The sequence below is a fragment of the Rhodococcus sp. ARC_M5 genome, assembly GCF_022810405.1.
Lineage (GTDB): Bacteria > Actinomycetota > Actinomycetes > Mycobacteriales > Mycobacteriaceae > Rhodococcoides > Rhodococcoides navarretei.
In genome coordinates this window covers 1-115,343 of sequence record NZ_JALGQE010000001.1, presented here as the reverse complement: position 1 = coordinate 115,343, position 115,343 = coordinate 1, and the positions used below count along the sequence as shown (strand labels likewise).

Annotated in this window: 107 protein-coding genes, 2 tRNA genes and 1 other RNA gene (1 of these 110 running past the window's edge); 71 read left to right on the top strand and 39 right to left on the bottom strand. The window is 65.4% G+C overall.

Going from position 1 to position 115,343, the window contains the following annotated elements:
• The 6 genes in view from MTX34_RS00555 to MTX34_RS00530 are tightly spaced (at most 23 nt apart) and all read right to left on the bottom strand, a layout consistent with a single transcriptional unit that may run on beyond the window.
• Positions 1-1,128: the 5' portion of an NTP transferase domain-containing protein gene (locus MTX34_RS00555; RefSeq protein ID WP_308198449.1), read on the bottom strand. 660 nt of this gene lie to the left of the window's left edge; 1,128 of the gene's 1,788 nt are visible here — the first part of the coding sequence; the start codon lies at positions 1,126-1,128; its stop codon lies beyond the left edge, outside the window.
• 13 nt (positions 1,129-1,141) lie between these two features.
• Positions 1,142-1,588, bottom strand: a complete 447-nt coding sequence (locus tag MTX34_RS00550) for a PaaI family thioesterase (protein WP_243608085.1) — start codon at positions 1,586-1,588, stop codon at positions 1,142-1,144.
• Complete coding sequence (locus MTX34_RS00545; protein ID WP_243593511.1) at positions 1,585-1,926, bottom strand: MGMT family protein; 342 nt, start codon at positions 1,924-1,926, stop codon at positions 1,585-1,587. The genes MTX34_RS00550 and MTX34_RS00545 overlap by 4 nt, the downstream gene beginning before the upstream one ends.
• Positions 1,927-2,703, bottom strand: coding sequence for an alpha/beta fold hydrolase (locus MTX34_RS00540; protein ID WP_308198448.1), 777 nt, complete (start codon positions 2,701-2,703; stop codon positions 1,927-1,929). It abuts the gene before it with no gap.
• Positions 2,704-2,726: 23 nt separating this feature from the next.
• Positions 2,727-3,503: an ABC transporter permease gene (locus MTX34_RS00535; RefSeq protein ID WP_243608084.1), complete on the bottom strand. Its 777-nt coding sequence runs from the start codon at positions 3,501-3,503 to the stop codon at positions 2,727-2,729.
• Positions 3,500-4,231, bottom strand: coding sequence for an ABC transporter ATP-binding protein (locus MTX34_RS00530; RefSeq protein WP_243608083.1), 732 nt, complete (start codon positions 4,229-4,231; stop codon positions 3,500-3,502). Before MTX34_RS00530 ends, MTX34_RS00535 begins: the two co-directional genes overlap by 4 nt.
• Before the next feature lie 136 nt (positions 4,232-4,367).
• On the opposite strand from MTX34_RS00530, the gene MTX34_RS00525 reads away from it, so the two are divergent.
• The 4 genes from MTX34_RS00525 (at position 4,368) to MTX34_RS00510 (ending at position 12,925) form a co-directional block, all read left to right on the top strand.
• Positions 4,368-5,489 (top strand): sensor histidine kinase, encoded by a 1,122-nt coding sequence (locus MTX34_RS00525; RefSeq protein WP_243608082.1) that lies wholly within the window; start codon positions 4,368-4,370, stop codon positions 5,487-5,489.
• Positions 5,486-6,130, top strand: a complete 645-nt coding sequence (locus tag MTX34_RS00520; RefSeq protein ID WP_243608081.1) for a response regulator transcription factor — start codon at positions 5,486-5,488, stop codon at positions 6,128-6,130. Before MTX34_RS00525 ends, MTX34_RS00520 begins: the two co-directional genes overlap by 4 nt.
• 64 nt (positions 6,131-6,194) lie before the next feature.
• Positions 6,195-9,512 carry an ATP-dependent DNA helicase gene (locus MTX34_RS00515; protein ID WP_243608080.1) on the top strand — a complete coding sequence of 1,106 codons (3,318 nt, stop codon included), beginning with the start codon at positions 6,195-6,197 and terminating at the stop codon, positions 9,510-9,512.
• Positions 9,509-12,925: an ATP-dependent helicase gene (locus MTX34_RS00510; RefSeq protein WP_243608079.1), complete on the top strand. Its 3,417-nt coding sequence runs from the start codon at positions 9,509-9,511 to the stop codon at positions 12,923-12,925. Before MTX34_RS00515 ends, MTX34_RS00510 begins: the two co-directional genes overlap by 4 nt.
• Here MTX34_RS00510 and MTX34_RS00505 read toward each other — a convergent pair.
• The gene (locus MTX34_RS00505; RefSeq protein WP_243593504.1) at positions 12,888-13,274 is read right to left on the bottom strand and encodes a hypothetical protein; all 387 of its coding nucleotides are present in this window, start codon (positions 13,272-13,274) and stop codon (positions 12,888-12,890) included. The two genes, MTX34_RS00510 and MTX34_RS00505, sit on opposite strands and share 38 nt — an antisense overlap.
• Positions 13,275-13,379: 105 nt before the next feature.
• On the opposite strand from MTX34_RS00505, the gene MTX34_RS00500 reads away from it, so the two are divergent.
• Both MTX34_RS00500 and nudC read left to right on the top strand, forming a co-directional pair.
• The gene (locus MTX34_RS00500) at positions 13,380-14,447 is read left to right on the top strand and encodes a TrkA family potassium uptake protein (protein WP_243608439.1); all 1,068 of its coding nucleotides are present in this window, start codon (positions 13,380-13,382) and stop codon (positions 14,445-14,447) included.
• A gap of 24 nt (positions 14,448-14,471) precedes the next feature.
• Positions 14,472-15,374 (top strand): NAD(+) diphosphatase, encoded by a 903-nt coding sequence (gene nudC, locus MTX34_RS00495; RefSeq protein ID WP_243608078.1) that lies wholly within the window; start codon positions 14,472-14,474, stop codon positions 15,372-15,374.
• A gap of 7 nt (positions 15,375-15,381) precedes the next feature.
• Here nudC and MTX34_RS00490 read toward each other — a convergent pair whose 3' ends face one another.
• Entirely contained in the window at positions 15,382-15,651 is a 270-nt protein-coding gene (locus MTX34_RS00490; RefSeq protein WP_243608077.1) for a mycoredoxin, read from the bottom strand.
• A 116-nt stretch (positions 15,652-15,767) separates the two neighbouring features.
• Between MTX34_RS00490 and MTX34_RS00485 the strand changes: the two genes are divergently transcribed.
• Positions 15,768-17,882, top strand: coding sequence for an ATP-dependent DNA helicase UvrD2 (locus MTX34_RS00485; RefSeq protein WP_374230221.1), 2,115 nt, complete (start codon positions 15,768-15,770; stop codon positions 17,880-17,882).
• A gap of 602 nt (positions 17,883-18,484) precedes the next feature.
• Complete coding sequence (locus MTX34_RS00480) at positions 18,485-18,805, top strand: WhiB family transcriptional regulator (protein ID WP_037189857.1); 321 nt, start codon at positions 18,485-18,487, stop codon at positions 18,803-18,805.
• Positions 18,806-18,839: 34 nt separating this feature from the next.
• On the opposite strand, the gene MTX34_RS00475 is transcribed toward MTX34_RS00480, so the two are convergent.
• From MTX34_RS00475 to MTX34_RS00465, 3 genes are all read right to left on the bottom strand, one after another.
• A complete protein-coding gene (locus tag MTX34_RS00475; RefSeq protein ID WP_243608076.1) occupies positions 18,840-20,150 on the bottom strand; it encodes an AarF/ABC1/UbiB kinase family protein in 1,311 nt (436 codons plus the stop codon).
• 91 nt (positions 20,151-20,241) lie between these two features.
• The gene (locus tag MTX34_RS00470; protein WP_243608075.1) at positions 20,242-21,135 is read right to left on the bottom strand and encodes a hypothetical protein; all 894 of its coding nucleotides are present in this window, start codon (positions 21,133-21,135) and stop codon (positions 20,242-20,244) included.
• A 123-nt stretch (positions 21,136-21,258) separates the two neighbouring features.
• Positions 21,259-22,686 (bottom strand): zinc-dependent metalloprotease, encoded by a 1,428-nt coding sequence (locus tag MTX34_RS00465; protein WP_243608074.1) that lies wholly within the window; start codon positions 22,684-22,686, stop codon positions 21,259-21,261.
• A gap of 146 nt (positions 22,687-22,832) precedes the next feature.
• On the opposite strand from MTX34_RS00465, the gene MTX34_RS00460 reads away from it, so the two are divergent.
• Complete coding sequence (locus tag MTX34_RS00460) at positions 22,833-23,858, top strand: PDZ domain-containing protein (protein WP_243608073.1); 1,026 nt, start codon at positions 22,833-22,835, stop codon at positions 23,856-23,858.
• A 12-nt stretch (positions 23,859-23,870) separates the two neighbouring features.
• Here the strand turns inward: MTX34_RS00460 and MTX34_RS00455 are convergent, their stop codons facing one another.
• Positions 23,871-24,449, bottom strand: a complete 579-nt coding sequence (locus MTX34_RS00455; RefSeq protein ID WP_243608438.1) for a PPA1309 family protein — start codon at positions 24,447-24,449, stop codon at positions 23,871-23,873.
• A gap of 277 nt (positions 24,450-24,726) precedes the next feature.
• Here MTX34_RS00455 and MTX34_RS00450 point away from each other — a divergent pair, with 277 nt between their 5' ends.
• Entirely contained in the window at positions 24,727-27,711 is a 2,985-nt protein-coding gene (locus MTX34_RS00450) for a UPF0182 family protein (RefSeq protein ID WP_243593496.1), read from the top strand.
• A 141-nt stretch (positions 27,712-27,852) separates the two neighbouring features.
• On the opposite strand, the gene MTX34_RS00445 is transcribed toward MTX34_RS00450, so the two are convergent.
• The gene (locus tag MTX34_RS00445) at positions 27,853-28,431 is read right to left on the bottom strand and encodes a transglycosylase family protein (protein WP_243608072.1); all 579 of its coding nucleotides are present in this window, start codon (positions 28,429-28,431) and stop codon (positions 27,853-27,855) included.
• A gap of 499 nt (positions 28,432-28,930) precedes the next feature.
• Here MTX34_RS00445 and MTX34_RS00440 point away from each other — a divergent pair.
• Both MTX34_RS00440 and MTX34_RS00435 read left to right on the top strand, forming a co-directional pair.
• Positions 28,931-29,007 (top strand) — tRNA-Met (locus tag MTX34_RS00440).
• 111 nt (positions 29,008-29,118) lie between these two features.
• Entirely contained in the window at positions 29,119-29,631 is a 513-nt protein-coding gene (locus MTX34_RS00435) for a putative immunity protein (protein ID WP_243593494.1), read from the top strand.
• A gap of 6 nt (positions 29,632-29,637) precedes the next feature.
• Here the strand turns inward: MTX34_RS00435 and MTX34_RS00430 are convergent, their stop codons facing one another.
• The 6 genes from MTX34_RS00430 to MTX34_RS00405 all read right to left on the bottom strand — a co-directional run bounded on the left by MTX34_RS00430 (position 29,638) and on the right by MTX34_RS00405 (position 35,082).
• Positions 29,638-30,243, bottom strand: coding sequence for a hypothetical protein (locus tag MTX34_RS00430; RefSeq protein WP_243608071.1), 606 nt, complete (start codon positions 30,241-30,243; stop codon positions 29,638-29,640).
• A 7-nt stretch (positions 30,244-30,250) separates the two neighbouring features.
• On the bottom strand, positions 30,251-30,430 hold the full coding sequence (locus MTX34_RS00425) for a hypothetical protein (RefSeq protein WP_243593492.1): 180 nt from the start codon (positions 30,428-30,430) through the stop codon (positions 30,251-30,253).
• 120 nt (positions 30,431-30,550) lie between these two features.
• Positions 30,551-31,831: an RNA polymerase sigma factor gene (locus MTX34_RS00420; RefSeq protein ID WP_243608070.1), complete on the bottom strand. Its 1,281-nt coding sequence runs from the start codon at positions 31,829-31,831 to the stop codon at positions 30,551-30,553.
• Between the two features lie 46 nt (positions 31,832-31,877).
• Complete coding sequence (locus MTX34_RS00415) at positions 31,878-32,222, bottom strand: YciI family protein (RefSeq protein ID WP_243593489.1); 345 nt, start codon at positions 32,220-32,222, stop codon at positions 31,878-31,880.
• 185 nt (positions 32,223-32,407) lie between these two features.
• Positions 32,408-33,628, bottom strand: coding sequence for an acyl-CoA dehydrogenase family protein (locus MTX34_RS00410; protein ID WP_068045941.1), 1,221 nt, complete (start codon positions 33,626-33,628; stop codon positions 32,408-32,410).
• A 44-nt stretch (positions 33,629-33,672) separates the two neighbouring features.
• The gene (locus MTX34_RS00405; protein ID WP_243608437.1) at positions 33,673-35,082 is read right to left on the bottom strand and encodes an acyl-CoA dehydrogenase family protein; all 1,410 of its coding nucleotides are present in this window, start codon (positions 35,080-35,082) and stop codon (positions 33,673-33,675) included.
• Between the two features lie 142 nt (positions 35,083-35,224).
• Between MTX34_RS00405 and MTX34_RS00400 the strand changes: the two genes are divergently transcribed.
• Positions 35,225-35,593: a DUF1304 domain-containing protein gene (locus MTX34_RS00400; RefSeq protein WP_243593488.1), complete on the top strand. Its 369-nt coding sequence runs from the start codon at positions 35,225-35,227 to the stop codon at positions 35,591-35,593.
• Here the strand turns inward: MTX34_RS00400 and MTX34_RS00395 are convergent.
• Positions 35,590-36,393, bottom strand: a complete 804-nt coding sequence (locus tag MTX34_RS00395) for an inositol monophosphatase family protein (protein ID WP_243608069.1) — start codon at positions 36,391-36,393, stop codon at positions 35,590-35,592. The genes MTX34_RS00400 and MTX34_RS00395 overlap by 4 nt on opposite strands.
• A gap of 93 nt (positions 36,394-36,486) precedes the next feature.
• On the opposite strand from MTX34_RS00395, the gene prfB reads away from it, so the two are divergent.
• The 19 genes from prfB (at position 36,487) to MTX34_RS00300 (ending at position 54,230) form a co-directional block, all read left to right on the top strand.
• A complete protein-coding gene (gene prfB / locus MTX34_RS00390) occupies positions 36,487-37,599 on the top strand; it encodes a peptide chain release factor 2 (protein WP_027496571.1) in 1,113 nt (370 codons plus the stop codon).
• 5 nt (positions 37,600-37,604) lie between these two features.
• Positions 37,605-38,504 (top strand): mechanosensitive ion channel family protein, encoded by a 900-nt coding sequence (locus tag MTX34_RS00385; RefSeq protein WP_243608068.1) that lies wholly within the window; start codon positions 37,605-37,607, stop codon positions 38,502-38,504.
• The gene (locus tag MTX34_RS00380; protein ID WP_243593485.1) at positions 38,501-38,947 is read left to right on the top strand and encodes a hypothetical protein; all 447 of its coding nucleotides are present in this window, start codon (positions 38,501-38,503) and stop codon (positions 38,945-38,947) included. Before MTX34_RS00385 ends, MTX34_RS00380 begins: the two co-directional genes overlap by 4 nt.
• Before the next feature lie 86 nt (positions 38,948-39,033).
• Positions 39,034-39,723 (top strand): cell division ATP-binding protein FtsE, encoded by a 690-nt coding sequence (gene ftsE / locus MTX34_RS00375; RefSeq protein ID WP_027496574.1) that lies wholly within the window; start codon positions 39,034-39,036, stop codon positions 39,721-39,723.
• Between the two features lie 63 nt (positions 39,724-39,786).
• Positions 39,787-40,692: a permease-like cell division protein FtsX gene (gene ftsX, locus MTX34_RS00370; protein ID WP_094674812.1), complete on the top strand. Its 906-nt coding sequence runs from the start codon at positions 39,787-39,789 to the stop codon at positions 40,690-40,692.
• Between the two features lie 83 nt (positions 40,693-40,775).
• The gene (smpB, locus tag MTX34_RS00365) at positions 40,776-41,249 is read left to right on the top strand and encodes an SsrA-binding protein SmpB (protein WP_243593484.1); all 474 of its coding nucleotides are present in this window, start codon (positions 40,776-40,778) and stop codon (positions 41,247-41,249) included.
• An 8-nt stretch (positions 41,250-41,257) separates the two neighbouring features.
• A complete protein-coding gene (locus MTX34_RS00360) occupies positions 41,258-42,112 on the top strand; it encodes a DMT family transporter (protein ID WP_243608436.1) in 855 nt (284 codons plus the stop codon).
• A 31-nt stretch (positions 42,113-42,143) separates the two neighbouring features.
• On the top strand, positions 42,144-43,604 hold the full coding sequence (locus tag MTX34_RS00355; RefSeq protein WP_243608067.1) for an SDR family NAD(P)-dependent oxidoreductase: 1,461 nt from the start codon (positions 42,144-42,146) through the stop codon (positions 43,602-43,604).
• A gap of 65 nt (positions 43,605-43,669) precedes the next feature.
• Positions 43,670-44,040, top strand: a transfer-messenger RNA (tmRNA) gene (gene ssrA / locus MTX34_RS00350).
• A 118-nt stretch (positions 44,041-44,158) separates the two neighbouring features.
• The gene (locus MTX34_RS00345; protein WP_243608066.1) at positions 44,159-44,854 is read left to right on the top strand and encodes an alpha/beta hydrolase; all 696 of its coding nucleotides are present in this window, start codon (positions 44,159-44,161) and stop codon (positions 44,852-44,854) included.
• The gene (locus tag MTX34_RS00340; RefSeq protein ID WP_243608065.1) at positions 44,854-46,122 is read left to right on the top strand and encodes an NAD(P)/FAD-dependent oxidoreductase; all 1,269 of its coding nucleotides are present in this window, start codon (positions 44,854-44,856) and stop codon (positions 46,120-46,122) included. The genes MTX34_RS00345 and MTX34_RS00340 overlap by 1 nt, the downstream gene beginning before the upstream one ends.
• Positions 46,113-46,892: a DUF1365 domain-containing protein gene (locus MTX34_RS00335; RefSeq protein ID WP_243608064.1), complete on the top strand. Its 780-nt coding sequence runs from the start codon at positions 46,113-46,115 to the stop codon at positions 46,890-46,892. Before MTX34_RS00340 ends, MTX34_RS00335 begins: the two co-directional genes overlap by 10 nt.
• Positions 46,889-48,202, top strand: coding sequence for a cyclopropane-fatty-acyl-phospholipid synthase family protein (locus MTX34_RS00330; RefSeq protein WP_243608063.1), 1,314 nt, complete (start codon positions 46,889-46,891; stop codon positions 48,200-48,202). The genes MTX34_RS00335 and MTX34_RS00330 overlap by 4 nt, the downstream gene beginning before the upstream one ends.
• Entirely contained in the window at positions 48,199-49,524 is a 1,326-nt protein-coding gene (locus MTX34_RS00325) for a cyclopropane-fatty-acyl-phospholipid synthase family protein (protein WP_243608062.1), read from the top strand. Before MTX34_RS00330 ends, MTX34_RS00325 begins: the two co-directional genes overlap by 4 nt.
• 56 nt (positions 49,525-49,580) lie before the next feature.
• The gene (locus MTX34_RS00320; RefSeq protein ID WP_279392740.1) at positions 49,581-50,312 is read left to right on the top strand and encodes a DUF1295 domain-containing protein; all 732 of its coding nucleotides are present in this window, start codon (positions 49,581-49,583) and stop codon (positions 50,310-50,312) included.
• Between the two features lie 70 nt (positions 50,313-50,382).
• On the top strand, positions 50,383-52,023 hold the full coding sequence (gene pgm / locus MTX34_RS00315; RefSeq protein ID WP_243608060.1) for a phosphoglucomutase (alpha-D-glucose-1,6-bisphosphate-dependent): 1,641 nt from the start codon (positions 50,383-50,385) through the stop codon (positions 52,021-52,023).
• A 77-nt stretch (positions 52,024-52,100) separates the two neighbouring features.
• Positions 52,101-53,258, top strand: a complete 1,158-nt coding sequence (locus MTX34_RS00310; protein ID WP_243608435.1) for an MFS transporter — start codon at positions 52,101-52,103, stop codon at positions 53,256-53,258.
• Positions 53,259-53,283: 25 nt separating this feature from the next.
• On the top strand, positions 53,284-54,030 hold the full coding sequence (locus tag MTX34_RS00305) for a DsbA family protein (protein ID WP_243593475.1): 747 nt from the start codon (positions 53,284-53,286) through the stop codon (positions 54,028-54,030).
• 127 nt (positions 54,031-54,157) lie between these two features.
• Positions 54,158-54,230, top strand: a tRNA-Ala gene (locus tag MTX34_RS00300).
• A gap of 118 nt (positions 54,231-54,348) precedes the next feature.
• Here the strand turns inward: MTX34_RS00300 and MTX34_RS00295 are convergent.
• A complete protein-coding gene (locus MTX34_RS00295) occupies positions 54,349-54,693 on the bottom strand; it encodes an Lsr2 family protein (RefSeq protein ID WP_243593637.1) in 345 nt (114 codons plus the stop codon).
• Between the two features lie 553 nt (positions 54,694-55,246).
• Between MTX34_RS00295 and MTX34_RS00290 the strand changes: the two genes are divergently transcribed.
• Together MTX34_RS00290 and MTX34_RS25915 are read left to right on the top strand one after the other, a co-directional pair.
• A complete protein-coding gene (locus MTX34_RS00290; protein WP_243608434.1) occupies positions 55,247-56,302 on the top strand; it encodes an N-acetylmuramoyl-L-alanine amidase in 1,056 nt (351 codons plus the stop codon).
• Between the two features lie 11 nt (positions 56,303-56,313).
• Positions 56,314-57,354: a GTP-binding protein gene (locus MTX34_RS25915; RefSeq protein ID WP_243608059.1), complete on the top strand. Its 1,041-nt coding sequence runs from the start codon at positions 56,314-56,316 to the stop codon at positions 57,352-57,354.
• Positions 57,355-57,358: 4 nt separating this feature from the next.
• Here the strand turns inward: MTX34_RS25915 and MTX34_RS00280 are convergent, their stop codons facing one another.
• The 3 genes from MTX34_RS00280 to glp are packed head-to-tail and all read right to left on the bottom strand — an operon-like array spanning position 57,359 to position 59,962.
• Positions 57,359-57,772 (bottom strand): molybdenum cofactor biosynthesis protein MoaE, encoded by a 414-nt coding sequence (locus MTX34_RS00280; protein WP_243608058.1) that lies wholly within the window; start codon positions 57,770-57,772, stop codon positions 57,359-57,361.
• Positions 57,765-58,784, bottom strand: coding sequence for a bifunctional molybdenum cofactor biosynthesis protein MoaC/MoaB (gene moaCB, locus MTX34_RS00275; RefSeq protein WP_243608057.1), 1,020 nt, complete (start codon positions 58,782-58,784; stop codon positions 57,765-57,767). Before moaCB ends, MTX34_RS00280 begins: the two co-directional genes overlap by 8 nt.
• Positions 58,772-59,962, bottom strand: coding sequence for a gephyrin-like molybdotransferase Glp (gene glp, locus MTX34_RS00270; protein ID WP_243608056.1), 1,191 nt, complete (start codon positions 59,960-59,962; stop codon positions 58,772-58,774). The genes moaCB and glp overlap by 13 nt, the downstream gene beginning before the upstream one ends.
• Before the next feature lie 171 nt (positions 59,963-60,133).
• On the opposite strand from glp, the gene moaA reads away from it, so the two are divergent.
• Positions 60,134-61,192, top strand: coding sequence for a GTP 3',8-cyclase MoaA (gene moaA / locus MTX34_RS00265; protein WP_243608433.1), 1,059 nt, complete (start codon positions 60,134-60,136; stop codon positions 61,190-61,192).
• A complete protein-coding gene (locus MTX34_RS00260) occupies positions 61,185-61,439 on the top strand; it encodes a MoaD/ThiS family protein (RefSeq protein ID WP_243593470.1) in 255 nt (84 codons plus the stop codon). The genes moaA and MTX34_RS00260 overlap by 8 nt, the downstream gene beginning before the upstream one ends.
• 33 nt (positions 61,440-61,472) lie before the next feature.
• On the opposite strand, the gene nadE is transcribed toward MTX34_RS00260, so the two are convergent.
• Entirely contained in the window at positions 61,473-62,318 is an 846-nt protein-coding gene (gene nadE, locus MTX34_RS00255; protein WP_243593469.1) for an ammonia-dependent NAD(+) synthetase, read from the bottom strand.
• Positions 62,319-62,330: 12 nt separating this feature from the next.
• Between nadE and MTX34_RS00250 the strand changes: the two genes are divergently transcribed.
• On the top strand, positions 62,331-63,161 hold the full coding sequence (locus MTX34_RS00250; RefSeq protein WP_279392698.1) for a fructosamine kinase family protein: 831 nt from the start codon (positions 62,331-62,333) through the stop codon (positions 63,159-63,161).
• A 7-nt stretch (positions 63,162-63,168) separates the two neighbouring features.
• On the opposite strand, the gene MTX34_RS00245 is transcribed toward MTX34_RS00250, so the two are convergent.
• Positions 63,169-63,768 carry a TetR/AcrR family transcriptional regulator gene (locus MTX34_RS00245; protein ID WP_243593467.1) on the bottom strand — a complete coding sequence of 200 codons (600 nt, stop codon included), beginning with the start codon at positions 63,766-63,768 and terminating at the stop codon, positions 63,169-63,171.
• Positions 63,769-63,874: 106 nt separating this feature from the next.
• On the opposite strand from MTX34_RS00245, the gene MTX34_RS00240 reads away from it, so the two are divergent.
• The 7 genes from MTX34_RS00240 (at position 63,875) to nrdF (ending at position 70,524) form a co-directional block, all read left to right on the top strand.
• Complete coding sequence (locus MTX34_RS00240) at positions 63,875-64,441, top strand: NAD(P)H-dependent oxidoreductase (RefSeq protein ID WP_243608054.1); 567 nt, start codon at positions 63,875-63,877, stop codon at positions 64,439-64,441.
• A 42-nt stretch (positions 64,442-64,483) separates the two neighbouring features.
• Positions 64,484-64,606 carry a type B 50S ribosomal protein L36 gene (ykgO, locus tag MTX34_RS00235; RefSeq protein ID WP_243593465.1) on the top strand — a complete coding sequence of 41 codons (123 nt, stop codon included), beginning with the start codon at positions 64,484-64,486 and terminating at the stop codon, positions 64,604-64,606.
• Positions 64,607-65,014: 408 nt separating this feature from the next.
• The gene (locus MTX34_RS00230; RefSeq protein WP_243593464.1) at positions 65,015-65,248 is read left to right on the top strand and encodes a redoxin NrdH; all 234 of its coding nucleotides are present in this window, start codon (positions 65,015-65,017) and stop codon (positions 65,246-65,248) included.
• Between the two features lie 24 nt (positions 65,249-65,272).
• Positions 65,273-65,734 (top strand): class Ib ribonucleoside-diphosphate reductase assembly flavoprotein NrdI, encoded by a 462-nt coding sequence (gene nrdI / locus MTX34_RS00225; RefSeq protein ID WP_243593463.1) that lies wholly within the window; start codon positions 65,273-65,275, stop codon positions 65,732-65,734.
• A gap of 36 nt (positions 65,735-65,770) precedes the next feature.
• A complete protein-coding gene (gene nrdE, locus MTX34_RS00220; protein ID WP_374638793.1) occupies positions 65,771-67,933 on the top strand; it encodes a class 1b ribonucleoside-diphosphate reductase subunit alpha in 2,163 nt (720 codons plus the stop codon).
• Between the two features lie 69 nt (positions 67,934-68,002).
• Positions 68,003-69,397: a DUF2252 domain-containing protein gene (locus MTX34_RS00215; RefSeq protein ID WP_308198446.1), complete on the top strand. Its 1,395-nt coding sequence runs from the start codon at positions 68,003-68,005 to the stop codon at positions 69,395-69,397.
• Positions 69,398-69,558: 161 nt separating this feature from the next.
• The gene (gene nrdF / locus MTX34_RS00210) at positions 69,559-70,524 is read left to right on the top strand and encodes a class 1b ribonucleoside-diphosphate reductase subunit beta (RefSeq protein ID WP_008717549.1); all 966 of its coding nucleotides are present in this window, start codon (positions 69,559-69,561) and stop codon (positions 70,522-70,524) included.
• Between the two features lie 24 nt (positions 70,525-70,548).
• Here nrdF and MTX34_RS00205 read toward each other — a convergent pair whose 3' ends face one another.
• From MTX34_RS00205 to MTX34_RS00190, 4 genes are all read right to left on the bottom strand, one after another.
• On the bottom strand, positions 70,549-70,746 hold the full coding sequence (locus MTX34_RS00205) for a hypothetical protein (protein ID WP_243608053.1): 198 nt from the start codon (positions 70,744-70,746) through the stop codon (positions 70,549-70,551).
• Positions 70,747-70,749: 3 nt separating this feature from the next.
• The gene (locus tag MTX34_RS00200) at positions 70,750-71,667 is read right to left on the bottom strand and encodes an SPFH domain-containing protein (RefSeq protein WP_243593460.1); all 918 of its coding nucleotides are present in this window, start codon (positions 71,665-71,667) and stop codon (positions 70,750-70,752) included.
• A 98-nt stretch (positions 71,668-71,765) separates the two neighbouring features.
• Positions 71,766-72,239: an NUDIX domain-containing protein gene (locus MTX34_RS00195; RefSeq protein ID WP_243608052.1), complete on the bottom strand. Its 474-nt coding sequence runs from the start codon at positions 72,237-72,239 to the stop codon at positions 71,766-71,768.
• A 4-nt stretch (positions 72,240-72,243) separates the two neighbouring features.
• On the bottom strand, positions 72,244-73,329 hold the full coding sequence (locus MTX34_RS00190) for an iron-siderophore ABC transporter substrate-binding protein (protein ID WP_243608051.1): 1,086 nt from the start codon (positions 73,327-73,329) through the stop codon (positions 72,244-72,246).
• A 302-nt stretch (positions 73,330-73,631) separates the two neighbouring features.
• Here MTX34_RS00190 and ctaD point away from each other — a divergent pair, with 302 nt between their 5' ends.
• The 3 genes from ctaD (at position 73,632) to MTX34_RS00175 (ending at position 77,569) form a co-directional block, all read left to right on the top strand.
• Complete coding sequence (gene ctaD, locus MTX34_RS00185) at positions 73,632-75,422, top strand: cytochrome c oxidase subunit I (protein ID WP_243593457.1); 1,791 nt, start codon at positions 73,632-73,634, stop codon at positions 75,420-75,422.
• Positions 75,423-75,566: 144 nt separating this feature from the next.
• Positions 75,567-76,793, top strand: a complete 1,227-nt coding sequence (serB, locus tag MTX34_RS00180) for a phosphoserine phosphatase SerB (protein ID WP_243593456.1) — start codon at positions 75,567-75,569, stop codon at positions 76,791-76,793.
• Positions 76,790-77,569 (top strand): aminoacyl-tRNA hydrolase, encoded by a 780-nt coding sequence (locus MTX34_RS00175; RefSeq protein ID WP_243608050.1) that lies wholly within the window; start codon positions 76,790-76,792, stop codon positions 77,567-77,569. Before serB ends, MTX34_RS00175 begins: the two co-directional genes overlap by 4 nt.
• A 666-nt stretch (positions 77,570-78,235) precedes the next feature.
• Here the strand turns inward: MTX34_RS00175 and glgX are convergent.
• Positions 78,236-80,359: a glycogen debranching protein GlgX gene (glgX, locus tag MTX34_RS00170; RefSeq protein WP_243608430.1), complete on the bottom strand. Its 2,124-nt coding sequence runs from the start codon at positions 80,357-80,359 to the stop codon at positions 78,236-78,238.
• Between the two features lie 73 nt (positions 80,360-80,432).
• Here glgX and MTX34_RS00165 point away from each other — a divergent pair, with 73 nt between their 5' ends.
• Genes MTX34_RS00165 through MTX34_RS00145 form a run of 5 tightly spaced genes read left to right on the top strand, consistent with a single transcriptional unit; the run spans position 80,433 to position 85,276 of the window.
• Positions 80,433-81,275 carry an ABC transporter ATP-binding protein gene (locus MTX34_RS00165; protein ID WP_243593454.1) on the top strand — a complete coding sequence of 281 codons (843 nt, stop codon included), beginning with the start codon at positions 80,433-80,435 and terminating at the stop codon, positions 81,273-81,275.
• Between the two features lie 48 nt (positions 81,276-81,323).
• Positions 81,324-82,154, top strand: coding sequence for an NUDIX hydrolase (locus MTX34_RS00160; RefSeq protein ID WP_243593453.1), 831 nt, complete (start codon positions 81,324-81,326; stop codon positions 82,152-82,154).
• An 11-nt stretch (positions 82,155-82,165) separates the two neighbouring features.
• On the top strand, positions 82,166-82,945 hold the full coding sequence (locus MTX34_RS00155) for an enoyl-CoA hydratase/isomerase family protein (RefSeq protein ID WP_243608049.1): 780 nt from the start codon (positions 82,166-82,168) through the stop codon (positions 82,943-82,945).
• A 59-nt stretch (positions 82,946-83,004) separates the two neighbouring features.
• Complete coding sequence (locus MTX34_RS00150; RefSeq protein WP_243593451.1) at positions 83,005-84,063, top strand: class I SAM-dependent methyltransferase; 1,059 nt, start codon at positions 83,005-83,007, stop codon at positions 84,061-84,063.
• A 40-nt stretch (positions 84,064-84,103) separates the two neighbouring features.
• Positions 84,104-85,276: a class I SAM-dependent methyltransferase gene (locus tag MTX34_RS00145; protein WP_243608048.1), complete on the top strand. Its 1,173-nt coding sequence runs from the start codon at positions 84,104-84,106 to the stop codon at positions 85,274-85,276.
• On the opposite strand, the gene MTX34_RS00140 is transcribed toward MTX34_RS00145, so the two are convergent.
• Positions 85,264-86,580 (bottom strand): PQQ-binding-like beta-propeller repeat protein, encoded by a 1,317-nt coding sequence (locus MTX34_RS00140; RefSeq protein WP_243608047.1) that lies wholly within the window; start codon positions 86,578-86,580, stop codon positions 85,264-85,266. The genes MTX34_RS00145 and MTX34_RS00140 overlap by 13 nt on opposite strands.
• Positions 86,581-86,731: 151 nt before the next feature.
• On the opposite strand from MTX34_RS00140, the gene MTX34_RS00135 reads away from it, so the two are divergent.
• Positions 86,732-87,493 carry an acyltransferase gene (locus tag MTX34_RS00135; RefSeq protein ID WP_243593448.1) on the top strand — a complete coding sequence of 254 codons (762 nt, stop codon included), beginning with the start codon at positions 86,732-86,734 and terminating at the stop codon, positions 87,491-87,493.
• A gap of 7 nt (positions 87,494-87,500) precedes the next feature.
• On the opposite strand, the gene MTX34_RS00130 is transcribed toward MTX34_RS00135, so the two are convergent.
• The 3 genes from MTX34_RS00130 to MTX34_RS00120 are packed head-to-tail and all read right to left on the bottom strand — an operon-like array spanning position 87,501 to position 91,131.
• Positions 87,501-88,748, bottom strand: coding sequence for a glycosyltransferase family 4 protein (locus MTX34_RS00130; protein ID WP_243608046.1), 1,248 nt, complete (start codon positions 88,746-88,748; stop codon positions 87,501-87,503).
• Positions 88,745-90,268 (bottom strand): glycoside hydrolase family 57 protein, encoded by a 1,524-nt coding sequence (locus MTX34_RS00125; protein WP_243608429.1) that lies wholly within the window; start codon positions 90,266-90,268, stop codon positions 88,745-88,747. The genes MTX34_RS00130 and MTX34_RS00125 overlap by 4 nt, the downstream gene beginning before the upstream one ends.
• Before the next feature lie 23 nt (positions 90,269-90,291).
• Positions 90,292-91,131 (bottom strand): bifunctional 2-polyprenyl-6-hydroxyphenol methylase/3-demethylubiquinol 3-O-methyltransferase UbiG, encoded by an 840-nt coding sequence (locus MTX34_RS00120; protein ID WP_243608045.1) that lies wholly within the window; start codon positions 91,129-91,131, stop codon positions 90,292-90,294.
• A gap of 155 nt (positions 91,132-91,286) precedes the next feature.
• Between MTX34_RS00120 and MTX34_RS00115 the strand changes: the two genes are divergently transcribed.
• The 10 genes from MTX34_RS00115 (at position 91,287) to ligA (ending at position 102,159) form a co-directional block, all read left to right on the top strand.
• Positions 91,287-92,087, top strand: coding sequence for an electron transfer flavoprotein subunit beta/FixA family protein (locus MTX34_RS00115; RefSeq protein WP_243593445.1), 801 nt, complete (start codon positions 91,287-91,289; stop codon positions 92,085-92,087).
• Positions 92,088-92,129: 42 nt separating this feature from the next.
• Positions 92,130-93,086, top strand: a complete 957-nt coding sequence (locus tag MTX34_RS00110) for an electron transfer flavoprotein subunit alpha/FixB family protein (protein ID WP_243608044.1) — start codon at positions 92,130-92,132, stop codon at positions 93,084-93,086.
• 147 nt (positions 93,087-93,233) lie between these two features.
• Entirely contained in the window at positions 93,234-94,052 is an 819-nt protein-coding gene (locus tag MTX34_RS00105) for a GNAT family N-acetyltransferase (protein WP_243608043.1), read from the top strand.
• On the top strand, positions 94,049-94,978 hold the full coding sequence (locus MTX34_RS00100; RefSeq protein WP_243608042.1) for a 1-acyl-sn-glycerol-3-phosphate acyltransferase: 930 nt from the start codon (positions 94,049-94,051) through the stop codon (positions 94,976-94,978). Before MTX34_RS00105 ends, MTX34_RS00100 begins: the two co-directional genes overlap by 4 nt.
• Before the next feature lie 82 nt (positions 94,979-95,060).
• A complete protein-coding gene (locus MTX34_RS00095; protein WP_243608041.1) occupies positions 95,061-96,299 on the top strand; it encodes a cysteine desulfurase family protein in 1,239 nt (412 codons plus the stop codon).
• On the top strand, positions 96,299-97,387 hold the full coding sequence (mnmA, locus tag MTX34_RS00090; protein WP_243593440.1) for a tRNA 2-thiouridine(34) synthase MnmA: 1,089 nt from the start codon (positions 96,299-96,301) through the stop codon (positions 97,385-97,387). Before MTX34_RS00095 ends, mnmA begins: the two co-directional genes overlap by 1 nt.
• Positions 97,384-98,403, top strand: a complete 1,020-nt coding sequence (locus MTX34_RS00085; RefSeq protein WP_243608040.1) for a methionine synthase — start codon at positions 97,384-97,386, stop codon at positions 98,401-98,403. Before mnmA ends, MTX34_RS00085 begins: the two co-directional genes overlap by 4 nt.
• Before the next feature lie 133 nt (positions 98,404-98,536).
• Positions 98,537-99,724: a diguanylate cyclase gene (locus MTX34_RS00080; RefSeq protein ID WP_243608039.1), complete on the top strand. Its 1,188-nt coding sequence runs from the start codon at positions 98,537-98,539 to the stop codon at positions 99,722-99,724.
• 66 nt (positions 99,725-99,790) lie between these two features.
• The gene (locus tag MTX34_RS00075) at positions 99,791-99,973 is read left to right on the top strand and encodes a hypothetical protein (protein WP_243608038.1); all 183 of its coding nucleotides are present in this window, start codon (positions 99,791-99,793) and stop codon (positions 99,971-99,973) included.
• Between the two features lie 41 nt (positions 99,974-100,014).
• On the top strand, positions 100,015-102,159 hold the full coding sequence (gene ligA / locus MTX34_RS00070) for an NAD-dependent DNA ligase LigA (RefSeq protein WP_374638792.1): 2,145 nt from the start codon (positions 100,015-100,017) through the stop codon (positions 102,157-102,159).
• A gap of 15 nt (positions 102,160-102,174) precedes the next feature.
• On the opposite strand, the gene MTX34_RS00065 is transcribed toward ligA, so the two are convergent.
• Entirely contained in the window at positions 102,175-102,825 is a 651-nt protein-coding gene (locus MTX34_RS00065) for an amino acid-binding protein (RefSeq protein WP_243608037.1), read from the bottom strand.
• A 279-nt stretch (positions 102,826-103,104) separates the two neighbouring features.
• Here MTX34_RS00065 and gatC point away from each other — a divergent pair, with 279 nt between their 5' ends.
• Genes gatC through MTX34_RS00050 form a run of 3 tightly spaced genes read left to right on the top strand, consistent with a single transcriptional unit; the run spans position 103,105 to position 105,962 of the window.
• Positions 103,105-103,404, top strand: a complete 300-nt coding sequence (gene gatC / locus MTX34_RS00060) for an Asp-tRNA(Asn)/Glu-tRNA(Gln) amidotransferase subunit GatC (RefSeq protein ID WP_243593435.1) — start codon at positions 103,105-103,107, stop codon at positions 103,402-103,404.
• Complete coding sequence (gatA, locus tag MTX34_RS00055) at positions 103,401-104,873, top strand: Asp-tRNA(Asn)/Glu-tRNA(Gln) amidotransferase subunit GatA (RefSeq protein ID WP_243608036.1); 1,473 nt, start codon at positions 103,401-103,403, stop codon at positions 104,871-104,873. Before gatC ends, gatA begins: the two co-directional genes overlap by 4 nt.
• 6 nt (positions 104,874-104,879) lie before the next feature.
• Positions 104,880-105,962, top strand: a complete 1,083-nt coding sequence (locus MTX34_RS00050; RefSeq protein ID WP_243608035.1) for an esterase family protein — start codon at positions 104,880-104,882, stop codon at positions 105,960-105,962.
• A gap of 15 nt (positions 105,963-105,977) precedes the next feature.
• On the opposite strand, the gene MTX34_RS00045 is transcribed toward MTX34_RS00050, so the two are convergent.
• Together MTX34_RS00045 and MTX34_RS00040 are read right to left on the bottom strand one after the other, a co-directional pair.
• Complete coding sequence (locus MTX34_RS00045) at positions 105,978-107,387, bottom strand: alpha/beta-hydrolase family protein (RefSeq protein WP_243608034.1); 1,410 nt, start codon at positions 107,385-107,387, stop codon at positions 105,978-105,980.
• On the bottom strand, positions 107,384-108,040 hold the full coding sequence (locus MTX34_RS00040; protein WP_243608033.1) for a hypothetical protein: 657 nt from the start codon (positions 108,038-108,040) through the stop codon (positions 107,384-107,386). The genes MTX34_RS00045 and MTX34_RS00040 overlap by 4 nt, the downstream gene beginning before the upstream one ends.
• A gap of 165 nt (positions 108,041-108,205) precedes the next feature.
• Between MTX34_RS00040 and MTX34_RS00035 the strand changes: the two genes are divergently transcribed.
• The 4 genes from MTX34_RS00035 to gatB all read left to right on the top strand — a co-directional run bounded on the left by MTX34_RS00035 (position 108,206) and on the right by gatB (position 112,911).
• Positions 108,206-109,444 (top strand): sensor histidine kinase, encoded by a 1,239-nt coding sequence (locus MTX34_RS00035; RefSeq protein ID WP_374638791.1) that lies wholly within the window; start codon positions 108,206-108,208, stop codon positions 109,442-109,444.
• A 10-nt stretch (positions 109,445-109,454) separates the two neighbouring features.
• Positions 109,455-110,117 (top strand): response regulator transcription factor, encoded by a 663-nt coding sequence (locus MTX34_RS00030; RefSeq protein WP_243608032.1) that lies wholly within the window; start codon positions 109,455-109,457, stop codon positions 110,115-110,117.
• Between the two features lie 101 nt (positions 110,118-110,218).
• Positions 110,219-111,250 (top strand): ATP-dependent 6-phosphofructokinase, encoded by a 1,032-nt coding sequence (locus MTX34_RS00025; RefSeq protein WP_243593429.1) that lies wholly within the window; start codon positions 110,219-110,221, stop codon positions 111,248-111,250.
• 149 nt (positions 111,251-111,399) lie between these two features.
• The gene (gene gatB / locus MTX34_RS00020; protein WP_243608031.1) at positions 111,400-112,911 is read left to right on the top strand and encodes an Asp-tRNA(Asn)/Glu-tRNA(Gln) amidotransferase subunit GatB; all 1,512 of its coding nucleotides are present in this window, start codon (positions 111,400-111,402) and stop codon (positions 112,909-112,911) included.
• Between the two features lie 57 nt (positions 112,912-112,968).
• On the opposite strand, the gene MTX34_RS00015 is transcribed toward gatB, so the two are convergent.
• Positions 112,969-114,117 carry a sorbosone dehydrogenase family protein gene (locus tag MTX34_RS00015; protein ID WP_243608030.1) on the bottom strand — a complete coding sequence of 383 codons (1,149 nt, stop codon included), beginning with the start codon at positions 114,115-114,117 and terminating at the stop codon, positions 112,969-112,971.
• 93 nt (positions 114,118-114,210) lie between these two features.
• On the opposite strand from MTX34_RS00015, the gene MTX34_RS00010 reads away from it, so the two are divergent.
• Positions 114,211-115,182 (top strand): DoxX family protein, encoded by a 972-nt coding sequence (locus MTX34_RS00010; protein ID WP_243608029.1) that lies wholly within the window; start codon positions 114,211-114,213, stop codon positions 115,180-115,182.
• Positions 115,183-115,343: the final 161 nt, after the last annotated feature.

Here is a 115,343-nt window from a genome sequence, read left to right as displayed (position 1 = left end):
CGGACCACGTACCGAGACGTCGAAGGTCTCTGCACTGGCGGCGAGCGACCGTACTGCGGCATCGACCGGGGTGCCGGCGGCGACGAGTTCGGTACCGGGCAGCCAGTCCTCGCCGCGTCGGCGCGTGTCGTCGGATTGCGGCACCGTCGGGATCCGACGCACCGAACCGTCGGTGTCGCGAGTCACGTGTTCGTCGCGCACCACCGATGTTGCGCCGGGCGGGAGCGCAGCGCCGGTCGCGATGCGCACGGCCGTCCCCTCGGTGAGTCCGATGATGTCGGAGCTTCCGGCATACGCGACATCGGACCGGAGAGCCCACGGTTCGGTGCCGCAGACGGCGTACCCGTCCATCGCGGAGATATCGACGGCAGGTAACGCCGTGCCGGCCAGAACGGACTCTGCAAGAACTGTCCCGGAGCTGTCCCGCAACGCAACTCGATGGACGGGTAGGGGCGCGATCCGACTCCGAATGCGGGCGAGTGCATCGGCGATCTCGAGCGCTTCCGTCGGCTGCGCCGCGCGGCGGGCAGCGAGAAGATCGGCGCGAGTATCGCAGTCCTCGATCCCGGACACCGGAATCACCAGGTGATCGACCGGAACGATTGCGCGCATCGGTGCGCCGTCCACCGAATCCAGCTGTGCGACAGCGGATCGCAGTGCAGACAGCTTCCAGACGCCGAGCAGGAACTGCGTGCGGCCCGCCTCGTCGCGGGCGAAGACGGCATCGGTCTGCGCGTGCACCATGGAATCGATCAGCGACCGGACCGCCGCGGCGTCGAGAGCCGGAATGTCCGACGCAACGACGACCACCAGATCTGCTGTGCTCTCCGAATGTGCCCTGCCGTCGAGTGATTGCAGTCCTGCAGCGAGGGCGGCGACGGGTCCACCACCTGCGGGGGATTCGCGGGTCTGCACCACGTGCTCGGATATCCCGTTCCGGGTCGGGCCCACCAGAACCGTTGTGCGGCAAGTCGACACCGCGTCCACGGCGATGTCGACCATGCGACGGCCACCGACGGTCATGGCAGGCTTGTCGACCTTCTGCGGCGCAGCGGGGTGCTCGGGATCTGCCATCCTCGACCCTCGACCGCCGGCGAGGACGATCGCATCGCAGATCGAGTGCTTCACGAGGGGGCCACTGTCATGTCGGCAGCGGCACGTTCTGCAGGCGAACCTGCCCACGCGCTATGGTCTTGCCGCTGTCGGTGGCGGTGATCGTGACCAGCCACAGTTGCTGAACGCGGCCCTGCTGCAACGGTTCTGCGACAACATCGACGCGGCCGCCTTTGCTGGCGCGGAGAAAGTCGGTGCCGTTGTGAACGCCGACCGCGAACTCACCGCGATCCTTGACCGCCTCGCTGGCACCGATACTGGCGGCGCTCTCGACGGCGGTGGTGTAGACGCCGCCGTGGACGACACCCCACGGCGTGAAGTGCTCGTCGGTCAAATCGATGTGCCCCGCCACCCTCATACCCGAGACCTCGTCGACGACGAGACCGGCGGATGCGACGAAGCCGCTCGCCTTCGACAGCGCGTATTTCGCCGTCGGGCGTGGATCGAACTGCCCGAGCCCGTCTCTGATGTTCATTCCCCGAGATTAGTGGTCGACGCAGGTGGCGGTGGGAGCGCCCCGAAGTCGAATCGAATCGATCTCAGAGACACACGCCCGTCGTGCACCGGCACGCCTTCGCTGCGCAGGTTCTCCAGCTGCCGGGTGGCCAGGTGCGGAGCGGGTCTACCACTGGCTCCGAGCACACGATGCCAGGGGAGGTCGGCAGAATCGGTGCGCATGATCCATCCGACGATGCGAGGGCTCGACAGGTCGGCTGCAGCCGCGATGTCTCCGTAGGTGGCGACGAACCCCGGGGGAATCGACGCGACCAACGCGCGAACTCTCTCGACCTGGGCTTCGGTGATCGGGGCCATCTACAGCACGGATCGCACCAGCTCGGCCACCTCGACCGGCTTGGCCTGGCCGACCATGTGATCGCAGTCGAGTTCGACGGTGCGTAGATTCTCACCGAGCGTGTCGTGTAGAGCAGCGAGGAATTCTTCTGTCACATAGGGGGGTTCGACGCGCATGGCCCGCACCACGATGGTCGGGATGCTCTCGGCCGGTACGACCAGCGGGCGGGCCAGCTCGCCCCACGTCGCCACGATGGCGGGAATCGACATTCGCCACGCGACCTTTCCGCCGTCTGCGGGGACCAGGTGATCGGCGACCTCTCGGTCGAGCAGTTCGGTGGGGACATCCGCCCACGCCCCGTGGATCTTCTCCGATCGCGCCTCGTCGGCGTCGGTGTAATCGGGGGACTTCGCGGTGGCCTCGGCCACCTCGAGCAGCTCCTCCGGCGGCAGAGCGATCGCAGGATCGAGCAGCACCAGTGCTCGCACCGCATCCGGGAATCTCTGCGCCAGATGCACGGCAAGCGCGCCGCCGTACGAATGACCGAGGACCACGACCGGTCCACGCGCATGGGCGTCGAGCACGGCCTTCAGGGCAGTGACCTGCGCGTCGATGTCCCAGGGCGGCGTGGCCGGGGAATGTCCGTGACCGATGAGGTCGGGTGCCAGGATCCTGGCCTCGGGTAGATGGTTCTCGGCAAGATCCCACCACCGGGCACCGTGTCCGGTGACGCCGTGGACGGCGAGGATTTGTGGACCGTCTGCGGGTCCGAACGTATGCAGGTTCAACTCGGGCACGTCGACCACTATGCCGCATCTGCTCAGGACCAGCGAAACAACCCGACTGCGCACGCGATTCCGAGGAACACGGTGGCGACGAGCCCGATCGGTCCGGCGACGTCGACCGGAGTTCCGGACCAGGCAGCTCCCAGCGCAGACACAGTGGCACCGAAGGGTAGTGCTTCGCCGATGGCCATCACCGGGTCCGGCAGATCTGTGACCGGTCCGAACAGCCCGCCGGTCGCACCGAGAAGCAGGAACAGGGTCAGGCCGATCGCGACGGCCGAGTTCGCGGTGGGTGCGACGGCAGCCACCACGATCCCCAGCGAATACATCGCGGCGGCACCCAGCACCAGAATTGCCGCGACCAGGATCGGGTTGTGCGGGGGCGTGATTCCGAACAGCAGGGCGGCCGCGGTCAGAGCGATACCGATTCCGAGTGTCGCTTGGACGGCGCTGGTGATCACCTGCGCAGCCAGCACCTGCGTCGGCCCGATCGGTGTCGTCGACAGTCGCTTCAGCACGCCGGACTTGCGATAGAGCGCAAGAAAGCTCGGCATGTTCACGATGCCGATGACGGCGATGATCATGGTCAGGGCAAGCGGCAGCACGAACCGATCGAACGCGGTCATCGCGCCCGGACCGACGATCTCCGCCGAAGTACCCGAGCCGTTCATCACCAGTACGAGGACCGGGAGGGCGATGGGGACGATCAGGCCGGCCGTGTCCCGGGTGACCATGCGCATCTCGGCCCCGACGAGTGCTCGCGTGGCACGTAGGCCAGGACGAGGTGCGGCGTGGATGTCGTGTGCGGTCATGTCGAACTCCGTTCGGTCAGCGTCAGGAATGCGTCTTCGAGGGTGGCGCGGTGGTCGCCTCCGAGGCCGGCGTCGGCGATCAGAGAATCCGGTGTGCCGGTGGCCACGACGGACCCACGATCGAGAACGGTGATGCGATCGCACAGGCGATGCACTTCGTCCATGTGGTGGCTGACCAGCAGGATGGTGACACCGTCTGCGCGAAGGTCCTCGATCAGTCGCCACACGGTGCGTCGTGCATCCGGGTCGAGTCCGGTGGTGAGCTCGTCGAGCATGACGACCCGAGGGGAACCGATCAGGGCGAGGACCACCGACAACCGTTGTTGCTGGCCTCCGGACAGCCGCTCGTAGCGCACCCGGCGGTGCTCGTGCAGGCCCACCGCACGGACGAGAGCGCCTCGATCGGCAGGTCGAGGGTAGAAGGACGCGTACAGATCGACCAGTTCGGCAACGGTGAGTGCGGAGTGAAGGTCGTTGGACTGCAGCTGTACTCCCATAACGGCGCGCACTCGTGCGCGGTCGGTGACGGGATCGAGTCCCAGAATTCGCACGGCACCCGAGCTCGGTCTACGAAGGCCCGCAACGGTTTCGACCAGGGTCGTCTTACCGGCACCGTTGCGCCCGAGCAGGCCGTGCGTCTCGCCTTCGGCGACTGTGAGGCTGACTCCCGCCACAGCGGTGCGCCCCCGATACCGCTGCGTGATGTCTCGAACGTCGATCGCTGCCATCCGATGTTCCCTTCTCGATCGTGTCGATCTCGACGCTAGATCTGCCGTGGCCTGCGCACAGGTGCCGATCGTCACCGATCGTGATCGTGACTTTCGGCAGGGGTGTGCGGACGAAACGGGCGATAGGGTCGACAGAATGAGACGCCTCGGACCCGACGTTCTGGCCGGTGCGTTCGTGTCCGCGCTCGCGGTCGTCATGGGCGCTCTCGTCGTCTTCGATCGGTCGATCGCCGACGAGGTCGAGGTTCCGCTGTGGATCTGGGCTGCGCTGTTCGCGGCCTTTCTGCCGGCGCAGACCGCGGGCATGTGGTGGGAAGATCGGCTGCCGGATCGTCTCGTGCGCGCGTGCTTCGCCGCGCAGGTGGTGCTGGCACCGGTTCTGGTGCTGACCGCCCCGACGGCGGGTTGGCTGCCCATTCTTCTGGTCTTCACCTCGACGTTCGCCGTGTATCGAGTGACCGGGTCGTCGGTGGCGGTCATCGTTGCGGTCTACACCTGCTGCGTGGGGGTGTCGGTCGCGATCCGGGGTGGACGGATCTCGGAGATCGCGCTGATCATGTCGATCTATGCAGCGCTGCAGGTGGCCAGCGCGTTGTCGGTGACCGCGCAGCTGCGACAGGCTCGGTTGCGTCGGGAACTTGCGGTCGCTCACGCCGAACTTCGTACCGCCAGTGCGTTGTTGGACGATTCGTCCCGTGCCGACGAGCGATTGCGCATCGCGCGAGAGTTGCACGACGTGCTCGGTCACCAGCTCACCGCACTCAGCCTCGAGCTCGAGGTGGCGTCCCATCAGGTCTCCGAGCCTGCGCGCGAGCATGTCGTTCGGGCCCGATCCATCGCGCGTGACCTGCTCGGCGACGTCCGGTCGACCGTCGGCGAGGTGCGCAGCAGGACTCCGGTGCTGGGGGAGTCGCTCGATCGTCTGGTTGCGCAGTTGCCCGAACCGGTCGTGCATCTGACGGTCGATCCCGAGATCAGGGTCGACGAAGCTCGCGCGGTGGCGGTGGTCCGCTGTGTGCAGGAGATGATCACCAACACCATTCGCCATGCGAATGCCGATGAGATGTGGATCGAGGTACGTACGGATTCGACCGGTGCGCTGTCGGTCTCGGTGCGCGACGACGGCCGGGCGTCGGCCGACTTCGAGCCGGGGCACGGGCTGCAAGGGATCCGAGAGCGCATCGAAGGACTGGGCGGCACGGTGACGTTCTCGGTCGATCGCGGGTTCGCGGTCCATGCGACGGTGCCTCCACCGTGATCACGGTATTGATCGTCGACGACCACACTCTGGTTCGGCAGGGTATCCGCAGCCTGCTCGAGTTGGATCCCGACATCGAGGTGACGGGTGAGGCCGACGACGGTGCCGCCGCGGTCGCGTCCATCGAACTCGATCCACCCGACGTGGTGTTGCTGGATCTGCGGATGCCGCGATTCGACGGCCTGTGGACGCTCCGAGCATTGCAGGACAAAGGAATTCGGTTACCGGTCCTGGTTCTGACGACGTTCGACGACGACGAGTTGGTGCTCGGGGCGCTGCATGCGGGCGCGAGGGGCTACCTGCTCAAGGACGTGACCTTCGAGCGGCTCGGCGGTGCTGTACGTGAACTCGCAGCCGGGCGCACCGTGGCGCAACCTGCCATCACCGAGAGACTGCTGGACGCTTTTCGGACCGGGAAGCACGGCCCGACCGACGTCGGAGTCGCCGAGACACTCACTGCGCGTGAGCTCGACGTCCTACGGCTCGTCGCAAGCGGGTACACCAACAGATCGATAGCCGACGCACTGCACCTGGCCGAAGGAACCGTCAAGAACCACGTGTCGTCGGCCATTCTCAAACTCGGTGCCAACGACCGAACCAGCGCCGTTCTGCGTGCATTGCGGGACGGGTTGCTCGACTGATCTCCTCCGGGGTTCCGTCCGGGCGGCGGCCGGTGTGTCGGTGGCTCGTGATTGCATCTGTGTCATGAGCTCGGACGGCAGACACGGCGCGACGGTCACTCTCGTCCGTGCACCCAAGGTGGCTCGCCCGGCACGTGAGTGGACCGGCCCGGCAGCTCGGCTGTTGTCGTCGACACCCGACTCGGCAGCCGAGGCTGCGAAGGGCGCTCCACGATGGAATCCGTGGCAGATACTCGGTGGTCCCGGCACGGGCAAGTCCTCGCTCGTCGCCGATTACGCGGTCTCGCGCATCGTCACCGGTGATCCGGAGTCGGTTCTGGTGCTCACGCAGTCCAAACGGGCGGCAACCGCGGTGCGTGAGGTCATCACCGCCGGCCTCTTCAGCGGCGATCACGCACTGCGGGCGACTCGTGAACCGTTGGTACGCACGGTCCACTCCTATGCCTTCGCGGTGCTGCGGCTACAGGCCTCGCTGTACGGCAATCCGCCACCACGATTGCTGACCGGAGCCGAGCAGGACGCGGTGGTGCGCGAGATGCTGCGCGGCGATCTGGAGGACGGGGCAGGTGACTGGCCGGCGCGGCTGCGTCCGGCACTGGGCACCGCGGGATTCGTCACTGCGGTGCGAGACATGATGCTCAGGGCCGCCGAACGGGGAATCGGTCCGGAAGACCTGATCAAACTCGGCCGCAGGCACGGCAAGCCCGAGTGGGTCGCCGTCGGAAAATTCGCGGCCGGATACGAGCAGGCCATGTTGCTGCGCGGTGCCGTCGGAGTGGAGGCAGCTGGAGCCACGGCACCGGGTCTGGACGCCGCCGAGCTGATCGGTGCCGCGCTCCTGGCGTTCGCCACCGATCCCGAACTGCTGCGCAGCGAACGCGCGCGCATTCGTCACCTCGTCGTCGACGATGCGCAGCACCTCGATCCGCAAGCAGCGCAGCTGGTTCGATTGATCGGCACCGATACCGAATCGACCGTCGTCGCCGGGGATCCCGATCAATCCGTGTTCACCTTCCGCGGTGCCGACCCCACGTTCGTGGCGGACGTGGTCGAGGTGGACTCGCCGCGCCGGGTGGTGCTCACACGCAACTACCGCTCCGTGCCCGAGGTCGCCGAGCTGACCGACATCGTGGCGAGAAGATTGCCCGGGCTCGGTCGGCACCGCTGTCCCGAGCCGGTGGGCACACCTCGATTCGGTGCACCGGCTGCGCGAGTGCACGTGGTGTCCTCGCCCGCCAAGGAAGCGGCGATCATCGCCGACGCCATGCGTCGTGCCCATCTGATCGACGGCATGCCGTGGTCCGAGATGGCGATCGTGGTGCGGTCCGTGCCGCGCACCCTCGCACCCTTGCGCCGGGCTCTGCACGGCGCAGGGGTTCCGATGATCACCCCGACCTCGGAGCTGCCGCTGCACCGCCAGCACGGGGCCGTCGGGCTTCTGCTGGTACTGCGGGCTATCTCCGACCCGAGCTTCGACGGTGAAGACGCACTCGCGTTGCTCTCCGGGCCGATCGGCGGAGCCGACCCGGTGGGTCTGCGGCGACTGCGCCGGGGCGTGCGCAGGCTCGAGCTCGCATCGGGCGGTGAGCGCGACTCGGCCGAGTTGCTCAGAGTCGTACTCACCGACGACGCCCGGGGGAGTGCCGGGTGGACGAACGGACTCTCGGACGTGGAGTCCGCCCCGTTGCGCAGAGCCCTGGGTGTCATCCGGAAGGCGCGGGCCCTCGCCCGCACGGGCCGCGGTGTCGAGGACGTGTTGTGGGCGGCGTGGCAGGCGTCGGGACTCGAGCGGCGTTGGTCCGCCGCGTCCGCCTGGGGTGGCTCGGCGGGTGCCCAGGCCGACCGCGACCTGGATGCGGTGGTGGCACTGTTCGACGCGGCGGCAGCATACGTCGACAGGTTGCCCCGGGCTCAGATCGGCGGATTCCTCGATTACATTGCGCAGCAGGAGATTCCCACTCTGAACTCCCAGCGCCCCACGGTTCGGGCCGACGCGGTGACGCTACTCAGCGCGCATTCGGCCGCGGGTCGGGAATGGGAGCTCGTCGCGGTTGCCGGGGTGCAGGAAGGGCTGTGGCCGGGTCTGCGGTCACGCGGCAGCCTTCTGGGTACCGACACCTTGATCGACCTTGCGTCCGGCAAGGTCGATGCAGCTGCGGCGCTCGACGGGCGACTGTCGAAGTCGGCACCGTTGCTGGCCGAGGAGCGGACGCTGTTTCTGGTGGCGTGCAGTCGCGCTCGGTCGACCTTGCTCGTCACCGCCGTCGATTCCAGCACCGGAGATGCCGATCTCGTCCGATCGCGATTCGTGGACGAACTACGTGGCCTCGACGACGGAGGAGAGCCGGAGCTCGCAGCCGAGCTCCCCGGGCCGGAGACCGCACACCGAGTGTTGGCGCTGCCCATGCTGGTGGCCGAACTCCGGAGTGTGGTGTGCGATCCGGTTGTCGCCGAGCAGGATCCGGACAAGCGTGCCCGTGCGGCCCGGCATCTGGCCACGCTCGCCGATGCCGGCGTGCGCGGCGCGCATCCCGACGAGTGGTTCGGGGTGGCAGGGCCCAGCACCGACGCGCCGCTGTGGCAACTCGGTGACGGTCCGGTTCCGCTCTCGCCGTCCACGGTGGAACAACTCACCACTTGCCCGCTGCGGTGGATGCTCGAACGTCATGGCGGTAACGACGGCACCAACACCCATGCGGTCACCGGCACGCTCGTGCACACTCTCGTTCAGGCCGTGGCCGGTCGGATACCACCGGATCGACTTCGCCGGGCCCTGGAAACAGCCTGGGATGCAGTCGATCTCGGATCGCAATGGTATTCACGGCACGAGCTCGACCGAACCGGAGGGATGCTCGAGACCTTCGAGACCTGGCTGCAGGGCAGTCGCGGCGAGCTCACCGAGGTCGGAGTCGAAGTGCGCGTCGACGGCATACTCGACGCTCGGTCCGCGGACGAGCCTGCGGTGGCGTTGCGTGGCCGCATCGACCGACTCGAACACGATCCGGACGGACGGCCGGTGATCATCGACGTCAAGACGGCCAAGACCGTCATGTCCAAGGAGGATGCCCAGGGCCATCATCAGCTGGCCACCTATCAGGTCGCCGCGGCAGCCGGTGCCATAGAGGGTGAGCCTGCGGGCGAGCCCGGCGGTGCGCGCTTGGTGTTCGTCGCCAAGCCCCACAACAAGGACGGGGCGACACAGCGCGTCCAACAAGTGCCGACTCCGGAGAAACTCGAGGAGTGGCGAGACACCGTCCACCAGGCCGCATCGGCAACGCAGGGGCCTACATTCGAGGCGCGGATCAACGACGGCTGCAGGCACTGCCCGGTCAAGTCCAGTTGTCCGGCACACGAGACGGGTAGGCAGGTGACCGAGCAGTGACGGCATCGACGAAGATTCGGACCGGTTCGGTGCGGGTGTCGCCGGTCGAACTCGCCCGGGCGCTCGGGCAGAAGCATCCACCGACCGACGAACAAGCCGCAGTGATCGCAGCTCCACCCGGCCCGACGCTCGTCGTGGCGGGGGCAGGTGCAGGCAAGACCGAAACCATGGCTGCCCGCGTGGTGTGGATGGTGGCCAATGGCTTCGTCGATCCGGACCAGGTGCTGGGGCTGACGTTCACTCGAAAAGCCGCACAGCAGTTGACCTCTCGGATCAGAGCGCGGCTGGCTCGGCTGGCCGGATCCGATCTGGTGCGGGCTCTCGATCCCAGTCTGGCACTGCGCGAGCGGATCCTCGGTGCCGAGCCGGAAGTGAGCACCTATCACTCCTACGCGGGTCGATTGCTCACCGAGCACGGCTTGCTGTTGCCCATCGAACCGTCCGCGACACTGCTCTCGGAAACCGAACTGTGGCAGCTCGCGCACCGTGTCGTCAGTACCTGGGACGGCGACCTGGAGACCGATCGCAACCCCACGTCGGTGACCGAGGCGGTGCTCGCACTCTCCGGCCAGTTGGCCGAGCACCTGGTCGATCCCGAGGACCTGCGCCACGCGCACGTGGAGCTGGAGAAGCTGGTGTACACGCTCGGGCCGGGGCCCCGGCAGCGCGGCGGACCCACCAAAGAGCTGTTGAACATCCTGAGCGCGCAGCATCAACGACTCGGATTGCTGCCGTTGGTGGAACAGCTGGCGCAGACTCTGCGACGCGAGGGTGCGCTGGATTTCGGTTCGCAGATGTCGATGGCGGCTCGGGTCGCTGCCGAGCACGCCGAGGTGGGAATAGCCGAACGGCAACGCTTCCGGCTCGTGTTGCTCGACGAGTACCAGGACACCGGCCATGCCCAGCGCGTCCTGCTGTCGTCTCTGTTCGGCTCCGGGAGCGATCCACAGTTGGCGTTGACCGCCGTCGGCGATCCGATGCAGTCCATCTACGGGTGGCGCGGCGCATCGGCAGCAAATCTGCCTCGGTTCGCCACCGACTTTCCGCAAGCCGACGGTAGCCCCGCACCTCGGCTCGAGCTGCTCACCAGCTGGCGAAATCCGCCCGAGGCATTGACCCTGGCCAACCTGATCACCGACCCACTGCGCCGCGTCGGTGTGCCGGTGCCGACTCTGCGGGCCCGTCCGGGTGCGGTCCCCGGCGATGTTCGACTGGCCGTCACCGACACCGTTGTGGGCGAACGAGAGTGGATCGCCGACCGGATCGCGGGGGAGTACCGCACAGCCCTCGAGCAGGATCGCACCCCGCCCACCGCCGCGGTTCTGGTGCGCCGCAACGCGGATGCCGAGCCGATCGCGGAGGTGTTGCGCAGCCGCGGGCTGCCGGTGGAGGTCGTCGGGCTCGGTGGGCTGCTGCATGTTCCCGAGGTGGCCGACATCATCGCGATGCTACGGCTGGTAGCGGACCCCACGGCCGGTAGCTCGGCGATGCGTATCCTCACCGGCTCTCGGTGGCAGATCGGCCCGACGGATCTGCGGGCGCTCTCCCAGCGCGCCCGAGAACTCGAGATCCGCGGCGGGTACGGCACCGCGGGTCGCGTCGACGACCCGGAGGCACTCGATGCCGCGCTCGGCAGCGCGCTACCCGGCGAACAGTCGGAGCAAGCCGGTCTGGCCGACGCGATAGCCGATCCCGGTCCGGCCGAGCGATACTCGGAGGTCGGTCATCGACGAATCGTCGCCCTGGCCGGCGAACTTCACCTGCTGCGCGACCGAATCGGTCAACCGCTCACGGAATTGGTCGGCGACATCGAACGGCTCATGGGCATCGGCGTCGAAGCTCAGGCACGCACACCGATCAGCACCCACGGCGCGGTCGGTCGGGAACATCTCGACGAGTTCGCCCACGTGGTGGCCGATTACGCCGACAACCCGACCGCCACGGTCACCGGATTCCTGTCGTTTCTCGCAGCGGCCGAGACGGTCGAGGACGGCCTCGCTCCCGGTGAGGTCGACGTCGCGCCCCATCGTGTGCAGGTGCTCACCGTCCATTCCGCAAAAGGCCTCGAATGGGAGGTGGTGGCAGTGCCGCACGTGGCGAAGGGCGTGTTCCCGTCCTCGAACGCGTCCTCCACCTGGCTCGGGGCGATGGCCGAGCTACCGCCGTCGTTGCGCGGTGACCGTGCGCTCGACGGCGAAGGCTCGGAGGGGGTTCCGGTTCTCGAACTGGAACAACTCCACAACCGCAAGGATCTGGAAGACGCCGTCAAGAGTCACAAGGATGCGTTGGCGAGGCGTCGACTCGCCGAGGATCGCCGACTGTTCTACGTAGCGCTCACCCGAACCGAACGGGTACTGCTGGTCTCCGCGCACCACTGGGACGAGACCGCAACGAAGCCGCGCGGGCCCTCGGATTTTCTCGACGAATTGCACCGACACGTACTGGAATTCGCCGACGTCGCGGCAATCGAACAGTGGGCACCTGCCCCGGAGGACGGGGCGTCGAACCCACTGGGAGCCGTGCCGCACACGGCGTCCTGGCCACGCGATCCGCTCGGCCAACGGCGGGGGGCGATCGAGGGCGGGGCACAGGAGGTGCTGCGCGCGCTCGCCGAGATCACTCACGCACCGACCGAAGGCGTTGTCACCGTTGAGGATCAGACGCTGGAGGACCCCGAGAATTGGGCCGCGGACGTCGATACTCTGCTGGCGGAGCGGGCCGCGAGATCGGTCGCAGGAGTCGACGTGGCACTGCCCGGCAACCTGTCGGTGACGCAGCTGGTGGATCTCGCGGCCGACCCCGATGCATTGGCCTCGCGCCTGCGCAGACCACTTCCGTTTCCGCCGAATCCGTTGGCACGCAGAGGAACCGCGTTTCACGCCTGGATCGAACGCAGGTTCGGCGCGACCCGACTGCTCGACCTCGACGAACTGCCGGGCTCTGCCGACACCGGGGCCTCGGCCGATGTGGACCTCGAAACCCTCCAGCAGGCGTTTCTCGATTCGGAGTGGTCGCTCCGCAGCCCCGTCGAAGTGGAGGTGCCGTTCGAGACCTCCGTGGCGGGAACGGTACTGCGAGGACGCATCGACGCAGTGTTCGCGGACCCGGACGGCGGCTGGACCGTCGTCGACTGGAAGACGGGCGCAGAGCCGACGGCGTCGGAACAGCGGGCGGTAGCGATGCAACTCGCGGCCTACCGGCTGGCGTGGGCCGAGCTGATGTCGATCGGGCGCGCGGAACCGGTGCCGCTCGACCGCGTGCGCGCAGCGTTCCACTACGTGCGCAGCGGTCACACCATTTCGCCCGAGAACCTGCCGGACGCAACAGAATTGGCCCAGCTGCTGGAAGGGCCGGCCGGGCCCGAGCAGCCGGGGGCTACGGTGCGTTCCGACGAGCCTTCAGAGCCTCGGTGACCAGTGGAATCTGCAGCGGCAGACGGGCGATCATCGCTGCTTTGAGAGCCGGTGAGGTCTTCGGGCTCTGTACGTACTTCCACGCCAGGTTGATATTGGCGGGGAACACCACCACGAACAGGGCGGCCGCGAGTGCACCGCCGAGTCGACGGGTCCGCGGTGCGGCCAGCGTCGCAGCCACGGCAAGTTCGGCGACACCCGAAACCTGCGTATAGGTCCGCGCCGAGCCTGGCAACGCCGTCGGTACCTGGGCATCGAAGAACTTCGGAGTGACGAAGTGGAGAATTCCGGCTCCGGCGAGAAGTCCCGCGAGGCGCAATGCGGCTGCCTGACTCGATCTCTGTGTCATGCCCATACCGTGCCACACCCTGTGTCGTCGGCACAGAAACCTGGCATGGGGTTACGCTGCGTGCCGTGAATGATCTCGACATCGGTGAGTACCTCGGCGGGCGACGTGGCCGGTAGGTTGCGTGCGAGCCTCGGTGACAGTGGCGCGCTGACCGACAAGCCCGACTTCGCCCTCGTCGGAGTGCTCCGGGTACCGGAACTGGAATCGAGTCCCTGGCGCGCCATCTACAAGCGGGTGCTGATGGCGCTGGGGATCCTGCTGCTCGCGTCATTCGTGGTGTACCTCGATCGCGATGGATACAGCGACACTCAGGACGGCGAACTGTCTTTCCTCGACTCGTTCTACTACGCGACGGTGTCGCTCTCGACGACGGGATACGGTGACATCGCACCGGTGAGTGCGTCGGCGCGACTGGTGAACATTCTGGTCATCACACCCCTTCGGGTTCTTTTCCTCATCCTGCTGGTCGGTACGACGCTGTCGGTTCTCACCGAGCGGTCCCGGCAAGCATTCAAAATTCAGCGATGGAGACGCAGCGTGCGCAATCACACCGTGGTCATCGGTTTCGGCACCAAAGGCCGTACCGCAGTGGACGCGATGCTCGGAGACGGCGTGTCGGCGTCCGACATCGTGGTGGTCGACACCGACCAGATGGTGCTCGATACTGCCTCCGCCATGGGCCTGGTCACCGTCCACGGTTCGGCGACCAAGTCGGATGTGCTCAGACTCACCGGTGCTCAGCACGCGTCGGCCATCATCGTGGCGACCAACCGAGACGACACCGCCGTGCTGGTGACCTTGACCGCCCGTGAGATCGCTCCGAAAGCGAAGATCGTCGCGGCCATCAGGGAAGCGGAGAACACGCACCTGCTGCGTCAGTCCGGTGCCGATTCGGTCGTCGTCTCCTCCGAGACCGCGGGACGTCTGCTCGGGATCGCCACGTCGACTCCGTCCGTGGTGGAGATGATCGAGGATCTGTTGACCCCGGAGGCGGGCTTCGCCATTGCCGAGCGCGAAGTCGAGCGCGACGAGGTGGGCGGATCGCCACGGCACCTCACCGACATCGTCCTCGGAGTGGTGCGAGGCGGAAAACTGTTCCGGGTCGGCACTCCGGAAGTCGATGCGGTCGAGGCATCAGATCGTCTGCTGTACATCCGTCGCGTGGGTGACTGACCGCGGGCAAGTAGGGTCGTGCGCGTGCCGAAATTCCAACTCGCTCACCCACCTCGACTGTCCCGATCGCCACTGAACAGGGCAGAAGAACTGCGCCGAGACACCGCAGCATTGGCAGCGGGTTGGCCGACTGCTCGCATCCTGAGCGTCGACGGCAGAGGCAGGTTCTCGGTGGACGAGAAGGGCCTGGTTCTCGTCCCTGCCGCGGACGTCGCAGCGGAGCCCACGCCCGACGCGGTCTTTCTCGGAATCCACGGGGACCGACACCTGTGGGCCAGGCGGGTGGAGGTGGTGCAGGGCACGCTGGGGGATCTGCGTACCGATGGTGATCGCCTCGACAGCACCGCGTTGTCGATGGTGACCGGCGCGCTGGCGATCCTCAACTGGCATGCGAGCGCGCAGTTCAGCTCGCTGGACGGTGCGCCGTCCGCTCCGTCGAGCGCAGGGTGGTCGCGGACCAGCACGTCCACCGGCCACGAAGAATTTCCGCGTACCGATCCGGCAGTGATCTGTCTGGTTCACGACGGCGGCGACCGAGTACTGCTGGCCCGAGCACCCGCGTGGCCCGAGCGTCGCTTCTCGGTGCTGGCGGGCTTCGTCGAGGCCGGCGAATCGTTGGAAACCTGTGTCACACGCGAGATCAGAGAAGAAGTGGGCCTCGACGTCTCCGGTATCGAATATCTGGGCAGTCAGCCGTGGCCGTTTCCACGATCGGTGATGATCGGGTTCTCCGCCGTCGCCGACCCGGAGCAACCGCTGCACTTTCAGGACGGCGAGATCGCCGAGGCCCACTGGTTCGATCGAGCAGAGGTCCTCGCGGCACTCGAGCTGGGCGACTGGGGATCGGATTCGACCTCTCGGTTGCTGCTACCGGGCTCGATCTCCATCGCACGCGGCATGCTGGAGGCGTGGGCGGCGACGGCCTGACGGTCGGTCAGATCGACAGCGCGCTCTTGACTTCGGCCAGAGAGGGGTTCGTCGCAGTCGAGCCGTCGGCGAAGAGCACGGTCGGCACCACATGGTTGCCGTTGTTGACGCTGCCGACGAAGTCGGCCGACTCCGGGTTCTGCTCGATGTCGATCTCGGCGTACTCGATTCCGGCCTGGTCGAGCTGGGTCTTGAGCCGGCGGCAGTAACCGCACCACGTGGTGGAGTAGACGGTCAACGCGGCTGGACTCTGCTGGGTGTTCTCGGAAGTGGTCACGACAACAGTCAACAGGAGCGCCGACGCGATTGTTCCGGCCGCTACCGGCATCGGTCGTTCGCCGATGCGTTCGGGCCCGGGTGGAACTGTCGGTACGCACTGACACAATGGACCCCATGGCTGACGACGCGATGACCGCCGGGCTCGATCCGGAGCAATCCGCGGCGGTACTTGCCCCCCGCGGCCCGGTCTGCGTTCTGGCCGGTGCGGGCACGGGAAAGACGCGCACGATCACCCGCCGCATCGCCCACCTCGTCTCTGCCGGTCACGTGTCATCGGGGCAGGTGCTGGCGGTGACGTTCACGGCGCGCGCGGCCGGTGAGATGCGCGGACGCCTGCGCGAGCTCGGCGTCGGGGGAGACGGACCTCCGGTGCAGGCGCGTACGTTCCACGCCGCGGCCATGCGTCAGCTCAAGTACTTCTGGCCGCAGGTGGTCGGTGACACGGGATGGCAGCTTCTCGATCGCAAGTTCACCGTCGTCTCGCAGGCGGCGAACCGCGCCGGCGTGTCGACGTCGACGGACGCCATCCGAGATCTCGCCGGAGAGATCGAATGGGCCAAGGGATCGTTGATCGCCCCCGAGGACTATCCGCGTGTTGCGGCGAGCAACCGCCGCGACGTTCCGATGGACGCGACCAAGGTCGCCGCCGTGTACGCGGGATACGAGGAGCTCAAGTCTCGTGGCGGAGACGGGATGTTGCTCGATTTCGACGACCTTCTCCTGCACACGGCGGCAGCACTCGAAGAGCACTCGTCGGTGGCCGACGAGTTCCGCGAGCGCTATCGCTGCTTCGTCGTGGACGAGTACCAGGACGTGACGCCGCTGCAGCAACGTGTGCTCGACGCCTGGGTGGGTGAGCGCGACGATCTCACCGTGGTCGGCGACGCGAACCAGACCATCTACTCGTTCACCGGCGCGTCCCCGCGGTATCTGCTCGACTTCTCCCGAAAGTACCCCGAAGCCACCGTGGTTCGGCTCGAACGCGACTACCGGTCGACTCCCGAAGTGGTGTCGCTGGCGAACCGCGTCATCGGAGCCGCTCGTGGTCGCATTGCCGGTACCCGACTGCAATTGATCGGCCAGCGCGAGCCGGGACCCGAGCCCGAGTTCTTCGAGTACGACGACGAGCCGGCGGAGGCCGACGGTGTGGCGCGGGCGATCAAGAGGCTGATCTCGAAGGGCGTCGAGCCGGCCGAGATCGCGATTCTGTACCGCATCAACGCGCAGTCCGAGGCGCACGAGCAGGCGTTGACGGAGATGAAGATCCCGTATCAGGTGCGCGGGGGTGAGGGCTTCTTCACCAGACCCGAGGTGCGGCAGGGCGTCAACGCGTTGCGGCAGGCAGGCGGTCGCGACGATCTGCCCGACGGCGCGCAGGCGGGCGAGGGATTACCGGCTCTGGTGCGGGCAGTCCTGGCCCCGCTCGGCCTGACGGCAACCGAGCCGACCGGCGCACAGGCCCGCGAGAAGTGGGCATCGCTCGGCGGTCTGGTGCAGCTCACCGAAGAACTTCTGGTGCACGATGCCGACCTCACCCTCGAGAAGTTGTTGGGTGAGCTCGCCGCACGGGCCGAGGCACGGCATCCGCCGACGGTTCAAGGCGTCACTCTCGCGTCGCTGCACGCGGCGAAGGGACTCGAGTGGGACGCGGTGTTCATCGTCGGTCTCGCCGACGGCACTCTGCCGATCTCGCACGCGATCGGCAACGATCCCAGTGCCAACAACGAGGCGGCCGTCGAGGAGGAACGCAGGTTGCTCTACGTCGGCGTCACGCGCGCTCGCGTCCACCTGCATCTGTCCTGGGCGCTCGCCCGCAACGAGGGCGGACGCAAATCGCGGCGCCGGTCGAGGTTTCTCAACGGTCTGATCCCCGAGGATTCACCCGCCTCGCGTATTGCCGCGCCCGCGGCCAAGAAGTCCGGGCCCAAGTGTCGGTTGTGCGGCAAGCCCCTGATCGGCACGTCCGCGACCATGCTGGGTCGGTGCGACAGTTGTCCGTCGAACGTCGACATCGCGCTGCTCGATGCACTCAAGTCGTGGCGATTGGACAAGTCCCGCGAACTGAAGGTGCCCGCGTACGTGGTGTTCAGCGACAACACGCTGACCGCCATAGCGGAACAGCAACCGCAGGACGAGCGTGGGCTGGTGGCGATTCCGGGAATCGGGGCCAAGAAGCTGGAGCGGTTCGGCGACGAAGTGCTCACCGTGGTGCGGGCCTCGGACAGGTGACGAGCCGGCCCACACAATATGGGAATCCCCAGGTCAAAAATAACTTGTGCAGATCTCGGCGGGGGGCTTAGTCTGTTTCACGTGCCGCGGGAGACCGCGCACTGTCCAATCCGCCGTCGAGACCAGAACAGGAGCTGAAGAAAATGATCAACACATTGCACGCCGCCGTTGCCAACGCAACCGTCGCGTTCAGCCCTGTCCTCGGCACGGCACCTTTCGGAGTGGCCCCCCTCGGCACTCCTGCCGCCGCTACAGGCTCTGTTGCGCAGACGTGGATTCGTTCCTCCGCTTTCGGCCCCATCCAGGAGTCCGCATACGCGGTCTCGGGGTCGAATTCCGCCCAGGTTGCCCTGGCACCAGGAGCGAAAGCCGTTGCCCAGGCAGCTCGCCGTCACCGCGCACCACGTGCGTCCGTGCTCGACAGCAGACACCGACTTCACTGTCGGTAGACGCTTCGACAAGCCCCACCAGGCCACGGACCCGCACTCGCGGACCGTGGCCTTTCTCGTTCAGGTAGTTCCTCTATCCGAGCGTGAGGCCGACAGGTTCGCATCACCCCTCGAACCGATAACGACGCCGCACGAAAAGTAGAGGAGACCGACGTGTCAACCGCCACGATCCGGACGACATGCCGACCGGAGTCCGAGAGTGCCTACGCTGCACAGTATTCGACCGAATCGGTCGAGCTGGCACTGTCCGTGCCCTGCCGAGCGGCGAACCCCGACATGTGGTTCGCCGATACCCCCGCCGAACTGGAGCAGGCCAAGGCGCTGTGCGCCGAGTGCCCCATCCGACGCACCTGCCTGAGTGCGGCTCTCGACCGCGCCGAGCCGTGGGGCGTGTGGGGAGGCGAGATCCTCGAGCAGGGTGTCGTCATCGCCCGCAAGCGTCCTCGTGGACGGCCGCGCAAGAACGCAGCATGACGTCCGAGACCGGTGCCCGGTTTCGCCGAACGAATCAGTCGGTGAAGCCGGGCATCCACTCGGTCAGGATGGCCATGTACGGCGCGTAGGCGTCGAGTTGGGCACAGATTCCGACCAATCCGCCCAGCACGCGAAAGATCATCACGTATTCGGCAGGCATGTTCAGTGCACGAACGGTGCGGAACTGCGCACTGTTGAAATCTGCGGCGGTGCCCGCGGCTTTCTGCAGCCAGGCGCGGGTGAAGTGGAACGATTCGGTGTGAATCGGATCGGTGAACGGGCGCAGGTAGTCTGCGATCTCCTTCTCCGTGACCGTGCGTCCAGGAACGACGAAGCCGCTCTCGGTGAACAACTCGACCAGTTCCTCGTACTTCTCGTCGCGTGCGAGCGAGACCATCCGACCCAGGACGGGCGGGAGACCGTCGGGCATCGGAGCGCAGGCCCCGAAGTCGATGACGCCCATCCGACCGTCGTCGAGCATCATGAAGTTGCCCGGATGAGGGTCGGCGTGCAGCAACCTCGCCCGCGCCGGGGACACGAAGGCGAACAATGCGAGCAGTTCGCCCGCCTGGTTACGTTCCTCGGCCGTCCCGTTCGCGATCACATCGGCCAGCGGCCTACCCGTCATCCATTCGCTGACAACGACTTTGGGAGCACTGGCGACGATCTTGGGAATCGCGAACTGTGAATCGCCTGCGAATTCCTTGCTGAAGGCACGTTGATTCGCGGCCTCGATACGGTAGTCCAGCTCGTCCTCGGTACGAGCGGTCAATTCTTCGAGCACCGGCTTGACGTCCGTGCCCGCGAGCACCGTGCTGAACAGGTTCGCGAACCGCGAGAGTGTTTTGAGGTCGGAGCGCAATGCGTCATCTGCACCGGGGTACTGGATCTTGACCGCGACATCGCGTCCGTCGGCCCAGGTTGCGCGGTGCACCTGTCCGATGCTGGCCGAGGCGATCGCAGTGTCGTCGAAATCGAGGAAACGTGACCGCCACGCCGTTCCGAGTTGCTGGTCCAACACCCGATGCACGGTCTTCGCGGGCATGGGCGGGCCCTGCGCCTGCAGTTTGGTCAGTGCCTCGCGGTACGGCTCCGAATACTCTTCCGGAACAGCCGCTTCCATCACCGAGAGCATCTGGCCGAGCTTCATGGCACCGCCCTTGAGCTCCCCGAGGACGGAGAAGAGCTGTTCGGCTGCCTTTGCGGCCATGTCCGCATCGATCTCGTCACGATTGCCGCCGGCGAGCTTCTTGCCGAACCCCATGGCAGCACGACCCGCCATCCCGAGGGGAATGCTGGCCAGTTTTGCAGTACGAGTCGATCCACGGCGCGGTATGTCAGACACAGCTCCATCATGGCTGAACCTGCCGACAATTGCTCGGACCGTCCCCTCTCGACCCCCATCGAACGAGGTGAGCTCGCTTCCAGTGCCTTGTTCAGTGCCAGCAATCGCAGTGCGGGTGCTTGGACCACAGTCGTTTGTGGACGGTTGTCCCAGCGGCACCGAACTCCAGTTCCATGGTGCAGTCGGCGGTTTCCGGTAGCGCGGGGTCGGACCTGCCGATGAGATTCTCCAGCTGAGCGAATGCGAACGCCGCCGTGGCCAGCACCGTCGCACTGCTGGCCTGACCGACGGTACCGAGCAACTGCGCGGACAGATGCGGCCACTCGGGTTCGAGATCGCACCGCGTCAGATCTGCGCACCGTAGGCAACTCGTTCGACCGGGCAACACGAACGGGCCGACGATGCCCTTCCCGTCTCGTAGCCGCACCTGCAGATGGGGGATACGCAGCCGCACCAGATCCGTCACCAGTCGGGGCTCTGCGACCAGATCGTCGGCAAGCACGACGACGTCGTAGTTCCACGCCTTCACGATCGAGTGTGGGTAGCGAGTCGGCGTCAGACTCGTCCGGCTGACCGCCACGCTGGTTCGACTCAGACCCGACGCCAATGCGTCGGAGATCGGACCCCGCCCCACGAGGTGGATCGTTCTCACCGACCCCGGTCCGGTGGGCGAGGTCCGTCGCGAGGCGTCGGGTGGCACCGGTTCGCTCGTGCCGTGCATCAGCAGACCGGAATCCTCCAGTTCGCCGAGCATGGCCGATGTTCGATTGGCGGACAGTCCCAATGTCATTGCGTGGCAGACGATGTGCGGCCTGGAATGGCCTGCGGCCAGCAGTCGAAGTATTTCGAGTATCGAACCAGGCTCTGCACCGGGAGGGGGAGTGACGACGACGCTGCTCTCGGGATTCCAGCCCAACTGCACGGTGCCGTCTCGACGCGGCAGAATCGCCACTGCAGGATCGAGTCGAACGGTCGTTGTGATCATGAGACACACTCTGACAGCGACGACAGCGAAGAACGCCCGCTCAGGGCAGGTTATCCACAGGGTGGAAGGGCCTGCGAGCAGGCGTTCGACGAGTTCGATCGAAGTGGTGCAAGACCGACCGGTTCAGGCTGTGGATGAACCCTTCTCGGGACCGTCGTCGGTGCCCTTGTCGTCGGTGCCCTTGTCGTCGGCGGCCTTGTCGTCGGTGCCCGCGGCCTTGTCGGCGGCCTCGGCGCGCTCTTTGGCCTCCATGGCTTCGAGCTGGGCGATCGGGTCGTCGAAGCTCGACGTTCCGCCGCCGACGACACGGTCGATGAACGCCGCGGGGTTGTCCAGATCCGACGAGTCGGGCAGCAGATCGGGGTGGGCCCACACTCCGTCGCGTCCCTCGATGTCGGCTGCGGCGAGAAGCTGACGCCACAGGTCCGCAGCCTCGCGGACCTTGCGGGGGCGCAGTTCGAGGCCGACCAACGTGGCGAAGGTCTGCTCCGCCGGGCCACCGGACGCCCGGCGTCGGCGAATGGTTTCGCCGAGTGCGACAGCACCGGGCAGGCGATCGCCGAGAGCAGCCGCGACAACGGTCTCGACCCAACCCTCGACCAGGGCCAGGAGCGTCTCCAACCGTTCCAGAGCATGCTTCTGCTCCGGCGTCGTCTGCGGCTCGAAGGCACCCTGCTGCAGGATGGCTTCGATCTTCGACGGATCGGTCAGCGCGGACGGGTCGAGGCCTGCCGCTGCCTCCTCGATCGCCGAGAAATCCATCTTGATTCCGCGCGCGTACTCCTCGACTGTGGCAAGAACCCGTTGCCGCAACCACGGAATGTGGCTGTAGAGCCGTTGATGCGCGGCCTCCCTCGCTGCGAGAAACACCAGAACCTCGCGCTCGGGCTGCTCGAGTCCCTCGCTGAACGACGAGATGGCCGACGGCAGCAACGCCGCCGTGCCCGACGGTCCGAGCGGTAGGCCGATGTCGGTGGAGGTGAGCACCTCCTTGGAGAGCTGACCGAGCGCTTGGCCGAGCTGAGAACCGAAGGCCATCCCGCCCATCTGCGTCAACATGCCCATCATCGGACCGGCCATCTGCTGAGCCTCGGCGGGAAGGCCCGAAGTCCACATGCCCGAAATCTGCTCGGCGACGGGGTCGCACAGTCTCTTCCAGGTGTCGATCGTGTTGTCGAGCCAATCGACCGGCGTCCACGCAACGGTCTTCGTGGCACCGGCCGGTAGCGTCGTGGCCCCGTCCAACCACAGCTCGGCTAGGTGTGCCGCGTCGGTGATCGCCTCTCGCTCACCTGCGGACACCGGGCTGAAATCACCCATCTGCTGACGAGCCAGCTGCTTGGCCAGGTCGTAGTTCACCGGTCCGGAACCTGTCCCGCCGGAAGCGCCCATGCCACTGAGCATCTGACCGAACTGAGTGAGCATCTGGCCCAGCTGCGCGGGGTCGAAGCCCTCGGCACCGAAGCCGAAACCGGCAGGGTTGCCCGAACCGTCCGGATCCTTCTTCTTGTCCGGGTCGTCGTCGGAGGCACCGAAACCAAAATTGCTCATGCCTCAACGGTACAAGCCCGATGAACGCGGAGAGTGGTGGATCGTCACGCTGACGGCGAACACTCCGGGCCGCGAGACCCCGGCGCGGACGCGCTCGACAGGGGCGGTCTGCGCAGTCGACGGGATTCGGATCTAGTGTCTACCGAGTGAACCGAAGGATCGCCACTCTTGTCGCTGCGCTCGTCCCGGTGGTGGTGCTGGGCGTCACCGGCTCGGTCGTCGCAGTTCCGTTCGCCGCCCTCGGCCCCGGGCCGACCTACAACACTCTCGGTGACGTCGACGGGGTACCCGTGGTGCAGATCGACGGAACCGAGGTCGATCCGACCGCGGGCCACCTGAACATGACGACCGTGGCCGTGCGTGATCAGCTCAACCTGTTCGAGGCGCTCGCCTTCTGGGCCAGCGGTCGGCAGGGCCTCGTTCCGCGCGAGGAGGTCTATCCGCCGGACAAGACGAGGGAAGAAGTGCAAGAGGGCAATCAGGCGGATTTCGAGGCATCGGAGTCCAGTGCGGAGCTCGCCGCTCTGCATCACCTGGATCTGCCGGTAACGCTCGCGGTGGCAACCGTCGCCGAGGACGGCCCTGCTGCAGGCGTGCTGAACGTCGGGGACACGCTCGTCTCGGTCGCCGGCACTCCCGTCGCCACTGCGTCGGCAGTTCGTGAGGCCGTCAGTTCTCGGGCGCCGGGCGATTCCGTCGACATCGAGTACGTGCGAGACGGCACGCCACGGACGGGTTCGGTGGTGCTCGGTGCTCGCCCCGACGACGACTCCAAGGGCTATCTCGGCGTCACGCCCGAGGAGAAACCCGATGTGCCGTTCGACGTGACGTTCAATCTCGCCGACGTGGGCGGACCGTCGGCCGGGCTGATGTTCAGCCTTGCCGTGGTGGACAAGCTCAGTCCCGGTGAGTTGAGCAACGGCGACTTCGTCGCGGGTACGGGAACCATCGACGCCGAGGGAACCGTCGGCCCCATCGGCGGCATTCCGTACAAGCTGATCGCTGCCCGCGAGGCGGGAGCCACGACGTTCCTGGTGCCGGACGCGAACTGTGGTGAGGCGCAACAGAACGTTCCGGACGGCCTCAGGCTGGTGCGTGTCGAATCGTTGGACGGTGCTGTCGAGGCGCTGCAGGCGCTCGGCTCGGGCGGCGACGTGCCGTCCTGCAGTTGATCCAGGCCGTCGTCAGTCGTCGTCGACGACGTCGAAGGTCGCGTACAGGCCGTGTACCACGTTGGGGGCCAGGTCCGGCGCGATGCGAAGATCGATGGGCGCGAAAGGATCGGCGTCCTCGTCCGGGTGCAACTGCAACAGCGTCAACGACGGACCGTCCTTGAGTACCGCGACTATCAACCGAGCATCCTTCTTCTCGGGATGGTTCTCGGCAGCCGAGCGTGCGGCCTCGTCGGCCGCATCGGGATCGGCGAGCAGCGGCATCAATGCCTCGTCGAGGCTCGATTCGGCGGCCGGGGGGAGTACCACGATCTCCTGCACCAGAGCGCATCCGACGACACCGTCGGGCCACGTCGAGGTGGCCAGGAACTCGTCCAGGGCGGGGGAGCCGCCGGTGATGTCCTCGGGAAGCGAATGCTGCTGAATCGGAGTCAGCGCAGCGCCGTCGGCAAGATCGTCGAGCAGACCGGGCTCGGCTGCGGCGAGCGCCGCGGTGGGCACCAGTGCGAACATCTGCGGGGCCTGGTGCCATCCTCCTGCGTCGACGAAGTCGGCTACCTCGCGAGCGCACCGAGCCAGAGCCTCGGCCACGTCCTGCCCACCGGAATCGGGGTCGAAATCGTCACCGAAATGGTCTTCGCCGGGCAGTCCGTTGCTCTCGTTGCTCACCGCACTATCCTCGCATCCGGATGGTTCCACGGGCACCGACGCTCCTGACCTGGGCCCAGCAGTGGCCGCAGTACGGGCGTCGCGGCCGTAGGATCAACGTACGTACAGTAGGGCGAAACGGACATGCGGCGCACGACGAGTGCGCCGAAGAAGTCATCTGCGGCGCCGGTCGGCGTCGCCCGAAGTTGGAGTGTGGCACGTGGGCATGAGGCCCCCCACCGGTATGCCGTCCTTGTCGCGGCGAAGCCGGATCTTGCTCGTATTGGCCTTGGTAGCAGCAGGTCTGCTCCTCATCGGTCCCCGTCTGATCGACGTCTACACGAACTGGCTGTGGTTCGGTGAGGTCGACTTCCGCGGCGTGTACACCACTACTCTGCTGACACGGTTGGTGATCTTCCTCGTTGTCGCTCTGATCGTGGGACTCATCCTGTTCGCCGCGTTGCTGTTGGCGTACCGCAACCGTCCCGTATTCGTTCCGGTGGCCGGCCCCAACGATCCGATCGCGCGGTATCGCACCACGGTGATGAGCCGGTTGCGCTTGTTCGGCATCGGAATCCCGGTGGTCTTCGGTTTCCTGTCCGGCATGATCGCTCAGGCCAACTGGGTGACGGTGCAGCTGTTCCTGAACGGCGGGGACTTCGGGACCACCGATCCGCAGTTCGGCCTCGACGTCGGGTTCTACTCGTTCGACCTTCCGTTCTACCGGTTCATCCTCAACTGGCTGTTCGTGGCCGTCGTATTGGCCTTCCTCGCGAACCTGATGACGCAGTACGTGTTCGGCGGTATTCGCCTGGCCGGACGCGAGGGTGCTCTCACTCGCGCCGCGCGCATTCAACTGGCAGTCATCGCCGGCAGCTTCGTTCTTCTCAAGGCGATCGCGTACTGGCTGGACAGGTACACGCTGCTGTCGAGCAGTCGTAAGGAACCCACGTTCAGCGGTGCCAGCTTCACCGATATCAACGCGGTGTTGCCGGCCAAGCTGATCCTGCTCGCTATTGCCGTGATCTGCGCGGTCGCCTTCTTTGCGGCGATCTTCCTGCGTGATCTCCGAATTCCGGCCTTGGCCACGGCATTGCTGGTGCTCTCGTCCATTCTGATCGGTGCCGTCTGGCCGCTGGTGATGGAACAGTTCTCGGTGCGCCCGAACGCGGCCGAGAAAGAGAGCACCTACATCCAGCGGAACATCACGGCGACGCGGGATGCGTACGGGATCGGCGACGACGTGGTCGAGTACCAGGACTATTCCGGGGAGAGTTCGCAGAATCCGCGCGAGAGCGAGGCGGACAGGACCACCATCGCCAACACTCGTCTGCTCGATCCGAATGTGTTGTCCCGCACTTTCACCCAGCAGCAGCAGCTGAAGAACTTCTTCGGTTTCCCCGACACACTCGACATCGACCGGTACGAAATCGACGGGCAGTTGCAGGATTACATCGTCGCGGCCCGCGAGCTCTCACCGCAGTCCTTGACCGGCAACCAGACGGACTGGATCAACCGGCACACCGTCTACACGCACGGAAACGGCTTCGTTGCAGCTCCTGCCAACAGGGTCAATGCAGCTGTTCAGGATCCGACCGCCGAAGGTGCCAACAGCAACAGCGGCTACCCGATCTACACGGTCAGCGACATCGCATCGCAGGATTCTCAGCAGGTCATCCCGGTCGACCAGCCCCGTATCTACTATGGCGAAGTCATCGCCGCAGCAGATCCGGACTACGCGATCGTGGGTGCTACCGGTACTGGGGACCGCGAGTACGACACCGACGAATCCAATTACACATACACCGGTTCGGGTGGCGTCTCGGTGGGCAATTGGTTCAACCGCCTGGCGTTCGCTGCGAAATACGCAGAGCGAAACATTCTCTTCTCCGGAGCCATCGGCGACGACTCGAAGATCCTGTTCGATCGCGATCCTCGTGATCGTGTGCAGAAGGTTGCGCCGTGGTTGACCACCGATACCGATTCGTACCCGGCGGTCGTGGACGGCAAGATCGTCTGGATCGTCGACGGCTACACGACGCTGAAGGATTACCCCTACGCTCAGCGGGCATCGCTGGACGGTCTGACGGTGGACAGTGTCGAGTCGACGACAGGTCGGCCACTCCCACGTGACGAGGTGTCGTACATCCGAAATTCCGTCAAGGCGACGGTCGACGCATACGACGGCACAGTGACGCTGTACCAGGTCGATGACACCGATCCCGTGTTGAAGGCATGGATGGGTGTGTTCCCGAATTCGGTCCAACCCGAGTCCGAGATCTCGGACGAGCTCCGTTCGCATTTCCGTTACCCGGAGGACCTGTTCAAGGTTCAGCGAGAAATGTTGGCGAAGTACCACGTGGACAACCCCAACGAGTTCTTCACCAACAACGCGTTCTGGTCAGTGCCCAGTGACCCGACCAGCAACAGCGGTGCCGGCAGTGATCTGAATCAGCCGCCGTACTACGTCCTGGTCGGCGATCCTGAAACCGGAGAGCCGTCGTTCCGGCTGACCAGCGCCATGGTCGGGTTCAACCGAGAACTGCTGGCTTCGTACATCTCGGTCCGGTCCGATCCGGACGACTACGGCAAGTTCACGGTTCTGCAATTGCCGACTCAGACGCAGACCCAGGGTCCGCAGCAGGCGCAGAACTCGATGACCTCGGACGCCCGGGTGGCATCGGACAGAACGCTGCTCGAGCAGTCCAACGAACTGCAGTACGGCAACTTGCTGACGCTCCCGATTGCCGACGGCGGAATCCTGTACGTGGAACCGCTGTACACGTCTCGGAAGAATGCTTCGACCTCGACGTTCCCGCAGTTGACGAAGGTCCTGGTGAGCTACCGTGAGCCGGGGGCGGAAGGTGGGGTCAGGGTCGGGTACGCGCCCAGACTGTCCGAGGCGCTCGATCAGGTGTTCGGCGCGGGCACAGGCGCGGCGGCCACTGCTCCTGGTGGTGCTCCCGAGGACCCACAACCGGCCGAATCGGGAGGTACCTCGGAGACCGAGGCCACCACTCCGGATTCCCCGGATCCGGCTCCGTCCACCGGCGGCTCGGCAACACGGGACGCGGCGGTCACCGGATTGAATTCCGCACTCGACGCAGTGCGCACTGCACAGCAGAGCGGAAATCTCGCGGAGCTCGGCACCGCGCTGGAGAACCTGCAGGTCGCTGTCGACACGTACAACGGGGCAGGTAATTGATCGGTACGGCTACGGCCCGCTGACATGAGCGAAAGAGCCGCCCCACCGAAATGGTGGGGCGGCTCTTTCGTTGTCGTTACCTGACTCGTGCGCGAGCTACAGCGACGAGGTCAGTGGCAGTTCGAGCGAACTGCCGGGTGATCAGCGTCCGATGGGTGCGAGCACCGGGGCGTTGGCAGCAACGAGGTGCTGGAACTGCGTGCTCAGGCCGTACTGGTCGGCAAGCGTGGACGCAGCGTCGAACGCGCCCTGTGCAGCCTGCGTGGCCGCTGCGACCTCGGGAGCCACGGCCGGTGCCGGAGCGGGAGCCGGTGCGGGTGCCGGCTGCGGTGCGGGGGCCGACTCGGGCTCGGGAGTGGAGGCAGCGGTGCTCAGCTGCTTTCCGCAGGTAGGCCATGCGCCCGGTCCCTGACTCTGCAGGGTGTTCTCCGCGACGCGGATCTGCTCGGCCTTGGACGCGTTGGCCGGTGACCCGGTTCCACCGTTGGCCGTCCAGGTGCTCTGCGAGAACTGCAGGCCACCGTAGTAGCCGTTACCGGTGTTGATGCTCCAGTTGCCGCCGCTTTCGCACTGTGCGACCGCGTCCCAGTTGTTCGGGGCTGCGTTGGCGGTTCCGGCAGAGACGCCGAGGGGGATTGCTACGGCGGCACCTGCGATGGTGGCAATTCCGAGTGCGCGCCGGACTCGAGTCTGCTTGCCGACATTGTTCTGAGTGGTCATGCGGGGTGAATCCTTTCCGCGCTCGACTGGCGCGACTGGCCTGCAATCACCTCGCCGGGATGTGTGGCGTTGGTGACCAGGCGCTTCGTATCGTCGCGGCTCTGCCCCCGTACGTATTGGGGACCACACCCGCGGGGCAGAGCGAAGGAAGCGGCGGGGTGGTGCAGGCCCAGCGGTGTAGGGCCGTCCGTGAACGTAGTCGAGGATTCGACCACCGTCACTGAGCCGGAATGAGACGGGGCATGTCCACATAGTGGGAAACAGGGGGGTGTCGTAGCAGCTCAGACCACCTTGTGGCGCTATCGAGTCTACTTCGTGACCCGACCGTTATGTGACTCGAAACACGCAGGAAAAGAGACCTGGAGCACTATTTCCGGCGGTCCGGGACGTGATAAGTCGGTCTGCTCGGGCGCACACGAACCCGGTCGACGTGATCGGGAACCCTGTGGTCACGTGATTTGCATTCGCCGTACACACGAGGGTAACTTCGTAGATGCAACGCGGGGTGGAGCAGCTCGGTAGCTCGCTGGGCTCATAACCCAGAGGTCGCAGGTTCAAATCCTGTCCCCGCTACCAACACGAAAAGACCCAGGACATGTCCTGGGTCTTTTTCTGTGCTCTGATGGGTGTCGTGGTCGGCCACTCGGACGAATGTCGTACGCGGTATCACCGCGAGGGTCGGTTCGAATGATTCTCCCTGCCGTCAGAGACCCTCGCCTCATCACCGTGCATCGCGGCGGACTGCTGACCGACGACGATCATCGAAGCCTCGCGCTCTGGGCGGCCGAGTGTGCGGAACACGTTCTCGCTCTGTTCGAGACGGTCGAGCCCTCCGATCCGCGGCCCCGCGAAGCAATCGAGGCCACCCGCGCGTGGGTGCGCGGCGAACTCGCAATGATGGCCACTCGCGCCCTCGGGGGCCATTCGATGGGAGCGGCACGGCCACTGCACGGTGCGGCGCGTTTCGCCGCCTATGCCGCCGGTCAGGCCGCCTGTGTTGCTCATGTGCCCGAACACGATCTCGGAGCGGCCGCGTACGCCATCAAGGCAGTTCGGGCGGCGGCTCGTCACGGCTCGGAGCCGAGTGCGGGCAGAGAAGAACTCGAGTGGCAGCGTGACCGGCTACCGGACAGCGTGCGGGAACTCGTGCTGGAAGACCAGAAGAGAAGGAACAATATTTGCTGGTCCGTGTTCGACTGATCCCGGCTACGTCACCGACACCGTGAGAAATTCGTGCGGGGCGATAGCCGCACGCACATCGTCGGGGGTCGGTGGGGGCGTAGGTATCAGGGAGGCGTCGGGCAGGAACCGAATGGTGGTACCGGTGCGCTCGGTCGGTGCGGTCGGCATCAGCTCGGTGACGGGAATTCCGTGCTCGTATCGTGCGGTCCAGGCACCGTCGATCCGGCGATTGGTGTGTTCGAGCGTCTCGGACAGTGCCGCGACCACGGACATCCCACGCCGAGCATGGCCGTCGTCGAGCAGAATGGGCTGTTGTTCGTCGAAGAAACGCACATCTTTCGTGCAGACGACAGGCTTGCGAACCGCGACGCCGTCATCGAGTCTGGTGTCGGTGCCGCGACCGGTATCGGACACCTCGATCACGCCGTCCGAGCAGAGCGTGACGCTCGCATGACCGTCGCCCTGATACTCGGCCTCGTCTGCCGCGTACGCGAGAACCTCGAGAATCAGGTGCAGGACGCCGCCGGGCGCGTAGTCGTCGGGTCGAGCTCGGATATGTGCGAGATGGTCTCGATCGACGTCGACAGACCAGTCGTGTGTCGTCGTGCGCCAGGTGCGCCGACTGGACATCGAGGGCTCAGTCCGAGACCTGCTCGCGCGCATCGTCACTGGTGACCGCCTCGGAATCGTCGGCGCTCTCGGAGCCATCTGCGGTGAGATCGACTGTGTCCACACCCTCGAGTGCCGTCAACTCCTGCTCTGCCTCCGCGATGAAGCCCTTCGCGTTCTCTTCGATCTTCTTGACCCACTCGGCCATGTCGGTCACACCCTTCGCTCGATCGTGTACCACCGGTCTACCAGACTTCTTCCCCCTAGGATCCACGGCGTGCGAACCCGAACCTCGCCTGGTGGACGCAGACCGTTCGTTGACGGCAGATCAGGCGGACGTGGTTCTGTCGGCCTGACCGAGACGGGTGTTCACCTCCTCGAGTCGGCGGCGGAGCAGGCGCTTCTCCGGTGCGGTTCGGGCGACATCCAACGCTCGTCGATAGTCGACTGCCGCCTCCTCGAATCTGTCGAGTTGTTGCAGCAGATCGGCTCTCGCCATGGGATACGGATGATATCGGCGCAACGACGGCTCGTCGGCAAGCCGGTCCAGCTCCCGAAGGCCTGGTCCGGGGCCGTCGCGCATCGCCACGGCTACCGCCCGGTTCAGCGCGACTATCGCGCTCGGTGTGAGCGTCATGAGCACGTCGTACAGGGCAACGATCTGAGGCCAGTCCGTGCTGTCCGAGTCGGGTGATTCGTCGTGCAGCGCAGCGATGGAGGCCTGGACTGCGTACGGACCGGTCCGGCCGCCGCCCAGGGCCTCGACGACGAGTCTCGTGCCGTCGGCGATGAACGCGGTGTTCCACAGTCGCCGGTCCTGATCGGCCAACAGAACGATGTCGCCGTCCGGTCCGGTTCGAGCGTCGCGTCTGGCCTCGACGAGCAGCATCAACGCCAGCAAGCCCGCCACTTCGGGTTCGGTCGGTAGGGCAGTATGAAGAAGTCGGCCCATCCCTAGTGCTTCCGCGGTGAGATCGATTCGCCCGATGCTCTCACCCGACGTCGCCGAATAGCCTTCGGTGAAGATCGAATAGACGACCTCGAGCACCATCGGCACTCGGTCTGCCAGCTCGTCCGGGCCCGGGAGGCGAAACGGTATTCGTGCGGCCCGAATCTTGTTCTTGGCTCGCACTATTCGCTGCGCTGCCGTGGCCGGAGGGATGAGCAGCGCCCGGGCCACCTCGCCGGTGGTGAGGCCGGCCAGGCATCGAAGAGTCAGTGCGAGCCGGTCACCGGCGGCGAGGGCAGGATGCGCGCAGGTGAAGAACAACTGCAGTCGGTCGTCGGGCAGGGCATCGTCGAGCGGATTCGGGCGGTTCGGTTCACTGCGATCCGTATCCGCCTGCAGCACTCCTACTTTCGCGGCCAGGCTCTGATCGCGGCGCAGGCGGTCGACCGCCTTCCGGCGGGCGGTGGTGAGCAACCAGGCACCGGGCCTGACCGGGACGCCATCGACAGGCCAGTGTTTCAGAGCCGATTCGATAGCGTCGGAGGCCACTTCCTCGGCGAGGTCCAGGTCGCGATATCGCTGCACCAACGAAGCGAGCAGAATCGAGCGCTCGGCTCGAAACACCGAGTCGAGCGCCCGACGAACCTCGGAATCGTTCACCGAGGAATTCAGCACCGCAGTATCCGGCCGGTCAGAATTCGGCTGGTCAGAATTCGGCAAGGGGCCGCACGATCACCGTGCCGCCGTCCTTGGAACCAGGGCATCGGGCCGCCCATTCGAGTGCTGCGTCCAGGTCGGGAACGTCGATCACGTCGTAGCCGCCGAGAACCTCGTGCGATTCGGCGTACGGTCCGTCCGTGACGGTGCGTGCTCCGGTGGCGGCGTCGACGCGCACGGCCGTGGCAGTCGTCAGATCCGCCATCGCGTGACCGGAGACATGGACGCCTGCCTCCTTCATCTCCTTCTCGTATGTCATCCAGTCCTCGACACTGCTGCAGCCCGGTGCTGCTCCGGGCCCGGTGTCGGCGTTGATCAAGAGGATGTACTTCATGGTGCGCTCCTGGGTTCGGTACCTCGTTGTCGCGGCGCGAGTCGCCGTACACGATGACGACGTTCGGCAGACCACGATATCGACACCGGTGCCGAAATTTTCTTCTCGCGCACGAAAAGCGGCACCGGACTCGAGGTCCGATGCCGCTTCGCGGTTGCTGCGCGGGCTCGCTGACGAGCCGGGTGTCACTTCAGTTCTGCCGACGACTTTCCGAGGACGCGACGAGCAACGATCAGCTGCTGAATCTGCTGCGTTCCCTCGAAGATGTCGAGAATCTTGGAGTCGCGGCTCCACTTCTCGAGCAGTGGGCGCTCGGAGTAGCCGTACGTGCCGGCCAGCTCCACTGCCTTGAGGGTGATGTCGACCGCCGAGCGACCGGCCTTGGCCTTGGACATCGAGGCCTGCAGGGAGTTCGGCTCCTTGTTGTCGGCCATCCACGCCGCACGTAACGCGAGCAGATGTGCTGCCTCCCAGTCCGCTTCGAGGCGCAGGAACTCCGCCGCTGCAGCGTGCTGGTTGTACGCGGGGGTCTCGTACGAGATGTCGACTCCGGCGTCCACGAGGATGGACCGCAGCTCCTCGAGAGCCGCCCGTGCCACACCGATGGCCATGCCTGCCACCAGTGGGCGCGTGTTGTCGAACGTCTGCATGACGCCCGCGAAGCCCTTCTCGACGTTCACCTCGGCAGTACCGAGCAGGTTGTCCTTCGGGATGCGGCAATCCTCCAGCAGCAGTGCTGCGGTGTCGGAGGCCTTGATGCCCAGCTTGTGCTCGAGGCGGGCAACCGACAGGCCCGGAGCGTCACGCGGGACGACGAAGGACTTGATGGCCGCACGGCCGAGAGACTTGTCGACCGTTGCCCACACCACGATGTGGGTCGAACGCTCACCGGCGGTGACGTAGATCTTCTCGCCGTTGAGTACCCACTCGTCGCCGTCGAGGACAGCGGTGGTGGTGACGGCTGCCGAGTCCGAGCCGAAACCGGGTTCGGTGATGGCCATCGAGGCCCACACCTTGCCGAAGCGCTCGAGCTGCTCGTCGGTGGACACCGCTGCGATGGCCGAGTTGCCGAGTCCCTGGTAGGGGATCGACAGCGTGAGGCCTACGTCGCCCCAGCATGTCTCGATCACGTTCACCAGAGCGGACATGTTGCCGCCGTTGGCGTTCGCGGTCTTGCTGGGCTTGGCCGACTCGCTGTCCTTCTCGCGGCCACCGGCGGCTCCGCCGATTTCGCCACCGGCGTCGGACATGCCTTCGACCATCGACGCCATGGTGTCGAGTTCCACCGGGTACTCGTGTTCGGCGAGGTCGTACTTACGGGAAATGGGGCGGAAGATCTCGGCAGCGACCTGGTGAGCCTGATTCGCCTGCGCCCGAAGCTTCTTGGGAAGTTCAAGATTGATCATCGTGTATGTCCTTGGGTGAGTGCCATGGAATTCGGGGCGGCGAGCTAGATGAGAACGATGCCTTCGGCGACGCCGACGGATCGCAGATCGCGGTACCAACGCTCGACCGGGTGCTCCTTGGTGAAGCCGTGACCGCCGAGCAATTGCACGCCGTCGGAACCGATCTGCATGCCCTTCTCGGAGGCGAGTCGACGAGCGAGCGCCGATTCGCGAGTGAACGACAGACCTTGTTCGGCCCGCGAAGCGCCGCGCAGCGTGACCAACCGCATGCCGTCAAGCTCGATGGCGATGTTGGCGACCATGAAGGCCACGGCTTGACGGTTGCTGATCGGCTCACCGAAGGCGACGCGGTCGTTGACGTACGGAATCACGTAGTCGAGCACGGCCTGACCGGTACCGACGGCCAGCGATGCCCAACCGAGTCGCGCCAGGCCGATGGCAGCGCTGTATTCGGCTGCTCGCTGATCTGCGTCTCCGTCGCCGAGCAGAGCCGACTCGGGAACCGCGACATCGGTGAGGATCAGGCGACCCAGGCCTGCTGCACGCAAGCCCATGCTCGGGTCGGCTTCGACGACGAGGCCCTTGGAGTCGGACTCGACGATGAAGAACGCCGGACGGCCGTCGAGTTCCGCGGCGATGACGAACAGCTCGGAGCTACCGGCAACAGGCACGAGACTCTTGACGCCGTTGAGCTTGTAGCCACTGGGGGAGCGAACGGCCTTGGTCTGCAACGCATACGGATCGAACAGTGCGCGGGGTTCGTTGACGACGACGGCGGCGTTCGGCACCTTCTCGCCGACGAACGCCGGGAGGTAGGTCTTCTGCTGCGCGTCGGTTCCCCACTGGGTGAGGGCCACGGCTACACCGCTGGGCGCAAGGATGGGCAATGCCAGGCCCATATCGCCGTGGGCAAGTGCCTCTGCGACGAGGGAGTTGGTGACCGCCCCACGCTCGGTGGCTGCGCCGTCGAGCTCCTCGGGAACGTTGATGAGCGTGATGCCGAGCTCTGCGGAACGGCGAACCAGATCCTCGGGCGACGAGGCACTGTGGTCTGCGTCGAAGGCAGCCGGGCGGAGGATCTCCTCGGCGAACTCTTTCACCGTCTCGACGATCATGCGCTGCTCGTCGTCGGGCGTGAGGTCGAAGTAGCTCAGGTTCTTGGCGGCACCGTCGTCGAGACGCTTGGGCTTGCCGCCTCCGGTGACCTTGGCGAACGTGCGATTGGCCGCACCGAGTGTCTTGAACCCGGTCTTGGTGCTCTCGTACGTCACCCGGTCGATGGTTTGGCGCAGGTTGTACTTCTCCGCCAGTTCCGATCCGGTGATGGCGGTCAGAACGCGCATCGCGGTTCCGATCGCATCTCTCTTGAACGGGTTGAGGCCAACCGCAGAAGTATCGCGAGGCGCCTTGGGGGCCTTCGCGTCGACCACACTGTCTTGCTTGCTCATGATCACCAGTTCCTCGGCATCGGGCACGGACTTCACAGATCTTACTCCCGAGTAAGTTAGCTGTCTACTGTCGAGTAAGGAGCGGAGTCGTACGAGACCGGAACCGCAGTTCGTACCGTGCGTCGTATCGGTGTGACAGGCTGTTTCCGTGCATCCGACAGCTCAGATATTCGCCGCCGTCGCCGCGGCCCTCCACGTCGTCATCTTCCTCATGGAAAGCGTCTTCTGGTCCAAGCCGGCCATCTGGGCGAAATTCGGCGTCGCCAGCCAGAACGATGCAGACATCACCAAGCCGATGGCCTTCAATCAAGGCTTCTACAACCTGTTTCTCGCCATCGGCATCGTGGCCGGTCTCATCGTGGGCGGGTCCGCCGGTAACGCCGTCGTCTACTTCGCCTGCGCCAGCATCGTCGGTGCAGCGCTGGTTCTGGCCACCGGCGGCGCGAAGTACTTCCGGCCTGCCTTCGTACAGGGCATCACGCCGCTGATCGCTCTGATTCTTGCCGCAGTTCTCTAGGCGAGATTCTTCGCGCTGGGGGACAGGTGCGCGAGGACCTCGTGGTGCAGTAGGCCGTTGGTGGCCACGGCGCTGCCACCGTGCGGCCCCGCGGTGCCGTCGAGCGCGCTGAAACCGCCACCGGCCTCGCGGACGAGGACATCGAGCGCGGCCAGGTCCCACAGCGAGACCTCGGGTTCGGCCGCTATGTCGACGGCCCCTTCGGCCACGAGGCAGTACGAGAAGAAATCGCCGTAGCCGCGTACCCGCCACACGGCGTCGGACAGATCGAGGAACCTGTCCCGGATCCCCAGTTCGGCCCAGCCGGCGAGGCTGGAGAAGCTCAGGCTCGACGCCGCCAGTGAGTCGACCTTCGAGACCGCGATCCTGCGTGGGGTGTCCCCGTTCGAGGCCGCCCAGGCACCCAGATCGACCGCAGCCCACCACCGTCGGTTCAGGGCGGGCGCGCTGACCACTCCGACCCGAGGTACGCCGTCGTCCAGCAGGGCGATCAGAGTTGCCCATACCGGGACACCACGCACGAAGTTCTTGGTGCCGTCGATGGGATCGACAACCCACTGACGGCCGCTGAAGGTGGCCGTGCCGCCGAATTCCTCACCCAGCAAGGCATCGCCGGAACGCTCCGAACCAAGCTCGCTGCGAATCATCGTCTCGACGGCCAGGTCTGCGTCGCTCACCGGTGTGAGATCCGGCTTCGAGTCCACCGAGAGATCCATGGCGAGAAAACGTCGACGAGTGATGGCGTCGGCCTCGTCGGCAAGTCGGAGGGCGAGAGAAAGATCAGCGGAGTAGTCGGTCACCGCGTAAGACTATCGACGGGTACGTCACGACTGTGTCTGCCGATACTCGGGGGCGGTCGGGTTCGGGTTCGCGTGCCGGTAACCTTGACTCTCGTGCATCCCGACGTTTCTGCAGACCTGGCCGAGCTCGACACCACTCTGTCCACCGTCGAGTCGGTTCTCGACGTCGAGGAATTGCGGCGACGCATCGACGAACTCGAGCACCAGGCCGCGTCGCCGGACCTGTGGAACGACCAGGAGCACGCTCAACAGGTGACCAGCCAGCTCTCCCACGCGCAGGCCGAACTGCGCCGGGTCGAAGAGCTTCGGCAGCGACTCGAGGACATGCCGGTGCTGTACGAGCTCGCCGAGGGCGAGGAGGGCGAGGCAGCTGCGTCGGCCACCGCCGACGCCGATGCCGAACGCGCGTCTCTTCGCGAGGACATCGCGGCCATGGAAGTGCGGACCCTGCTGTCCGGCGAGTACGACGCTCGCGACGCATTGGTCAACATCCGGTCCGGCGCAGGTGGGATCGACGCCGCCGACTGGGCAGAGATGCTGATGCGCATGTACATCCGCTGGGCCGAGAAGCACGGCTATGGCGTCGAGGTCTACGACACGTCCTACGCCGAAGAGGCAGGCATCAAGAGCGCGACCTTCGCAGTCAAGGCCCCGTACACCTACGGCACGCTGTCGGTCGAGCAGGGCACACACCGTCTCGTCCGCATCAGTCCCTTCGACAACCAGGGACGTCGACAGACCTCCTTCGCGGAGGTGGAAGTTCTCCCGGTCGTCGAGACCACCGATCACATCGAGATCCCCGAGAACGACATTCGCGTGGACGTCTACCGCTCGTCAGGACCCGGCGGCCAGTCGGTCAACACCACCGACTCCGCCGTCCGTTTGACGCACATCCCGACGGGAATCGTCGTGACCTGCCAGAACGAGAAGTCGCAGCTGCAGAACAAGGTCTCGGCCATGCGCGTGCTGCAGGCCAAGCTGCTCGAGGTCAAGCGCAAGGAAGAGCGTGCCGAGATGGACGCGCTCAAGGGTGACGGCGGCAGCTCCTGGGGCAACCAGATGCGGTCATACGTGCTGCACCCGTACCAGATGGTGAAAGATCTGCGTACCGAGTACGAGGTGAACAACCCGTCTACTGTTCTCGATGGGGACATCGACGGATTCCTGGAGTCGGGCATCCGTTGGCGAATGCGAGGGGAGCAGTAAATTCGATGACGGCCTGGCTCAACGTGACGCCCGAGGTCAAGCTCAACGGCCTCGGAATCGTGCTGTACATCCTCGGTGGATTGCTGGCCGCGCGGTTCGTCACGTGGACCGGTTCGCGGATCACGGCCCGAATCGATCAGAACTATCAGCACAGCGACGCGTTGGTGCGGTCCGAGGCCGCGAAGCATCGGCACGCCCTCGCACAGGTCATCACCTGGGTAGCCGTCACTCTCATCTACATCCTCGTCACCATCGAGGTGCTGCGACGTTTCGGTTTCGGTGTCGGCGGGCTGGTGGCACCGGCAACGGTCCTCGGCGCGGCACTCGGCTTCGGCGCTCAGCGGGTGGTGCAGGACATTCTGGCCGGCTTCTTCATCATCACCGAGCGTCAGTACGGGTTCGGTGACGTGGTTCAGATCGCGGTCATGGGATCGGCCGAGGATGCCGAGGGCACCGTCGAGGACGTGACCCTGCGAGTGACGCGGGTCCGCAGTGTCGACGGCGAGGTCATCACGGTCCCGAACGGCCAGATCGTCAAAGCGATCAACTTGTCGAAGGACTGGGCTCGAGCAGTCGTCGACGTTCCGGTGCCCAGCACTGCGGATCTCACTCAGGTCAACGGGCTGCTGCGTGCGGTCGGCCGCGATGCGTTCGCGGATCCGCACCTTCGTCCGTTGCTGCTCGACGAGCCAACGGTGATGGGCGTGGAAAGCATCGAAGTGGGGCAGGTCAATGTTCGCTTGGTGGCGCGTACGTTGCCGGGCAAGCAGTTCCAGGTGGGACGCGAGCTCCGGGTCCGGGTGGCTGCCGCCCTGCAACCCGAGGGCATCAACGTGGCGCCCGACGTGAGCACTGCCGGGGTGGCACCGGAAGCATCGGGACGAGAACGGACGGAGGATCAGTGAGTACACCGGATTCTGGAACCGCTCTCCCACGACGACACTGGCGGCAGTGGCGCATTCCGGCCAAGATCAACGGCCGCGTCCGCACGTCCACCCTCGCGTTCGGCATCTTCTTCGTGCTCACCGGTCTGTGGTACGGCCAGGTCAGCGCAGAGATCGCCGAGAGAGACAGTGAACAGATTCAGGGGCCGACTGCCCCCGATCCGGCCGACCTCACCCCGTACACCGAGCCGCAGTCCGAAACCGGTGTCTCGGGCACCTCCACCGCGACGTCGACACCTGCCGCGACCACCGAAACAGAGCAACCTTCCGGCGTCGTCGATGACACCGGACAGCAGCCGACGTCGACCGCAGCGCCGACCACGACCACGACTTTCGGCCTGCCGCTGCCACCGGGAATTCAGTCGTTGATACCGACCCAACCAGCGCCGACGCCGTCTCGCTGAGGCATTCTTTACCGTCCCTCGGGACTCGCCGCGACGGCCGAGCAGTTCCGGCGGTTACCGGCGAGTAAGGACTACACTGGCGACCCGTGATCAGCACCTCGAATGTCTCCAAGTCCTACAAGACCTCCACCAGGCCCGCCCTGGACAAGGTGACGGTCTCCATCGACAAGGGTGAGTTCGTGTTCCTGATCGGTCCGTCGGGTTCGGGCAAGTCGACGTTCATGCGGCTGCTTCTCAAGGAGGAGACGCCCACCTCCGGCGATATCCACGTCGCCGATTTCCACGTCAACCGGCTGGCCGCTCGACGCGTCCCGCGACTGCGGCAGAGCATGGGCTGCGTGTTCCAGGACTTTCGCCTGTTGCAGCAGAAGACGGTCGTGGAGAACGTGGCGTTCGCACTGGAAGTGATCGGAAAGCCGCGCTCGATGATCAAGCGCACCGTCCCCGAGGTTCTGGACCTCGTGGGACTCGGCGGAAAGTCCGACCGTCTACCCAACGAGCTGTCCGGTGGCGAACAGCAGCGAGTGGCGATTGCCCGGGCATTCGTCAATCGCCCGCTCGTGCTGCTCGCGGACGAGCCGACCGGAAACCTCGATCCGGACACCAGTCAGGACATCATGCTGCTGCTCGAGCGCATCAACCGCACCGGAACCACGGTGCTGATGGCCACCCACGACAACCACATCGTCGATTCGATGCGCCGACGCGTCGTCGAACTCGACAACGGACGAGTCGTTCGTGACGAGGCCCGCGGGGTCTACGGCGTCGGGCGCTGACGACACCCGACCAGGACCTATCGGACTTCACGACCGAACGAATCGAAGGGCTCGGATTCCGCGATGCGCGCAAGTTTCATCTTCAGCGAGGTCCTCACCGGACTTCGTCGCAACATCACCATGACGATCGCCATGATCTTGACGACCGCCATTTCCCTCGGCCTGTTCGGCGGCGGACTGCTCGTGGTGCAGATGGCGGGAAAGACCCAACAGATCTTCCTCGATCGGGTCGAAGTGCAGATCTTCCTCACCGACGACATCTCCGCGACCGACCCCGACTGCGCCCAGGAGACCTGCGCCGCCTTGCGTTCGGATCTCGACAACACCCCGTCGGTGGTGTCGGTGCAGTACCTCAACCGTGAGGACGCGGTGAAGGACGCCACCGAGCGCGTGTTCAAGGACCAGCCCGAACTGGCCGAGTTGGTCAGTGCCGACAGCTTTCCCGCGTCGTTCAAGGTGCGACTGAGTGATCCCGAACGGTTCGGGGTCATCAACGACAACTTCGAGAATCGACCGGGCGTGCAGAGCGTGCTCAATCAGCGCGACCTGGTCGAGCGGCTCTTCAGTGTGCTCAACGGTGTGCGCAACGCTGCCTTCGCCATCGCGACGGTGCAGGCCATCGCCGCGATCCTTCTGATCGCCAACATGGTGCAGATCGCCGCGTTCACCAGACGAACCGAGGTGGGCATCATGCGTTTGGTCGGCGCCACTCGCTGGTACACCCAGCTGCCCTTCCTGCTCGAGGCGGTGGTGGCGGCCTTGATCGGCTCGGCGCTGGCCATCGCGGGCCTGTTCACGGCGAAGAACATGTTCATCGATGACGTGCTTTCGGACGTGTATCAAGCGAACATCCTGGCTCGAATATCGAACAGTGACGTGCTCCTCGTGTCGCCGTTCCTCGCTCTCGTCGGAGTCGGCATGGCAGCGGTGACGGCGTACATCACGTTGCGCCTCTACGTGCGCGAATAAATTCGCTTGCCGTTCGGTTCTATGCTGGAGCGGTTGCCCGTGGAACCGCTCCACGTGGCGAACGCTCGAGAAAGGGCCCTGCAGTGAAAGAGAAGGGCCGCAAGGCCATCGCGACCAACCGCAAGGCGCGGCACAACTACTCCATACTCGACGTCCTCGAGGCCGGAGTTGCCCTCGTCGGAACCGAGGTCAAGAGTCTGCGTGACGGCAAGGCCTCGCTGGTCGACGCCTTCGCGACCGTCGACGACGGTGAGATCTGGCTGCGCGGGCTGCACATCGCCGAATACACGCTCGGTAGTTGGACCAACCACGCACCGCGGCGAAACCGCAAACTGCTTCTGCATCGTCGCGAGATCGATCGTCTGGCCGGCAAGGTCAAAGAGGGAAATCTGACGTTGGTGCCGCTGTCGATGTACTTCTCGGACGGCAAGGTCAAGGTCGAACTGGCCTTGGCCAAGGGTAAGCAGGACTACGACAAGAGACAGTCGTTGGCCAAGCGGACTGCCGAACGCGAAGTGACCCGCGAGCTGGGACGTCGTGTGAAAGGAATGCGCTGACCGCTGTTCTGCTCGCTCTGGTAGCTGCCGTCGGATACGGGGTGAGCGATTTCGTCGGCGGCGTCGCATCCCGCCGCGTTGCCGCCCTGCGGGTGGTCATCGTGTCCTACCCGCTCTCGCTGGTGATCGTGCTGCTCGTCGCGCCGTCCGTCGGCGGCACCATCGAACTTCCGGCGATGTTGTGGGGACTGGCCTCGGGTGTTGCCGGTGGCGTTGCGGTGTGGTGGTTCTACCTCGCCCTCGCCGCCGGACCGATGGCCGTCGTCTCACCGGTCACCGCCGTTCTGGTGGCCGGCATTCCGGTGCTGGTCGGCCTGTCGATGGGCGAGCGTCCCGGCGTCATCGCGTTCCTCGGCATCGCCGTGGCGCTGGTTGCGGTGGTGCTGGTCAGCAAGGAATCCCCGGACGAGGTGACCGGTGAGGTGGCCGGTGGTCGGGAGATGAAGTTCACCCGAACCGTGGCCTGGTTGACGGTCGGTTCGGGCGTGACATTCGCGTTCGCCTTCATTTTCCTGCACCAGATCGGAGACGGCAGCGGGCTGTGGCCGTTGGCCGCGTCACGCGCGTCGGCGACCGCGGTGGTCTGGATCGTGGCGCTGGCATCGGGACACTTCGCACCTCCGCACGGCAGCGTGTTGAAACTGGCGGCCTTCGTCAGCGTGCTCGACGTCGTCGCCAATGCCGCCATGATCTACGCGTATCAGGGCGGTTTGCTGTCGTTGGTGAGCGTCATCGCCTCGCTGTATCCCGCAGCCACGGTGTTGCTGGCGATGGTGATGCTCGGCGAACGGGTCGGAACGCTGCAGAAGGTGGGAATGGCGTTGGCGCTCGGGGCCATCGCCATGATCGCGCTCGCGGGTTGAACATGCTCGCAGACGGGTAAGGAACCCGTTTATGACAGCTTCCGATTCGTCGTCCGACATCCCCGCGGCCCGAGACGACGGACAGCCTCCCCGCGTACTCGTCACCGGTGCCACGGGATACCTGGGCGGGCGTCTGGCACCGCGGCTGCTCGACGACGGATATCGGGTACGGGTGCTCGCTCGTACTCCGAGCAAGCTCGACAACGTGCCGTGGGCGGCGAACGTCGAGATCGTTCAGGGCGATCTCAGCGATCGCGACTCGCTGAAGGAAGCACTGACCGGTGTCGACATCATGTATTACCTGGTGCACTCCATGGGCACCGCAGGCCATTCCGACTTCGCCGACACCGAACGCGACAGCGCCGAGAACGTCGCGGCTGTCGCTGCCGAGTGCGGCGTCGGGCGCATCGTGTACCTCGGCGGCCTGCACCCGCCCACCGGAGAGCTCTCACCACACCTGAAGTCCCGAGCCGAGGTGGGACGCATTCTGATCGATTCGGGAGTTCCGACGATCGTGCTGCAAGCAGGCGTGGTGATCGGATCGGGTTCGGCGTCGTTCGAGATGATCCGGCACCTGACCAACCGGCTTCCGGTGATGACCACACCGCGGTGGGTACACAACCGCATCCAACCCATCGCTGTGCGCGACGTGTTGCACTACCTGATCGGGGCCGCGAGTGCGCCGATCACCGAATCCAGGACATTCGACATCGGTGGTCCCGACGTCATGCAGTACGGCGAGATGATGAACATCTACGCCGACGTCGCGGGTCTGCGGCAGCGTCGGATCATCGTGCTCCCGGTGTTGACGCCGCGACTGGCCGGCCACTGGATCGGGCTGGTGACTCCCATTCCGCGGGGGCTGGCGATGCCGCTCATCGAATCACTGCAATACGACGCCGTCGGCCACGAGATGGACATCGACGCCGTCGTACCCCGTCCGGACGGCGGCCTGACGGGCTACCGCGACTCCGTGAGATTGGCACTGCGCAAGATCGACGACGGTGAGGTGGAGACGCGGTGGACCGACGCCACGGGCACCGCGGCACCGTCGGACCCGCTGCCCTCGGATCCGGCGTGGGCAGGCGAGGTCGTCTACACCGACACCCGCGTCGCCCGAAGCGCAGCGAAGTCGACCGCGATCCGGCCCGCACTCGAACGATTGGCCGACGCCGACATTCTCACCGGCTGGCACCGCGACGTCACCGGACCCGACGCATCCGCGTCGGGCACCGAACACACCACTCGGCTCAAGTCCTCCACGCGACTGCCCGGCGAGGCCTGGCTCGACCTGACGGTCGGGGGAACCGCGAAACAGCCGACGATCGAGCAGCGGTTGGTGTTCTTTCCGCGTGGTCTGGCCGGTCGCGCGGTCTGGTACGCCTCGTTGCCTGCACGCCTGGTGATGGCGCGTCGAATGTTGCGCACGGTCGTGCAGCGGGTGGACGCCGATGCCTCGGCGAACACGGCGGATCGCCGGACCGACAGTTAATGGGATGAATGTGGCCATGCGAGGCGTTACACTGAATAGCCCGGGCACAGTGTTCGGGAACATACGGGGCTGAACGGTTTCGACTTTGTATGTTGAGTCAGGGGAAGCGTGTCGGTGCAGGCGAGAGACCACCGTAAGCGTCATCGCAACCTTATAAGCGCCGATTCCAATCAGCGCGACTACGCACTCGCTGCCTAAGTAGCGACTGCGTGTCTGTCAGTCCGGGCTCGCCCTCGGTCCGGGTACTGGCATCAGCTAGAGGGCTCACCGATTCATCCGGCCGCGGGATGATGAGGAACATCAAACAGTGGCTGGGATCGTCATCCTGACTTGTTCGCGAGATCGGGAGATCCAAGTAGAGACATAGCGGACTGCACACGGAGAAGCCCTGGCAATGCAGCAGAGGACCCGGGTTCGATTCCCGGCAGCTCCACCGACGAAGACCGGGCCGAGAGACACACTCTCGGCCCGGTCTTCTTTCTGTGTCGGACAGGTCACTGTCCACTCGGCAGGACCCATCCCACCCGAAGCGACCGCGGTGCCGAATAGTGGTCATGAGCAACGAGCCGACTCCAGTTCTGCGCACCGGCAGAAGAGTGTCCGAGCCTGCACTGGTCGTGTTGGTCCTCGGCGGCGGCAAGGATGTGAGCCGGGCACGCAGTAGGCCCTGGCACCTGGCCGGTCTGCGAATGTGGCCGTTCACCTGGATGCTTCGGCGCGCGGGCAGAGCACACGGCATATCGGTGCAGCAGTTGCAGTATCGGTTTCGTGGTTGGAACGCCCCCGAACGGTCACCGGTCGAGGACGCCCGGTGGGCACTGAACCGGATCCACGCCGAGCATCCAGACGCTCACGTCGTGGTCGTCGGCCATTCGATGGGTGGCCGCACCGCAGCTGCCCTGATCGACGACCCTTCTGTCGCGGGAGTGGAGCCTGCAGAAACGACCCGGAAAATCGTGGGTGTGGTGGCTCTGGCCCCGTGGTGGCCGGAAGGTGTGGAGGCCGACGGATTCGGGCCGCATCATGCGTTGCTCGTCGTCCACGGGACTGCAGACAAGTGGACCGATCCGAGAACCTCGCGCCGTGCGACCGAACGTGCGGCGGCGCGCGGGGCTTCCGCTCGCTATCTTTCCGTTCCGGGTGGGCATTTCATGCTGCGCAATCCGCAGCTCTGGTCGAGGGCGACGCGTGACTTCGTTCTCGGTATCGCCGCCGATGCGCAGGCCGACTGCATGGGCACACCGTCGTGATGCGCCGTCGTATCGCGGTGGTCGGGAGCGGTATCGCAGGCCTGACGGCCGCATACGCACTGTCGAAGAACTCGTCGGTGACGCTGTACGAGGCGGACTCTCGGCTCGGTGGTCACGCGGACACCCACTACGTGGACGGCCCCGACGGTCCGGTAGGCGTCGATACCGGGTTCATCGTGCACAACGACCGGACGTATCCGACTCTGCTGCGGTTGTTCGACGAACTCGACGTGCCGACGCAGGATTCGGACATGAGCATGTCCGTGCGCTGCGACGGGTGCGGGCTCGAGTACTCGGGCGGCCAGGGTATGCGCGGAATTCTCGCGCAGCGTACGGCGGTGTTCAAGCCACGATTCGTGTCGATGTTGCTCGACGTCAAGCGTTTTCATCGCCTGGCCAACGAACTGCTGGACAGTGCCGAACCGGTCGAGTCCGAGACGACTCTCGCGCAGTTTCTCGAAGATCACTCGTTCTCGGCGTACTTCGAGTCCCATTTCATGACACCGTTGGTGTCGGCGGTGTGGTCGTGTGACCCGGACACTGCGCTCGCCTACCCGGCTCGCTACCTGTTCACCTTCCTTCGGCACCACGGAATGCTCACCGTCACAGGATCACCCACCTGGCGCACCGTCACCGGCGGATCCATCGAATACGTTCGCCGGGTTGCGCAGCACATCGACGAGGTACTGCTCGACACCCCGGTGCGCGCGGTCTACAGGTCCGAGGACTCCGTGCAGATCCGCGACGGCCACGACCGCCTGCGCACGTTCGACGCGGCCGTGATCGCCGTGCATCCCGGTGCCGCGCTGAAGATGCTCGCAGAACCGACGGCGCTCGAGCACAGCATCCTGGGAGCGATGCCGTACTCCACCAATCACACGCAACTGCACACCGACTCGTCGGTGTTGCCGAAGAACACCAGGGCGCGTGCATCGTGGAACTACCACCTCCCGTCGTGCACGGCCAGGCCCGATCGGGTGCTGGTCAGCTACGACCTGACCAGGTTGCAGCGCCTGGGCGACACCGATCGCAGAATGCTCGTCACCCTCGGTGGAGCGGATCGGATCGACCCGAACGCGGTACTCGACGAGATGACCTACGAACACCCTCAGTACACCCCCGAATCGGTTGCAGCGCAGCGTCGACTTCCCGAATTGGATACCGACACACTGGTATTCGCCGGTGCGTACCACGGCTGGGGATTTCACGAGGACGGTGCGTTGTCGGGCGCGCGCGCCGCACAACGGGTGGGGGCCACGTGGCTCTGACATCGGTTCTGCCGACCACCCGCGCACACGGGGCGGCGTTGTATCGCACTCGGATCGACCACGTTCGACGCGCGCCGATTCGAAATACGTTCTCGTACAGGAGTTACAGCTGGTTCGTCGATCTCGACGCACTTCCCGAATTGCCCCGGATACTGCGACCGCTGGCCTCGTTCGACCCACGTGACCACCTCGGTGACCCCGACGCCACCATCCGCCAGAACGTCGACGCCTTCCTTGCGGAGAGCGGTATCGACCTCGGCGGCGGACGAATCACGATGTTGGCCAGTGCGCGAGTGTTCGGGCACACGTTCAACCCATTGAGTGTGTACTGGTGTCACGACCAGGACGGAGAGCTCCGCTGCGTGGTGGCGGAGGTGCACAACACCTACGGCGAGCGATACCGGTATCTACTGCACACCGATAGGCGCGGCTCGGCGCGGACGGCCAAGGAGTTCTACGTCTCGCCGTTCAACGACGTGGACGGCGAGTACTCCATGCAGCTGCCCGAGCCGGACGCTGCACTCCGCCTGTCGATCGTTCTCGAACGTCCCGGGCAGCCTCCGTTCGTGGCGACCGTCGACGGCCGTCGACGCGAGGTGACGTCGAGGTCCATTCTCCGCACCGCACTCGAGATCCCGTGTGCGCCGTTACGGGTGGTGATACAGATCCGCTGGCAAGGCATTCGGCTCTGGGCGCGGGGTCTGAAGATCGTTCGGAAACCTGTCCCTCCCGGGGCGCGAGAATTCCAGAAGGAAGGGGCCAACAGATGACAACTGTGTCGAAGGCCGATTCTGTGTCGAACCCGTACGGTGGTTCCGCTGTCGGTCCACGCCCGCTGGTGGATCCACGGGTCTGGCCTCAGATCGCCCAGGTTCCCGGTGGCATGAAGGTTGCAGCCGCAGCACCCGTCGCCGACTTCCTCTTCCGCCGCGCGGTCGCGCGATTGCAGGTTCGTGTCGCGATGCCCGACAGCGAGGTGATCGGGGCCGGCTCGGCCGACGCCCCGTTGATGACCGTCTATCGGCCACACGACTTCGCCGCGCGAGTCGGCGACAGCGGACTCATCGGATTCGGTGAGGCATACATGGCCGGAGACTGGGATGCCGAGGATCTCAGTGCCGTGCTCGAGGTCTTCGCCCGGCGCATGGCGTCCCTGATTCCGAAGTCCCTGCAGCGCCTCCGAGGGCTCTATATCCCCAAGCCTCCACGGAGCGAGCGGAATACGACCAAGAACACGCGATCGAACATCTCGCGCCACTACGACCTGTCGAACGACCTCTTCGAACTCTTCCTCGACGAGACGATGACCTACTCCAGTGCGTTGTTCGCCGAATCGGGAAACGACGACGACAGTGAGGAGCTCGCCGAGTCTCAGCGCCGCAAGATCGACCGGCTACTGGACCGGGCGGGCGTCGGCGAGGGAACCAGGGTGCTCGAGATCGGTACCGGATGGGGCGAGCTGGCCATTCGTGCGGCCGCTCGTGGTGCGACGGTCCGGTCGGTGACCCTGTCGACCGAACAGCAGGAACTGGCGCGTAAGCGCTGTGCCGCTGCCGGTTACGCAGATCGGATCCAGATCGATCTCCTCGACTACCGCTTGGTCGACGGCGAGTACGACGCGATCGTGTCGGTCGAGATGATCGAGGCCGTCGGGCATCAGTACTGGGGAACGTACTTCGAGACGATCGACTCGTTGCTCGCGCCGGGTGGGCGGGTTGCCCTGCAGGCCATCACGATGCCGCACGACCGAATGCTGGCTACCCGAAATACGTATACCTGGGTGCACAAGTACATATTTCCCGGCGGGTTCCTGCCGTCGGTGCGGGCCATCGAGGAAGTGACCGAGCAGCACACCTCGCTTCGAGTTCGCGAGCGTCTGTCCATGGGCGATCACTACGCGCGAACCCTCGCCCAGTGGGACCGAAGTTTCCGTGAGTACCGCAGCGAGGCCGAGGAACTCGGTTTCGACGAGGTGTTCGCACGAATGTGGCACTTCTACCTGTGCTACTCGGAGGCCGGATTCAGATCCGGGTACCTCGACGTTCAACAGATCGTGCTCGACCGAAGGGACAACCGATGACCACCTCGACACTTTCCGTGGACAGGACCGATCGCAGTGTCGGTGTCGCACATCGGATTGCCGAGTTGATAGAACCCCTCGTGGGTGGTCCGCTTCCCGTTCGGCTCCAGGCATGGGACGGATCCGTTGCGGGAGATGCATCGGCACCGCGAGTGCTGTTGTGGAGCCCGAGCGCTCTTCGGCGATTGCTGTGGAGCCCCGGCGAACTCGGTGCCGCGCAGGCATACGTCACCGGGGAGCTGGACGTCGACGGCGATCTGGCCGCGGCCCTCGATCACGTCTGGGGTGTGGTGCGTGAGCGCCGACTCTCGGCGATCCGACCGGGGCCGGCGTCGCTCCTGCGGTTGGCAAAACTGGCCAAGGATCTCGGAGTGTTCGGCCGCCCACTGCCGCCGCCCGTGTCGCAGGCATCGGTGAAGGGGCGGCTGCACTCGGTGCTCCGTGACCGAGCTGCGATCAGCCACCATTACGACCTGTCGAACGATTTCTACGAATTGGTACTCGATTCGCACATGGCGTACTCGTCCGCGTACTGGACCTCGGATTCGCCGGACTACACCCTCGACGATGCCCAGCGCGACAAACTCGACCTCGTCTGCCGAAAGATCGGGCTCGACAAGCGCGCAGGGCAACGCTTTCTCGACGTCGGCTGCGGCTGGGGGTCCCTGAGCCTGCACGCGGCTCAGGAGTACGGAGCGCAGGTCGTCGGGGTGACCATCTCGCGCGAACAGAAAGCCCTCATCGACAAGCGAATTGCCGACCGAGGACTTCAGGACAACGTCGAGATCCGTATTCAGGATTATCGAGAGATTCCGGACGGGCCCTTCGACGCGGTGGCGTCGATCGAGATGGGTGAGCATGTGGGGGAGGCCAATTACCCGACTTACGCTGCGGCACTGCACAGCAACGTCAAGCCTGGTGGACGCGTGCTGATTCAGCAGATGTCGCGGCGGGAAGGCGACAATCCCGGCGGCGGAGCATTCATCGAATCGTTCATCGCGCCGGACATGTACATGCGCCCGGTGGGGCGGACCGTTGCAATGATCGAGGAGGCAGGGCTCGAGGTTCGCGACGTCCACGCCCTCCGTGAACATTACGTGCGGACCGTCGATGTCTGGACCGAGCGCTTCGAGGCGCGTTTCGACGACGTGGTGGCGATGGTCGGGGAAGAGGTCGCTCGCGTGTGGCGGCTGTACCTGATCGGCGGCGGAATGGCCTTCCGAGACAACAGGATGGGCGTCGACCAGATTCTGGCGGTTCGGTCCGAGAACGGACCGTCCGAGATGGAATCGGTACGACCGGTGTGGGTGTGCCCGCGGTGAACTGGTCCGACTTCCTCACCGTATCGCTTGCGAGCCTCGGCGGTACCGCTGTTCTGATGATCGTCACCGCCCTCATCGGCGCGCGCATCGGACGCCACAACGTCGTGGACGTGACGTGGGGCGGCGGATTCGTTCTGATCGCACTGATCTCGGCTGCGACCGGAACAGGTGATCTGTGGCGACGACTGCTGCTACTCGTGCTCGTCGGAGTGTGGGGGCTTCGTCTCGCAGTACACGTCTTTCGACGCTCGCGCGGACACGGTGAGGATCCGCGCTACACCGAGCTGCTGTCCAAGGCCACCGGCAACGAAACCCTGTATGCCCTGCGGAAGATCTACCTGACGCAGGCGGTTGCGCTGTGGTTCGTGTCCCTGCCGCTGCAGGTATCCGCCGTCGCACACGGATCCGTTCTGCCGGTCGTGGTACTCGGCGTACTGGTATGGATTCTCGGATGGACGTTCGAGGCAGTGGGGGATGCGCAGTTGACGGCCTTCAAGGCCGACGCGTCGAACAAGGGCAAGGTCATGGATCGTGGTCTGTGGTCCTGGACGCGGCACCCCAACTACTTCGGCGACTCCGCCGTCTGGTGGGGACTGTTCCTCGTCTCGGCGTCGGCGTGGCCCGGAGTGTTCACGTTGCTGTCGCCCATCGCGATGACGTACTTCCTGGTGTTCGCCACCGGTGCGCGGTTGCTCGAGCGCAGCATGGAAAAGCGTCCGGGGTATCGCGAATACCAGCAGCGGACCAGCTATTTCCTCCCACGGCCGCCGAAAGGACCCAGCAAGTAGCTCGTGGGGGATGCAGCGGCGCTAGGGTTGGTCGAGGATTTCGGTTCGTCGATCAACGAGGAGGCGCATCGTGGCGCACGAGAGAGCTGGAACCACTGCATTGCCGGAGGATCTGGTAGATCTTTCGCAGCTCGTGACGGCGTACTACTCGCGAGTTCCCGACGTGTCGGAACCCAGCCAGCAGGTGGTGTTCGGCACATCAGGGCATCGAGGATCCAGCTTGGATTCGGCGTTCAACGAGGCACACATCGTTGCGACGACGCAGGCGATCGTGGAGTACCGCGCTGCGCAAGGCATCACCGGGCCGTTGTTCATCGGCCGGGACACCCACGCGTTGTCGGAACCCGCCTGGACGACGGCTCTGGAAGTGTTGGCGGCCAACGACGTCGACGTACTGGTCGATTCGGGAGATCGGTACACCCCGACCCCGGCCGTCAGTCACGCCATCCTTCGGTACAACGAATCGGGCCCCGCGGCGAAGGCCGACGGCATCGTGGTGACTCCGTCGCACAACCCGCCCCGGGACGGCGGCTTCAAGTACAACCCTCCGCACGGCGGTCCTGCCGACAGTGATGCCACATCGGTCATCGCCGCTCGCGCGAACGAGCTTCTGCGCACCGGCATTTCGGGCATCAAGCGGGTGACGCTCGCGCAGGCGTTCGCGGGGAGCGTCTCACGCTACGACTTCCTCGGCACCTACGTGGACGATCTGCCGAACGTGCTCGACCTCGACGCCATCCGGGCAGCCGGGGTCCGCATCGGCGCAGATCCGTTGGGCGGTGCGAGTGTCGATTACTGGGATGCCATCGCCGAGCGGCACAATCTGGACCTGACCGTGGTGAACCCGTTGGTGGACGGCACATTCCGCTTCATGACCCTCGATACCGACGGCAAGATCAGGATGGATTGCTCGTCGCCGAACGCGATGGCTTCGCTCATCGCTGCCCGCGATCGGTTCGACATCTCGACGGGCAACGACGCCGACTCCGACCGGCACGGCATCGTCACTCCCGACGGTGGTCTGATGAATCCCAATCACTTCCTCGCCGTTGCCATCGACTATCTGTTCACGCACCGACCCGATTGGTCACCTACGGCGGCAGTGGGCAAGACGTTGGTGAGCTCGTCGATGATCGACCGGGTCGTCGCAGGTCTCGGCCGTCGACTGCTCGAGGTGCCGGTCGGATTCAAATGGTTCGTTCCGGGCCTGCTCGCCGGTGAGCTCGGGTTCGGCGGCGAGGAGAGCGCCGGAGCGTCGTTCCTCCGACACAACGGCCGAGTCTGGACCACCGACAAGGACGGCATCATCCTCGCGCTGCTGGCGTCCGAGATCACCGCCGTCACCGGATCCACCCCATCGCAGCGCTACAGCGAGTTCACTGAGAAGTTCGGCAATCCGACGTATGCACGCGTCGATGCACCGGCCACCCGCGAGCAGAAAGCCGTTCTCGCCAAGCTCTCGCCGAGCCAGATCACCGCCACCGAGTTGGCAGGCGAACCGATCACGGCAACGCTGACCGAGGCTCCGGGAAACGGAGCCGCACTCGGTGGCCTGAAAGTGACGACGGAGAGCGCCTGGTTCGCTGCGCGCCCATCCGGAACCGAGGACGTGTACAAGATCTACGCGGAGTCGTTCCAGGGCGAGGAGCATCTCGCCCGGGTTCAATCCGCAGCACGTGAACTGGTGTCGTCCGCACTCGAGAGCTCGTGACCGACTCACCTCCACCCGACCACGACAGTTCGGCTCCCGAGCCGGCGTTTCAACCCGGAGGCAAGCTCCCACCGGAGATCTGGGTTCTGGTGTCGGCGGCGTTCGTCATCGCGCTCGGATTCGGCATCGTCGCGCCCGCTCTGCCACAGTTCGCCCGGGAATTCGGCGTCGGGTACACGGCGGCGTCTGCGGTCATCAGTGCATTCGCTCTCATGCGGTTGCTGTTCGCACCCGCCAGTGGTGCTCTGGTGCAGCGGCTCGGCGAGCGGCCCGTGTACCTGATCGGACTGCTGATCGTGGCGGTGTCGACCGGTGCGTGCGCTCTGGCCCAGACGTATTGGCAGCTGCTGGTGTTTCGCGGACTCGGCGGCATCGGCTCAACGATGTTCTCGGTATCGGCACTGGGATTGCTGATCAGGATCAGTCCGCCGACCAGTCGCGGCCGCATCTCCGGCCTGTATGCGACCGCCTTCCTGTTGGGAACCATCGGCGGTCCGCTCGTCGGCGGCGCGCTCGTGGGATTCGGTCTGCGGGTGCCGTTCGTCATCTATGCCGTTGCTCTCGTGATCGCCGCGGCCGTCGTGTATTTCACCCTGGGCAATTCCGACCTCGTCAAGCCGGAGAAAGGCTCGGCACCGCCCACGATGTCGTTGCTCGCCGCGTTGCGGATCCCGTCGTATCAGGCGGCGCTGGCGTCGAATTTCGCCAACGGTTGGGCTGTGTTCGGCGTTCGGGTGGCCTTGGTGCCGTTGTTCGTCGTCGAGGCGATGCAGCGATCCGAGGTGTTCGTCGGTATCGCGCTGACCGTGTTCGCAGTGGGAAATGCGCTGGTTCTCACCAGTGCAGGTCGGCTGTCCGATGTGCGCGGACGCAAGCCCTTCATGGTGGGTGGGTTGGCGGTGTGCGGCGTGGGCACCGTCGTGATGGGGTACGTCCACGATCCGGTGCTGTTCCTCGTGGTGTCGCTGATCGCCGGAATCGGATCGGGTCTGATGAGCCCTGCCCAGCAGGCCTCGGTTGCCGACGTGATCGGCTCGAAGGCGCGCGGGGGGCCCGTGCTGGCTGCATTCCAGATGGCCTCCGATGTCGGCGCGGTCATCGGCCCGATCGTGGCCGGGATGATCGTCGAAGAGGTCTCGTTCGGACCCGCTTTCGCCGTGACGGGCGCTTTGCTGTTGCTGGCTGGACTCTGGTGGTCGCGAGTTCCGGACACACTCGGGCGCGAGCACACCTGACGGGCGCGAACGTAGTATTCGCTGTGTGAGCCAGAAGAAGATATCGAGTACGAAACACACACCCGAGGCAACCTCCAACACGGTGACATACGTATTGGGCGGCGTCGCATTCGTTGTGGTGGTGATCGTCATCGTGGTTGCGATCATGTGGCAGAGCGGAAGCGACGCCCCGCGCAACGATGGCTACGGAACAGTCAAGAATCCCGCGGTCGAATTATCGCTCCCGGGCGACGGTGTGGTGACGCTGGCGCGTCCGGGAGCGGAGCGTGTCATCGATGTCTTCGAAGATCCGATGTGCCCGTTCTGCGGCGATCTCGAAGTGAAGCACGGCCAGGAGTTGGCTCAGAAAATCGACGACGGTGTCGTCTCGGTGAATTACCACCTGGTCAATTTCCTGGATCCACAGTCGGCGTCCGGTGACTATTCGACGCGTGCCGTCGCGGCCTCGCACTGTGTGGCCGAGACAGAGAACGCGCGGGTCTACTCCGCCTTTCACTCCGGGTTGTTCGACCCGGAATTCCGCCCCGAAGAAGGCGGTGACTCCGACCGAACCGATGCCGAAATCGCAGAACTCGCTCGTTCCGTAGGAGCGAGTGATCTGGCGACCGAGTGCATCGTCAGCGGCGCGCAGCGCGATTCTGCAGTGGCGGATGCAAACATCGGACGGGACGCGCTCGCCGCGTCGGGTGCCCGTGGAACACCGGGGGTCCTCGTGGACGGTGAGGTTGTCGATGCGCTCGGTGACTCTGAATGGTTGGCGTCGATCAACTGATCTCGAGGCGCGGGTGCGGCCGGTCGCCGAGTATTCGGAACCGGCCGTACCAGGTGATTTGTTGCTGCTGCGACCGATGGTGTAACTTCGTTCGAGCAACCGCATGAGCGGTAGCACGCAGTAACTCGGGGCTATGGCGCAGCTGGTAGCGCACCACACTGGCAGTGTGGGGGTCAGGGGTTCGAGTCCCCTTAGCTCCACCGAGAAAATCAACGAAAAAAGCGTCACCTTCGGGTGACGCTTTTTTTGTTGCTTGGGTCCGCCGACCGTCGAAACGGCGTCCGTTCGTGGTGCCCGGAGCCGATTCGGCGGTCGAGCTCAGTGTGCGGCGTCGAATGCCTGCTCGACCTCGGCGGGGATTCTGCCTCGTGCGGAGATATTGTGGCCGTTCGCCTTGGCCCATTCTCTGATGGCTTTGGTCTGATTGGCGTCGCGCTTCGCTCCGGTTGTGGGAGTGCTCGACTTCTTCGTCCGCTTTCCACCGACCTTGGTGGAGTGCTCGATGTAATAGTCGAGCTTGCGGTGAAATTCCTTCGCGTTCTTGTCGCTCAGGTCGATTTCGTAGCTGACTCCGTTGACCGAATAGGTTATGTGTTCGCCACCGGATTCGATCGGTTTCTCGTCGATGTCATCGACTAGTTGCACATAGACTTTTCTGGCCATGCTGAAGCTCTCCAATGATGCAGGGGATGATGCGGGGATGTCCAGATCGAACTGAAGCGACTATACGGCTGAACAATGTGTTTATCCACGCGGGTCGGGGGATTGTTACTGGATTCGCAGAATTCCCACAGAATCGGAGCGACGGTTCGCCGAAACCGGCAACGTGATTGCGACGAGGATTCTCCCAGCGGTGCTGTTCGTCCATATCCAAAAGAAAGACGAACTGTCCGGTTTGAATACGCAACGCGGTCCGTACGTCTGTTCGTGCGCGACCGAATGGGAATCGGCTGGAGCGGTCGTTTACGGCTACGGATAGGTCACGAAACGCAATCGTTTTACTAACGAAAGATCACTCGACAGGCATCGGGTGCGAGATCTGCTTCACTTGAGGCGCAAGTGTCTGTTGTGGCGTGTGGTGTCCCGCGAAGTCGGTGACTCGCGTCGATCAGCTGGGTCCGAGGGGTCGAGAGGGGAATGGCACCACCAGTTCCACCGGTGGGCCCACGACGATATGAGAACTGCGCGAACAACAAAATCTGCAGTGACCGCATTGATGTGCACCGGAATCATCGGTGTCGGAGTGCTCGTGTCCGCACCGGCCGTCGCGGCACCCGTCACACCGTCCAGCACCGCATCCGCCGTAGGCACGGAGTTGTCGGGGAAGACAGTGTTCCTCGACCCGGGTCACCAGGGCGGCGCACATTCGGAGAATCTGCAGCGGCAGGTGAACGACGGTCGGGGCGGCACCAAGGATTGCCAGACCACCGGCATGACCACATTGGACGGCGTGCCCGAGCACACGATCAACTGGAAGGTCAGCGAGCTCGTCCGGTCGAGCCTCGAGAGTCTGGGTGCGACGGTGAAGACGAGTCGAGCAGACGACACCGGGTGGGGCGGATGCGTCGACGACAGGGCGCGGGCCGCCGGCGAGTCCGGTGCCGATGTGGCCGTGAGTATCCACGCGGACTCCACGAGTACGACGACCGATGCCGACAAGCACGGGTTCCATCTGATCGTTCCCACCCTGCCGATTCCGAGCGCGGCTGCCGATGCTGCCCAATCCGAGGGGGGACGTTCGGCGTCGACGCTGATGCGCGACTCCTACGTGCGCGCAGGCTTCGAGCCCGCCAACTACGCAGGAGTCGAGAACGGAATCCAGGAGCGATCCGATGTCGCCGGGCCCGCACTGACCACGGTGCCCCTCGTGTTCGTCGAGATGGGCAACGGATCCAACCCGGACGACGCAGCTCTTCTGGAGAGCTCGGATGGTCAGCTGAAGCACGCGATCGCCATTTCGACCGGAATCATCGACTATCTTCTCGGATCCGACACTGCGGAGGCGTCGTCGGCCGGCCCCGACACGACAACCGCGGCAGCTCCGGCCGGGGCGAAGACGACCGACATCACGGTGCCCACCGCAACGGCACCGAGCACAGAGCGCTCAGCGGTCGAGGGGCGTAGCGCTTTGTCCGGACTGCTCGAGAGTGTCTCGCCGTATGTCGAGTCGTTCGGGGTCGACGGCTCGAGAGGGCTCGTGACCCCGGACAACGTGAGCAGTGTGTCGACGTTCGCTCGAGGCCTGCTGAAACAGATTCTCGCCGACCGGTAGTCTCGGACGCCGTGGCGCGTCGACGAATTCCGGTGGTGATAGTTGCGGGCTTTCTCGGAGCAGGTAAAACCACGCTCCTGAACCATCTGTTGCGCAATGATTCCGGTATTCGAATCGGGGTTGTGGTCAACGACTTCGGGGCGATCAACATCGACTCGATGCTCGTGGCCGGCCAGGTCGATTCGATGGTCTCTCTCGGTAACGGCTGCATCTGTTGCGCCGTCGACATCAGCGATATGGACGCGATGTTCGACGCCCTCGCGCACCGTCGGGCCGCCATCGACGTCATCGTGGTGGAGGCCAGCGGCCTGGCCGAACCCCGCAATCTGATTCGGATGGTTCGAGGTAGCGAGAACGAATTCATCGTCTACGGCGGGCTCGTCGGTGTCGTCGACGCCGTGGAGTTCCCGCAGACCCGCGTGCGGCATCCCGAGATCGACCAGCACCTGCAATTGGCCGACCTGGTGGTACTGAACAAGTCCGATGTGGTGACCGAGTCCGAACGCTCCGCGGTGGTGTCGACGGTGCAGTCCGTCGTAGGAGACGTGCCCGTCGTACCCGTGGCGTTCGGTCGCGTCGACCCGCTGCTGCTGTTCGATCGGCGTGACGATCGGTCGGTGGATTCGGCTATGGCGGTGCAGCTGTCGTTCGACGAGCTACTTCGGGAGAACCACGACCACGACCACGACCATCACCTGCACGCGCAGTACTCGCACACCGAATTCGTCACGACGACTCCCGTCGAACCGCGCCGATTGATCGAGTTCCTGGAGAATCCTTTTGGAAACCTCTACCGCATCAAGGGATTCGTACACTTCGGCATCACGGGCTATGCGCAGAAGTTCATCGTGCACACGGTGGGTCGACACATCCGATTCGAGGCCGCGTCGTGGGCCCGGGGTGAGCCCGAGCAGACCTCACTGGTGCTGATCGGTACCGATCTCGATGCATCGGCCGTCGAGCAGCGGTTGCGTGCCTGTGTACGAGGGCCGGACGACGCCGACGACGCTTCCGCCATGCTTCCGGTTCACCGCTACCTCGAGACCGGTTAGTTTCCTAGAGCCCGACCCACTCGGTACGTCCGCCCTCGAATCCCTGACGCTTCCAGATCGGGACCTCGGCCTTGATGCGCTCGACGAGTCGGGCACAGGCCTCGAAAGCTTCGGCCCGATGAGCCGAGCCGACGGCGGCAACGAGTGCAAGGTCGCCGACTCGCAGGTCGCCGACGCGATGCACTGCGGCCACCACCAACCCGGTCTCCGCCGACACCTCCGAGCAGCAGCGGCTCAGGAAGCGCTCTGCGTCGGGGTGGGCGCGGTATTCCAGAGTCTCCACGGCGTGGCCGCCGTCGTGATCGCGCACGATTCCGCTGAACAGAACAACAGCGCCGTGACGCGAATCCTGCACCGCCGCCTCTACTTCGGCAGTGCTCAAGGGTTCGTTCGAGATACGGGCGACGAGCTCACTCATCGTGGGGGCCTCCTCCGGCGATCTGGGCCAGCACATGGTCGAGGAGCGGGTCGAGAACGGAGAGTCCGTCCTTCACGCCACCCGGCGAGCCCGGCAGGTTGACTACGAGCGTGCGTCCGATCAGACCCGAGACACCGCGGCTGAGTACCGCATGAGGTGTCGCAGATGTTCCGCGGGTTCGGATGGCGTCGGCGATCCCCGGCATGTCGATGTCGAGGAGCGCCGCCGTGGCCTCGGGGGTCGCATCGGTCGGGGATACACCGGTACCGCCGGTGCTGACGATGAGCGACGGCTCGCCGGCCAGGGCGTCGTGCAGACCCGCCGAGATATCGGCGTCGGCGTACACCAGGGGACCTCGCACGGTGAAGCCCCGATCGGTCAGCCAGGCTGCGATGGTGGGGCCGGTGGTGTCCGGCCGAGTACCACGGGCACCGCCCGTGGACGCGACCAGAACCGCTGCGGACCGTGAGGACTCGAATATCGGCGCAGCCACGGAGTCGGGGGAGTCCTCTGCGTCGTCCCGTTCCCAATGCCCGTGTTTGCCGCCGTCCTTGGTGATCAGTCGGACACCGTTCATGCTGGCACCGGGATCGACGGCCTTGACCATGTCGTGCAGGGTCAGTCCGGCGACGGCGACCGCAGTCAGTGCTTCCATCTCCACGCCGGTGCGTCCGGTGGTGCGCGCGGTTGCCTCGACCGTGATGGTCGACTCGGTGAAGCCGAACGAGATCTTCACCGACGAGAGTGCGAGCTGGTGACACAGCGGTATCAGCTCCGACGTACGCTTCGCCGCCGAGATGCCGGCGATGCGTGCGGTGGCGAGAACGTCGGCTTTGGGCATGTCGTCCGCGCGCACGAGAGCGATGACCTCGGCAGTGGTGACGAACTCGCCGGCGGCGACGGCGGTGCGTGAGGTTTCCTTCTTGTGTGCCACGTCGACCATGCGGGCGCGGCCCTGATCGTCCAGATGAGACAGGTGAGGTTGCGGGTTCTCGGTGGTCACAGTGGCCATACCTCCACGTCGGATCCTGCAGCGCGTTCGGTTGTGGCGGAATCGATGTCGATCAGCACATCGGCCCACGCCAGGGCGGCGACCAGGTGCGAGCCGGGGCCGGCGACGAGCTCGACCCGGCCGTCGTCACGCATTCGGCCACGAAGCAGTTGTCGTCTGCCGGGCGGAGACACCACCGATTCGTGCAGGGTGGCGGTGGTCGAGAGAATCGGAGGCAGGCCGGCCGCTCGTCGAACGATGTTGCGCGCGAACACGATGTACGAGACGACCGTACTGACGGGGTTGCCGGGAAAGCTGAGCACAGGAACGCCGTCGAACACCGTGATGCCCTGTGGACCACCCGGCTGCATACGTACCGATCCGAAGTTGCCGCCGAGTGGACGGAGTACGTCCTTGACCACCTCGAAGTCGCCCATCGACACCCCGCCGGACGTGATGATCATCTCGGCCGATTGCGCTGCGGCGTCGAGGATCTCGCGAAAGCGGCTCGGCTCGTCGGAGCTGCGCGAGACGGAGACCACCTCGGCGCCGCTGGCGCGCAGGTGTGCGGCGAGGGTGATGCCGTTCGAGTCGTAGATCTGGCCGGGCGTCAGCGTCGAGCCGGCGTCGACCAGTTCGGCACCGGTGGTCACGACGGCCACGCGAGGACGCGAGCGTACGTCGACCTCACCGAAGCCGACGGCGGCGAGAACGGAGATGTGTCGGGGTTCCAACACCCGGCCGGCCTCGACCAGGACCGTTCCGGTGCGCACGTCGCTGCCCTGTTCTCGGACGAATTCACCGGCTGTGCGGCGTCGCTCGATCGTCACGGACCCGGCTTCGTGCACGGTGGTGTCCTCGACCGGCACGATGGCGTCGGCTCCGTCGGGAATGGGTGCGCCGGTCATGATCTTCGCAGCGCTGCCCGGGCTCAGCACCGCCGCTTCGACAGGGCCTGCGGCGATGATCGTCGAGACCGGAAGTGTCACCGGAGCGATCGCCACGGACCGAGAATCGACCGCGTATCCGTCCATCTGCGAGTTGCGAAACAACGGCAGATCGACCGGAGATCGCACGTCTGCGAACGACACGCGCCCCAGCGCGTCGGCGAGAGGAATGCGGTGCGCAGTCCTGGTGGCGAGCGCCGCCAGAACGGTCTCGACCGCGGCGGAATGCTCCTCGACCGATACGGCGCTCACTGCGTGGGTCCGGTGAATGCGCGCATGTCCTCAGCCGTCATGGGTGCCAATCCTAGGCACGCCGATCCGGTCGCCCGGTGTGGGCTGCGGCATACTGGGTAGACACGTGAACGACAGGCGTAATTTTCGACGAAGGCGAGGTACGAGGTGACGGTGGACAGTGTCACCTCACTGGGCATTCCCGGATTCGGCACTACGAGCTCCTCGGTGCGTGCGAATTCGGTGTCCGATCGACCGGACGTTCCGCACCTGATCGACCGATTCGGCCGGGTGGCCCGGGACCTGCGCATCTCCATCACCGAGAAGTGCTCGCTGCGCTGCACCTACTGCATGCCTGAGGAGGGCCTCCCGGCCATTCCTGCCGCGAACCTGCTCACTCCGGCCGAGATCGCTCGAGTGGTGTCGGTGTCCGTGCGTGAACTGGGTATCCGCGACGTGCGCTTCACCGGCGGCGAGCCCCTCATGCGCCGCGACCTCGACGAGATACTGCGGTTGTGCGCCGACGTCGCGCAGGGCGTGCCGTTGTCGATGACCACCAACGCAGTCGGTCTGGAGCATCGGGCTGGGGCGCTGGCCGATGCCGGTTTGACCCGAGTCAACGTGTCCTTGGACTCGGTGGACCGAGAAGACTTCGCGCGGCTGACCCGACGCGACCGGTTGCCGTCGGTGATGGCGGGCATCAGAGCGGCGAAGCGAGCCGGCATCGGTCCGGTGAAGGTCAATGCGGTCCTGATGCGCGACACACTCTCCGGTGCAGTCGACCTACTGCGCTGGTGTCTCGACGAAGGGGTGGCGCTTCGATTCATCGAACAGATGCCGCTAGATGCCGACCACGAGTGGGCGCGCGCGAACATGATCGATGCCCAGACGTTGCTCGACGAGCTGTCCACTGCGTTCGACCTGCGTGAGGTGGGGCGCGCCGATCCGTCGGCTCCGGCCGAGGAGTGGAGTGTCGACGGCACCGATGCCACCGTCGGCATCATCGCCTCGGTCACGCGCTCGTTCTGCGGCGATTGTGACCGCACACGGGTGACGGCCGAGGGAACGATCCGGTCCTGTCTGTTCAGCGACGACGAAACCGATCTGCGCGCGGCGTTACGAGGCGGTGCCACCGACGACGAGGTGGCGGCCGTGTGGCGCGGGGCGATGTGGAACAAGTGGGCAGGGCACGGCATCGACGCCGAGGGCTTCGTACCCCCCGCCCGCAGTATGGGAGCTATCGGTGGGTGAGACCCAGGTGGAGGTGCGGTACTTCGCGGCAGCGGTCGACGCGTCGCACTGCGAGTCCGAGTACGTGACCGTACCGGTTGGGGCCACCCTCGCAGACCTGCGAGAGCTGATCCTGTCCCGGCACGGCGCGCCGATGGAACCGATTCTCCGGGTGTCGGCCTACCTGGTGGGCGAAGATCTCACTCGCGATCTCGACCGCGTGATCGGCGGCAGGGTCGACGTGTTGCCGCCCTTCGCCGGCGGCTGAGCACACCCAGCCACCGACCTGCGGCGGCCCGAGTCAGCTGCTTCTCTTCCACCAATCGTCGAACGGCGTGACGGGAACCGTGCGCTTGTGCCGAGTGGCGAGGAACATCTTCTCCAACTTGTCGGCGATCTCGTCGGTGACGTCCTTGCCCTCCAGGTAGTCGTCGATCTGTTCGTACGTCACGCCGAGCGCTTCCTCGTCGGGTAGCGCAGGTCGATCGTCTTCGAGATCGGCGGTGGGAACCTTGCGCCAGGTGCTCTCGGGGGCTCCCAGTTCGCGCAGCAGCGCCGCACCCTGACGCTTGCTCAAGCCGGTGAGCGGAGTCAGATCGACCCCGCCGTCACCGAACTTGGTGAAGAAGCCGGTGATGGCCTCGGCGGCATGGTCGGTGCCCACGACGACGTAGCCGAGTTCGCCGGCCAGGGCGTACTGCGCGACCATGCGCTGGCGCGCCTTGATGTTGCCGCGGACGAAATCTCGGATTTCGGCACTTCCCAGCGCGTCCGCCGTCGCGGCCGCTGCGGCGTCGGCAGCGTCCTTGATGTTCACCGTCACCGTGCGGTCGGGATCGATGAATTTCAGCGCGATCGATGCGTCGTCCTCGTCGGCCTGCACGCCGTAGGGGAGGCGAACAGCGACGAACTCGGCCTCGTGTCCGTCGGCTCGGAGCTCCGTCGCAGCCTGTTGGGCGAGCTTGCCGGTGAGCGTGCTGTCCTGGCCGCCACTGATGCCGAGTACGAATCCCGAGGCCGGGGTCGACGCGAGGTAGTCCTTGAGGAAGTCCACTCGCCTGCGGACCTCCGTGATCGGGTCGATGGTCGACTGCACGGCCAGCTCGCGCATGATCCCCGTGCGCAATTCCGAGTTGATGTGTCCCATCACGTCATCCTAATGACGAGGGTCGGCTGTGATCTCGCGCCGTGCGTAGTGTCGGTGGTCGTGAGTGGATCCTCCGATACCTTCGTCAAGCGAAACCCCCAGGCGCACCCCGACTTCTACGCCGCCGAGGCCACCGGGCTCAGGTGGCTCGGCGAGGCGTCGGCCCCTGTCGTCGAAGTCCTCGGGCATGGCCGGACGTACATCGAACTCGAGCGGTTGGTCGCGGCCCGTCCCACGCTCGACGCAGCCGAACGATTCGGCCGCGCGCTGGCCGCGACGCATTCCGCCGGAGCCGACGGGTTCGGTGCGCCACCGGTGGATGCCGACGGCCTCGCTTTTTCGGGTCAGCTGTTCATCGGTGCTCGGCCCATGAGCAGCACCGTGCACAAGTCGTGGGGAGGGTTCTACGCGGCCGAACGAGTGCTGCCGTTTCTGCGAATCGCGGTCGACGCCGGCACCGTCATGCAGGACGAAGCGGCGATCGTGGAATCGGTGTGCGGGCGCATCGCGGACGGTGACTTCGACGATGCAGAGCCGCCGAGCCGTATTCACGGTGATCTGTGGAACGGCAACGTGTTCTGGACCGACGCGGGAGTGGTGCTGATCGACCCGGCGGCACACGGTGGGCATCGAGAGACCGATCTGGCGATGTTGGCGCTGTTCGGTTGCCCCCACCTCGACGTTGTCGTCGACGGCTACGAGACGGTGTGGCCACTACGAGCCGGGTGGCGCGAGCGCACTGCTCTGCACCAGCTGCATCCGCTCGCCGTCCATGCAGCCGGGCACGGACGCTCGTACGGCACTGCTCTGCACACCGCGGCCGTGGCAGTGAACAGGCTCTGAGCTGGACTCAGCGAATGCGAGTTGCCCTGCGCACCAAGTCTTCCCAACCGTCGGCCAGTCGATCCATCGGCATCCCCAGGTCTCGGTACTGGTGCAACACCAGGGTGGCTTCGAGTGGTGTGAGGAGCCAGTACGCGAGCAATTCGAGATCCCCGTCCACCTCGGCTGCGCGAAGCAGCGACAGGACGTGGGTGAAGTTGACCATGTGGGCCGGGGCGGAATATCGCGCGTCGTCGGCGCTCTCCGCGGCGCGCAGTACTTCCCCCTGGACGTTGACGAACTCGAGTCGAGCTCGGCCGAAGGCGACGAGACGATCGATGGGGTCGGCTCCCGGGCCCAGTGGCGGATCGCCGAACATGAAGGACTGCTGCAATTTTTTCTCGGTGTGGTCGAGCAGCGCTCGCATCAGCCCGGCCCGGTTCCCGAAGCGGCGGAACACTGTGCCCTTGCCCACTCCTGCCTTGGTGGCCACTGCGTCCATGGTGATGGCGTCGGCTCCGACGGTCGCCACCAGATCTGTTGCGGCGTCGAGGAGCAGCCGTCGGTTGCGCGCTGCGTCGCACCGTTCGGATTCCTCGTCCGCTATGGGCAGCATCGGGCCGGTCACAGCCGTAACCCTACCTTGTCGGGAACATAAATGGACCACGGTCCGTTTGGATGGTAGGAATTGACACGACGATCACGTCATCCGAACTTCGCGAAGGAATAACCTCATGTCAGACGCTCATGTACTCGTTCTCGTCGGAAGCTTGCGCGCCGAGTCGGTGAACAAGCAGATCGCCGAGACTGCTGTCACCGTGGCTCCCGCCGGTGCCGAGGTAGTGGTGTACGACGGACTCGGAGATGTCCCCTTCTACAACGAGGACATCGACATCGAGGGATCGGTCCCCGCGGCCGCTCTTGCTCTGCGGACCGCAGCCGAAAAGGCTTCCGCGCTGTTGCTGGTCACGCCCGAATACAACGGCACCATCCCGGCCGTGCTGAAGAATGCCATCGACTGGCTCTCCCGCCCGTACGGTGCCGGTGCCATGGTGGGCAAGCCGGTCGTCGTCATCAGTGCGTCGCCGAGCGGCAACGGAGCCAAGTGGGCACACGAGGACACCAGCAAGGCCGTGCGCATTGCCGGCGGAACCGTTCTCGAGGATGTCCAGCTCTCCATCGGTGGCACCATCGACAAGTTCGGCTCGGCGCACCCGCGTGAGAACGCCGAGGTCTCCGGCGAGATCGGCCACGTCGTCGCCGAGTTGGTGAAGGCCTCCGGCGAACTCGTGAGTGCGTGACCCAGTCGGTCATGGGAATCGTTTTCATGTAGAGTCGGCTGCATGAAGGTGAGAAACTCGTTGAAATCGCTCAAGAACAAGCCCGGTGCGCAGGTGGTCCGGCGACACGGGACGGTGTTCGTCATCAACAAGAAGGAACCGAGATTCAAGGCGCGCCAGCGCTGACGAGTGCGTTGCACCGAGAAGGGCCCCTGGAGGAATTCGGGGGCCCTTGTCGTGTCGAGGAGCGGATGAGGCGATCGGGCAGCGTCACGGCGGCGGCTACGACTCGTTGTGACGAACAACATGCACCCCATGTGACCTGCGACACGCCGATGACGTCCGAGTTTCACGGCCGGGCAAGGCCGTGACCAGCGAATACCACGCGTGTTGTTCGCAACATCTCGTGTTGTAGGCAGATCGTGAACACTAGGTGTAGTGTTTGAGCGACCGAGAGGCCACTACTCGAAGAACCTCCACAGACGGGTTCGAGCAGGTCGAAGTCGCCCTGAGCGGGAGATGTTCTCGGTGTTACACGCAGAGCACATCGGTCGCGTCGGTGCACCCGATGGCGACAACGGAAAGAGGGACACCATGAGCATCACCGTTTACACCAAGCCCGCCTGCGTTCAGTGCAATGCCACCTACCGCGCCCTCGACAAAGCGGGTATCGAGTACTCCGTCATCGACATCTCGCAGGATCCCGAAGCGCGTGACTACGTCATGGCCCTCGGCTACCTGCAGGCTCCTGTCGTCGTCGCCGGCGACGATCACTGGTCCGGCTTCCGCCCGGACCGCATCAAGACCCTTGCCGTGAACGCTGCTTGAACAGAACGAGAAAGTGAGTGAGCGGTGAGTTCGCAACCGCAGTCCTCCCACTCACTGGTCTACTTTTCCAGCGCGTCCGAGAACACTCATCGCTTCGTATCGAAGTTGGACATTCCAGCGACGCGTATTCCGCTCCGTGATCCGGATGGCACCTTTCGTGTCCATTCTCCTTACGTTCTCATCGTGCCGACGTATGGGGGAGGGACCACCTACGCTGGGCGCGACACCAATTACGTCCCCAAACGAGTGATCAAGTTTCTCAACGACGAGCACAATCGGTCGTTGATCCGGGCCGTCATCGCAGCCGGAAACACCAACTTCGGTGACTCCTTCTGCTTTGCGGGAGATGTCATCTCGCAGAAATGCGCGGTCCCGTATCTGTATCGATTCGAATTGATGGGCACCCCCGAGGACGTAGTGCGGGTCCGGGAGGGGCTGGAGGACTTCTGGGAACGTGAAGTCCGACGCGCTGCCCACACGCACTAGAACACCACACATCACATACCCAGTAGGAGCATCGCCGTGGCACCGACCATCACCGACGCAGCACCCGTACCCACTGTCAGCGGCGACGGAGATATGGATTACCACGCGCTCAACGCGATGCTCAATCTCTACGGCCCCAACGGCGAGATCCAGTTCGAGAAGGATCGCGAGGCGGCCAACCAGTACTTCTTGCAGCATGTCAATCAGAACACGGTGTTCTTCCACGATCTGGACGAGAAGTTGGACTACCTCGTCGAGGAGAACTACTACGAGCCCGAGGTTCTGGACCAGTACTCGCGCGAGTTCGTCAAGTTTCTGATCAACCACGCGTACTCGAAGAAGTTTCGATTCCCCACCTTCCTCGGCGCGTTCAAGTACTACACCTCGTACACGCTCAAGACGTTCGACGGCAAGCGTTACCTCGAGCGCTTCGAGGACCGGGTGTGCATGGTGGCGCTCACGCTCGCGGCCGGAGACGAGGCCCTGGCCACCGATCTGGTCGACGAGATCATCGCCGGCCGATTCCAGCCCGCGACACCCACGTTCCTCAACTCCGGCAAGAAGCAGCGCGGCGAGCCCGTGTCCTGCTTCCTGCTGCGTATCGAGGACAACATGGAGTCCATCGGTCGCTCCATCAACTCGGCCCTGCAGCTGTCCAAGCGCGGTGGCGGAGTTGCGTTGCTGCTGAGCAATATTCGCGAGGCCGGTGCACCGATCAAGCGCATCGAGAACCAGTCCTCCGGTGTCATCCCCATCATGAAGCTGCTCGAGGATTCGTTCTCGTACGCCAACCAACTCGGTGCGCGTCAGGGCGCGGGTGCGGTGTACCTGCACGCCCACCACCCCGACGTGTACAAGTTCCTCGACACCAAGCGCGAGAACGCGGACGAGAAGATCCGAATCAAGACGCTCTCGCTCGGAATCGTCATCCCCGACATCACGTTCGAGTTGGCGAAGAAGAACGAGGACATGTACCTCTTCTCGCCGTACGACGTCGAGCGGATCTACGGCGTGCCGTTCGCCGATATCGACGTCTCCGATAAGTACTACGAGATGGTCGACGACAAGCGGATCCGCAAGACGAAGATCAAGTCGCGCGAGTTCTTCCAGACTCTTGCCGAGTTGCAGTTCGAGTCCGGCTACCCGTACATCATGTACGAGGACACCGTCAATCGTGCGAACCCGGTGAAGGGCAAGATCACTCACTCCAACCTGTGCTCGGAGATTCTGCAGGTCTCGACGCCGTCGACGTTCAACGACGACCTCTCCTACAGTCATGTGGGCAAGGACATCTCGTGCAACCTGGGCTCGCTGAACATCGCGAAGACGATGGATTCACCCGATTTCGGTAAGACGATCGCGGTGGCGATCCGCGGTCTGACCGCAGTGTCGGATCAGACGCACATCTTCTCGGTGCCGTCGATCGAGCAGGGCAACAACGATTCGCACGCAATCGGTCTCGGGCAGATGAACCTGCACGGCTACCTCGCCCGCGAGCGCATCCACTACGGCTCGACCGAGGGAATCGACTTCACCAACATCTACTTCTACACGGTGCTGTTCCATGCGCTGCAGGCCTCGAATCAGCTGGCCAAGGCTCGTGGCCAGTACTTCAAGGGCTTCCCGGATTCCAAGTACGCGTCGGGCGAATTCTTCGACAAGTACACCGACCAGGTCTGGGAGCCGGCCACATCCAAGGTGGCGAAGTTGTTCGCCGACTCCGACGTCGCCATCCCGACACAGGCCGACTGGGCCGCGCTGAAGGCGTCGGTGCAGGAGTACGGAATCTACAACCAGAACCTGCAGGCCGTCCCGCCGACCGGTTCCATCTCGTACATCAACAACTCCACCTCGTCGATTCACCCGGTGGCGTCGAAGATCGAGATTCGCAAGGAAGGCAAGATCGGTCGCGTCTACTACCCGGCACCGTATCTCGACAACGACAACCTGGATTACTACCAGGATGCGTACGAGATCGGGTACGAGAAGATCATCGACACCTACGCTGCCGCAACGCAACACGTCGATCAGGGCCTGTCGTTGACGCTGTTCTTCAAGGACACGGCAACGACCCGCGATATCAACCGCGCGCAGATCTACGCATGGCGCAAGGGCATCAAGACGCTCTACTACATCCGCCTGCGCCAGTTGGCCCTCGAGGGCACTGAAGTCGAGGGTTGCGTCTCCTGCATGCTGTAGCAGCCGATTCGGTCGGTCGACCTGTGGCGATACCGTGATGTCAGAGCGCGATGCGGACCATAATCAGGTATGGGCACCGAAGCGGACGGCGAGGTCGAATCCGACGTCGACGTGACTATGGCTCGGAAGGACTCGGTTCCTTCCGAGCCGTCGCCACGCGGTCGACATGCTCGCCGTCGGGTACCTCGCCGCGGATTGGCGGCGTGGGATCCCGACACGCGCGGCCACGATGCGCTCGAGACAGTTCTTGCGCAGAACGCGATACGAGTTCAGGAGTTGCTGCCCATCCGGTACGCCCGGATGTCCGCATCGCCATGGACATATTTTCGCGGTGCCGCCGCCGTGATGGCCGCGGACCTCGCGTCGACCCCGCACACCGGCATCGAGGTGCAGTTGTGCGGTGACGCTCACGTCTTGAACTTCGGATTGTGGGCGACGCCGGAACGAAACCTCTATTTCGACCTCCGTGATTTCGACGAAACTCTTCCGGGCCCGTTCGAGTGGGATCTCAAACGACTTGCCACCTCCCTCGTGGTTCTCGGACGCGAGAACGGTGTGGCCTCGTCGCGTTCCGATCGTGCGGTTGCCGAGATGACGGCGGCATACTGCCGAAAGATGCGGGCGTACGCGAACATTCCCGAGATCGACATCTGGTACGACCGCATCGACGTCGCCGGACTGCTCGGGCATTTCTCCTCGGGCATCGCTCGCCACGCCGAGAAGCTCATCGAAACGAAAGCCGAGCGCCGCACCAGTCGTGGTGCGTCCCGCAAGTTCACCGAGACGAGGGACGGGCGTCGAAGAATTCGCGAGGACGCACCTTTTCGCACTCACGTGGGGGATTCCCAGATCGAGCTGGTGCAAGCGGTGATCGCCGGTTACAGCGAGTCCGTCGACGACCACATCTGGAGTCTGCTGTCCAGATTTCGAGTCCTCGACGTCGTTCGGCAGGTTGTCGGCGTCGGGAGTGTCGGAATGCGGGTCTATCTGGCCCTGTTGGAGGAACGGCGGACTCGCGATCCGTTCTTCCTGCAGATCAAGCAGGCAGGGCCGTCGGTGTTCGAGAAGTTTCTCGAACCGAGCGCGTACGACAATCACGGTGCCAGGGTGGTCAACGGGCAGCGAATGCTGCAGAGCGCCACCGACATGTTCGTGGGGTGGACGTCGGTGGGGGACCTCAACTTCTACGTTCGGCAGTTCCGCGACATGAAGGTCATTCCCGACGGCGAGATCATCGGGCCGTACCTCACCGAGTTCGCCACGGCATGCGGCGAGGTCCTCGCACGGGCACACGCTCGAAGTGGTGACGCAGACGCGATAGCCGACTACCTCGGTCGCGGAGACAAGGTCGATCGGGCGATGGTGGAGTTCGCCCACGCCTATGCCGATCAGAACGATCGCGATCACGCGCAACTGGTCGGTGCCATCGAGGCCGGAACGGTCCCGTGCTCGGTGGGGTGGTGACCGGTGACTCGCGAGATTCCGGTCGTTCCTCGCGGCAACACTCCGGGCACACTTTGTAGTGCCTCCCGGAACTGTCGGACACAACGGGTAGTGTTCCTATCAGCGAAGTTTCACGTAGCTCCGTCCTCACTTCTCGCTCATCGACCTGTAGGTAGGCACCCATGGTAAAGCTCATCGATCGCGTCTCCGCGATCAACTGGAATCGGGTCCAGGACGACAAGGACTCCGAAGTCTGGGAGCGTCTCACCAGTAATTTCTGGTTGCCCGAGAAGGTGCCGGTATCCAACGACATCCCGTCGTGGGCAACGCTGACCGCCGTCGAGAAGCAGCTGACGATGCGGGTGTTCACCGGGTTGACGCTGCTCGACACCATCCAGGGCACCGTCGGCGCCGTCAGCCTCATCCCGGATGCCATCACGCCCCACGAGGAAGCGGTGTACACCAACATCGCGTTCATGGAGTCGGTGCACGCCAAGAGCTACAGTTCCATCTTCTCCACCCTCAGCTCCACCCGCGATATCGACGATGCATTCCGCTGGTCCGAGGAGAACGTCAACCTCCAGCGCAAAGCCGAGATCGTCCTGAACTTCTACCACGGTGACGATCCGCTCAAGCGCAAGGTCGCGTCGACGCTGCTCGAGTCGTTCCTGTTCTACTCCGGCTTCTACCTGCCCATGTACTGGTCCTCGCGGGCCAAGCTCACCAACACCGCGGACCTGATCCGTTTGATCATCCGCGACGAGGCCGTGCACGGGTACTACATCGGTTACAAGTACCAGAAGGGTCTCGAGAAGGTCAGCGAGGCGCAGCGCGAGGAGCTCAAGAACTACACGTTCGAGTTGCTGTTCGAGCTGTACGACAACGAGGTCGAGTACACCCAGGACCTCTACGACGAGATCGGCCTGACCGAGGACGTCAAGAAGTTCCTGCGCTACAACGCCAACAAAGCACTGAACAACCTCGGTTACGAGGGCCTGTTCCCTAAGGACGAGACGGACGTCAACCCGGCGATCCTGTCGGCGCTCTCACCCAACGCCGACGAGAATCACGACTTCTTCTCCGGTTCGGGCTCCTCGTACGTGATCGGCAAGGCCGTCAACACCGAAGACGAGGACTGGGACTTCTAGAGATTAGTCCGCGCGTCGGGACGCTCACTCTTTCGGTGGGCGTCCCGGCGCGCGAAGGTCCTCTGCGTCCTTGGGCATTCGGCCCTTCTCGCTCAGGGCACGTCGCAACAAGAACTCGATCTGAGCGTTGGTGCTCCGCAGCTCGTCGGAGGCCCAGCGGGCGAGGGCGTCGTGCACCGCTGGGTCCAACCGCAGCAGAATCTTCTTACGTTCGACTGCCATGGCTCACTGATACAGCGATCCGGTGTTGACCACAGGTTGCGTGTCGCGGTCGCTGCACAGCACAACGAGCAGATTCGACACCATCGTGGCCTTGCGCTCCTCGTCGAGCTCGACGACGTGCTTCTCCTCCAGCTTCCCGAGTGCCATCTCCACCATTCCGACGGCACCTTCGACGATCTGCTGTCGGGCCGCGATGACCGCCCCGGCCTGCTGACGCCGCAACATGGCCTGGGCGATCTCCGGGGCATAGGCCAGACGGTTGATTCTTGTTTCGATCACCTCGACACCGGCCGAACGAACCCGTGCGTGCACCTCCTCCGACATGGCGGCGGTGATCTCGTCGGCGTTCTCCCGCAACGACATTCGCCCTTCGGCGTCGTACGGGTAGCTGCCGGCGATGTGCCGGACGGCGGACTCGGTCTGGACGGCGACGAACTCCTCGTAGTCATCGACCTGGAACGATGCCAGTGCGGTATCGGCAACCTGCCAGACGACGATGGCGGAGATCTCGATCGGATTGCCGTCGGCGTCGTTGACTTTCGATTGTCCGGTCTCGTGGTTGCGGATTCGCGTCGAGATGGCCCTGCGATACGTCAACGGATTGGTCCAGCGCAGCCCCGGCGTCCGCAGGGTGCCGCTGTACGAACTCCCGAGAAGCTGAAGAACGCGAGCCTGATTCGGTTGCACCAGCGTCAGACCCATGAGTGCGGGCAGCGACAGCACGAACAGCACGACGCCGGCCACGATGAGTCCGACCACGGTGAACACGAGCCCGAGCGCGAACGCGGCGATTCCGCCGAGGAACAGTGCGAGGCCGATGCCGAGCATCGACCAGCCGGGCAGGTCCCATCCCGGCCGCTCGGCAATGGTGGTGGTCGGGGTGCCCGTCGGCTTCTCGGCGACGGTTGCGGGTGCGGACATGAGAACCTCCCTCTCGATGGTGATACTAAAGTGATATCACATTTAGTATCGGCGAGCACTGGATCGTTGACATCGGGCACTCGTGTTGGGCGGGCGAGTCAGCGCCGGAACCACGCCGACGGCTCGCCGGCAATGGCCTTCTCGATTCGCAATCGCGAAGTGGCCGTGAGGTTTTCCGGCAGGGCATCGAGTGCGAACCAGGCGACGTCGAGGTTTTCGTCGTCGGCGACGTGTGGGGTACCTCCGGTGTATCGAGCGAGGAACGTGATGTCCAGGTACTGCGCGACGTCGCCGTTGGGGTAGGTGATCGGCTCCGTCACGTCGACACTCGTCAGCCGCACGATCGTGGCGTCCACTCCGGTCTCCTCGCCGATCTCGCGCAAGGCGGCCGGTGCAGGCTCCTCGCCGGGTTCGAGGATTCCGGACACGACGGCCCAGGTGTTGTTGTCCGCGCGCAGGGTCAGCAGTACGCGCCCGTTGTCGTCGAGGACGACGGCGCTGACGCCGGACAGCCACAGCGGTGACGTGCCGACGACACTGCGCAGGGCGCGGACGAACTCGGGAATGGGCATCGCGTCAGGAGACGTAGGCGTTCAGAGAAGCGGACAGATCGTCCAGGATGGCCCGTGCGGCGACGACGCCGCTACCCGACCACACCGTGTCGTTCACGGCGAAGACTCGGCCGTCGGTGACCGAGCCGAGGGCATGCCATGCGTCGCTGTCCATCACCTCGCGCCCGAAGGCCTCACCGTCGGGGCCCGCGAAACGCACGTAGACGATGTCGCCTTCCGCCGAAGACAGGTCGTCCGACTCGACCGAGAACGTGCCGTCGCGTTGGACCTGGGGCCGCCCGACACCGACTTCGCCGAGCACCTGGCCCGCGAACGAGTTCGGTCCGTCCACCTCGATGGAGTCCGCATCGAATCGGAGGACCGACGCCTGCGTCTGAGATGCGTCGATCTCACGACCGACCCGTTCGGCATCCGCGGAGAACGCCGCGAGTGCATCGAATCCCGACTGGCCGCGACCCAGCGCGGCGGCGGACTGCAGGAAGGTGTCCTTCCATCCCTGCTCGGTTGCGGTGAACACCGTCGGCGCGATGGCCGTCAGGGTGTCGTAGGTATCGGATCCGAGAGAATCGGCTCCCAGAATCAGATCGGGGTCGAGCGCGGTGATCGCATCGATGTCGGGTGCGCCGACCGGGCCGACGGACGGGACGGACGCCAATCCGGTGCCCAGGTACAGCGGCTGGTCTCCGTCGCCGCGAAAATCGGGGTCGATCGTGGCCGCCCCCACGACACGCTCCCAGATTCCGACCGTGCAGCTCGCGTCCAGGCCTGCGGCGTCGAGCACGACGATGCGCTGCGGGTCGGCCGGAATGGTGCTGATGCCCTCGGCATGCCCCACGGGTCGGGTGTCGCCCTCGACGCCGGTTCGGTCGAGTGGTGCGAGTTCGGGGCACAGGCCGACGGTGTCGCGGTTGTTACCGACCACACCGGCACCGGCGATGTTCGTCGTTGTGCGGACGATGGTGGACGCGTCGTCCAGTGCCTCGGAGTCCGAGCAGCCGACCAGCGCCACAGCCCCGGTCAGGCAGACGGCGGCGAGGGTGCCGATTCTGCGCGGCGCACACGAACGGGGGACTCGCGGGTGGAGTGGCAACGCGGAACTTCCTTCGACAGGTCGGGTGGTCTCACACAGTATCGGAAGGCGGCCGCCGCAGAACACCGGAACCGACGCCGTCGAGCCCTCGAAACAGGCGACGCTCGCAGCGTTGCCGGGGGTACCGGAAAGGCCGACAGCGCAGGCGGATCGCGTGATTCGGGCGCGCTCGATCGGGTCCAATACGACACACGGTAGGACCGGTTCGGCAAGCGTCGGTCCGACGGTCTACGATTCGAGGAGCGCACGACTAGATGACGTCGCCCTGTGGTTCGGGGTCGGACGCGCGATCAGGAGGATCTGTGACTGCCCTAGCGCCTAGACCCGCTCCCGCGGTGGATGCTGCTCGGCCGTTCCCGCCGAGAACGGGACCGAAGGGGTCGTTCCTGCACAAAGCAGTGACGACGACCGATCCCAAGGTGTTGGGAATCATGTACATCGCGACATCGTTCGCGTTCTTCCTCGTCGGTGGACTCATGGCGCTGTTGATGCGCGCCGAGTTGGCCGTACCGGGAATGCAGTTCCTGTCGAACGAGCAGTACAACCAGTTGTTCACCATGCACGGCACCATCATGCTGCTGCTGTACGCGACGCCGATCGTGTTCGGATTTGCGAACTACATCCTGCCGCTGCAGATCGGCGCACCCGACGTCGCGTTCCCGCGACTGAACGCGTTCTCGTACTGGCTCTACCTGTTCGGTGCATTGATCACCACGGCCGGTTTCATCACTCCCGGCGGTGCTGCCGACTTCGGTTGGACCGCCTACACCCCGCTCACCTCGGCACTGCATTCGCCCGGTGTGGGAGCGGACCTGTGGATCATGGGCCTCGCCGTCGCCGGTCTCGGCACCATCCTCGGTGGCGTCAACATGATCACCACCGTGATCTGCCTGCGCGCCCCCGGTATGACGATGTTCCGGATGCCGATCTTCACCTGGAACATCCTGGTGACGTCCATCCTGATCCTGCTCGCGTTCCCGCTGTTGACCGCAGCGCTGCTGGGTCTGGCGGCCGACCGCCACCTGGGTGCGCACCTGTTCGATCCGGCGACCGGCGGAGTGCTGCTGTGGCAGCACCTGTTCTGGTTCTTCGGTCACCCCGAGGTGTACATCATCGCGCTTCCGTTCTTCGGCATCGTCTCCGAGGTGTTCCCGGTCTTCTCCCGCAAGCCGATCTTCGGCTACTCGGGTCTCATCTACGCGACGATTGCGATCGCCGCGCTCTCGATCGCGGTGTGGGCGCACCACATGTACGCCACGGGCGCCGTGTTGCTGCCGTTCTTCTCCTTCATGACGTTCCTGATCGCGGTGCCGACGGGTGTGAAGATCTTCAACTGGGTCGGCACGATGTGGCGAGGCCAGGTGACACTGGAAACGCCGATGCTGTTCTCGATCGGGTTCTTGATCACCTTCGTCTTCGGCGGACTGACGGGTGTTCTGCTGGCATCGCCGCCCATCGACTTCCAGGTCACCGACACCTACTTCGTGGTCGCCCACTTCCACTACGTCGTGTTCGGCACCGTGGTGTTCGCGACATACGCGGGCATCTACTTCTGGTTCCCGAAGATGACGGGCCGGATGATGGACGAGGCTCTGGGCAAGTGGCACTTCTGGCTGACGTTCTTCGGATTCCACGCCACCTTCCTGGTGCAGCACTGGCTCGGAAACGAGGGTATGCCGCGTCGCTACGCCGACTACCTTCCCTCGGACGGGTTCACCGAGTTGAACATCATCTCCACGATCGGTGCCTTCATCCTCGGGGCCTCGACCCTGCCGTTCGTGTGGAACGTGTTCAAGTCCTACCGCTACGGCGAGGTCGTCACCGTCGACGATCCGTGGGGCTACGGCAACTCGCTGGAGTGGGCAACCTCGTGCCCGCCGCCGCGACACAACTTCACCGAACTGCCTCGGATCCGTTCCGAGCGTCCGGCGTTCGAGTTGCACTACCCGCACATGGTCGAACGGATGCGCGCGGAAGCGCATGTCGGGCCGGGAGCGCACGGCGGTAAGACCACCGCAGTCCTCGAACAGGCCCGCCGGGCTCCGATCGCCACCAGCGATCACGAAGGGTCCGGAGACCCGGACCCCAAGTAGTCCACAGCACAGCGAGAGCCCCTCCCGGCTACCGGGTGGGGCTCTTCGCTTGCGACAATCTCGTGGCGTGTTCGGGCTCGCTCGTCCACGACAGGTGACACGAAGACCTATCCGGCCGCTGGCCGTGCGCGAAAGGGAGATTCGGTGACTTCGAGCGACACCACAGTGCTGGTCACGGTGACTGGACCCGACAAGCCGGGCGTCACATCGGTGCTGTTCGCCGCACTGTCTCGGCACGACGTGAGCCTGGTCGACGTGGAGCAGGTGGTCATTCGCGGCAGATTGACCCTCGGTGTTCTGCTGACCTGTCCGCGCGATCCCGAAGCCTTGCAGGAGGAGCTGGAGGACGCCATGGCGACGGTCGGTGTCCACGTGGACGTCGAAATCGGCGCTGCGCAGAACGGCGGCCGCAGCCTGGCGACCCACGTCGTCGTCGTTCTCGGTCGACCGGTGACCGCGCGAGCGTTCAGCACCATCTCACGCGAGCTGGCCCGCCAGGCTGCGAACATCGACTCCATACGAGGAATTGCCGACTACCCGGTGACGGGCCTCGAATTGCAAGTGACCGCAACCGACAGCTCACCGGATGCCGATCTGCAGCTCCGTGCGGGACTGGCAGCCATCGCAGCAGGAATCGGTGTGGACATCGCCGTGGAGAGGGCCGGCATCGCGCGTCGATCGAAACGGCTCATCGTGTTCGATGTCGACTCGACGCTGGTTCAGGGTGAGGTCATCGAAATGTTGGCTGCCCGCGCCGGGCGTGAGGACGAGGTACGTGCGGTCACCGAAGCTGCCATGCGCGGTGAGATCGACTTCGCCGAGTCGCTCGAGCAGCGGGTCGCCGTGTTGGCCGGACTCGACGAATCCGTCATCGACGAAGTGGGCGAGAGCCTGGAGCTGACCGCGGGAGCTCGGACGACCGTCCGCACCCTCCGCCGCCTCGGATTCGCCTGCGGAGTCGTATCCGGCGGGTTTCGGCAGGTCATCGAAGGACTCGCTCACGAACTCGAACTCGACTACGTCAAGGCGAACACCCTGGAGATCGTCGACGGCAAGCTCACCGGCCGGGTCATCGGCGAGGTGGTCGACCGCGCCGCCAAAGCGACCGCCCTGCGTGAGTTCGCAGCACTGTCGGGAGTGCCGATGGAGCAGACCGTGGCCGTCGGCGACGGAGCGAACGACATCGACATGCTCACTGCTGCGGGACTCGGGGTTGCCTTCAACGCCAAGCCTGCGTTGCGCGAAATTGCCGACACCGCCATCTCGCATCCCTATCTGGACGCGGTTCTGTTCATCCTCGGCGTCACCCGGAACGAGATCGAAGCTGCGGACGCAGTCGACGGGGGAGTCCGCCGCGTCCCGATCCCATGACCGGCGATCCCATGACCGGCGAATCACCGCACGAGGTGACGGCCGAGCAATTCTCTGCGGACAACACGTTCCCCTCGCGCCACGCCGAGCTCGCTCGGGGGTACGGCGGGGCCGAAGATCCGGAAGATCCCTCGCAGGTCCTGGCCATGCCGTTGGTCCTGCACATCCCCAAAGTCGATCCGCCGCTGCGGAGCGAGTTGCTCGAGGCAGCGGCCAGAGCAACCGTTGCGCTGTGCCTGGACCCACGAGTGGGCGTCGGCGCGTCATGGCACGAGGCCTTCACCGAGTGGACTTCGGCTCGCATCCGAAAAGTTGCCCGCCGCGCACGCGGTGCACAGTGGCGTGCGGCGCAGGAAGTTCCGGGTGTCACGGTCGACGTCGGGGGAGCGTCGGCACGCGCCTTCGTGCCCGGTCGGGTCGGTGATCTCGATCCGCGGATCAAGCGGCTGCAGATCGGGGGGACGGACGTGTCGACCGAGGACGAACCTTCGGTCTCGCCCGGCCCCGTGCTGTGGATCGACGCCTCCCTGTCGATGACCGTGGGCAAGGCAGCGGCTCAGGTGGGGCACGCGTCGATGCTGCTGGCCGGTGCGATGAGCACGGAGGAATGCCGCGAGTGGGCGGCGTCGGGTTTCGCATGTTCGGTCCGAGCTGCGAGCCCGGAACAGTGGAGACGGGTACTGGACGACGTTCGGGCCGGACGTGCCGTGGCGGTGCGGGATGCGGGCTTCACCGAAGTGGCACCCGGCTCCACGACGGTGATCGCGGTCCCGTGATCGGAGATGGGCGGGGTCCACTGTCTCAGTATTGGCTATGCCGAAGGTATCCAGTAGGCCCGAGACTGGAAGGATGTTGACCTCACCACTGCGTGTCCTCGCCGGCCGTCGGCTTCCTGCTCGGTTGGCTGCCCTCTACGTGGGGCTCTGGCTGTACGGGGCGTCGATGTCCTTGATGATCGCCGGTGGGCTCGGCGTCAACCCGTGGGATGTTTTCCACCAAGGTCTCGAAAGCCACCTCTCGCTCAGCTTCGGGACCATCACCGCGATCACGGGGGTGGCGGTGCTGCTGATGTGGATCCCGCTGCGGCAGCGTCCGGGCCTGGGCACCGTGAGCAACGTGGTAGTGATTGCCGTTGCCGTGGACGCGACGTCGGCGATGTTGCCGCACCTCGACGGGCTCCCGATCAGAACCGTGGCGATGGTGTCGGGAATCGTGATCAACGCGTTCGCGACCGCGCTGTACATCGGTGCAGGCATGGGCCCGGGTCCGCGAGACGGGTTGATGACCGGCCTGGTGGCGAGGACCGGTTGGTCGATTCGGCTCACCCGCACCGGAATCGAGTCGACAGTGGTCCTCACCGGGTGGTTGCTCGGTGGAACGCTGGGTCTCGGGACGATTCTCTACGCGCTGGGAGTCGGTCCGCTCGTGCAGTTGTTCATGACTCACCTGCCCGCGCTGCGCAGCACCAGGACCGTCGATCCGGTCACCGATACCGTCGAACCGGGCTCCAGCGCAGTGGTATTCGACGGGACTCCGTCCACGCACGAGGAATCGAGCACCGGAACGAATCGCGAGGACGACCAACTCGGGCACGCCAACGTGATCTCGGCCGGTCCGCCGGAATGCAGGACGAGAAGCGAACTGGCATCCTCGACCTGCCCGCCGTCGGACGCATAGGAGCGGACGTCGGAACCGTCGACCCAGGCCTGGATGGTGCGCACCGAATCGTCGTTCCATCGGTCGGTGTCGAATTCGACTCCGGCAGAATCGAACCAGACGAGATCGGGGCGACCGGTCGGCGTCGCTCGCCCGGTGAAGAACTCCTGCTGACGCAGTGTCGGAGCACTCGCTCGGACACGGAGCAGTCGGCCCACGAAGCGAATCATGTTCTGATCCGCGGTGTCCCAGTCGATTGCCCACGCGTCGGCCACCGGAGCATTCTCGGGAACGCAGTAGGCATTGTTGTTGCCGCCCTGGCTGTGTCCCAGTTCGTCGCCGGCGAGCAACATCGGCGTTCCGGTGGAGAGCGTGAGCGTGGCCAGTAGGGCGCGCACATGGCGTCCTCGGGCGTCCAGTATCGACGGGTCATCGGTCTGCCCCTCGATGCCGTGATTGACCGACGAGTTGTTGTCTGTTCCGTCCCTGTTCTCCTCGCCGTTGGCCTCGTTGTGCTTGCCCTCGTAGGACACGAGATCGCGGGCGGTGAAGCCGTCGTGCGCGGTGACGAAATTGATCGACGCCCACGGCAGTCGGCCGCTGCTCGCGAACAGATCCTCGGAACCGGCCAGCCGCGAGGCGAGTTCACGGACGCCATGGTGGCCGGCCCAGAAGTTTCGTACCGTGTCGCGGTAACGATCGTTCCATTCCGACCACGCCACTCCGAAGTTGCCGACCTGATAGCCGGCACCGGTGGCATCCCACGGCTCCGCGATCAGTTTCCGTTGCGCCAGCACCGGATCGGTGGCAATGGCGGTCAACAGCGGTGCGCGAGAATCGAATCGCCATCCGCCCGGCCGGCCGAGCGTGCTGGCGAGGTCGAACCGGAAGCCGTCCACACCCATGTCCTCGACCCAGTATCGGAGGCTGTCGCACACCATCCGCACGACCGCGGGCGACGCGGAGTCGAGAGTGTTGCCGCAGCCGGTCAGATCGACGTCCGAGCCACGTCCGTCGAGCAGGTAGTAACCGGGTGCGTCGAGTCCACGCCAGCTGATCGACGGGCCGTCGACTGCGGATTCGCACGTGTGGTTGTAGACGACGTCGAGAATCACTTCGATTCCCGCGGTGTGCAACGCGTCGACCATGGTGCGAAATTCGTCGACTTCCTCCCCGCGGACAGCGGCGAAACGCGGATCCGGAGCAAAGTACGCGCCGGTCGAGTAACCCCAGTGGTTGCGCATGCCTCGTGCGCGTACACCGGGTTCGGTGAATGTGGTGTGTACGGGCAGCAACTCGACCGAGGTGACGCCGATGCGAGCGAGATGTTCGAGCACCGCGGGTTGCGCGAGTCCCAGGTACGTACCGCGAAGATGGTCGGGTACGTCCGGATGACGAGCAGTGAACGACCCCACGTGCAGCTCGTAGAGAACGGTTCGGTCCCAGGGCACGGACGGGCGCGCCGGTCGACCGCCGCGAGCAAGCGGTGCGCACACCACGGCGAGGGGGAGGTGCCCGAGCGAATCCCGAGTGCTCGGTGCCCCGAACGGATCGTCCTCGTAGGCCAACAGAGCCGACGGGTCGCCGAATTCACCGCTGATCCGACGGGCGGAGGGGTCGAGCAGAATTTTCGCACCGTTGAATCGACGCCCGGAATGCGGATCCCACCTGCCATGGGCGCGGAAGCCGTATCTGTCCCCGGGCTCGACTCCGGGAACGAATGCGTGCCGAACCCCGAAAGTGCGGGTGGTGAGCTCTACTCGCCGTTCGCCGCCCTCCGGATCGATCAGGCACACTTCGACGCCCTCGGCCTCGGGCGCGTGGACTGCAAATTGAGTGCCAGTCGACAACGCCGTGGCACCGAGGGGGAACGGTGGTCCCGGTGGATTGGAGCCCGATTCCTCGTCCACGGTCCGGTGGGCACTGGCGGGTAGATCGTGATTGAGCGACACGCGTGCACATCCTGCCGTGAATGCAGGGGCGATGTGCGGGAAGATAGGCGTCGTGTCTGAACCGGATCCCGACCTGCTCGTAGATTTCACCGACGTCGTCGTTCGCCGCGGCGGCGTGACCTTGGTGGGGCCCGTCACCTGGAAGGTGGAACTGGACGAACGCTGGGTCGTCCTCGGCCCGAACGGTGCCGGAAAGACGTCGTTGCTGCGCATCGCAGCGGCCGAGATCCATCCGACGTCGGGTATCGCCCATGTTCTCGGTGAGGTGATGGGCAAAGCGGACGTCGCCGAACTTCGGCCGCGGATCGGGTTGTCGTCGTCCTCGTTGGCCCATCGCATTCCGGCCGACGAACTCGTGTCCGATCTGGTCGTTTCCGCCGGATACTCCGTGCTGGGGCGGTGGCGCGAGAAGTACGACGCCGTCGACACCGAACGCGCTGTGGAGATGCTCGAGAGTCTCGGTGCCGAGCATCTCGCATCTCGCACGTACGGCACCCTCTCGGAAGGCGAACGCAAAAGGGTTCTCATTGCGCGTGCGTTGATGACCGACCCCGAACTTCTGCTGCTCGACGAGCCTGCTGCGGGCCTCGACCTCGGCGGTCGTGAGGAATTGGTGGCTCGGCTGGCCGACATCGCCGCCGACCCGGATTCCCCCGCCACCGTGCTGATCACCCATCACGTGGAAGAGATCCCGCCGGGGTTCAGTCACGCGTTGCTGCTCAAGGAAGGCGGAGTGGTGGCACAGGGCCTGGTGGACGACGTCGTCACCGCCGAGAATCTGACCGAGGCGTTCAGTCAGTCGATCGCACTCGATCGCGTCGACGGTCGGTTCTTCGCCCGCCGCACTCGCGCTGCCGGCGCGCACCGTCGCTAGCGACGTACCGCCGGGTCCCGCCGCGCTGCGCAGCGGTACCTTGCCGATATGAGCTCGAAGAGTGCTGCCGATCTCGTCCCAGCGCGTGATGCCTCGACGGTCATCTTGATTCGGGACGGGCGTTCACGTCCCGAGATCGAAGTGTTTCTTCTCGAACGAGTCGGCGGAATGGCGTTCGCGGGTGGCATGACCGTGTTCCCCGGTGGCGGCGTCGACCTCTCCGACGCGGCAGCGGACGTCCGCTGGGCAGGTCCGCCGCCGTCGTGGTGGGCCGAACGCTTCGGAACCGACGAGGGCAAGGCGCAGGCCCTGGTGTGTGCTGCGGCGCGCGAGACGTTCGAGGAGTGCGGCGTCCTGTTGGCCGGCTCGACGCCGGATTCCGTGGTTGCCGACACTTCTCCGTTCGCTGCGGAGCGGGGCCGTCTCGAGCGTCGTGAGCTGTCGTTCGCCGAATTTCTCACCGCACACGACCTCGTCCTGCGATCGGATCTGCTGCGGCCGTGGTCGCACTGGATCACTCCGGTCGGCGAAGCGCGACGGTACGACACCCGGTTCTTCGTCGCCGTGCTGCCCGAGGGACAGAATGCGGACGGTGAGACCAGCGAGGCGGCGTCGGTCAGCTGGCGCTCGACCGGCGAGGCACTGGCGGATTGGCGCTCGGGACACACGATCCTGCTGCCGCCGACCTGGAGCCAGTTGGATGCCCTGTCTCGGTTCGACACCGTCGCGGAGGTCGTCGCGGACGAACGCGAGATAACCCCGGTCCTTCCTGTATTGACCCGCGAGGACGGCACCGTACGAGTGTTCTTCGACGGCGACGAGGCCTATTACGCCGGAACGCGACATCCCTGGTCCGATCGCAGGCACGACGCCCGGTAGCCTTTCGGCCCATGGCTGAGTTCGTGAATCTCGAAGTATCCGACGGTATCGGCACCATCCGCCTCGATCGCCCACCGATGAATGCGTTGAATCGGCAGGTGCAGGAGGAAATCCGCGCAGCGGCCCGCGAGGCAACGGTGAATGCCGAAGTCAAGGCAGTCATCGTGTACGGCGGCGAGAAAGTCTTCGCCGCCGGTGCCGATATCAAGGAGATGGTGGCCATGTCCGCGTCGGAGATGGCCGAGATCGCCGGAGATCTGCAGTCCGCCCTCGGCTCGCTCAGCACCATTCCCAAGCCCGTGGTTGCGGCCGTGACCGGATACGCACTCGGGGGTGGGCTGGAGGTCGCCCTGGGTGCGGACCGTCGGATCGCCGGCGACAACGCGAAGTTCGGCGTTCCCGAGGTGCTGCTCGGTGTCATCCCCGGCGGCGGCGGAACGCAGCGGCTGGCTCGGTTGGTCGGCCCGAGCCGTGCGAAGGACATGGTCTTCACCGGCCGCTTCGTCGGTGCCGAGGAAGCGCTGCGCATCGGATTGGTGGACGAGGTGGTGGCGCCGGACGAGGTCTACAACGCCGCCCGCGCCTGGGCGATGCAGTTCACCGCGGGCGCGTCGCGGGCACTCGCCGCGGCGAAAGCGTCGATCGATCAGGGACTCGACGTCGACCTCACCACTGGACTCCGCATCGAGGCTCAGCAGTTCGCGGCCCTGTTCGCCACCGAGGATCGCACCATCGGGATGACGTCCTTCGTGGCCGACGGCCCGGGCAAGGCGACCTTCACCGGACGGTGATTCGGCAGCCGTCCACAGAGAAAAGTTGTTCCACAGCTACTGGATAGTAGGCTCGCCTGATGACTGCAAGCCCCCACGACGGTGTCAATCGATCTCTCTCGAATGTGACGCCCTTGGTCTCGGCCGACGCCGGTGACCGCCAGGTCGATCCAGCCCCGAACCCCCACGCCACTGCCGAGCAGGTCGAGGCTGCACGGTCGGACACCAAACTGGCGCAGGTTCTGTACCACGACTGGGAAGCCGAGACCTACGACGACAAGTGGTCGATCTCCTACGACGAGCGATGCATCGACTATGCCCGTGGCAGGTTCGATCAGGCGGTGTCCGGTGACGCGTCGGCGCAGTCCGCGCTGCCGTACGGCCGCGCCTTGGAGTTGGGCTGCGGAACCGGTTTCTTCCTGCTCAATCTGATGCAGGCGGGTATCGCCGACAAGGGCTCCGTCACCGACCTGTCCCCGGGAATGGTGAAGGTTGCGCTGCGCAATGCCGAGCACCTCGGTCTCGATGTGGACGGGCGCGTGGCCGACGCAGAAACCATCCCGTACGAGGACAACACCTTCGATCTGGTCGTCGGGCACGCTGTGCTCCACCACATCCCGGACGTCGAGCAGTCCCTGCGCGAGGTGCTGCGCGTACTCAAACCCGGCGGGCGCTTCGTCTTCGCGGGCGAACCGACCACAGTCGGCAACTTCTACGCTCGCTGGCTCGGTCGCATCACCTGGGAAACGACCACTCGCGTGACCAAGCTGCCGTTCCTGGCGAGCTGGCGCAAGCCTCAGGAAGAGCTCGACGAGTCCTCGCGAGCCGCTGCGCTCGAGGCCGTCGTGGACCTGCACACGTTCGATCCCTCCGATCTCGAGAACATCGCGTTGTCGGCCGGTGCCGAGCACGTGCAGGCGAACACCGAAGAGTTCGCCGCCGCGCTGCTCGGGTGGCCGGTGCGCACGTTCGAGGCCGCAGTTCCCGCGGGCAAATTGGGCTGGAACTGGGCGAAGTTCGCCTTCGGCGGCTGGAAGACGCTCAGTTGGGTCGACGAGAACGTGTTGCAGCACGTCGTACCGCGCGGGCTGTTCTACAACGTGATGATCACCGGCACCAAGCCCGCTCCTCGCGCTTGATCGGCTCGGACCGCCGCACACTCTGCGCTCGAGTCCGCTAGTGGGCTACGAATTCACCGGCACCGACCTCGACTTCCTCCGAAGCGAGGCCGGTGCCGGTGCTCTTGCTGCGGTCGACGATCTCGAGCTCGGCGCTCGAACGTCGGTGCGAGACACGGCCTGGGTGCGCACTCGCTTCCCCGACCATGCGAGTGCACTGATCGAAACCGTGACGGTCCGGCGCAAGGCCCGAGTGAAGTTGCTCGACTCCGATCACTGGCTGGTGACCGACGAGGCCGTCCAGCAGGCGACTCCGACGATGGTCGCACGCAGACGCGCGACTCGGCTGGCCGGCCGTCGGGTGCACGACGTCACGTGTTCGATCGGTAGCGAATTAGCCGCACTGGTCAGCACGGCCGATGTGGCAGTAGGCAGCGATCTCGACCCGATTCGGCTGCGCATGGCCGCACACAACGTCCCGGGTGCCACCGTGCTGCGGGCCGACGCGCTGACGCCCATCACTCGGGGAACCGTCGTCGTTGCCGATCCCGGACGCCGAGCGGGCGGCCGTCGACGCCACGATCCGGCAGCACTACAACCTCCGTTACCGGACCTGTTCGACGCCTATCGCGGCCGAGATCTGGTCGTCAAATGTGCTCCCGGCCTGGATTTCGACGCCATCGATTGGACCGGCGAGATCGAGGTGGTCTCGCTCGACGGGGGAGTGCGTGAGGCCTGTCTCTGGTCGGAAGGGTTGAGCGAGAACGGTGTTCGGCGTCGCGCGTCCGTTCTCCGGTCCGACGGCAGTGTTCTGGAATTGACCGATGCCGAGTCCGACGACATCCCGGTTCGGCCGCCGGGGCGCTACATCGTCGACCCCGACGGCGCAGTGGTCCGGGCCGGTCTGGTTCGGCACTACGGTGCCAGATTCGGTCTGTGGCAACTCGATCCGAGGATCGCATATCTGACCGGCGACACGATCCCCACCGGGGTGCGCGGCTTTCCCATTCTGGAGCAGACGAAGTTCTCGGAAAAAGTGCTTCGGCAACAACTGAATCGGTTGGACTGCGGCTCGGTGGAAATTCTGGTCCGCGGAGTCGACGTCGATCCCGCGATACTGCGGCCCAAGCTCAAACTTCGCGGATCCGTGGCACTCTCGGTGGTGATCGCCCGAGTCGATCGGTCCGCGGTGGCGTTCGTCTGCGCTCCCGGTGCCGTCGGTCAGCCGGTGTAGGTGAAGATCTCGCCGAGATAGCTCGCCGTGACGACCTGGCCGTCCGGTCCGATGGACGTGCCGACAGTGGTGCCGACGACGTCGGGAACGGGCTGCACGTCCACCGTCTCACCGGTGGCTGCATCGAACGAGAACAGTGCAAGTCCGTCGTCCTCACGGACGACGGTGTGCCCACGCCCGTCGGCGGATTGCGCTGCGCTGCCTGCCTGTTCGACGTCGTCGCGCACCCAGACTCGCTCGACCGAATCACCGTTGTCGCGCAAGCCGACGAGAGTGCCGTCGCCGCCCGACGGCACGATCGTGCCGTCCGAAGCGATCGAGGGACTGGCACCGATGCCGAGCCCGGTGCCCTCGGTCCACTTCTGTCGACCGTCGGCCGAGTCGAACGCGGTCAGCCTCCCGTCGACATCGGCCAGGTAGACCGTCGATCCGTCCTCGGACAGCACCGGACTCGACGCGACTCCGGCGGGCAGCAGGTCCGAGGACCAACGCTCGGTGAGTCCGGGGGAACCGTCGCGGTCGTACTGCAGGGAAACGAGCTGTGGCGCAATCGAACCCGGACGCCACAGCGTCAGGTAGATCGTTCCGGTCGCGCTGTCGACCGCCGGCGCAGCGGGCACGGGGCATTCGGATTCACCCGAGGTGCACTGCGCGAGTCCGGTATCGACCGGGAGAAAATCGGTGTTCGGGTCGGTCAGGAAGTTCGGCGTCGGAACCAGATCGAGTATCGGCACCCGAAGCTGCCCGTTCTGCGAATCCAGCACGCTGACCTGGCCCATCTGGGTGATCGAGAGCACGCTGCCGTCGCCGAGGAACTGGGCGGACTTGGGCACTCCGTACACCGGTGTGCGCCACCGCAGTTGTCCGTGGTCGTTGTACGAGTTCATGCCGCCGTCGTCGCCGATGTAGACGTTGATCGCCGAATCGACGGTAGGAGTGGCGGTGACGACGGACGGCCCGACGCGATTGCACCAGCGCTTGCGCGCAGACTCGATCTCGAAGGAGAAGAGGTTGCAGCCGGATTCGGTGGCAGCGGTGACGAACATCTGACCGGTGGATCCGATGGAGACCGGCGAGGTCACGGGGCCGCCGGTGGGGCGCGTCCAGTCCAGTGACAGAGGAGTTGCGACCGACACCGCGGTAGCAGCGCTGTTGTGGGAATTCGCCTGCGCCGCAGGCCACGAATCGGGGGACAGCGGTTCGATGGCCGACGTGTCGGTGCCGCAGCCGCTCACCAGTGCCAACGCTGCCGCTACTGCAGTGACCCTTCTGCCGGTCCTGCCCTTGGCCCTGACGCCGCGCATCGATCGCTCCCCATGCTTCGAGTCCGTGCCCGACATGGTGCCGGGCCGTGCTGTTGTTCGACTCGCCGACGAACAACAGTCGACAGGCAACCCTAGCCCGCGCGAGGGTGGCGGCAGAGAGGGGGCGAACGAGAAACTAGGGTGAACGTCCATGACGAGTATGTGGAACGCGCCGCTGCGAACACGCTGGCGCGGGTCGAGGCGACGCGACACCGAACAGGCGCGGTTCCTCACGCGCGCGTCCCTCGACTGGGTGCTCGCCAACAAGGCGTACACGCCCTGGTACCTCGTTCGGTACTACCGCCTCGCGAAGTTCAAGCTCGCCAACCCGCACGTGATTCTCAAGGGCATGGTGTTTCTCGGCAAGAACGTCGAGATTCATTCCACACCCGAGCTCTCTCGGCTCGAGATCGGCCGGTGGGTTCACATCGGCGACGGCAATGCCATTCGCTGCCACGAGGGTTCGCTGCGGATCGGCGACAAGGTGGTGTTCGGCAAGGACAACGTCGTCAACACCTACCTCGACATCGAGATCGGCGCGTCGACGCTGGTGGCCGACTGGTGCTACATCTGCGATTTCGATCATCGGATGGACGATGTGGACATGCCCATCAAGGATCAGGGAATCGTCAAGGGGCCGGTGCGAATCGGACCGGACACGTGGATCGCGGCCAAGGTGACGATTCTGCGCGAAACCAGGATCGGGCGTGGCTGCGTGCTCGGTGCCCATGCCGTGGTCAAGGGCGAGATCCCCGATTACAGCATCGCCGTCGGCGCGCCGGCCAAGGTCGTCCGCAATCGCAAGGTCGCCTGGGAGGCCGGTGCCGCCGAACGCGCGAAGTACATTGCCGCGCTGGAAGATATCGCTCGCAAGAAGGCTCTCGGACAGGCCGAGGCGGCGCGGGAGAACTGACCCTGGCTCAGGTACGGCCGGGGAGAGCGCGTTCGACTATGTGCGGGCGGCCCAGCGGATGTCGAACTTTGCGCTTGGCTTCCAGATAGACCTGGGCCGTCGATTCGGCGACGTGCTTCCAGTCGAAATCCACGGTGAGGCGTTCGCGGGCGGCCACGGCCCGTTCCTGCGCGGCGTCGGCGTTGTCGAGAACTGTGCGAATGGCCGCGGCCAGCCCGCCGACGTCGGCAGGTGCGAAGGACAGGCCCGTCACACCGTCGACGATCGCCTCACCGAGACCACCCGCGGTCGACGCGACCAACGGGGTGCCCGCCGCCGCGGCCTCGAGAGCGATGATGCCGAAGGGCTCGTACCGACTGGGTAGGACGATGGCGTCGGCCCCGTGCAGCCATCCGAGCAGTTCGGCGTGATCCAGATTGCCGAGGAAAGACACCGCTCGGGCGACGCGGTGGGTGCGCGCCAACCCTGCCAACCAGGCGAACTGCGTTCCCTCGCCGGCGATGTGCAGGGTGGTTCCCGGGTGGCTTCGTCGAATGCGCGGGAGGGCCGCGATGGCGTCCTGGATGCCCTTCTCGTACTCGAGCCGGCCGACGTAGAGCAACTTGGCCGGCTCCGATCGAGGCTCTCGTCGCCGAAAGTGCCAGGTGGATCGGTCGATTCCGTTGCGAATCACCTTCACCGCCGACTCGGGTACTCCGAACAGGGTGGTGACCTCGTCCTTCATCGACGACGAGCACGTGATGACCGCGTCGGAATCGTTGGCGAGCCACCACTCGATGGAATGCACCTGACGGTTCACGGGGCCGGAGATCCAGCCGCTGTGTCTTCCGGCCTCGGTGGCGTGGATGGTCGAGACCAGCGGCACGTCGTAGAACTCGGCCAGAGCGATCGCGGGGTGCGCGACCAGCCAGTCGTGAGCGTGGACGACGTCGGGCTGCCAGCCCTCGCCCAGTCCCGGTTTGCCCAGCGCGACGCCGGCGCGCACCATCGCATGGCCCATCGCGAGAGTCCACGCGAGCATGTCCTCTCCGAAGACGAAGTGCGCCGGATCCTCGGCGACGGCGACCACCAGTACGCCGTCTTCGATGTGGTGTGACGTCGGATGGGTGGCGGCGTCGGTTCCGGTGGGTCGGCGCGAGAGTACGACGACTTCGTGGCCGCAGCGGACCAACTCGGTCGCCAGATGATGAACGTGCCGACCCAGGCCGCCGACCACCACGGGTGGGTACTCCCACGACACCATCAGAATCCTCATCGAGGCCCCCCTGCACTTATTCGCTCGTGGGCACCGGGCAGCCGGCGCGCGTCCAATGCAGGGAACAATCCGTCCGCGCGGTTCCACTGCTGCGCCAAGTCGTTCGCCCTGGCAGGCGATTCGCTCGCGGTGGCGGCGGCGATCTCGCGCAGCGCGTGCGCGTGGACGTGCGCCCGCTCCCGTGCATAACCTGCGGCGGAATCCTTGCTGACCATGAACGCCCAGTCGCTGGCTACGGCCATCAGTGTCTCACGCAGTATCTGATCGTTGACCCGATTGCGCGGTTCGGGTCCACCGGTGCGACGCTGTTCCTCCCTGGCGCTGTCGATGGCGTCGAGAGCGGTCCGGGAGACCTCGGAGTTCAGCGCCACCAGGTCGGCGACGTCGTCGCCCGCCCACACCCGCCAGTCCTTGCCCGATCCCCACGAGGAATCCTGCAGTTCGAGTGGTGCACCGACGTACCCATGCTCGCGCGCGTCGTTCAGCGTGCCGACGGTGATTCCGGCGGCCGGGAGTGCACGCATGAGCTTCTCCAGCCACTGCGGGCCCTCGTGCCACCAGTGTCCGAACAGCTCGGTGTCGAATGCGGCCACGACCAGAGCGTCGCGGCCGATTCGCTCGGATTCGGAGATCAGGCGCCTGCGCACCACATCGACGAAGTCGGCGACGTGGCGGTCCACCGTCGCCGCGGCACGCTCGGGGTCGTAGGGCGCCTTGTCGTGCGAGGCGACCGTGCGGCCGGTGACGCGTGCAGGCTTGAGTCCGGTGTCGTGATCGTAGGTGTGGAAGTCCCGATAGGCACCGTGGCCGGGATAGCCCGATTTTGGTGACCAGACGCGGTAGCTGACCGGCAGGTCGCGTCCGAACGCGACCACGTCGGAGTCCCACACCGGCGTGCCGAGGGAGGTATCGCCGCGCATCGCGGGCCCGTCGACCATGAAGTGCGAGACCCCGGCCGCGGCGTACTCGGTCTCCATGCCGGGGGTGAAACCGCACTCGGGCGCCCAGATGCCTCTAGGCGTTGCACCCCACCGGGCGCGGGCATCGAGCAGGCCCTCCCGGAGTGAGAATGCACGGAGTCGAGGATCGAGCAGCGGCTGGAACGGGTGTGCCAGCGGTCCGCCCAGCAGTTCGACGGTCCCGGCGTCGATCAGCGGCCGCAGTACGGCGGACCCACCGTGCCGCCACCGGGTCTCGAACCGATCGAGCGCGGCGGCGGAACCTCGGTGCTCGCGAACCGACAGATCTCGGTCGGTCGCCTCGTGGGCCCGCAGCTGCCAGTTGCCGAGCCAGTGGTGCATCCCGGACAGGCAGTGCGGATCGTCCAGCTGGGCGGCCAGCACCGGGGTGATCCCGAGCGACAACACGTTGGTGTGGCCTTCGTCGGCCAGTCGCTCCAGAGCCGCGGTGAGCGGCAGGTAGCAGTCCGCCCATGATTGATACAGCCATTCCTCGCCGACGGGCCAGCGCCCGTGATTGGCCAGCCACGGCAGGTGGGAGTGCAGCACGAGGGAGAACATGCCCGGCACGGTGGCACCGGATGTCACCCGATCACCGCGCTCGAGCTCTTGGTGGCGACGGCGACCAGGTCGAGGCTGGCGTCGATGTTTTCGGCGGTGATGTCGAAGTCGTCGATCGAGATCGCCGCGACGTCCGCGGTGAGCTCCTCGGGCCAGGGTTCGCCGGCCAGGGCTCGTTCGATCTGGGCGTCGATGAACGAACCGCCGTGCTTGGCGTCGAGGGCGGCCAGCGTGCGGCCGTGCCGAACCCCGGTGAGTTCGTCGACCTCGAGCCGAGCGTCCACGAGGAGCTCGGTCAGTTCGCCCGCATCGAGCTCGCGGGTGTGGAAGGGGTTGAGCGGAGTGTCGCGGCCGGGGGAGAACGTGATGCGGTTGGGCGTGCTGATCAACAGAGTTCCTCCGGGCTTGAGGACACGGTGCACCTCGGCGAGAAACGCGCCCTGGTCCCAGAGGTGCTCGATCACCTGGAAGTTGACGACGACGTCGATCGAGGAATCGGCGACGGGAAGGCGGTCGAGGTTGCCGCGCAGCATCGTCACCCTCGGGTAGCGCGCGCGCACGTGTTCGGCAGCGGACGCGTCGTAGTCGAGGCCGAGGACATGCGCCGCGACATCGGCAATCATGTTGGCTCCGTAGCCTTCTCCGGATCCGGCTTCGAGGACGGTGCGGTCTCGGCAGCGTTCGACCAGAGCGCGGTAGACCACCTCGTGTCGGCGGAACCAGTAGTTCTCCTCGGTGATGCCGGGCACCGTGCGCTCCCCGGTGAGGGGGAGTGGTTCCGGTGCCGGTGCCTGAGCCGATGAATCGTTCACCGACGGAAGGTTAGTGGAGGCGCGGGTGAGGTAAGCCAACGTGGTCTCCATAACAGTCGGGGCGCGGATGTATGGTCGGACAGGCAGGGAGGCAAGTTACCCACGAGTAACTACGGTGAGGTAACCTCGTCCCAGACCGTAGAACTGCAGTAACCGTTAGAACACTCACGATCAGCAGAACATGACCAGGAGGTCGACGCAGACCCATGACGAACATCGTTGTTTTGATCAAGCAGGTTCCAGACACGTGGTCCGAGCGCAAGCTCACCGACGGTGACTACACCCTCGATCGCGAGGCTGCCGACGCCGTCCTCGACGAGATCAACGAGCGGGCCGTCGAAGAAGCACTGCTCATCAAGGAAGCTCAGGGCGGTGAGGTGAAGGTCCTGTCCGCAGGCCCCGATCGCGCCACCGACGCCATCCGCAAGGCTCTGTCGATGGGTGCGGACAGCGCAGTGCACCTCAACGACCCCACTCTGCACGGCTCCGACGCGATCCAGACCGGATACGCCCTGGCCGCAGCGCTGGGCAATGTCGCGTTCGAGAACGACGAGCCGGCCGATCTCATCATCGCAGGCAACGAGGCCACCGACGGTCGTACCGGTGCCGTTCCCGCGATCATCGCCGAGTACCTCCAGATCCCGGCCCTGACGCAGCTGCGCAAGCTCACCGTCGCCGACGGCAAGGTCAGCGGCGAGCGGGAGACCGACGAGGGCATCTTCGGCCTCGAGGCCACGTTGCCCGCCATCGTGAGCGTCACCGAGAAGATCAACGAGCCGCGCTTCCCGTCGTTCAAGGGCATCATGGCCGCGAAGAAGAAGACGGTGCAGACCATCACACTCGCCGACATCGGTGTCGAGGACGGCATCGTCGGTGTCGACAACGCGGGCACGACAGTCACCTCGTCCACCCCGAAGCCTCCCAAGACTGCAGGCGAGCGGCTCACCGACGAGGGCGACGGCGGCGACAAGATCGCCACCTACCTCGTCGGCCAGAAGATCATCTGATCCCGCCCCACCGAGCAATCGAAGACAAACGAGGAGCAAGTCATGGCAGAAGTACTCGTGCTCGTGGAGCACGTCGAGGGAACACTGAAGAAGGTCAGCACCGAGCTGATCACCGCTGCTCGCGCGCTGGGTGAGCCGTCCGCGGTCGTCACCGGCCCGGTCGGCACCACCGACAAGGTCGCCGACGCGCTGACCGAAGCCGGTGCCGAGAAGATCTACGCCGCCGAATCCGACGCAGTCGACGGATTCCTCGTCACCCCGAAGGTCGACGTGCTGTCGGCCCTCGCGGAGTCGGTCTCGCCGGCAGCGATCATCACCGCGGCCACGATCGAGGGCAAGGAAGTTGCGGGCCGACTCGCAGCACGCCTGGGCTCGGGCTACCACAACGACGTCGTCGCGATCAACGGCGACGGCAGTGCCGTCTACTCCATCTTCGGTGGCGCGTTCACCGTCGAGGCCAAGGCCAACGGCGATGTCCCGGTCATCTCGCTGCGGCCCGGAGCGGTCGAGGCCGAGCCGAAGGCCGGTGCGGGCACCCGCGAAACCGTCGAGGTCCCCACGCAGGAAGAGGGGGCCGTCAAGGTCACCTCGCGTGATCCGATCGTCGGCGGCGACCGTCCGGAGCTCACCGAGGCATCGGTCGTCGTCTCCGGCGGACGTGGTGTCGGCAGCGCCGACAAGTTCACCGTCGTCGAGGACCTCGCCGACTCGCTGGGTGCCGCAGTGGGTGCCTCGCGCGCTGCCGTGGACTCCGGCTACTACCCGGGCCAGTTCCAGGTGGGCCAGACGGGCAAGACCGTCTCACCACAGCTGTACGTGGCACTGGGCATCTCCGGAGCCATCCAGCACCGTGCAGGCATGCAGACCTCGAAGACGATCGTCGCGGTCAACAAGGACGAGGAAGCGCCCATCTTCGAGATCGCCGATTACGGCATCGTCGGTGACCTCTTCAACGTCGCACCGCAGCTGACCGATGCAGTGAAGAAGCACAAGGGATAGCCACAGTCGCTGTTCTGCGAGAAGGCCCTCACCGCGTCGACGGTGGGGGCCTTCTCCCGTGAGGCGGGCAACCTTGTTCATGCAAACTCTTCCGACACGTTCCCCCATCGACGCCCGGTAGTCTTCCTGACTCGTTAGACACACCTCATGACCACTTCCGTCATGAGCTCCACTGCATCGATCGTCCCGGCCACCGACCGCTACTCGCTGGTGTTGTCCACCGACCCGGAGCATCGACTCGCGGCGCAGCGTCTGCGCTACGAGGTGTTCGCGTCCGAGCCGGGCTTTTCCATTCCCACCGACACCGACGGCCTCGACGCCGATCGGTTCGACGAATTCTGCGACCACCTGCTCGTTCGAGACACGTGGACCGACACGTTCGTCGGCTGCTATCGCATGTTGCCGCCGCAGGCCGCCGTGTCTGCCGGCGGGTACTACACCGCAACCGAATTCGATATCTCCGCACTCGATCCAGTCGGCATGAATATCGTCGAAATGGGCAGGGCGGCAGTTCATCCCGATCATCGATCCGGCTCCGTGCTCGGGCTGATGTGGGCCGGAATTCTGCACTACCTCGATGTGACGGGATACGAATGGGTGATGGGCTGCGTGTCGGTGCCCATGCAGTCGGCACCCGGGGACCCCATCGGGGCCAACGTTCGCAGTGTTCGAGACCGCCTGTTGGACAAGCACGCTACGCCGATCGACCGGCGGGTCCGGCCGTATGCTCGGGTCGTCGTCGACGGCGTCGATCTGGTCGACATCGAACCCGCACAACGAACGTCGATGCCGCCGTTGATGAACGGCTATCTCCGACTCGGCGCCTCCATCTGCGGTGAGCCCGCACACGATCCCGAATTCGGTGTCGCAGATTTCGTCGCCCTACTCGGCCTGCACGAGGCCAACACTCGTTACCTCGACCGATTGCGCTCGGCCGCAACAACGTTCGAGTCGGGTGTCCGGTGACGCAGTCCATCGCGCACGCTCACGCGTGGCTGCCGTCCTCGCCGTGCAGCGACGGCTGTCTGCCGAAGAACCCACCGACGGTCGGACGCATCGTCCTCGTGCTCCGTGTCGTGCTGGCACTGCTGGCGTTCGGGTTGCTGCCGGTGTTGGTCGTCCTCGGGGTTCCTTTCCCACGGGTTCGCCGTTCGCTGACGCGGATCGGTGCTCGCACACTGCTGTTCGCCATCGGCATCGATCTGACCGTGCTCGACGCCCGGTCCGAGCGGGAACGCTCCCGAACCGCTGCGGGTGCCCTGCACGTCGCCGGTCACATCTCCTGGACCGACGTCGTGGTACTCACCGCGGTTCGGCCGTCGACGTTCGTCGCGCGTGCCGACCTGATCGACTGGCCGGTGCTCGGCCGCCTTGCGCGCGCCATGAAGGTGCTCCCGATCGATCGAGCTCGACTGCATCAGCTCCCCGACGTCGTCGATCAGGTGGCCGACCGCGTCCGCGCCGGTGGTTCGGTCGTCGTCTTCCCCGAGGCCACCACCTGGTGTGGTCGTGCATACGGATCGCTTCGGCCGGCGTTGCTGCAGGCCGCGATCGACTCGGAGACCTGGGTGCAGCCGATTCGGCTGCGCTACCTCGACCGGACCGGCGAGCAGACCACCGCCACATGCTTCGTGGGCGACGAAACGATCGGCGCGTCCATCGGGCGTATCTTTCGACTCCGAGGAGTACGTGCCGAGGTGGAGTTCACGGCCCCGGAGGCACCCGGCGGCGATCGACGCGACCTGGCGCGGCGCTGCGAGGTGGCAATTCGCCGCGACGACGGAGTGGAGCCTGCGGAACGACCCCGGAAGGACGTCTACGACCCTTCAGTGCACGGGGTGATGGCCGAGGCCGAACGCAGCCCGATGTCGCCGACGGTTGCGGCGGCCTGACCGAGCGTCGATCGCAGTGACCGCGGACCCACCTCGCGCGGGTAGGTCCGCGGTCACGACAGCGGGTATCGTCTAGCCTGTCATGCCTTCTGTGCGCAGTACGACTGCTTCCGCCCCGCCGCGGCCACCGGTGTATCTCGATCACGCAGCGACGACCCCGATGCTGCCGAGCGCGATCGAGGCGATGACCTCTGTGTTCGCCACGGTGGGCAACGCGTCCTCGCTGCACACCTCCGGTCGATCCGCTCGGCGTCGAGTGGAGGAATCTCGCGAGTCGATCGCTGCAGACCTCGGCGCGCGTCCCTCCGAGGTGATCTTCACCTCCGGCGGTACCGAGAGCGACAACCTCGCCGTCAAGGGCATCTTCGCGGCTCGGCGGGACTCCGATGCCGCACTGACCAGGATCATCGCCAGCTCGGTCGAGCATCACGCGGTGCTCGATGCAGTGGAGTGGCTCGTTGCGCACGAAGGTGCACGTGTGACCTGGCTCCCGGTCGACACCGAGGGACGGGTCACCGCCGATGTGCTGCGCGCCGAATTGGCCTTGCATGCAGACGAGACCGCGCTGGTCACGGTGATGTGGGCCAACAACGAAATCGGCACCGTCATGCCGATCGCCGAGCTCGCTTCCGTGGCCGCCGAATACGGGGTTCCGATGCACAGCGATGCGGTCCAGGCGGTCCCGCATCTGCCCGTCGATTTCGCCGAGAGCGGTCTGTCCGCACTCAGTATCGCCGCACACAAGTTCGGCGGCCCCCAAGGCATCGGCGCGCTGCTGCTCGGCCGCCAGGTTCCGTGTGTTCCGCTCTTTCACGGTGGGGGACACGAACGAGAAGTTCGATCCGGCACCCCGGACACAGCAGGCGTCGTTTCGATGGCAGCCGCGCTGCGAACGACGGTGCAGAACTCGGCTCGGCACCGTGCCGAACTGCGAGCGTTGCGCGATCGGTTGATCGTCGGAATCAGAGATGCCGTTCCCGACGCCATCCTCAACGGCCCGGAAGGCGACGACCGACTCGCGGGCAACGTGCACTTCACCTTCCCGGGTTGCGAAGGCGATTCGTTGTTGATGCTGCTCGATGCGGCGGGCATAGAATGCTCGACGGGTTCCGCGTGCACCGCAGGCGTGGCCAGCGCCAGTCATGTACTGATCGCGCTCGGGTGCGATCCCGCTGTGGCTCGCGGATCGCTTCGGTTCTCGCTGGGAGCCGGCTCGTCCGATTCGGACGTCACCACTGTGCTTGCGGCGCTGCCGCAGGTCGTCGAACGTGCTCGTGCCGCCGGACTTGCCGGTGTCGGAGCTCGAGGAGGAAATCGTTGATGCGTGTTCTGGCTGCTATGAGCGGGGGAGTCGACTCGGCCGTGGCCGCGGCCCGTGCCGTGGACGAGGGCCACGATGTCGTCGGTGTGCACCTTGCTCTCTCGACGGCTCCGGGCGCTCTGCGCACCGGATCGCGCGGGTGCTGCTCCAAGGAGGACGCAGGTGATGCTCGCAGAGCTGCCGACGTGCTCGGAATCCCGTTCTACGTATGGGATTTCGCCGATCGCTTCAAAGAGGACGTCATCGACGATTTCGTCGCTTCCTATGCCGCAGGCGAGACGCCCAATCCGTGCCTGCGCTGCAACGAGAAGATCAAGTTCTCCGCTCTGGCGGACCGGGCCCTGGCACTGGGCTTCGATGCCGTGGCCACCGGGCACTACGCGCAATTGCACGACGGAGTCCTACGCCGGGCCGTGGACGCGGACAAGGACCAGTCGTACGTCTTGGCCGTACTGAATCAGGCCCAGCTCTCGCGCGCGATGTTCCCCATCGGAGACACCCCCAAATCGGAGATCCGCGAGGAAGCAGCCGAGCGTGGGCTCGCCGTTGCGGACAAGCCCGACAGCCACGACATCTGCTTCATCCCCTCGGGCGACACGCGCGCGTTCCTCGGCGCACACATCGGTGTGCGCCCGGGCAAGGTCGTCGACTCCGAGACCGGAGCCGAACTGGCAGACCACGAGGGTGTACACGGTTTCACCATCGGGCAACGCAAGGGCCTCGGCGTCGAAGGTCCTGCCGCCGACGGTCGCCCCCGCTACGTCACCTCGATCGAACCCGAGAGTGGCACCGTCATGGTCGGTTCTGCGCAGAAGCTCGACGTCTGGGCGATCAGCGGAGACCGCGCGGTGTGGACCGAGGGCAGTGCCCCGACCGGCCCCATCGAATGTGTCGTCCAGGTTCGCGCACACGGCGGGCTGACCGAGGCCGTCGCCGAGGCCGCGGGCGACGGGATGGAGATCCAGCTGCGGACTCCGCTGACCGGTGTTGCCAAGGGGCAGGCAGCGGTGCTGTACCGCAAGGACATTCACGGAGACATCGTCATCGGCAGTTCGACCATCTCGGGCACTCGATCCGAGCGCGAGTGACCCCGAGCGCTTTCGCAGGGCTGGCGACCGGCATCGGTTCGTGGCCGGGTACGGACATCCGTGAAGCTGCAGCCGTCGTCGTCGGCGAGTTCGCCGAACTTCCGCACCTCGTCGAGCTTCCGGCTCGCGGCCTCGGAGCGGACATGATCGGTCGCACCGGAGCCATCATGGTCGACGTCGAACTCGACGTGCGCACCTCCGGCTATCGCGTGGTGCCACGTCCGATGCTCGCCGGCCGTCGCGCAGCCGATTTTCTCGCCGAGGATCTCGATGTACTCGAGGAACTGTGGGAGGTGTCAGGGCTGCGCGGCAGCGGCCGCACCGTCAAGGTGCAGGCCGCCGGGCCGTTCACGATGGCAGCGCAGGTCGAACTTCGGCACGGGCATCGAGCCCTCACCGATCGCGGGGCCCTACGGCATTTCGCGGAGTCCCTCGGCGAGGGACTGCGTCTGCATTGCGCTGAGTTGGCGCATCACCTGGGAGCCGACGTCGTCGTTCAGCTCGACGAGCCCAGTCTCGCAGCCGTTCTGGCCGGCAGCCTGACGGGCATCACCGGGCTCGATTCGGTGCGGGCAGTCCCACAACCGGATGTTCTCGACCTCCTCGATTCGCTGATCGAGAGGATCGACCTTCCCGTCGCGGTGCATTGCTGCGACGGCGACGTTCCCTTCGATCTGCTTCGCCGTTCGCGTGCCGCTGCGGTCGCCGTCGACGCGACGGCGCTGCGCCGCAGCGACTTCGACGGGGTCGGCGAGCTGCTGCAATCCGGCAAGACGTTGATGCTCGGGTTGATTCCGTCCGAAGACCCCGTGCGGCCGCCCCATTGGCGCGAACTGGCCGAGCCGGGTGTCACGTTGATCGACCGCCTCGGTTTCGACAGATCTGTTCTCGCCTCGCTGATTTCGGTGACTCCTACGTGCGGATTGGCCGGCAGCACACTGGAGTGGGCCCGTCGCGCAACAGGACTCGCCCGGGACGTGGCCGCTGCGTTCGGAGATTCACCGGATTCGTTGTGAGATCGCACAGCGCGTCGGCGTCCTGTGCCGCAGACTTCGCTCCGTTCGAGCCCACGACTTTTAGGGCGTCGAACAGGTGTGACACTATTCACATGGCCGTCGGGGGTCTGTTGAATCGGTGGGAGTTCGAGAAATGGCATCAGGTGGTCGCGATTTCGATGAGGTTGCCTCCCGCCGGCGTTCGGGCAGGCACCGTCGAGGTCTGGTAGCGAAACTGGCCGCGGCCACCTCCGACTGGTATCGAGCGCCGCACGATTTCGAGTGGATCATCAACCACCGATCGACCCGACCGCTGACCGGGATCATTCGGGTCGTGTTCGGCTCGGCGGTACTCATGTACGCGCTCACCTCGATTCTGATGCTGTTCTCCGATCTCGGTCCACGCGGCTCCCTGGCAATCGGGTGGGTCTTCTTCGTACTGGTGATTCAGGTGCTCGTCGCCGCACGGTGCGTGTTGGGCCCGATTCCGGGCAAGAAGTTCTTCGTGGGATTCCTCGCCTTCGGTGACATTCTGACCACGTCGGTTCTGCTGCTCTACGCGCCCGTTGCCTCGCTGATCGGGACGGTGCTCTTCGCCGTCACCGGGGCGTTCTGTACGTACTTTCTCAGCCCTCGATTGCTCGTCGCGCACCTGGTGTGGACCGCGACGTTCATCATCGGGTTCGGCATCCGCGTGTTCGTGGCAGTGATGAACGGTGAGGTCGCGTACATCGATGGGCCTTCGGTGGCAACGGCCACCGTGGTTCTCCTTCTCGCCACCGTCGGAGTACCCGTGTTCGCCCAGGTGGCGTGGACGACGCTGTCCAACGATGCCAAGAGGTCCGTGCTCGACCCGTTGACCGGGGTGTACAACCGGCGCGGCATCGACAGCGAACTGCTCGATCTGTGGCAACAGGCGAACAGAGGGACCATGTCCATGGCTTTCCTCGTAGTCGATATCGACAAGTTCAAGGCCGTCAACGACAACTTCGGGCACAGCCGCGGCGACGAGGTGATCGTTCGAGTCGCCGATCGGCTGCGCCGCCTCGTGCGGCACCAGGGCGGTGTGCTCGCCCGAACCGGTGGCGAGGAATTCCTGGTCGCGATGGTCGGCGACGCGCGGGGGATGGTCGATCTCGGTTTCGACGCGGTTCGGGTGCTCGCCGACCGCCGAGACGAGATCCCCGTCACCGTCAGCGTGGGAATGGCACTGCTTCGCGAGGACTCCGCCCTGTGGGACGTGGGCAAGTCGGTGGTCGGAAGGGCAGCACGGACGGCGGACGCGGCGATGTACCGGTCCAAGCAGTCCGGCGGCAACAGTTTGGTCATCGACGAGATCTGAGAACCCGAACCACCCGCGGCCACCGCGCCGGTGCGCTCGGGTCGGAGCTTCTGCGATGATCGTCCGATGCATCGGTTATCGGACGCCCAACGACGTGGATTGCCCGCCGGAGTGCTGCTGTCGGTGATGGCCTCCATGCTGGGCGGCATCTACGCAGAATCCTTCGTGAACGGTTTTGCGCTGACCGCCGGTATCTGCGCGGTGGCGCTCGTCAGTGCGACGCTGTTGCTGGGGTTGATGGGGAGATAGTCGGTGCCTGCCTGTCGGTGGGTTCGGATAATCTTCGAGACGTGCCCGAACCGACCGAACTGCCTACAGGAACCGACGATGCCGCCGAGGCTGCCGGAGTCGAACTCGATCCCGCCACCTCCGCCGACCGTGAACGGTGGCAGACGCTGGCCGAGGAAGTACGTGGACATCAGTTCCGTTACTACGTACGCGATTCGCCCGTCGTGTCGGACGGTGAGTTCGACGCCCTGCTGCGCGAACTGAACGATCTCGAACGAGCGCACCCGGATCTGCGCACGGCGGACTCGCCGACCCAACTCGTGGGCGGCGGTTTCGCGACGGAGTTCACCGCCGTCGACCATCTGGAACGAATGCTGAGCCTGGACAACGTGTTCGATCACGACGAGCTTCGCGCCTGGGCCAAGCGGGTCGAGACCGAGGCAGGGTCCGATCTGGACTATCTGTGCGAGGTCAAGATCGACGGCGTGGCGTTGAACCTGGTGTACGAGAACGGCACTCTGGTGCGCGGTGCCACCCGAGGTGATGGGCGTACCGGCGAGGACGTCACGCTGAACGCTCGGACGATCGACGACATCCCCGATACCTTGACCGGCAGCGACGAGTATCCCGTCCCGGAGCTGCTCGAGGTGCGCGGTGAGGTGTTCTTCCGGTTGGAGGACTTCCAGGCGCTCAACGCGGCACTCGTCGAGGAGGGCAAACCCCCGTTCGCCAATCCACGGAACTCGGCGGCAGGCTCGCTTCGTCAGAAGAACCCGGCCGTCACCTCGAAACGACGTCTGGGCATGATCTGTCACGGCTTCGGACGGATGGTCGGCTTCACCCCCGATTCGCAATGGCATGCGTACGAGGCTCTGCAGGCGTGGGGTCTGCCGATCTCCACCCACACTGCGCGCGTGCAGGGCATCGACGCCGTCATCGAGAAGGTCGACTACTGGGACCAGCACCGCCACGACGTCGAACACGAGATCGACGGTCTGGTGGTCAAGATCGACGAGATGTCGTTGCACCGCCGGCTGGGAACGACGTCGCGAGCGCCGCGGTGGGCCATCGCGTACAAGTATCCACCCGAGGAAGTCACCACCACCCTGCTCGACATTCGGGTCAGCGTCGGCCGAACCGGGCGAGTGACCCCGTTCGCGTACATGACGCCGGTGCTGGTCGCGGGTTCCACGGTGTCTCTGGCAACCCTGCACAATGCGTCGGAGGTCAAACGCAAAGGCGTTCTGATCGGTGACACCGTCACGATTCGCAAAGCGGGAGAGGTCATTCCGGAGGTGCTGGGTCCGGTCGCCGATGCCAGGACCGGTGACGAGACCGAGTTCGTCATGCCCACCGAATGTCCGGAATGCTCCACGCCGTTGGCGCCGGCCAAGGACGGGGACGCGGACCTGCGCTGCCCCAATTCACAGTTCTGCCCGGCGCAACGCCGCGAGCGGGTGTTCTTCGTGGCCGAACGGCAGCGATTCGATATCGAGGGTCTCGGATACGAAGCAGCGACGGATCTTCTGGCGACCGGTGCGATCGAGGACGAGGGCGATCTGTTCTCGCTCACCGAGGACGACCTGATGAAGACGGCGATCTTCCGCACCAAGTCGGGCGCGTTGTCGGCCACCGGACGCAAACTGCTCGACAACTTGTCCACCGCCAAGAATCAGCCCCTGTGGCGGGTGCTGGTGAGCCTGTCCATCCGCCACGTCGGCCCCTCCGCCGCACGGGCCCTCGCCGGAGAATTCGGCAGCCTGGAGCGGATCGAGGCCGCGTCCGTCGAGGAGCTGTCGGCGGTGGACGGGGTAGGCGGCACCATTGCGGCCGCTGTCTCCGAGTGGTTCGACGTCGACTGGCACCGGGCCATCGTCGAGAAGTGGCGCAATGCCGGTGTGCGGATGGAGGACGAGCGCGACGCGTCGATCGAGCGCAACCTCGAGGGACTCTCGATCGTGGTCACCGGGTCGCTGACGTCGTATTCGCGCGACGAAGCCAAGGAAGCGATTCTGCTGCGCGGTGGTAAGGCCGCGGGCTCGGTCTCCAAGAAGACCGCGTTCGTGGTTGTCGGCGAAGCCCCGGGTTCCAAGCACGACAAGGCAATCGAGCTCGGCGTACCGGTGTTGGACGAAGCGGGTTTCACCCTGCTGTTGACAGAGGGACCCGACGCGGTGGCTCCGGCCGAACCGGACACGCAGGACTGATCGGGCGCGGACGAGTCAGTTCAGTACAGTCGCGACGATGCCGGCGAGGTATCCGAGTCGGGCCACCTCCGACGGCCGGAATTCCGGACCTCCCGGTCTGCCCAGCATGAGCACGGTGCCGGTGGTGCCGAGGGGAGCAGCGGCGATCTTGGTGTCCATGTCGCGCCACACCTGGGGGACCCACTCTTCGTCGGCATCCAGGGCGGCGGGGGCTGTCAACGGGAACCACGGCAGTTCGGCGGCGTGGGTCTCGGGAGCTCCTGAGCTCCCCACGAGACGGAACGGGCCGTGCGCGTTGGTGGCGACGACTGTGCTCCACCCCACTCGCAGGACGCGGGGAGCGCCGTCGACGAGCACCTGCAGCCGGTCATCGGACGCCGCGGCGACGCGATCGATCAATTCCAGCTCGCGGTGTGTGTCGAGCACGCCGGTGTACGGCCGAATGGAATCGACCCGGACGTCGTCGAGGTTCTCGGCGGCCGTGATCAGCGTGTCGGGAAGCGAACCGGGCGCGACATCGACCACCAGATCGTCGACGGCATAGCCGTCGCCACGTTCGATGACGTCGAGCGAGAGAATGTCCGCCCCGACCGAACCGAGCGCGACGGCCAACGATCCGAGGCTGCCCGGACGGTCCGGTAGCTGGACGCGGAGCAGGTAGGACATGGCAGCTCCCTTGTCGACTTCTGGCGTACTTCGGCCACTGCGAAGGGAACACGGTGAACCCCGGCGCGAGCAATCCTTGCATCTTCGACCTGTCCGGTACCTCGCGCAACGCGAGCCGTGACAATTCTGACACCCGGAGCAGCCGCCAGGCGTGAGTGAAGCCTGCGTAGTGCTGCGCACTAGGCTGGACCGCGTTCGCGAACCTGAACGGTTCGCTCTGCACAAATACGGGGCCGCTTCGGCAGGCTCCGCTCCTACTGTGTGAAAGGGGTCTACGCGGTGCCAGACATCTCCCGCGACGAGGTCGCCCACCTCGCCCGGCTGTCGCGATTGGCTCTCGGCGATGCCGAACTCGACGAGTTCGCCGGCCAGCTGGATTCGATTCTTCATCACGTCAAGGCAGTGGCGGAGGTGGCGACGGACGACGTTCCGCCCACGGCCAACCCCAGCGACATCGTCAACGTGACGCGTCCCGACGTGATCGTTCCCGGCCTGACGCCGGAGCAATCGCTGTCCGGTGCACCGAACGCCGAAGAGGGCCGTTTCGCGGTGCCGCAGATTTTGGGAGAGAGCGAATGACCGACCTGACGAAGCTCGATGCGTCCGAGCTCGCTACCCGTATTCATGCTCGTGACGTCAGCGCGGTCGAGGTGACCCAGGCGCATCTGGACCGGATCTCCGAGGTCGACGGTGACTTGCACGCATTCCTGCATGTCGCGGGAGTCGAGGCACTCTCGGCGGCGACCGACGTCGATGCCGGGCTGTCTGCGGGACAGGCACCCGCGTCGGCCCTTGCCGGCGTGCCGCTCGCGCTCAAGGACGTGTTCACCACCACGGACATGCCGACGACGGCCGGATCGAAGATTCTCGACGGGTGGATGTCGCCGTACGACTCGACGTTGACCTCGAAGCTGCGGGCCGCGGGCATTCCGGTACTGGGCAAGACCAACATGGACGAGTTCGCGATGGGCTCGTCGACCGAGAACTCGGCGTACGGACCGACCAAGAACCCCTGGGACACCACGCGGATTCCCGGCGGCTCGGGCGGAGGCAGTGCAGCGGCGCTCGCCTCGTACCAGGCCCCTCTGGCCATCGGCACCGACACCGGCGGATCGATTCGTCAGCCGGCGGCCCTGACCGGCACCGTGGGAACCAAGCCGACCTACGGCAGCGTCTCGCGTTACGGACTGATCGCCTGTGCGTCCTCACTCGATCAGGGTGGCCCGTGTGGTCGAACCGTGCTCGATACCGCGTTGCTGCACGAGGTCATCGCCGGGTACGACGCGCGAGATTCCACGTCGGTGGACACGGCGGTTCGACCGGTCGTGCAAGCGGCCCGAGAAGGCGCTCGCGGTGACTTGGCGGGCGTTCGCGTCGGTGTCGTCAAGGAACTGCACTCGGACAAGTACCAGCCCGGTGTCATCTCGTCGTTCGACACCGCGGTGGCCACCCTCACCGAGCTCGGTGCCGAGGTGGTCGAGGTGTCGTGTCCCAACTTCGTGCATGCGTTGGCCGCCTACTACTTGATTCTTCCGTCGGAGGTGTCGTCCAACCTGGCTCGGTTCGACGGCATGCGGTACGGACTGCGCGCGGGTGACGACGGCAAGCACAGCGCCGAGCAGGTCATGGCCACCACGCGCGCGCAGGGGTTCGGACCGGAGGTCAAGCGCCGCATCATGATCGGAACGTACGCACTCTCGGCGGGCTACTACGACGCCTACTACGGTTCGGCCCTGAAGGTGCGCACGTTGATCGCACGCGACTTCGATGCCGCATACGAGAAGGTCGACGTGCTGGTGTCGCCGACGACCCCGACGACGGCGTTCCCGTTGGGCGACAAGGTCGACGATCCGATGGCGATGTATCTCAACGACCTGTGCACGCTGCCGACGAACCTCGCGGGCCACTGCGCGATGTCGGTGCCGTCGGGCCTCGCGTCCGAGGACGGGCTACCGGTGGGCCTTCAGATCATGGCCCCGGCGTTCGCAGACGAGCGGCTCTACCGTGTCGGTGCCGCGTACGAGACCGCTCGCGGCGCTCTGAGGTAGTTCGAGGTGCTGCATCGGTGGGCCGTCGATCTGGCTCATCTGCCCCTGCTGTCCGGTGCAGTGCCCGCGGTCGCGTTGACTGCAACCGCTGTCGTCACGGCTGTGCTGCTCGTCGCTGTCGTACTGCGGGTCAGGCGGGGCCGTGCACTGGGAACGGTGTTCGGCCCGCTGAGTGCACTCGGTCTCGTGGCGTCGCTTCTGGTCGCGGCGACGGTGTTCACCAATCTGACCGTCACTCGATACCCGACGGTGGCCGTGGCGCTGGGCCATCGACCGGCAGTCCAGACCGAGGGCATCGGCACGTTGATGGATGTGGACGTGCCCGGCACGGTGTCGCATTTCGCCGCGCGGCCCGCGACCGTCTACCTTCCGGCGTCGTACGACGCCGGAGCGAGCGACCTACCTGTGCTGGTGCTTCTCACCGGCCAACCCGGCCATGTCGTCGACTGGATCGAGGGTGGTCGTCTGGCCCAGACGATGGACGCCTTCGCTGCACGTCACGGCGGCGCGGCCCCGATCGTCGTGGTGGCCGACGGCCTGGGTGACACCGAGGCAAATCCGATGTGCATGGATTCGGACCTCGGAAATGCCGCTACGTACCTGTCCGTTGATGTGCCGCACTGGATTCGGTCGAATCTTCGGGTGTCCACCGATCCGCGAGCCTGGGCGGTGGGCGGGTACTCCTACGGGGGAACGTGTGCGTTGCAGCTGGCGGTGACTGCGCCCTCGGTGTATCCCACCTTTCTCGACATCTCAGGCGAGGACGAGCAACGCCGGGGCACGAGAAGCGAGTCCGTCGCAGCGGCATTCGGCGCGGACACCCCGGCGAACGAGGCGCGTTTCGAGCGCGCGACGCCGCTGGACGTTCTCTCGCGCATCAGCTTTCCCGATTCGGCCGGTGCTTTCGTAGTCGGTGCCAACGACGAGGAGTTCCGACCGCAAACCGAGCGGGCCTTCTCTGCAGCACAGGCTGCAGGTCTCGACGTGCACTACAGCGAGTTGCCCGGAGGGCACTCGATGCAGGTGTGGGCCCCGGCGCTGGAGCAGGAAATGGATTGGCTCGGTGGACGATTGGGGCTGCTCGACTGACGCCCGGACGTGTCGTCACCGACACCGTGGCATGCTCGTACCTTGGTCGGTTCCGTACCGATGGCCGTGACCAGGGTCGACGTCGAGTGCTGCTGCGAGATCTACGGACGTCTGGACGAAGCCGACGATCGGAAGCCACATCGGCGTCGGTGCGTCGGGTCGGGTGATCGACGTGTGCGGCGGTGACCACAGCAGCTCGGCGGACCAGCGAACGACGGGATCGGAGGAATTGGCCACTACCGTTGAGCCCTCCGCGTTCACGGCTCCGGCGGGTGGACCTGCCCAGACGGCACCGCAGACGCTGGGATCGCTGCGCTCGAGCGACACGTACGCGTCGCTTCCCGCCACCGCACCCAAACTCTGGCCGTAGACGATCACGTCGGGCGGTGTCGATTCCGACGCCGCTCGCGCAGCGACCGCACGAACCATTGCGTTCGCGGAGCGGCGCGCGTCGTCCTCGGCGAACAGGAACGTCGCCCAACTGGGCTTGTTCGAGTACTGCACCGCCACCGTGGCGACATCGCCGCCGAACCTGCTCTCGGCTCCGATGACAGCGTTCTCGTCCACCCACCCCGATCCGGTCGGTATCGCGACGACCACGACGCTGCGCTCGAAGGCACCGGCGCGATCCATGTCCGCGACGGCCAATGCGACCCGCCGATCGAGCGTGGGTGCCGAATCGAGCCCCACGTAGGTGCGTACTGTCTCGAGGTCGAGACCACCGGAGACGAACTTCCGGCCCTCTCTGCCGAGGGTGCGCCACGGGACGAGCGAATCCGGTGCCCCGGACCTCGTTGTCGAGCTCGGAGTGGTCACGGCATCGTCGAGCGCCGAATTAGAGGCAGAGAACGAGGTCGACATCGCAGACCAGACGGCTGGTGCGGCAACGAAGTACGCCATGAGACCGGCGATCGCAATCAGGATCACCGATCGATCACCGCCGAGTGCACCGCCGATTCTTGTGGCCGCACGGCCCAGTCCGCAGAGAAGCAGCGCAACACAGATCGCCCCTGCAGCGACGTCCAGTGCGTACCGCCACTCGACCGTGTCGAAATCCATGGCGGCTCGTAGTCGGTTCTGCCACCGAAGATTCGCGACCGACGACGCGATCGCCGTCAGTGTCCCGGCACCCGCCGCCCAGGCCCGCAGGCGCACCCGATCGGGCTTCCGTGAGCCGAGCGCGCGCCGGGCCGACCACATCACGGCGAGTGCACTCGCCATCAGGACACCGGTCAACACGGCTTGGGTGGCGGCCGGCCGTGGGAGCAGCGAAGGAGCGGACGACACCATCACCGCAGCGGTGAGTGCAACGGAGGTTCCGATTCGAGGAACTCGGCTGCCAGTCGACGGCCAAGATGCAGTGTCGACTGTCCGTGCACCGCTTCGCCTGCCGACTGCGGCGACTCCGGCAATCGAGCCGATCATGCGTGAACCGCCGGCTCGGGCATCAGTTCGGCCGACAGTGCGCGTCGGTGCACATACCGGCCGGTTGCGGTCACCGACAGCGCAATCAGCGCGATGCCTGCGCTGCCCGACACGAACGGCAACATGGGTTCGGCCATCGGTGCTCCGAAGGACTGTCGCCAGGAATTGACGTCGACGGCGGTTGACGCCACCGATGCGGCGGCGTCGCATACTCGACGGGATCCGTCGTCGGCCCGGTCCACGCAGGCGGCGTGCATGCGCGTCTCGAGCTGGGCGTCGACCGACCTGCGCCACTGCGGGTCCACTGTTGCTCCCGTGGCAGCGGCGTACCGAATGAGGTCGTAACCCAGATCGTGGGCCTTGCATGCGGAATCGAATTCCGACGGCAGGGGGACGGGCGACGAACAGCCTCCGCGCGGGTTCTCCGCGATGCCGTCCTGCACCCGAGGCCGGTACCCCATCACCGACGTGAAATCGTCGGGAATGCTCAGGACGGCGGTGTCCGGCGACTCGGTGATCAGTGCGTGCAGTGACACCGCAACCGGTGAAGTCGAGTCTGCAGCCGGCGGTGTCGATGCTGCGCCGGTCGTGGACGTGACCGCCACGATCGCTGCCGCCAGGAACGCGAAGTTACGAGAAGTGTTGCTGCTCATGGTGTTCGACGCTAAGGAGCGACGTACCCGTCGAACATCGGACCCAGGTCTCGTTCTGCAGCGCCCGTGGAGGGCGTTCGGAGCGCGACCCGGTACCTGGGTAGTGGACCGAACCGATACTCAGGTATGACGACCTGGTCGGCTCACACTCCTTAAGCTCGGTCCGTGCGTAAGAACAGAGCGACAGAACCCGGCACCGGAGTCGTGCGGCGTCGAGTGCCGACTCGCATTGCCGGCTTCCGCTCGATCGACGTACTGATCGTCACGGTCACGGCGGTGCTGTATTCGATCTCGTGGCCGACATTGCCGTTGACACATGATGTTTCGGGACCGTTGCTGCCGATCGTCGGCGCGCTCGCCGCGTTTCCGTTCGCGTTGATCCGCATCAATCCCGCACTGGGGTGGGCGGTCTCGGCGCTGTCCGCGCTGGTGATTCCGGTGGCATTCGATCGCGTTGCGGGCTACGACTATCCCTGGCAGGTAGTGCACATTCTCGTTCTGCTGTCGTTGTTGTTCGCCGTCGCTCTGAGGTCACCTGCGTCGCTGCTTCTCCTGGCCTGGTCGGCCAGCATGCTCGTGTTCTTCGCCTACATGCCGGGCTCGGACGGCGTCGGCTGGTCGGTGGGTCTGACCGCAGTCGTGGTGTTCGGACTGTTGATCCGCTGGCTCGTTCTCTCCCGCAGGCAGCTCGCGCAGCAAGAGGAAGTCAGTGAACTCGAGCGCACCCGACGCACCGTTCTCGAGGAGAAGGCCAAGATCGCCCGCGATCTGCACGACGTTGTTGCTCACCACATGTCGATGGTCGTCGTGCAGGCGCAGAGTGCGCCGTATCGGCTCGATGACGTATCTGTTGCCGCAGCACAGGAATTCGAGTCGATCGGAGCTACCGCACGGGAAGCGCTCAACGAGATCCGGGGAATGCTGGGGGTCCTGCGCAGCGACGGACAGCAGTGGCAGGATGCGCCGGCACCGAATGCACTGGACCTCGAACGTACCCTGGAGGCGAGTCGCAAGGCAGGTATGGAGGTGCGCTGGACGGTCACCGGTGCGGTCGAATCCATCGCCGACACAACGGGTTTGGCGCTGTATCGCATTCTGCAGGAGTCGTTGTCGAATGCTGCCCGCCACGCCCCCGAAGCCGCAGTGACCGTCGACATCACCGTCGGGCCGAGCACCGTCGTCATGACGGTGGTCAATGCGCCGTCACCGAACACGAGTGTCGGACGCACCGCCGGATCCGACACCGGTGGGCACGGGATAGCGGGCATGCGCGATCGTGCGCGCGCCGCACACGGCTGGCTGCATGCCACCGCGCTGCCCGACGGCGGGTTCGAGGTAGCGGTGCACGTTCCGAACGGCATGCCGATATCGACTGCATCGGTTGTTCGGAACGATCTCGCCTAGGCTGTTGCCCGTGGCTACCACGGTGTTCATCGCCGACGACCAGGCAATGGTGCGGCAGGGTTTCGGTGCGCTCCTCGGCGCTCAGGCCGACATTTCCGTCGTCGGAGACGCCGACAACGGCAGAACGGCGGTCCGGGAGGTCTCCCGGCTGTTGCCCGACGTGGTGCTGATGGACGTGAGAATGCCCGAGATGAACGGTCTCGATGCTGCTCGCGCGATTCTCACCGCATCGCTTCCGTCGCCGGTACGCATTCTGATGCTGACCACGTTCGACATCGATGACTACGTCTACGAGGCGCTGGCTCTCGGTGCGAGTGGTTTTCTGCTCAAGGATGCCCCGGCCGAGGAGTTGATTCGCGGTGTTCGGGTCGTTGCCGCCGGCGAGGCGTTGCTGGCCCCCTCGGTGACGAGACGGCTCATCGCCGACGTCACCTCCCGGCGGGGATCGCGGCGACACGCGTCGCCGCGGCTGAGCGATCTGACTCCGCGGGAACGCGAGGTTCTCGAACTCATCGCCACCGGTATGTCGAATTCGGAGATTGCGGCCTCGCTGTTTCTCGCCGAACAGACCGTGAAAACGCACGTCGGCAAGGTTCTCGCAAAGCTCGGATTGCGCGACCGCGCCCAGGCCGTCGTGCTTGCCTACGAGACCGGCGTCGTCACACCGAAGTGAGGGCCGAACGGTACCGACGCGCGCAGCATCCCACGCCCGATTAGGCTGACGTCCGTCACTGGGTCCGCTTCACGGACCTGCGAGCAGAGAGGCGACAACCGATGCGCATCGGAGTTCTGACCGGAGGCGGCGATTGCCCAGGGCTGAATGCGGTGATTCGCGCAGTCGTCCGCACCGCGGACGCTCGGTACGGCTCCTCTGTCGTCGGTTTCCAGGACGGATGGCGCGGGCTTCTCGAAGACCGTCGGGTGCAGCTGCGTAACGACGACCGCAACGATCGACTGCTCACCAAGGGCGGCACGATGCTCGGCACCGCGCGCACCAATCCGGATGTGTTGCGCGCCGGGCTCGATCGGGTCAAGCAGACACTCGAGGACAACGGCATCGATGTGTTGATCCCGATCGGCGGCGAAGGAACCCTCACTGCTGCCGCATGGTTGTCGGAGGAGGGGGTGCCGGTGGTCGGTGTGCCCAAGACGATCGACAACGACATCGACTGCACCGACGTCACATTCGGCTTCGACACGGCACTGACGATCGCCACCGATGCGATCGACCGCTTGCACAGCACCGCGGAATCCCATCAGCGCGTGATGCTCGTCGAGGTGATGGGTCGGCACGCCGGGTGGATCGCTCTGCACGCCGGCCTGGCGTCGGGTTCGCACATGACGCTGATCCCGGAGCAACCGTTCGACGTCGAAGAAGTCTGCACGTTGGTGCGCAAGCGCTTTCAGCGAGGAGACTCGCACTTCATCTGCGTCGTTGCCGAGGGGGCCAAGCCGCTCGAGGGCTCGATGGAGCTACTCGACGGCGGTATCGACGAGTTCGGGCACGTTCGATTCACCGGGGTTGCCCACCAGCTCGGCGTCGAGATCGAGCGCCGCATCAACAAGGAAGTTCGCACCACGGTCCTCGGCCACGTCCAGCGAGGTGGAACGCCGACGCCGTACGACCGCGTTCTCGCAACACGATTCGGCGTCAACGCGACCGATGCAGCCCATTCGGGGGACTTCGGCAAGATGGTCTCGCTGCGCGGAACCGAAATCGGCCTGGTGTCCTTGGCCGAGGCCACCAAGCAACTCAAGCGGGTACCGCAGACCCGATACGACGACGCCGCCGCGTTCTTCGGCTGAACCGGTGTCATCAGCGCGGTCGGGGCAGCGTCTGCTTCTCCGGGGAGTCACCCGTGCACGGTAGCGAACACGCATGATCACTGGCGCTTTCCTGCCGGAGTGGAGCCTGCGGGAACGACCGACAGTAGGTAGGACATAAACTTGCGTGCATGACTGCTGCAACCGTCGATTTGATCGATTACGACGATGTGCTCGCCAAGTTCGACCCCGTGTTGGGCATGGAGGTCCACGTGGAGTTGGGTACGGCGACCAAGATGTTCTGTGGCTGCCCCACCGAGTTCGGTGCGGAGCCGAACACGCAGGTGTGCCCCGTGTGCCTGAGCCTCCCCGGCGCGCTTCCGGTGGTCAATTCCGCCGCGGTGGAGTCGGCGATTCGGATCGGGCTGGCGCTCAACTGCTCGATCACTCCGTGGGGGCGGTTCGCTCGTAAGAACTACTTCTACCCGGATCAGCCGAAGAACTATCAGATCTCCCAGTACGACGAGCCGATTGCGACCGGGGGCTACCTCGACGTTCTGCTCGACGACGGCAGTACGTTCCGCGTCGAGATCGAACGGGCGCACATGGAGGAGGACACCGGTAAGTCGACGCACGTCGGTGGGGCGACTGGCCGCATCGAGGGGGCGTCGCATTCGCTGCTCGATTACAACCGTGCCGGTGTGCCGTTGGTGGAGATCGTGACCAAGACCATCACGGGAACCGGTGCGCGCGCGCCCGAGGTCGCCCGTGCATACGTCACCGCGTTGCGTGACCTGTTGAAGTCACTGAACGTGTCCGACGTGCGAATGGACCAGGGTTCGTTGCGTTGCGACGCCAACGTGTCGCTGATGGAGAAGACGGCAACCGAATTCGGCACGCGCACCGAGACGAAGAACGTCAACTCGCTCAAGAGCGTCGAGGTTGCCGTTCGGTACGAGATGCGGCGTCAGGCAGCGGTGCTCGAATCGGGCGGCGAGGTGACGCAGGAGACCCGGCACTTCCAGGAGTCCGACGGCACCACCACCGCGGGCCGCAAGAAGGAGACCGCCGAGGACTACCGCTACTTCCCCGAGCCCGACCTGGCACCTGTCGCTCCCGACGCGGCGTGGATCGAGGAGCTCCGGGCGACGTTGCCCGAGCTGCCGTGGTTGCGCCGCGGTCGGATTCAGAAGGAGTGGGGTGTCTCGGACGAGGAGATGCGCGACCTCGTCAATTCCGGTGCGCTCGAGCTCGTCTCGGCTACGGTCGAGGCCGGTGCGTCGGCGCAGGCCGCGCGGTCGTGGTGGGTGTCGTACCTGGCTCAGCAGGCCAACATCGCCGGTGTCGAGCTGACCGATCTGGCCATCACTCCGGCCCAGGTCGCCGAGGTGGCCGCGCTGGTTGCGGACGGCAAGCTCAACAACAACGGTGCTCGTCAGGTGGTGGACGGGGTACTGGCGGGAGAGGGTGAGCCGGCGCAGGTGATGTCTGCGCGAAACCTGGTGCTGGAGAAGGACGACACGAAATTGCAGGCCGCTGTCGACGAGGCCCTGGCCGCCAATCCCGGTGTTGTCGAGAAGATCCGCAGCGGCAAGGTTCAGGCAGCCGGTGCCATCGTCGGTGCGGTGATGAAGGCAACACGCGGCCAGGCCGATGCGGCTCGCGTCAAGGAGTTGGTCCTCGCGGCCTGCGGCCAGTCCTGACCTTCCATATCGACTGCGGCCGAACGTGATACGCGTTCGGCCGCAGTCGTGTCCGGGTCAGTCGAAGCCGCCTCCGCCGCCACCGGGGAACGGCACCTTGACGACGCGGTCATCGGTGGGTCCGGGTGTGGGTCCGGTCTTGTTGACGGTGCCCACCAGGATCTGTCCGTCGGCTGAGCTCGTCGCTCCGCCGAGCTGCCCGTACTCGTCCTGGATCAGCAATGTCGGTTCGGCCGATACCGCGCCGGTGTTGGGGTCCGTCGTCAGTGCCGCAACAGCTCTGGCTGTCGTGAGCGCAACCGCGACGCCGCCCTCGCCCGCTGCACAACCTGCGACACCTGGACGGTCGGGCCATGTCCATACCGGGGAGAACACCGCACCGAGTGTGTCGATGCGCTGCAGGCGATCCTCGAGTGCGGTGCGGTCGGTGACGTAGATGTTCCCGGTGCCGTCGGTGCAGACGTCGCCCGCCGTGCCGATACCGCTGAGTGCGATCTGCGGCCGCGGGGGACTCGGTGTCGGGGACAGCGAGGTCACCCGTAACAACTTGCCGGACAGGGAGTTCGGGCTTGCAGCCGCAGCCGGATCACCGTTGTCGCCGGTCAGTACCAGTAGTTCGTTGGGAGTGTAGAAGTCGATCGCCCCGCGATTGCCCGTTGCGCCGCGGGGAATACCGGTCAGGATGTCCTTCGGGACATCGCCCTGGGCGAGTCGGACCACCCTGGTGTCCGAGGACGTGGTGATGAGGGCGTAGAGCAACCCGTCCTCGATGTACGTCGGAGACAGTGCGATGTCGAGAAGGCCACCGTCGCCGGTGCCGTCCACGTCGATGCGTGCCACTTCGACGGGTGTCCGGTTTGCCGCGACCTCCATGATGCGACCGGTGCGACGCTCGGCAACCAGAGCCGCCTGACCGTCGGGGAGTGCGACGAGCCCGCCCGTGGTGTCCAGGCAGGTCGCGATGACCGCCGGATCGGGGTCGACACACGGACCGGATGGCGGGGGCGGTGAGTTGGGATCGGCCGGCGGCGTCGTCTCGCTGGGCGTCGTCGGCTCTAGCTCGGCCGCGCCCACCTCGGGCGCAGGAGTGAAGGGTGATGAATTCGAGTCGTCGAAACGGGCGCACCCGGCGAGCAGGGCAGCGGTCATCGACAGGGCGACGACAGCAGCGGTTGCAGTTCGTGGCGACGCTCCGACCGGCTTCATGCTTCGAACGGTACGGAACGTCCGGGAAGACTCGCCACGCGGCCGTGAGCGTCGACGTCGGTGTGGAGGGCACATCGGCTCTAGTGTGGAGAGGTGACCGATACACCGCGCGACCCCAACCGGCCGGATACGTCGTACGAACCGGCCGAGAGCCCGTACGACAATCCCACGGAGAAAATTCCTCCCTCGCGCTCCACCTCCGAGACGTCCGCGTCCGACAGCACCGATACCTCCGGTACACCGACCACGGCGTTCGGCGCTCAGCGCTCGGACCGGCTGCCTCGAACCGACGACGAACTCGACTTTCCGAACTCGTCGTCCGACGCACGCTCGGCCGATGCGCAGCCCACGGAGAAGATGCAGACCTATCGCCCGTCGGCCTTCGCCGACGCGCCGACCGAACGCCGGTCTGCCTCGGACAGTACGTCGTCGAATGCGTACTCCGATCGCTCCACCGAGTACCTCGGTACGTCCGCAGGTGGCGCAACTGCGGCCGCCGTCGCCCCCGAGCCCGAAATTCGCACCGAGACCGTCGAGGTTCCCGCGCGCCGCGGCACCACCGATCTGGGCCTGTTCGTACTTCGCGTGGCAATCGGTGCGGTCTTTCTCGGCCACGGCCTGCAGAAGCTCGTCGGCTTGTGGAACGGCCCCGGTCTCGACGGATTTCAGAACCTGCTGGAGGATTCGGGATTCCGCTATTCGGAGATCCTCGCGATCGCGGCCGCAGCAGGCGAAACCCTCGGCGGCGCGCTGCTGATTCTTGGCCTGGCAACTCCGCTTGCCGGCGCGGCTGTACTGGCGACGATCATCAACGCGTGGTGCTTCAAGCAGGCCGTCGAGCCAGGATTGCAGTTCTCCGGCACCGGCGGCGTCGAATACGAGACGGTTCTCGGATTCGCCGCAGCCGCGCTGATCCTCACCGGCCCGGGACGCATCTCGTTCGACGGACGTCGCGGATGGGCAACCCGACCGCGGATCGGCTCGTTCCTGGCGCTCGCTATCGGCATCGCAGCAGGCGTGTGCATCTGGATCTTCCTGAACGGGGCCAACCCCGTCGTCCGCTGACCTCGAACACCGGTACAACCCAGGTGAGCGGAAGTTCGTGACGGGTTCACGTGGTCGTCGCAACGAGCAGTCGTTTGTTGTACTCCTCGAGGGGAGTATCCCATCCCAGGGTTTTTCTGGGGCGGTTGTTCAGTAGCGCGGCGACCTCGTCGAGCCGTTCG

Excerpts from the sequence above, each read along its gene's own strand:
- MTX34_RS00550 (WP_243608085.1), bottom strand. The coding sequence starts at position 1,588 with ATGAACATCAGAGACGGGCTCGGGCAGTTCGATCCACGCCCGACGGCG.
- MTX34_RS00545 (WP_243593511.1), bottom strand. The coding sequence starts at position 1,926 with ATGGCCCCGATCACCGAAGCCCAGGTCGAGAGAGTTCGCGCGTTGGTC.
- MTX34_RS00535 (WP_243608084.1), bottom strand. The coding sequence starts at position 3,503 with ATGACCGCACACGACATCCACGCCGCACCTCGTCCTGGCCTACGTGCC.
- MTX34_RS00530 (WP_243608083.1), bottom strand. The coding sequence starts at position 4,231 with ATGGCAGCGATCGACGTTCGAGACATCACGCAGCGGTATCGGGGGCGC.
- MTX34_RS00525 (WP_243608082.1), top strand. The coding sequence starts at position 4,368 with ATGAGACGCCTCGGACCCGACGTTCTGGCCGGTGCGTTCGTGTCCGCG.
- MTX34_RS00515 (WP_243608080.1), top strand. The coding sequence starts at position 6,195 with ATGAGCTCGGACGGCAGACACGGCGCGACGGTCACTCTCGTCCGTGCA.
- MTX34_RS00505 (WP_243593504.1), bottom strand. The coding sequence starts at position 13,274 with ATGACACAGAGATCGAGTCAGGCAGCCGCATTGCGCCTCGCGGGACTT.
- MTX34_RS00485 (WP_374230221.1), top strand. The coding sequence starts at position 15,768 with ATGGCTGACGACGCGATGACCGCCGGGCTCGATCCGGAGCAATCCGCG.
- MTX34_RS00470 (WP_243608075.1), bottom strand. The coding sequence starts at position 21,135 with ATGATCACAACGACCGTTCGACTCGATCCTGCAGTGGCGATTCTGCCG.
- MTX34_RS00465 (WP_243608074.1), bottom strand. The coding sequence starts at position 22,686 with ATGAGCAATTTTGGTTTCGGTGCCTCCGACGACGACCCGGACAAGAAG.
- MTX34_RS00445 (WP_243608072.1), bottom strand. The coding sequence starts at position 28,431 with ATGACCACTCAGAACAATGTCGGCAAGCAGACTCGAGTCCGGCGCGCA.
- MTX34_RS00435 (WP_243593494.1), top strand. The coding sequence starts at position 29,119 with ATGATTCTCCCTGCCGTCAGAGACCCTCGCCTCATCACCGTGCATCGC.
- MTX34_RS00430 (WP_243608071.1), bottom strand. The coding sequence starts at position 30,243 with ATGTCCAGTCGGCGCACCTGGCGCACGACGACACACGACTGGTCTGTC.
- MTX34_RS00425 (WP_243593492.1), bottom strand. The coding sequence starts at position 30,430 with ATGGCCGAGTGGGTCAAGAAGATCGAAGAGAACGCGAAGGGCTTCATC.
- MTX34_RS00415 (WP_243593489.1), bottom strand. The coding sequence starts at position 32,222 with ATGAAGTACATCCTCTTGATCAACGCCGACACCGGGCCCGGAGCAGCA.
- MTX34_RS00410 (WP_068045941.1), bottom strand. The coding sequence starts at position 33,628 with ATGATCAATCTTGAACTTCCCAAGAAGCTTCGGGCGCAGGCGAATCAG.
- MTX34_RS00385 (WP_243608068.1), top strand. The coding sequence starts at position 37,605 with ATGACGGCCTGGCTCAACGTGACGCCCGAGGTCAAGCTCAACGGCCTC.
- ftsX (WP_094674812.1), top strand. The coding sequence starts at position 39,787 with ATGCGCGCAAGTTTCATCTTCAGCGAGGTCCTCACCGGACTTCGTCGC.
- MTX34_RS00355 (WP_243608067.1), top strand. The coding sequence starts at position 42,144 with ATGACAGCTTCCGATTCGTCGTCCGACATCCCCGCGGCCCGAGACGAC.
- MTX34_RS00345 (WP_243608066.1), top strand. The coding sequence starts at position 44,159 with ATGAGCAACGAGCCGACTCCAGTTCTGCGCACCGGCAGAAGAGTGTCC.
- MTX34_RS00340 (WP_243608065.1), top strand. The coding sequence starts at position 44,854 with ATGCGCCGTCGTATCGCGGTGGTCGGGAGCGGTATCGCAGGCCTGACG.
- MTX34_RS00330 (WP_243608063.1), top strand. The coding sequence starts at position 46,889 with ATGACAACTGTGTCGAAGGCCGATTCTGTGTCGAACCCGTACGGTGGT.
- MTX34_RS00325 (WP_243608062.1), top strand. The coding sequence starts at position 48,199 with ATGACCACCTCGACACTTTCCGTGGACAGGACCGATCGCAGTGTCGGT.
- MTX34_RS00320 (WP_279392740.1), top strand. The coding sequence starts at position 49,581 with ATGATCGTCACCGCCCTCATCGGCGCGCGCATCGGACGCCACAACGTC.
- MTX34_RS00295 (WP_243593637.1), bottom strand. The coding sequence starts at position 54,693 with ATGGCCAGAAAAGTCTATGTGCAACTAGTCGATGACATCGACGAGAAA.
- MTX34_RS00290 (WP_243608434.1), top strand. The coding sequence starts at position 55,247 with ATGTGCACCGGAATCATCGGTGTCGGAGTGCTCGTGTCCGCACCGGCC.
- MTX34_RS00280 (WP_243608058.1), bottom strand. The coding sequence starts at position 57,772 with ATGAGTGAGCTCGTCGCCCGTATCTCGAACGAACCCTTGAGCACTGCC.
- moaCB (WP_243608057.1), bottom strand. The coding sequence starts at position 58,784 with ATGGCCACTGTGACCACCGAGAACCCGCAACCTCACCTGTCTCATCTG.
- nadE (WP_243593469.1), bottom strand. The coding sequence starts at position 62,318 with ATGGGACACATCAACTCGGAATTGCGCACGGGGATCATGCGCGAGCTG.
- MTX34_RS00250 (WP_279392698.1), top strand. The coding sequence starts at position 62,331 with ATGACGAGGGTCGGCTGTGATCTCGCGCCGTGCGTAGTGTCGGTGGTC.
- MTX34_RS00240 (WP_243608054.1), top strand. The coding sequence starts at position 63,875 with ATGTCAGACGCTCATGTACTCGTTCTCGTCGGAAGCTTGCGCGCCGAG.
- ykgO (WP_243593465.1), top strand. The coding sequence starts at position 64,484 with ATGAAGGTGAGAAACTCGTTGAAATCGCTCAAGAACAAGCCCGGTGCG.
- MTX34_RS00230 (WP_243593464.1), top strand. The coding sequence starts at position 65,015 with ATGAGCATCACCGTTTACACCAAGCCCGCCTGCGTTCAGTGCAATGCC.
- MTX34_RS00215 (WP_308198446.1), top strand. The coding sequence starts at position 68,003 with ATGGGCACCGAAGCGGACGGCGAGGTCGAATCCGACGTCGACGTGACT.
- nrdF (WP_008717549.1), top strand. The coding sequence starts at position 69,559 with ATGGTAAAGCTCATCGATCGCGTCTCCGCGATCAACTGGAATCGGGTC.
- MTX34_RS00205 (WP_243608053.1), bottom strand. The coding sequence starts at position 70,746 with ATGGCAGTCGAACGTAAGAAGATTCTGCTGCGGTTGGACCCAGCGGTG.
- MTX34_RS00200 (WP_243593460.1), bottom strand. The coding sequence starts at position 71,667 with ATGTCCGCACCCGCAACCGTCGCCGAGAAGCCGACGGGCACCCCGACC.
- MTX34_RS00195 (WP_243608052.1), bottom strand. The coding sequence starts at position 72,239 with ATGCCCATTCCCGAGTTCGTCCGCGCCCTGCGCAGTGTCGTCGGCACG.
- MTX34_RS00175 (WP_243608050.1), top strand. The coding sequence starts at position 76,790 with ATGACCGGCGATCCCATGACCGGCGAATCACCGCACGAGGTGACGGCC.
- MTX34_RS00165 (WP_243593454.1), top strand. The coding sequence starts at position 80,433 with ATGTGCGGGAAGATAGGCGTCGTGTCTGAACCGGATCCCGACCTGCTC.
- MTX34_RS00160 (WP_243593453.1), top strand. The coding sequence starts at position 81,324 with ATGAGCTCGAAGAGTGCTGCCGATCTCGTCCCAGCGCGTGATGCCTCG.
- MTX34_RS00155 (WP_243608049.1), top strand. The coding sequence starts at position 82,166 with ATGGCTGAGTTCGTGAATCTCGAAGTATCCGACGGTATCGGCACCATC.
- MTX34_RS00150 (WP_243593451.1), top strand. The coding sequence starts at position 83,005 with ATGACTGCAAGCCCCCACGACGGTGTCAATCGATCTCTCTCGAATGTG.
- MTX34_RS00140 (WP_243608047.1), bottom strand. The coding sequence starts at position 86,580 with ATGCGCGGCGTCAGGGCCAAGGGCAGGACCGGCAGAAGGGTCACTGCA.
- MTX34_RS00135 (WP_243593448.1), top strand. The coding sequence starts at position 86,732 with ATGACGAGTATGTGGAACGCGCCGCTGCGAACACGCTGGCGCGGGTCG.
- MTX34_RS00130 (WP_243608046.1), bottom strand. The coding sequence starts at position 88,748 with ATGAGGATTCTGATGGTGTCGTGGGAGTACCCACCCGTGGTGGTCGGC.
- MTX34_RS00125 (WP_243608429.1), bottom strand. The coding sequence starts at position 90,268 with ATGTTCTCCCTCGTGCTGCACTCCCACCTGCCGTGGCTGGCCAATCAC.
- MTX34_RS00120 (WP_243608045.1), bottom strand. The coding sequence starts at position 91,131 with ATGGAGACCACGTTGGCTTACCTCACCCGCGCCTCCACTAACCTTCCG.
- MTX34_RS00115 (WP_243593445.1), top strand. The coding sequence starts at position 91,287 with ATGACGAACATCGTTGTTTTGATCAAGCAGGTTCCAGACACGTGGTCC.
- MTX34_RS00110 (WP_243608044.1), top strand. The coding sequence starts at position 92,130 with ATGGCAGAAGTACTCGTGCTCGTGGAGCACGTCGAGGGAACACTGAAG.
- MTX34_RS00105 (WP_243608043.1), top strand. The coding sequence starts at position 93,234 with ATGACCACTTCCGTCATGAGCTCCACTGCATCGATCGTCCCGGCCACC.
- MTX34_RS00095 (WP_243608041.1), top strand. The coding sequence starts at position 95,061 with ATGCCTTCTGTGCGCAGTACGACTGCTTCCGCCCCGCCGCGGCCACCG.
- mnmA (WP_243593440.1), top strand. The coding sequence starts at position 96,299 with ATGCGTGTTCTGGCTGCTATGAGCGGGGGAGTCGACTCGGCCGTGGCC.
- MTX34_RS00080 (WP_243608039.1), top strand. The coding sequence starts at position 98,537 with ATGGCATCAGGTGGTCGCGATTTCGATGAGGTTGCCTCCCGCCGGCGT.
- MTX34_RS00075 (WP_243608038.1), top strand. The coding sequence starts at position 99,791 with ATGCATCGGTTATCGGACGCCCAACGACGTGGATTGCCCGCCGGAGTG.
- MTX34_RS00065 (WP_243608037.1), bottom strand. The coding sequence starts at position 102,825 with ATGTCCTACCTGCTCCGCGTCCAGCTACCGGACCGTCCGGGCAGCCTC.
- gatA (WP_243608036.1), top strand. The coding sequence starts at position 103,401 with ATGACCGACCTGACGAAGCTCGATGCGTCCGAGCTCGCTACCCGTATT.
- MTX34_RS00045 (WP_243608034.1), bottom strand. The coding sequence starts at position 107,387 with ATGATCGGCTCGATTGCCGGAGTCGCCGCAGTCGGCAGGCGAAGCGGT.
- MTX34_RS00040 (WP_243608033.1), bottom strand. The coding sequence starts at position 108,040 with ATGAGCAGCAACACTTCTCGTAACTTCGCGTTCCTGGCGGCAGCGATC.
- MTX34_RS00025 (WP_243593429.1), top strand. The coding sequence starts at position 110,219 with ATGCGCATCGGAGTTCTGACCGGAGGCGGCGATTGCCCAGGGCTGAAT.
- gatB (WP_243608031.1), top strand. The coding sequence starts at position 111,400 with ATGACTGCTGCAACCGTCGATTTGATCGATTACGACGATGTGCTCGCC.
- MTX34_RS00015 (WP_243608030.1), bottom strand. The coding sequence starts at position 114,117 with ATGAAGCCGGTCGGAGCGTCGCCACGAACTGCAACCGCTGCTGTCGTC.